Origin of the sequence: Saccharibacillus brassicae, assembly GCF_006542275.1 — a bacterium.
Lineage (GTDB): Bacteria > Bacillota > Bacilli > Paenibacillales > Paenibacillaceae > Saccharibacillus > Saccharibacillus brassicae.
The window spans coordinates 5,257,990-5,373,332 of record NZ_CP041217.1 but is presented as its reverse complement, the minus strand read 5'-3'; the positions used below and the strand labels follow the sequence as shown (position 1 = coordinate 5,373,332).

The window sequence follows — 115,343 nt, the reverse complement described above, 5'->3', positions numbered from 1 at the left end:
CCGCCTGCTGCGCCGTACGGTGACGGTCGCCATGGGCATCCATTACGACGGGCTTACCCGGGCGCAGATCGACGAGATCTCGGCGGTCGTGCAACGCAAAATCGGAGAGCGGCTCGAGGAACCGAAAAATTAATTTAAAAATTTTGTCGCGGGATGAAACCGATTTTGTTAGCCTCCGTAATAGATAAGGGTAATGGTTGAAACAGCAGCGAACACTACATTCAAGGAGGCAACCCGAATGTCCGTTTTCAAAAGATTAAGAGATCTCACGTTGTCCAATGTATATGCCATGATCGAGAAGGCCGAAGATCCGGTCAAATTGACCGATCAGTACATCCGCGACATGCAGGAAGATCTGGCCGACGCGGAGAAAGCCGTAGCCGCCCAGATCGCAATCGAGAAGAAGTTCAAGCAGCTGTACGAAGAGCAGTCCGAGCTGGTGAACCGCCGCACGGAACAGGCCCATATGGCCGCTCAGGCACAGAACGTTGACCTGGCCCGCCGCGCGCTCGAAGAGAAAAATGCGGCCGAGCAGAAGATGACCGAATACAAGAACAGTTTCGATCAGAACAAAGCGGCCGCCGACAACCTGCGCGGCAAGCTTGAAGAAATGCGCAAGCAGCTGACCGAAATGAAAAATAAGCGCGATACGCTGGTCGCCCGCTACAGCGCGGCCAAAGCGCAAACGGAAATCAACAAAACGATGTCCGGCTTCAACTCCGACAGCGCGACTTCCGGCCTGAAGCGGATGGAAGACAAGATGCTCAATATGGAAGCACAGGCCGAAGCGAGCAACGAAATGTCGTCCAAAGGCAAATCGCTCGACGACGAATTTGCCGAACTCGGCAAGAACAGTGCAGTAGACAGTGAGCTGGCGGCACTGATGAAGCAGTACGAGAAGAAAGAATAACACCCGCAATCATACAAGGCTCGAAGCGCCGGCAAGGCGAACGAAGCCTGGCGAAGGGGAACGCGCGTACGCGGCGGCTCCCTTCGCTTTTTCATGGTTTGAGGTCCCCGGCTTCTTCCACAGCAACAGACCTACATAATCGACGGTGCAAGGAGGACGGAAAGTGGAATTTTCGGATTTGGCAAGACTTGCGGTATGGACGCTTTCCGGAGCGGTGCTGCTGACCCTGTTGATGGTCATCGATTCGTTGTTTACGAAATACAAAGATTTTCAGGAATTGAAACGAGGCAATCTGGCGGTGACGATCCGTCTGGTGATGAAGATTTTCGCGCAGGCGCTTATTTTGAAATACGTGCTGGAAGGTTCTTCGAGCATCGTGAGCGCGTGGATCGTGTCGTTCATTACGTTCGTTATCCTGCTTGCGCTGGAGAGCGCGGTCGAATTCGTGCTGCGCAAATGGGGCGGGCTGAACCTCGACGAAGGCACGGAACGCGGCAACGTGGCGCACGGTTTGTTTGCGGGCACGCTGCACGTGATCGGGGCGATGATCATTACGGCGGCTCTGTCCATCTGATCTTGCGGCAAGGCGTTTTCGCGAAAAGGGAGCATCGGCATAACGCCGCTGCTCCCTTTTTTGGCATGCCGCCGCATGCGTCCGATGCCGGGCACGCCGCTTGCGGTATCTTTTTCGACTATGGCGCCGCCAGAAGACCGCTGCTGTTCACCGCTGTTCTTCGGCTGCGCGCCGCTCGATCGCTTCGGACATCGTCTTGTCGGTCAGATGCGCGTAGATTTCGGTCGTTTCCGTCGAAGCGTGGCCGAGCTGCTCTTTGGTCTTGTAAATATCGTTCTGCAAATAATAATCGGTGGCGAACGAATGACGCAGCTTGTGCACGGTTAAATAAGGTTTACCGAACCGTTTGGCATATTTGATGATCATGGCCTGAATAGCGCGCTTGGTCATCCGTTTGCCTTCTTTCTGGCCGTTCGGAATCGCGAGAAACAGCGCTTTTTCCCGTTTGGGCGCCGCGTATTCCGTCTCCCGCAGCGACAGATAGCGTTCGAGATCGAACCGGGCCTGATCGCGGAAATAGACCGGCGTCTTGAACGTATCGTCGTTGCTGCCTTTGCGCAGGACATAGAGCAGCTTGTTGCCGGCGTCGAGGTCCGCAAGGTTCAGGTTGATCACTTCCGAGACGCGCAGGCCGGAATTGAGAATGAGGCTTGCGATCGAAGCGTCGCGTTCCTTGTTTTTGGCATGGGCGTAGAGCGCCTGCTTGTTGCCCGCGACATCGACGGCATACCCTTCGCGTATATAGTCGATAAATTCGGTCAGCTCCTGCTCTTCGAGAATTTTGCCTTTGAGCTTGGCGGCCGTATCTTTCGGTTTGTTCGCGCGCTTGATCTCGATCTTCGCCATGACGTTGCGCTTGAGCAGCGGATAGAAATCGTCGTCTTCGGCGATCTGGCTCAGATAATGGAACAGGGAACGCAGCGCGGACAGTTTGCGGATAACGGTCGTGCGGGAATTGGGACTTGCGGTCCGCGTCGTCAGATGCAGCCGGTAGCCCGTAATATTGTCCATACGCAGCGCTTCCAGTTCTTCGAGCGTGACGTCCTTCATCCCGGTCCCGGCGGACAAGCCTTCGGCCCGCAGCCAGTTGAAGAACGATTCGTAGTCGCGAACGTATTCCAGCAGCGTGGACGGCGACAGATCGGGCAGTTTGTAGTCGATGAATTGTTGGACGTAGCCGGGCATCTCGGGCAGTTTTTCGCCGAGGCGCACGCGGTCGATGTTTTTTTGAATGCTCATGGCGGTTCCTCTTTTCGCGGGGTGAACGTCGGTCCGGGCAGGTCCCGGCTCTTACGTTTAGTTTACCACAGTAGGCGCTCCGGCACGTATGTGGACGTTCGGGAACGGGGCGCGCGGAAGTTGCCGGAGAGGAGGGCCGTCGGTTACGATAGAGAAGGAAACGTGCGGATTATGCCGGAAAAAGGAGCCGAAAAGAATGGGACCGATTGTGGAATTGGAAGTTGTGCCGGAGCCGCGCAAAACGGTGATCGAAAATCTGCTTCAGTTTTATTTGTATGATTTTACGCTGTATCTGGACATCTCGGCGGACGAAGAAGGCCGGCTGCCCGCCTATCCCGACCTGCACGAGTTCTGGACGCAGCCGGAGCGCAAATTCCCGTTTTTGATACGGGCGAACGGCGAGCCGGCCGGATTCGCGCTGGTCGAACGGACGGACGACGGAGGGAAGCGTCCTTCGTATTACATGGTCGAATTTTTCGTGCTGCAAAAGTTTCGCAGGCGCGGCGTCGGAGCGGCGGCGGCCGTCATGCTGTTCGACCGGTTCCAAGGCCGCTGGAAAGTGACGCAGCTCAAAAACAACGAGCCCGCGCAGCGCTTCTGGCGTCAGATCATCGGCGTCTATACGACCGGTGCCTACAAAGAGCGTACGCATCCGTTCAACGGCCATCCGAGCCAATATTTCGAGAGCTGACACCCATACCGCTGCAAAAAGAATTTTAGAATACGCTTTCTTAAACGGCTTTGCCGGGTAATGGGTCTGTGGAACCCAACTTGAGCGACAACACGAGGAGGATGCGCAGTGGAAAAAAGAATCTATGGCAACACCGGCATGGAGGTCAGCGTGCTCGGATTCGGAGCGTCGGAGATCGGCAGCGGCGTATCGCAAGGCGACGTGGACAAGCTGCTCGGCAGCGCGATCGACGCGGGGCTGAACATTATCGATACGGCCGAATGCTACGGCGACAGCGAAGAATTGATCGGCAGATCGATCGCGCATCGCCGCGACGACTTCTACCTGTTCACCAAATGCGGACATTCCTCCGGTATCGACGGTCCCGATTGGGACCCGGTGACGCTGGCCGCGACGATTGACCGCAGCTTGAAGCGCCTGCAGGTCGACCATGTGGACATGATCCATCTGCACAGCTGCTCCGAAGAAGTGCTGCGGCGGGGCGAAGTGATCGAAGTGCTGCAAAAAGCGAAGCGCGACGGCAAGACACGCTTTATCGGCTACAGCGGCGATACGACAGACGCGCTGTACGCGATCCGAACGGACGTTTTCGACAGCCTCGAAACTTCGCTGAACGTGGCCGATCAGGAAGCGATCAATCTGACGCTGCCGGAAGCGATCAAGCGCAATATGGGCGTGACGGTCAAGCGGCCGATCGCGAACGCGGCCTGGCTGTTCGACACGGTGCAGCCCGAAGAATACGCGTACGCGTATTGGAACCGGCTGCGCGATCTGAACTACGGCTTCCAGTCCGAAGACGATTCGGTCGCCACGGCGCTGCGCTTCACGCTGTCGACGCCGGGCGTCCATACCGCGATCGTCGGCACGACGAAGCCGGATCGCTGGCATCAGAATGCGAAGCTGCTCGAAGCGGGACCGCTTGCGGCCGACCGTTACGAAGAGATTCGCCGCCGCTGGCAGGAGATCGCGCCGGCAGACTGGACCGGACGCACCTGAGTTTTTCCATAACCGGCACGTAAAAAGCCCCCTGATTCCGCTCTCGCGGAACCGGAGGGCTTTTCGTTGATTACAGATACATCTGCGAACGCATCTTGAACCAGTCGAACACGTGATGCGCCAACACTTTGAGAACGGCGTAACCCGGCACGGCGAGCAGGATGCCGACGACGCCGAACAGATTGCCGGACGTCAAGATGACGAAGATGATCGTAATCGGGTGAATCTTGAGCGATTTGCCCATGATCTGCGGCGAGATGAACTTGCCTTCGACCAACTGCACGACCGTCCAGACGATGACCATTTTGAGCAGCATGATCGGCGACGTGACGGCCGCGACGATGATAGCCGGCGTGATCGCGATCGCGGGTCCCAGGTAAGGGACGATCGCGGTACACGCGGCGACGATCGCAAGCACGAGCGAATACTCCAGCCCGATGATCCGGTAGCCGATATACAGCAGCACGCCGATACACATGCTGACGATGATCTGGCCGCGGATATACGAGCTGATCTGATGGTTCGTTTCCTGCAGCACCGTCAGGGAGCCGGGACGAAGCTTCGTCGGGACGAAACTGAGGATGTAGCCCGGCAGCTTGCGTCCGTCTTTGAGCAGGTAGAACAGGATGAACGGCAGCGTGACGATCGCAAGCACCAGTTCCTTGACGACGCCGAGCACGCCGCCGATGCCCGACCATGTATGGTTCAAGATGGTCGTGGCACGCTCGGAGAACGAGCTGACGAGTTCCTGCGTGTTCAGGTTGGTCGCGGTCTGGAACTGGGTGACCAGGTCGCTGCCGATCCATTTTTCGAACTCGGTCTGGATCGTCTGGCTGTAAGCCGGGAAGTTTTCGAAGAAGCCGAGCAGCTGCTCGCGGATGACCGGCACGATCAGCGTGATCACGGTCGTCAAAATGCCGATGATCAGAACGTACAGGCACAAGATGGTATAGATGCGCTTCACTTTTCTTTTTTCCATAAAATCGACGATCGGGTTAAGCAGGTAGTAGACGATACCGGTCAGGATGATCGGCAGGACGATCGTCTTCACCAACACCCACAGCGGGTTGAAGATGAACGAAATTTTGGAGAAGACCAAAACGTTCACGCCGACCAGCAGCGCGATAAACAAAAACAGCACAAACTTGTTGTTCAGGAACAATCTTCGGAATCGTCCTGACCAGACTCTCGGTTGGTTCATTCGGCACTTCTCCATTCATGGCTTAATCTTTCCGGAAAACCTTCCTTAGTAAGCATACAAAATGGACAAAACGGACGCAAGTCAGCGGCGCTCCGCAGCGGGGCGGGTTTGCTGTGGAGGCTCCCCCGAACCGTAAAGGCCGTGGTCCTGCAGCAGGATCGCTAACTGCCGGACCATTTCGGCCGCCGGATACGGCATGGAGCGGACGATCCACCATTCAAGCAGTCCCGCCATGGCGGTCGTGACGAATTGGACGGCGATCTCGCGGTTGACCCGTTCGTCCCGGACGCTGCGGTCGAACTGCTCTTCCACGCCCTGCCGCAGCAGTTCCGACAGCCGGACGCGAAAAGCCGGCAGGCTGTCGCCGCGCAGCAGCACCGAATAGATCTCGAACCGGCTTTCGAGATATTCGAACGTGCGCAGCATGAAGACTTCGGGCGCTTCCGCAGCGTTTGCCGACCGGCAGCTGTCGTTCAACTGCTGCAAATACGTCTCGATGCAGCGGTTCAGCAGATCGAACTTGTCTTCGAAATGCAAATAGACCGTTCCCCGGTTGACATCTGCCCGCTCGGCGATCTCCTGCAAGGTGATGCGTTCGAAATTTTTCTCCTTCAGCAGTCCGATCAGCGCCTCGAACAGCCTTTCTCTCGTTTTACGCACGCGTCGGTCCATCGTTTCTTCTCCTTTACTGAACAAAAATAGCGGCACTGTCGGAAAAGCGACAAAACCGCCTGCATCAACGATTGCCGCTTGCGGCGAGGTCGGTTATGTTAATGATACTCAACAGCTGTCAAGGAATCAACAACTGTCGAATATCATAGGGAGTTCAATCTCCCGAAAAAGGAAGAAGGAGCGAGCCTATGCGAATTTTGATCTATGGCGCGGGCGTATTGGGAAGCGTGCTCGCGCATCTGCTGATGCAGGGCAAACACGAAGTTACGATGCTGGCGCGGGGAAAAAGGGCGGAGCAGCTCGAACAAGGCGGACTGGTCATCCGGCATTATGTACAGCGCAAAACGACGGTGGAGCGTCCTCTGGTCATCCGTCGCCTTGAACAACACGATCGGTACGACCTGATCTTCACCGTCATGAAATATTCGGATATCGAAAGCATCCTGCCCGCTCTTGCGGCCAACGTGAGCGCTAATATCGTCATGATCGGCAACAATCCCGACGCCGGGCATACCGAACAAAAGCTGCGGGAATTGGGCGGGGGAGATAAAAGCTTCGCGTTCGGCTTTCTGGTCGGAGGCGGCATTCGCAGAGAGGACGGCACGGTGATGTCCGTCCAGCTCGGCGGCGGCACGCTGATCGCGGGCGCGCTCGGCGGCGATAGCGCCTGCCTGCCGCTGCTGCGGAAAGCGTTCGCCAAAAGTTCCTGCAAGCTTGCGGTGCATGCCGAGATCGACGCCTGGCTCAAAAACCATATGATGCCGATCGTGCCGCTGAACGCCGCCCTGCATATTCATGGCGGCGACGTAAGGCGGGTGGCGCGCGACAAGCGGCTGCTGCGGCAGGTCGTCGACGCAATGGGGGAAGGCTTCGACCTGCTCGAAGCGGCCGGCTATCCGCTCGTTCCGCCCGCGCAGGCGCGGCTGATCCGCCGCCATAAGCTTATGCTGCGCCTGCTGCTTGCGCTGTACCATCGACTGCCGGTCGCCCGGCTGATCGACGGTTCTTTTGCGGAAATCGACGCGCTGGACCGGGTGTTCGGCAGATGGGCGGGCGCGTCCGGACAAGCGTCGCCGGCTTGGGACGGCCTGCTCGAAGCGGCGAGACAGGCCGAAGCCGCATCTTCTTTTAAAATAAATAAATCATTACATGAAAAATTCATAATAGAAAAACCATAAACAAAAAATACTCCGGAACAAAGAGGCCCCAAGGCCGGCCGGTCCGTACGCAAACAACCTTTGAATAAAGGCCGAACTTATTGTATGATGGTGTTCGCGAATAAGAGGTTTTTTGCGCGATCATTTTCCAGGCAAGGGGACAACTACCGATGAATCCAAAAGCTCTTCATTATACAATGCCCGCCGAATGGGCTCCGCACGAACGCACGATGCTGTCCTGGCCGATCCGGTCTTCGATGGTCTATCCCGACAATTACGAAGAAGTGTGCGGCGGTTACGCCGAACTGGTCAAAGCGATCGCCGAATTCGAACCGGTCACGCTCGTCGTGAACCCGGAAGACGCGGAGCGCCTGCGGCCGATCTTCGAAGGTCATCCGGTCGAACTGCTGGCGATAGCCCATAACGATGCGTGGCTGCGCGACAACGGACCGACGATCGTCATGAACGCGGACGGCGAGCGCGCCGGGATCAACTGGGGGTTCAATGCCTGGGGCGGCAAATATTCGCCGTGGGATCTGGACGACGCGGTAGCGCCGGCCGTGCTGGAACATCTCGGGCTGCGCCGGTTCGACGCGCCGCTCGTGCTTGAAGGCGGCTCGATTCACGTCGACGGCGAGGGCACGCTGCTGACGACGGAAGAATGCCTGCTGAACGAGAACCGCAATCCGGAGCTGAGCCGCGAAGAGATCGAACGTCACGTCAAAGACTTCGTCAACGTCGAGAAGATCATCTGGCTGAACCGGGGACTGGCCGGCGACGAGACGGACGGCCACGTCGACAATGCCGCCTGCTTCGCCGCGCCGGGCAAAGTGATTATCCAGGTCTGCGACGATCCGGCGGACGACAACTACGCCATTACGCAGGAGAATCTGCGCATTCTGGAACAGTCGACGGACGCCCGCGGACGCAAGCTTGAGATCGTCAAGATCCAGCAGCCGCCCTATACGGAATACGAAGGCAGCCGGCTGACGCTCAGCTACCTGAACTTCTACTTCGTCAACGGAGGCATCATCCTGCCGGTCTTCGGCGGAGCGGCCGAGGAGACCGATCGCCTGGCCGAAGAAGTGCTGCAGCGGACGTTCCCGGATTACCGCATCCGCACGGTCGACGGCATGGCCGTCATCCGCGAAGGCGGCAACGTGCACTGCACGACGCAGCAGATTCCGGCGGGACGCCAGAACTAAACAGAACCGACTGCCGAACCGGCAGCTGCTTATCGGGTAAGTCTGTATCGAGCACCGCATATCCAGAGCACCGACAATCGAGAGGAGACGTGAATTTTTTTATGAGAAAAGTGAAAGTGGCCGCGACCCAGATGAGCTGCACCTGGGACATCGACGACAATATCCGCAAAGCCGAAGCGCTCGTGCGCAAAGCGGCGGCGCAAGGCGCACAGGTTATCCTGCTGCAGGAACTGTTCGAGACGCCTTATTTCTGCCAAAAGGAAAAGGCCGAATATTACCAATACGCGACCGAACTCGAAAGCAACAAAGCGATCCATCATTTCAAGCAGATTGCCAAAGAACTGGAAGTCGTGCTGCCGATCAGCTTTTACGAAAAGAAAAACTACGCCCGCTATAACGCGCTCGCGATGATCGACGCGGACGGCGAGATTCTCGGCACGTATCGCAAAAGCCATATTCCGGACGGACCGGGCTACGAAGAAAAGTTCTACTTCAATCCGGGCGATACCGGCTTCAAAGTATGGAATACGCGTTACGGCAAAATCGGCGTCGGCATCTGCTGGGATCAATGGTATCCGGAAGCCGCCCGCGCCATGGCGCTGATGGGCGCCGAGATTCTGCTGTACCCGACCGCAATCGGGTCCGAGCCGCAGGACAGCTCGATCGATTCCAAAGACCACTGGCAGGCGTGCATGCTCGGCCATGCCGGTTCGAACCTTATTCCGGTCATCGCCTCCAACCGGATCGGCCCGGAAAGCGACGAAGATTCGTCGATCAACTTCTACGGTTCTTCGTTCATCGCGGGACCGCGCGGCAGCAAGATTGTCGAAGCGAGCCGCGACCGCGAAGAAGTGCTGACCGCCGAGTTCGATCTCGACCAGCTGGAGATCGACCGGATCGAATGGGGCGTGTTCCGCGACCGCAGACCGGAACTGTACGGCGTCTTGGCGACGTACGACGGCGAGCGGAAGCTCGGACAGTAAATCGGACAATAAATCGCAAACCCCCGCTCTCCATATTGGAGAGCGAGGGTTTTTTTGGACTCCATATTGGAGAGCGGGGGTTTTTTTGGAATATGGGGATCTTTTGTCGAAAACGCCTCTATGCGGAAGTCCCTACTGGAAAGTCTTATTGATTATTGATGCAAGCCCGTCTGGGCGTCGGCAGACAAGCGGTCCGGCGGCATCGAAGGCAGGTACAGCGTGAAGGTACTGCCTTGCCCTTCTTCGCTTTCGACCGTTAGGCAGCCGCCCAGCAGCCCGGCGAATTCCCGGCAGATCGACAGTCCGAGTCCGGTGCCGCCGTACATGCGCTCGGTTCGTCCGTCGCCCTGGCGAAAAGCTTCGAAAATCATGTCGCGCTTGTCTTCGGGAATGCCGATGCCCGTGTCCGACACTTTGATCGCAATAGCGGTCTGGTCGGCTTCTCCTTCGGGGGTCGTGCACGGAGGCGCTTCGGCATCCGCTTTTTCGAGGCTGCAGGAGACTTTGCCGGACTGCGTGAATTTGAACGCGTTGGAGAGCAGGTTTTTGATAATCTGCTGCATCCGCTTGCCGTCGGTATAGAACGCTTCCGGCAAATTGTCCGACACATGGACTTCGAATTCCAGATTTTTCTGCTTGGCGATCGTATCGAATCCGTAATTGATCAGCTCGGGAAAATCGTGCAGCGAGACCGGCTCGGGGTTGATGTCCAGCATGCCCGCTTCGACTTTGGACAAATCCAACACGTCGTTGACGATCTCCAGCAGATCCTGGCCCGAGCGATGGATGATTTCGGCGTAGCTGCGGCCTTCGTCCCCGGTATCTTCGGCATTTTCCGCGATCAGCTGCGAGAGGATCAAGATGCTGTTGAGCGGCGTTCGCAGTTCATGCGACATATTGGCGAGAAATTCCGATTTATACTGCGACGAACGCCTTAATTCTTCGGCGCTGAGCTCCAGCTCGTGCTGCGTTTCCAGCAGTTCGATCCGGCTCCGGTCCGCCTGGATATACTGCTGCTTGAGCTGGTCGTTGACGGAACGCAGTTCTTTTTGCTGCGTGCGCAGCTCTTCGGTCAGCAGCTGCGACTCCTGCAGCAGACGGTCGACTTCCATGCGTCCGTTCACGTTCTGGAGCGCGATGCCGAGCGTGGAACGCAGCTGCTCCATCAACTGCCGATGCAGTTCGGTGAACGGCACCAGCGTGGACAGCTCCACGACCGCTTCGACCCGGTCGTTCGCTTCGATCGGAATGACCCAGATCTGGCGCGGACGGTACGTCCCGCCGCCGGCGAGGATCGTCGTGCCGTCATGTTCGGGAGACACGTCGATCAGTATATCGCGTCCGTCGAGCGCCGCCTGCCCGATCAATCCTTCGCCGGGCAGGAAAGCTTCGTTCGATCCTTCCGGACGATCCGTCGCATAAGCGGCGATCCGCACGAACCGTTCGCCGTTTCCGTCCGTGTCGCGGCTGTAGAACAAGCCGGAAGAAGCGTTAACGGCGGGGGAGACGGAAGACAGGAACAACCGGGCCAGCGAATCTTTGTCTTCGGCCTGCTGGTACAGCAGCGCCAATTCGCTGAGCTTCGTCTGCAGCCAATGGTTCTCTTCGATCTTCTGGTTGAATTCCCGAACTTTGCGATTATGGTCTTCCAGGGTGTCGATCATGTGGTTGTAACCGCGAGCGATATTGCCGATTTCATCGTTGCTGTCGACCTCCAGTCGGGGAATGGGTGCGATGGCGCCGGGATCGAACTTGTCCATGGCATCGGTGATTCTTCTCAAATTGCGGCCTGTGCCCCGAATGACCCATACGGCCGACAAAATGCCGATCAACAAGATAGCCGCCGCGGATACCGCGCTGACCGTCAGCATGCGGGAAAACTGCCGTTCGGCTTCCATGCGGGTCCAATTCATCTTGTTCTCCTGCACGGCCGTATACTCGCTGAGCGTTCGCAGCAGGTTGAGCCGGACACTCTGCGCGTTTTCCACGTATAAGGAAGCGGCGTCCAGGTTGCTGCCGGCTGCCCGGGCTTCCGCCACGCGGTCCACGATCAGCATGTAGCGGTCGAATCCGTTCCGGACCGCGGCAAGCAGTTCTTCGCCGGAATTGTCTCCGCTGTGCGCTTGAAGGGAAGTCAGGTCGGCGTAAGCCGCTTCGCTTTTGCTGCGGATTTCGATGAGGTGATTTTCCGAGCGCAGGGGGTCCGTCTCGAAGACAAGATAACCGAGATCGCTGTTAATCGCGGAGAAGTTGTTGCGGAAGGTAACGGCGCGGCTGACTTTGTCATAGCGCTCGTCCATGATCTCGGCCAGATTTTTTTTGACTCCGTCGAGCATGAAAGTCAGAATGAGCAGCAGAATCATCAGAGCAAATAGAATGACCCCGAAACCGAGGAGTTGTTTTTTTCGATAACTCATCATGATGTTTCCTGCTTTCCTGGTCGATTTGCTGGTCAGTTTTGTAAATGCTTTACTGTCTCTTACCTAAAAAATCTGACCTTGAAGCAGAGGGCAAAAGGGAAAGAGCGGGATTTGGGGTGGTTTGGGGCGGAGGAGTGAGGATTTCGAGAGATATTTATGTTAAAAAATTCACAAGATTTTAGAAGTTAAATTTTTTGCTTTTTAAAAAAGGATGAAACATAAAAATAAAAACAAGCCCTCCCCCTTCGGTGATGGACTTGTTTTATTTTTGAAAGCTAAAAAGACTTTGCCAACTTCCAAAGTACATTTGGATGAAAGGCATATGACAAAGATTTATTGGCTGATACATATCCCACAATTTCACCGTCATAGACAAGGATCGGCGGAGTAACGGTATACTTATTCCAAGCACTTGTTAGTGAGTAATCACTTCCAAATAATCCGTATTGATTCCAAATGCTATCTATGCGATATTTGCTTCCATACAAACCGTACTTGTTAAAAACAGAATCGGGATCATAAGTATTCGTAGATAACGTTCCTAAAAAGGTACGTCCATCATAAGAATAGATTTCAAGGTCCGCCGGATTGATATAGATTGCCGCTTGGTTTTGCGTTGTGGCTGCTTGTACTTGCGGATTCAGAACAAGCATACTTAAAAACATAAAGAGAAACGAAAAAGCAAAAAACTTATTTCTCAAAGTACCACCCCTTTATTTTTATGTCCTTAATATACCAAAAAAACCCAAACGTGAATAGATCCTAACTTGTTCTCTTGATTCATAAAACCTAAAATTAAAACGGCCTAATAGTAACCGTTTAGACCGCTGCCGTTTACCTTTCCCCACAAGGATGTTATAATATTCACAATTGAAGATTTAATGATTTGAACGGCGAAAGGAGGTGAATCCTTTGCTTGATCTGCAAGACCTGCTTCCCTATTTGTTCTCGATCAGCCTGCTGCTGATCTTGAGGTATTTTTACCTGATGTTTGTGTACGGCGGACTTCGGTTAACCTGGATCGACTTCGGTTATTACGATCACCGTATTCATTTCGTGTCGATCCCGGCGCCCGGAGGGGGCGGATCGCCCTCAAGGCTGAGCCGGATGGTCCGGCGCCGCGAAGCTCCCGATGAAGACGGTGGCGACTGCTTTTTCCTTATCGATGACGTCTCGGACAATCGACAAGGAGGAGCAGTATGGAACAGGCAAAAGGATTCATTTTCGGTTCAAAAAGAGGACGGTTTTTCGGCTTAGCGGTGCTGCTGGGCTTGATGGTACTGCTGTCGGGCTGCGGCGCGCAGAACGGGGAGATTACGAGTTCGACCCCGGGATTTTTCAATCATTACGTCGTGTTTCCGATCTCGTATCTGATTCAGCATTTGGCGGGCTGGTTCGGCGGAAGCTACGGAATCGGCATTATTTTGATTACACTGATCGTGCGAACGGTGCTGTTCCCGCTCATGATGCGGCAGGCACGCGCGCAGCAGCAGATGAAGATCAAAATGGGCGTGATGCAGCCGGATCTTGATGCGCTCAAGCAAAAGTACGAGAACAAAAAAGACGCCGAGCAGCAAAAACTGATGCAGCAGGAAATGATGGAAGTCTATAAGAAGCACAGCTTCAACCCGCTGAATATCGGCTGCCTGCCGATCCTGATTCAGCTTCCGATCCTGTCGGGACTGTACACCGCGATTCGGCTGACGCCGGAACTGTCCACGCATTCGTTCTGGTGGTTCAAGCTGGGTCAGCCGGACTGGATCATGGCGGTTCTGGTCGCGGCGTTGTATCTGGTGCAGGCGAGAGTGTCGCAGTACAGCATGACGCCGGAGCAGCGCAAGCAGATGGCGATCATGGGCTACATCTCGCCGCTCATGATGCTGTTCTTCTCGTTCAGCGCTCCGGCGGCGATGCCGCTGTACTGGATGGTCAGCGGCATGTTCCTGCTGATCCAGACGCTGCTGTTCCGCAAAATGTATCCGACGAACCCCGAGGCGATCTCGGCTATGCAGGCTCAGGCGGCTGTAGAAAAACCGGCCGAGCCGCAGCAGCCTGCCGCGCACGGGTCCGGCAAGTCGGGTAAATCCGGCAAAACGAATCCCCCGGCCAAGTCTGCTGCGTCGACCCCGGGGCAGCGCAAGCCGCAAGCCGTTACAGCGGGTACGACCGCTTCCGCGAAAAAAGCGGCCAAACCAAAGAACAAAGCCGGCGGTTCGTCCAAGCAGGCCAAAGCCTGAATTCGACACCCGAAGACAAGCTGCGGCGCTTGGCCCCGAAGGCTCGGCGCTTACTCGCCCGGCTCGATCGGTTGCGCTGATTGGCAATCAGCTTCTGCGTACTTCCGATTGACCGCGCCGCCTCAACTTGGTGCATCCGTTCGATCCGCAACCCAAAAACGTCCCGCCGCATTCCTCGGAATGCGGCGGGACGTTTTTTTGGATTGCGGATTTTGCGTTTTTTTTTCAAATATCGCCGTAGATAGCAGGCTCGCAATGCCGAACGATGCAGACTGCCCGGCCACGGCCAAGCCCGCTTTAGCGGACTGCCGATTCGCTCAAGTTCACCTGACGCATGAAATTGTCGATGATCCGATGTCCGATGCGGCCGCCGGCGGTCAGCAGCGACTCCGGATGGAACTGCACGGCGTACACCGGCAGTTCGCGGTGACGGATGCCCATAACGACGCCGTCTTCCGAACGCGCCGTCACTTCAAGGCAGTCCGGCATGCTGTCCGCATGCAGCGAGTGGTAGCGGCCGACCTTGAACGCGTCGGAGATGCCTTCGAACAGCGGGCAGTCCGCCGACGTACTGACGAGCGCCGGCTTGCCGTGCTGCGGAACGTCCAGGATGCCGAGGCTGCCGCCGTAATATTCGACGATGCCCTGCAGGCCGAGGCAGACGCCGAACAGCGGCAGTTCGCGCTTCGCCGCAAGATCCAGCACTTCCCGCATGCGGAAATCGTCCGGCCGCCCCGGACCGGGCGACAACACGAGCGCGTCGAACCTTTCGCGGCCTTCCTGCAGGATGCGAAGCGCGGCCGGCGTGCGCAGGACGAGCACTTCGGCTCCCGTCTCCTTGAAGTAGCCGGCGAGCGTATGCACGAACGAATCTTCGTGATCGACGAACAGGAGCCGTCGGCCTTTGCCCGGCGCCGCGTCGGAATCGGCAGGGGAGGAAGCCGCCGCAGCGGCAGGCAGGCCGCGAACGGCTTTCACGAGCGCCGCGCCTTTGGTCAGCGTCTCTTCTTCTTCCTCGGCGGGAATCGAGTCGTACAGCAGCGTCGCGCCTACGCGGATCTCGGCCGTGCCTTCGCGGATACGGATCGTGCGCAGCGTAAGGCCCGTGTTCAGCCCGCCGTCGAAACTGTAGAATCCGACCGCGCCTCCGTACCAGTCGCGCGGGGAATCTTCGTGGTCTTCGATCCAGCGGATCGCCGCCTTTTTGGGAGCGCCCGTCACGGTGACGGCCCACATATGGGTCATGAACGCGTCCAGGGCGTCGGAACCTTCGCGCAGCGTGCCTTCCACGTGGTCGACCGTATGGAACAGATGCGAATACGTCTCGATCTGCCGGTGCCCGATCACATTGACCGAACCCGGTTCGCAGACGCGGGATTTGTCGTTGCGGTCAACGTCCGTGCACATATTGAGCTCGGCTTCGTCTTTGCGCGAATTGAGCAGCTTGCGGATCTGCTCCGCGTCTTCGATCGGCGAAGCGCCGCGTTTGATCGTGCCCGAGATCGGGCAGGTCTCCATGCGTTTGCCTTCGACGCGAACGTACATCTCCGGCGAAGAACCGACGAGATGCTCGTTGCCGAGGTTGACGATAAAGCCGTACGGGCTCGGGTTGATCGCGCTCAGCCGTTCGAATACGACGGACGGCGCGTCCGGGCAAGGTTCGTAGATCGTCTGGGTCGGCACGACCTCGAACAGGTTGCCGACTTTGAACTGTTCGATCGCCGTATCGACGAGGCTCGCATAGCGTCCCGGCACGTAGGCCGGCAGCTGCTCGGGAGCCGGGCTTGCCGCCAGCGCGCGGGTGACCGGCGTGGAATGGTCAAGCCCGTGCGTCGAACGTCCTTCCGACGTGAAATCGTAGCTCAGGCGGTACGCCTGATCCTGCTGGCGGTCGACAATGACGATCTCGTCCGGCAGGTAGAGCACGACGTCGGGACGCTCCAGCGTCCGCTCGTGCTTGAGTTCCATCGGTTCGAACTGGAACACCAGATCGTAGCCGAAAGCGCCGTACAAGCCGAGCTGGGAGTCTTCCGGCGATTCCAGCGCTTCCTTGATGCTGCGAATCAGCGTGAAGATCGACGGGCGGCGGGTCCGTTCTTCTTCGGAGAGCCGCTCGTCCTCGTCGCCCTGGCGAAGAATGGAGCCGGAGATCAGCCGCCCGTCGCGGCCAAGCTCGAACACCGGATCGGCGGACAGGTGGCGATGCAGGAAATCGAGCAGCAGGTCGCCGCGTTCGTTAAGCGCCTGAATCTCAAAAAGACCGCGCGAAGAGCGAAGCTCGATCGGCGGGTTCAGAAAACCGACGTCCCATCTCGAATAACGGCCCGGAAATTCGTAGCCGCTCGTGAACAGGGCGCCGCGATGGGTATCGATGGCGGTAAGGATGGAAGCGATCGCCTCCGACGAATCGAGAGGGGTCAGCGTACGGGTGACTTCGAGTTCGCCCCGCGTGGCGTAAGTTGCCTGCTGGGGGGAAAGGGTAGCTTTGAATTTCATCTTTTTCTCCTCCTTGGGTAGGTAAAGGGTTGGAGAGAAAAGAGAAAGAAAGTGTGATGGATATGCGATTGAAAAGGGGTCTCGGCTCCGCTCAACTTGTCTCTGCTCTAGTCTCTGCTCAGGCTCTGCTGCTTAAATAAATCGTCTCGGTCAAACGTGCGGACTCTTCCGCGGCCGTCCGGCTCTCCGGACTTACCGCAAATCATACCGGGTCGGCAGGCAGCTTGTCAATATGGAACCGCTGTGTGCGCACGGCGGCGAAGGAAAACACTTGCTATCCACGGGAAAAAAGACTAAGATTAACACATGAATACATGCTCATATGTTAATCGAAAAGAGAGGTGAGAACGATGAAGGCTTCCAACGGCAATCCGGATCACGCACATGCCCATTCGCATCCTGCCGGCAAGGGCGGACATTCCCATGCCCATTCCCATACGCACGGTGCGAACAAAAAAGCGCTCAAGCTGTCCTTTTTCCTGATCGCTTCCTATATGGTGGTGGAAGTGATCGGCGGCCTGATGACGAACAGCCTCGCGCTGCTGTCGGATGCGGGACACATGCTCAGCGACGCGGCGGCGCTCGGATTCAGCCTGCTGGCGATGATCTGGGGCGAACGCGGCGCAAGCAGCGCGAAGACGTACGGCTACAAGCGCTTCGAGGTGCTGGCGGCGTTCCTGAACGGGCTCGCGCTGCTCGGCATCTCGCTCTACATTTTCTATGAAGCGTTCCGGCGCTTCTCCGATCCGCCCGGCGTCCTGAGTTCGGGCATGCTGACAATCGCGGTGATCGGGCTGCTCGTGAATATCGCGGCCGCCTATATTCTGATGAGAGGCGACACATCGCACAACCTGAACATTCGCAGCGCTTTTCTGCACGTGATCGGCGACCTGCTCGGTTCGGTCGGAGCGATCGTCGCGGCGCTGCTCATCATGGCGTTCGGCTGGAACCTCGCCGATCCGATCGCAAGCGTCGTCGTCGCCCTGCTCGTGCTGCTGAGCGCGTACCGCATTACCCGCGATTCGATCCATATCCTGATGGAAGGCACGCCGGCGGGTTACGACGCGGACGAGATTCGCCGGGAACTGAGTATCCTGCCGGGCGTTCGCGGCGTGCACGACCTGCATGTCTGGTCGCTGTCCTCCGACGTGCCGCTGCTGAGCGGCCATCTGCTGCTCGACGATCCCGCCGAAGCCGTCGACGTCATGAACCGGGCGCGCAGCCTGCTCACCGAACGGTTCGGCATCGGGCATATTACGATCCAGCTCGATCTGCCGGGCATGGTCTGCCGGGTGACGGACGAAGAGTCCGGGCATGAGCCTCACCATGACCACAAGCATGAGCCTCACCACGACCACAAGCACGAGTCTCATTAAGCATCACGCAGCGTCACGGATCGGTCACGGTCAAGTTCGGAACGATCCGGTAAAAGCAAAGGAAGCTCCTGCCGGGAGCTTCCTTTTTTGGCGTCGGCCGCTTGGAGATCGTCCGGCGCTTCGCTCACGCGACTGCATGACTATACGGCTGTACGTTCGCACGCTTCGCCGCCGGATCGATTCAGCCGTGCTTGAGATGCTGAAGCGTCTGGGCGAAAATCTCTTCCACATGGCGATCGTCGAGCGAATAGAATACCGTTTTGCCGACTTTGCGCCGCTTCACGATGCGCGTGTTGCGCAGATAGCGGAGTTGGTGCGAGACCGCCGACTGCGTCATGTCCAGAACGATGCATAGATCATGCACGCACAATTCCTGCTGGAGCAGCGTATAGATCAATCGGACCCTCGTTGGATCGCCGAGCGCTTTGAACATTTCGGCCATATCGATCGCCGTGGAGTCGTCCACGAAGTTCTCCTTGATCCGGGCCAGCGTATCGCGGGGAGCCGAGCTGTCCGCGCCGTCGTGGCCGCATTCGTCGATCATGTCATCGCGCAGCGTTTCCTGTGTCACGCGTCATCACCTTCCCGTATGCGTTATGGACCCATTATACCAAACATCGTTGAGATTACGAATAGGCGTTTGAGCGGTCCGACCGTCGACTTGGGCTTTGACTTCGGGCGGGAAGGAGACTATAATCGAACTAACACATGAACATATGCTCATATATAAATCGTAAAATTTTCGAATAGCGGGAGGGATCGCCATGGGAACCGCAGCGGGAACCGTGAAGCGCGAGTGGGTGCTCGAAGGATTGGACTGCGCCAACTGCGCGCTCAAGATCGAAAACAGCGTCCGGAAAATGCCGGGGGTATCCGATTGTTCGCTCAATTTCGTCAATAAGACGTTGACGTTCGAAGCCGACCCTGTCCGGGAACAGGAATTGTCGTCCCGGGCCGCCGGCACGATCAAAAAGCTGGAACCGCATGTCCGGATCGTCGTCAAAGGCACCCGCCAGACCGTCGACGCTTCGGGCGCGGCCATTCAGGCGCCAGCATCGCATGCCGGGGACGCGCAGGCAGGCATGCACGGCGGCCGCCACGCTTCGGGCGCGGCACAAGGTTCCGCACCGCAATCGATCGGCGGGAATTCCCGGCACGAAGCTGCCGATGATGTCCATGCGGGTCATGCGCACGGGCATGGAGAAGGCCGCGGGCAGAAGACGCTGATCGCAAGACTGGTGCTGGGCGCCGGCTTGATGGCGGCCGCGATGCTGGCTCCGCTCGGGCCGGGCCTGGAACTTGCGCTGTTCCTGCTCGCTTACGTGAGCGTCGGCGGGGACGTCGTGCTCCAGGCGCTCAAGAACATGTTCCGCGGCCAACTTTTCGACGAATATTTCCTGATGTCGGTCGCGACGGTCGGTGCGTTTGCGATCGGGCAGTATCCCGAAGGCGTCGCGGTCATGCTGTTCTACCAGATCGGCGAGCTGTTCCAGAGCCTGGCGGTCAACCGGTCGCGCCAATCGATCACGTCGCTGCTCAACATCCGGCCGGATTACGCCAACCTGAAGACCGGCGCCGAGACGGAGCGGGTGAATCCCGAGTCGGTATCGGTCGGCTCTTTGATTCTGGTTCGTCCCGGCGAGAAAGTGCCGCTGGACGGCCGCGTGATCGAAGGTTCCTCGATGGTCGACACGTCGGCTCTGACAGGCGAATCGGTGCCGCGCGGCGTACGGTCGGGAGACGAGGTGCTCGGCGGCTTCGTCAACAAAAACGGCGTGCTGACCGTGGAAGTGACGCGCACGTTCGGCGAATCGTCGGTATCCAAAATTTTGGAACTGGTCGAGAACGCCGCCGGCCGCAAAGCGCCGACCGAGACGTTCATCAACAAGTTCGCGCGCGGTTATACGCCGGTCGTCGTCATCACCGCGCTGCTGCTGGCCGTCGTGCCGCCGCTCGTCGTGCCCGGCGCGACCTTCTCGGACTGGATCTACCGCGCGCTGATCTTCCTCGTCATCTCCTGCCCCTGCGCGCTTGTCGTCTCGATCCCGCTCGGCTTCTTCGGCGGCATCGGCGCCGCTTCCAAGCAGGGCATTCTGGTCAAGGGCGGCAATTACCTTGAAGCGCTGAACCAGGTGGAGATCGTCGTGTTCGACAAGACGGGCACGCTGACGCAGGGCAGCTTCCGGGTCACGGAGATTCGCCCGGCCGGTGGAATCTCCGAGCAGGAACTGCTGGAGACGGCGGCTTATGCCGAGCTGCACTCGAACCATCCGATCGCCGACTCGATTCGCGCAGCTTACGGCGGCGAACTCGACAAGTCGAAGGTCGCCGACTACGAAGAAATTTCGGGACTCGGTATTCGCGCCGCATGGAACGGCGCGACCGTGCTGGCCGGCAGCGCCAAGCTGATGCGCAGCGAGCACGTAGCGTTTGACGGAGAGACGGCGCCCGGCACCGTCGTGCACGTCGCGGTAGACGGCCGCTACGCGGGCCGCATCGTTATCGCGGACGAGATCAAGGCCGATGCGGCGGAAGCCGTGCGCGGCCTGAAGGCGCTCGGCATTCGCCGGACGGTCATGCTGACCGGCGACGTTCGAAGCGTCGGCGAAGCGGTCGGACGCACGCTTGGCATCGACGAAGTGCATGCCGAACTGCTGCCCGAGCACAAGGTCGGGCAGATCGAACGGTTGGAGCGATCCAAATCGCCCAAAGGCAAAATCCTGTTCGTCGGCGACGGCATCAACGATACGCCGGTGCTGGCCCGCGCCGATATCGGCGTCGCGATGGGCGGGCTCGGTTCGGACGCGGCGATCGAAGCGGCGGACGTCGTCATCATGACGGACGAACCGTCGAAGCTCGTGACGGCGATCGGCATTGCCAAGCGGACGCGCCGGATCGTGTGGCAGAACATTATTTTCGCGCTTGGGGTCAAAGCGGTATTTCTGATCCTCGGCGCGTTCGGTATCGCGACGATGTGGGAAGCGGTGTTCTCCGACGTCGGTGTCACGCTGATCGCGGTGCTGAACGCGATGCGCGTGCTGCGGGTCGACCGAAGCCCCGCGGCTCCGGCCGCGGCGCAATCGGCGGACCGTCCGCTCGAAGTGTAAGCCGGAATCGGCCAAGCTGCCGATTTCCTTATTTTAAGTTTTCTTGTTTCAAGTTTCCTTATTTCAAGTTTTCTGATCTCAAGTGTTATCGACTCTTTCTATCCGACTCTTTCTATCGACTCTTGGAGGAACCGCCGCCGGCGGTTCCTTTTTGGTTTGGTTTATTTTGGAGAAGATGGGCAGGGAAAAGACGGGGCGGCCGCGAAGAATAAGCGATGGAGGTGAGGAGATGCCAAAAAGGCACTGTGCGTATCATCCCGAACGTGAAGCCGACCATCAATGCAGCCGCTGCGGGCGTATGCTGTGCGACGAGTGTTACGACTCCGAGGCGGGCGGCTGCAAGTTCGCAGACTGTGCGGGCGCCGGAATGCGGAACGGTTCCGATCCCCGGTACGGGGACGGCCGGGAGCGCCGTCCGCAGCGGCCGTCCGGTCCGTCGTCCAATCCCGGCTGTCAGATCGCGATCTCGATTCTGGCGATCATCGGCGGGTTGTTCCTGCTGCTGCTGGCGATCTGCGGCGGAATGATTTTCCTGAACTATTGATTTTGCTGAACTGCTGATCTCTCTAAATTACTGTTTTTCGTGAATGACCGATTGTCCATTTTCGCCGAATCCGAAGGAGGAAGTCTGTGGAATTTCCCGTGTATATCGCGCTCGGACCGTGGCGAATCCATCCGCACGTCCTGTTCGAGACGCTGTCTTATTTCATCGGCTTCCGTCTCTATCTGTGGACGCGCCGTCCGAGCGGCATGTCGAAGCTGACCAGCCTGCAGATTTTGGCGGGTACGATTCTGGGCGCCGCGCTCGGCGCCAAGCTGCTGTATTATTTCGAAGATCCGGCCGCCGCATGGGAACAGCTGCTTCAGGGCAACTGGCTATGGGGCGGCAAGACGATCGTGGGCGGTCTGCTCGGCGGATTGATCGGCGTCGAATGGGCCAAAAAGTGGACCGGATGGAAGTCGTCGACCGGCGACGACTTCGTCTATCCGCTGATCGTCGGCATGGCAATCGGACGGGTCGGCTGCTTCCTGACCGGGCTCGAAGACCATACATACGGCGTCGCGACGTCCTGGATCACCGGCGTCGATTTCGGCGACGGGATCGCGCGCCATCCGGCGCAGCTGTACGAGATCGGCTTTTTGCTGGCGCTCGGGCTCATTCTCTATCCGATGTACCGCAGCAGCCGCGACCCGGAAGCGATTCGGGCCGGTTACGTGCCCGGACGCATGTTTCAGGCGTTCATGGGAGGCTATCTCGCGTTCCGTTTTGTTATCGAGTTTATCAAACCGACGCCGCACCCGTATCTCGGGCTCAACAATATTCAGCTGGCCTGCATCGCGGGCTTGATCTATTACGGCTGGCTGCTGCTGCGTCCCAAATCCGTGCTCGACCCATCCCAATGACAAGGAGCGTGTTTCGGCATGCCGAATCGTCCGTACCTCTACCATGAGCTGACCAACAGCATCTGTTCGACCTGCTACCGCAAAGTGGAAGCGAAGATTATCGAAGAAGACGGCCGCATGTACATGCTCAAGCGCTGCCTCGTGCACGGGCCCGAGAAAGTGCTGATCTCGACCGACGTCGATTATTACAAAAAAACGCGTGAATTTATCAAAGCGGCGGAAATGCCGCTGCGCTGGAATACCCCGATCAAATACGGCTGTCCCTACGACTGCGGCTTGTGTCCGGATCACGAGCAGCACAGCTGCCTGACGCTGCTGGAGATCACGGATCACTGCAATATGAAATGCCCGATTTGTTTTGCCGAATCTTCGCCGCAGCGCACGACGCACCGTTCGCTGGAGCAGATCGAATTCATGCTGGACCGTATCATCGAGAACGAAGGCGAAGCGGACATCGTGCAGATCAGCGGCGGGGAGCCGACGACGCATCCGCAGTTTTTCGAAATTCTCGACTTGTGCCGCACGCGGCCGATCAAGCATATCATGGTCAACACGAACGGCGTGCGCATCGCGCAGGACCGGGCTTTTACCGAGCGGCTCGCGTCCTACATGCCGGGCTTCGAAATCTATTTGCAGTTCGACAGCTTCGAACCGCATGTGCTCAAAGAGCTGCGCGGCGCCGACGTCCGGCGTATTCGCGAGGACGCGATTCGACACCTGAACGAGTTCAACCTGTCCACGACCCTCGTCGTCACGCTCAAAAAAGGGCTGAACGACCACGAGGTCGGCACGATCATTCAATACGGGTTGAAGCAGAAAGCGGTGCGGGGCGTGACGATCCAGCCGATTCAGGCGGCAGGCCGCCTCGAAGGCTACGATCCGGCGACCGACCGCCTTACGGTCAGCGAAGTGCGCCGGATGATCATCGATCAGTCGGGCGTATTCGAACCGGAAGACATCCTGCCGGTACCGTGCCATCCCGACTGCCTGGCGATGGGGTACGCGCTCAAGCTCGGCGGGGAAGTGCTGCCGCTGACGCGCATGATCGACAAGGAGACGCTGCTCGAAGGCGACAGCAACACGATCGTGTTCGAACACGATCCGGTCGTGCGCGGCAAACTGTTCGAGCTGCTGTCGACCGGCCATTCGCCCGTCTCTTCGGCGCTGTCGCTCAAAAGCCTGCTCTGCTGCCTGCCGCTTGCGGCCGTGCCGGAAGAGATCGTGTACGACAATGTGTTCCGGGTCATCATCATGCAGTTTCTCGATGCCTACAATTTCGATGTGCGTTCGGTCAAAAAATCGTGCGTGCATATCGCGCATCCGGACGGCCGGATCATCCCGTTCGATACGTACAACATGTTCTACCGGGACGACAAGGAGACACTGCTCGAAGAGCGCAAAGCCGAAATCGCGACAGCCTGGGATTCCTCGCCGGGCTGCCGCTGATCGCGATTCGATAAGTTACAGCATGCCGAGAAAGCGGCTGGCGATGCCGAAGTAGATAAACAGGGACAGAATGTCGTTGAGCGTCGTGATCAGCGGGCCGGACGCGACGGCCGGATCGACTTTGAAGCGGCTGAGCAGCAGCGGGATGCACGTGCCGGTCAGCGTGCCGATGATCAGGGTAGCGATCAGCGACAGGCCGATGATGCCTCCGAGCACGAGGCTTCCCTGCCAGAAATAGGCGATCAGCGTAATGATCGCGCCGCAGGAGAGGCCGATCGTGATCCCGACGATCAATTCCCGGCGAATCAGCTTCAGCACCGTCTGCTTCGTCAATTTGCGGCCGTTCAGGCCCCGCACGACGACGGCAAGCGATTGGGTGCCGGTATTGCCGGTCATGCCCGCGATCATCGGCATGAAGAACGCAAGCGCGACGATCTGCTTGAGCGTGTCTTCGAAGTAATCGACGATGCTGCCGGAGACGAGCCCGATAAACAGCAGCAGCACGAGCCACGGCAGGCGCCGCCGAACGGCGACGATCGCTTTCGTGTCGAAATCGATGTCTTTGCCGCCGCCGCCCATCTTGGCCACGTCTTCGTCCGCTTCCGAGACGACGATATCGAGAATGTCGTCGACCGTAATGACGCCGCACAGCTTCTGGTCTTCGTCGACGACAGGCAGGGCGAGAAAATCGTAGCGCTGGATCAGCCGGGCCGCTTCTTCCTGATCCATCGTCGCGGAAGCGGTCACGACGCGCGTCTTCATCAGTTCGCCGACTTTGCGATCTTCTTCCGCGAAGAACAGGTCGTGGTACGAGACGACGCCCGCGAGGCGTCCCTGTCCGTCGACGACGTACAAATAGCTGATCGTGTCGGACATCGAAGCGGCGCGCCGGATATGTTCCCGCGACTCCTGCACCGTGTCTTCGGCGGCGATCGAGATGAAGCGGTCCGACATTAACCGTCCGGCGCTCTCCGGCGGGTAGCCGAGCAGCGTACGCAAGGCGGTCGAACTGCTGAGCTGCATATAGCTCAGCAGTTCTTCGCGTTTCTTCGGCGGAAGCTCGTGCAGGAAGCGCACGAGATCGCCTTCGTCCATCTGCTGCATGACGTCGAGCGAGCGGTCGGGTCCGAGCAGCCGGAAAATCTCGGCCTGATCGGCGCTGTTCATCGATTCCGTCAGATCGGCGAGCCGTTCGGTCGGCATACGCATAAGGAATCGATTCCGGTCGCGGGGCTGAAGTTCTTCGTAGATCTGGGCCAGATCGTACGGATGCACGTCTTTGGCGAATCGGTGAAAATCGGCAAAGCTTTCCCGGTCCAGCAGGCCGAGCGTTTCTTCGGTTAACTGTTGGATGTACAATTCTTGTCGATTGAGCGTGGGTGGCATAACGTCCTCCTTGAAAAACGAATCTTGATTGCTTACTCTCTACAGTGTAAACATCCGAAGCGCAGGCCAAACGTTTCAATGCGTGAAAAGAGACGTAAAAAAGGCCGATCCGCGAAAAACCGGAGCGCGCCAAAAAAAGCTGAGCGGTTCCTCATTACGGGAACCGCTCAGCTTTTTGGCCTGCCTAAGCACAATCCGGCAGCGTCATATTCGGGCGGCTTCCGCCGCTTCCCTGGCCGTGAGCCGTCTGTGCGCCGCCAGCAGGAACGGCAGCCCGCAGGCGGTCAGCAGGGCGAGCGGCGCGAAGACGGCAAAGCCGCTTAGCGCGGCGAACCGGTCGAGCAGCAGCCCGCCGACGATCGGCGCGGCAACGCTGCCGACGTTGTTGAAGCCGATCGTGCCGAAATAGGTGCCTTTCCACTGCGGCTTGGCAATCCGGTCGATCAGCATGTCCATCATCGTGAACAGCAGCACTTCGCCGACGGTGAACACGAACACGCCGGCGAGCAGCAGCGCCAGACTGTGGCCGAGCCCGAACATGAGCAGCGACGCGGAGACGAGCACATTGCCGAGAATCAGCGGCACGACCGGACGGTACCGGCTGACCGTTTTGACGATCGGATACTGGACGAGCAGCACGACCGCCGCGTTCATCGCCAGCATGTAGGAGAACAGTTCTTTGCCATTGGCGATATGCGGGCTCAGCGTCAAATACTGCGCCAGCGTCGAACTGAAATGGCCGTAGCCGAGCACGCAGAACGTCGTTCCGATCAGCACCGGCAGGAAGATCCGGTCCCGGCTCGTCACCGCGAACGCTTCGCGGATCTTCGGAGCTTCGGCTGTGCTTCGCTGCGGCAGGGCGTCTGCATGCGCGGCGAACTGCATAATCAGCACGAGCCCGTACAGCACGTAGACGAAGCCCGCGACGAGAAACGGGAACATCGATTCCGCCGAACCGAGGCGCAGCCCGATGATCGGGCCGAACACGACCCCGATATTGATCGCGGCATAGCGCAGGTTGAACACGAGCAGCTTGTGTTCGGGCGGCGTCGTGTCCGACAGCAGGGCGCGCGAAGCCGGCTCGAATACGGAGCGGCACAGCCCGTTCAGGACGTTCACGACGAAAAACATCCAGATTTCGCTCGCTGCGGCGAAGCCGAAAAAGACAGCCGCCCAGCAAAATACCGAGACGAGCAGCACTTTTTTGCGTCCGATCCGGTCGGAAATATAGCCGCCGTAGAAACTGATCGACACACCGGCGAGAGAACTTGCAGCGACGATCACGCCGGTCAGGGTGGCGGAGACGCCCATCGAGCTCGTCAGGTAGATGGCGAGAAACGGGATGCTCATCGACGTGACGAGGCGGCCGAACATCGTGCCGACGATAATCGTCCAGGCAAGAGGGTGAATCTGTTTGAACGCTTGCGGCAGCATGGCCGTGGCCTCCTTGTTCGCGACTTTCGTTGCGATTTCCGTTTCCCTTATTGTAAGCCGCTAAAAGGGGAAGAAAAAGGGCAAGAATTTGTTTGCTTTCTTCCCCTTTTATATGCTGCAATGAACGAGGCGGTTTGCCGGGGGCAAACGCACGGAAAGGAGACGGGATATGGACCACGTCATGAGGCAGTACATTACGATTCACGATCATCTGCGGAACGCCCGCCCGGGCGGGGAAGAAGAAGCGTCCGTCACCGTCGCGCAGCTGGCGGAACTGCTGCACTGCACGCCGCGCAACGTGAAGTTCGTGCTGCGCAAGCTGGAAGAAGCGGGCTGGATTGTGTGGGTGCCGGGCCGCGGGCGGGGCAACGGATCGAAGCTGCGCTTTTTGCGCTCGGCGGAAGACGTGCTGGAGCTGCGCGTGCGCAGCCTGCTCGAACAAGGGCGGGCCAGCGACGCGCTCGACCTGATCGCGCAATCGGGCGCGGACGAAGGGCTGAAGGCGCGGCTGTGGTCGCCGTTCAATCGCTATCTCGGGCTGCACAGCGAGCCGGCGGACAGCCAGGATTACGACGTGCTGCGCATGATCCGCTACCGCAAAATGGAACCGCTCGACACGTCTTCCGCGTATACGGCGTTCGAAGTGTATATCCTCGGCCAAATTTACGAGCCGCTGATCAAATACGATGCGGCTTCGGGCAAATTCCAGCCGCGGCTTGCGCATCGCTGGGAAGCCGGCGAGCGCGGAGACCGCTGGACGTTCCATCTGCGCAAAGGCGTCCGCTTTCATAACGGCCGCCTGCTGACGTCCGCCGACGTGCGCGAGACGCTGCTGCGGCTGCGCCGCAAAGAGTCGGCGGCGCTGAGCCTGCTGCGCGACATCGAGCAGGTGGAGACGAGCGGCGAATATACGGTCATCTTCCGCTTGTCGCGTCCCAACGCTTTTTTCCTGCATCTGGTCGGCAGTCTGTACCTGTCCGTCGTGCCGGCGGAATCCGGCGAAGGGAATCTTCCGATCGGCAGCGGACCGTTTCGCGTATCCGAGCTGAGCGAACACCGGCTGTCGCTCAGCGCTTTCGACGGCTATTACGGGTATCGGCCGCTGCTGGACCGGGTCGACGTCTGGTTCATGCCGAACGCCGATCATGATCTGCGCACGTATCATCTGTCCGAAGACGACGAAGTGGCAGGCAGCCGGCAGATCGATTCGCCTGCGCAGGGCTGCCGATACCTGATCTTTAATTTTCACAGGGAAGGGCCGCATCATCGGGCGGATTTTCGCCGGGCGATACGCATTCTGTACGACCGGGAACTGCTGGTCAGCGAATTGGGCGGGGACCGCCTGTCGCCGGCTTCGGGCTTCCTGCCCCGGTTCAGCGATCCGTCCGCCCTTTCTTCGGGGACACTGGAAGAAGCCCGGGATCTTCTGCGCGCAAGCGGCTACGGCGGAGAAGCGGTCCGGCTCGTTTTTACCGACAAGAAGGAAGAATGGATCGAAGCGAACTGGCTGCGCCGCCGCGCGGAGCAGATCGGCCTGCGCCTCGAACCGTGTCCGTACGATCCCGCGCTCGGGTATCCGCAGGTGGACGAAGCGGAGCTTGCGATCGCCTCGGAAGTGCTCGAAGACGATTGGGAGCTCGACCTGCTGAACTTTTTTCTGAACGGGATCAATTATTTGGGGCGGATGCTGCTTGACGAACAGCGGGAAGAACTGCTGGCGCTGTTCGACGGGTTCATGAGGGAAGACGCTGACGGACGGGCCGATATTTTCGCGCGGGCGCAGCGCCTGCTGGGCGACAACAACTGGCTGCTGTACGGCGCGCATACGAGCCACCGCGCCTATTTCAACCGCAGTCTGTACGGCCTGCGTATGGGTTCGCTCGGGTTTCCGAACCTGTCCCGGCTCTGGGTACGGGGCGAGGACAGCGACGGTGAAGCGGCGGGCAAGCATTGAACCGGGCAGCGTTGGCTTCTATACTTGAAGAGGAAGCCGGCCTAAGGCCGCGAACGCGAAAGAGAGGCTGATACAAGCATGAACATCCAAGAAGAAGCCGCCGTCAAGCGGCGCAAAGTGATCATCGATACGGATACGGCGGGAGACGACACGATCGCGATCCTGACCGCCCTGCATCATTTCGACGTGCTGGGCGTTCTCATTACGGGCGGCAACGTCCGGTTTGATCAGGAAGTCGAAAATGCGCTGTACACGATCCAGGTCGCCGGCCAAGGCGGGGCGGACAGCCGTATTCCGGTGTACAAAGGCTGCGAGCGGCCGCTGCTGGCCCCGTGGAATTCGCCGACGCACCTCACCGTCGAAGACGTGCACGGCAGCGACGGCATGGGCGGCGCGAACTTTCCGCCGGCCGTCCAGCGGCCCGCGGAAGGACATGCGGTCGATTTCCTGATCGAGACGGTGCACCGGCATCCGGGCGAAATGACGCTGCTCGCGATCGCGCCGCTGACCAATATCGCGATGGCGATCCAGAAAGATCCGACGATCGTCCCGAAAATCGCGCATTTGTACGTCATGGGCGGCACGAACAACGCGCTGGGCAACATTACGCCGGCGGCGGAATACAATTTCTATACCGATCCGGAAGCGGCCAGCCTCGTGCTGAACTCCGGCATTCCCGCGACGATGGTCGGCTGGGAGATGTGCACGGACTTTTCGCTCATGGACGACGACGATCATGCGGAGATCGCGGCGCTCGGCACGTCGGGCGCGGCCTTTTTCGCGGCGGTCAATCAAGTGGTCATGTCGTTCAACAAAACGGTGCATCGCCTGAACGGCACGACGCATCCCGATACGCTGCTCATGGCGGTGGCCGCCGACGAGGGAATCATGACCCGCAGCGGCGACTATTTCGTCGACGTGGAGACGAAGGGCGAATGGACGCGCGGCTACAGCGTGGTCGACGTCAACGGCCGCCTCGGACGCCCGGCGAACGTGCGCGTATGTCAAGGCATCGATCGCCCACTGTTCAAAGCGCTGCTGCTGGATGTGCTGCGCGTGATCCGTTAAGGGTAAACAAAGAGATAGAGGGCACGCAGACTCGACCGGAAGGGGAGAACAAGCATGAACAGCCAACAGCTCCGAATCGATACCCAAATCGTCAAAAGCATCTGTATGGACTATCTGCTCTACGTGCCTGCGGGCTATGAAGCGGAATCTTCGAAAAAATGGCCGCTGATTTTGTATTTGCACGGCGCGGGAGGAAGCGGCATGCAGCTGGATCAGATCCGCAAGGAAGGGCTGCCCGCGAGACTGGAGAGCGAACCCGATTTTCCGTTCGTCGTCGTCGCGCCCCAATGCCCGATCGGCGTGTTCTGGAATATGCGCGAAGACGAAGTGATGGCGATCCTGGGCGAAGTGACGGACAATCTCGATATCGACCGGGATCGCGTCTATCTGACCGGGTTCAGTATGGGCGCTTACGGCGTCTGGCAGCTGGCCGCCCATAACCGCGAACGTTTCGCCGCGATTGCGCCGGTATCCGGAGGCGGCGATCCCGCTTTTGCCCGCAAGCTTGGAGGGATGCCGACGTGGATCTTTCACGGTATGGAAGACCAGGTGATCCGGCCGGCGGAGTCGGAGAAGATCGCCGAAGCGATGAGAAGCGAAGGCGCCGAAGTCGAGCTCACGCTGTATCCGGGCCTGGCCCACGACTGTTGGCGAAAAGTATACGCGAACGACGGGCTGTACCGGTGGTTTTTGGAACATACGTCTTCGGGACGCGCTCCGCTTGAAGAAGAGGAACCGTCCGCAGCCATGCAAGGGGAACGGCGGACGACGGTTCGCTCGTTTGCAGCCGAAGCTGTAGGCTCTGCCCGGCCGGCCGAAGCGCCCGCAGAGCCCGATTCGGCTGCCGCGCCTGTCGTTCAGCACGTGGAGCGTCCGTCCCGGGAAGACGGTCCGGGCGCGCTCGGCTTGTATAGCGACGGCACGGAGCGTCTGCGGATCGAGCCGGTGCAGGTCGGCGACGTCGACGGCCTGCTGGCGCTCGAACTCGGCAACCGCGACTTTTTTCGGATGTTCACCGGCACGCGCGAAGAATCGTTCTATACGCGGGACGAACAGGAGGCGCGGGTCCGGCGGGCCGTCGACGCGGCGGCGGCCGACGAGCGGTATCTGTTCGTCGTGCGCGAACGCGGCTTCGACGAGCCGATCGGCCTCGTCGATTTGACCGGCGTCAGCCGGGGCAGCCTGCAAAGCGCCTGGCTCGGCTATTTTCTCGACCGGGCGCATAACGGCAAAGGCTACATGACGGAAGCGGTTCGCTACGTCGTGCGGCATGCGTTCGAAGTGCTCGTGCTGCACCGGATCGAGGCGGGCGTCATGCCCCATAACGAACCTTCGCTGCGCGTGCTGGAAAAAGCGGGCTTCCTGCGCGAAGGCTTGTCGCGCCGCAACGTGCAGATCGACGGACGCTGGCGCGATCACGTGCTGCTGGCGATCCTGAATCCGAAAGACATGGCGGAAGAGGAAAAAGAATTCGGCGGCGGGGAGGCGATCCATCCGTGAACATTACCGACGACGCCAAAATTTTTATCGAGCGCGAAATGCTAAAAACAGGCATTCCGACGCTGCGCGTTCTGTCGAGCGGCCGAAGCTGCAGCTGCTGCGGACCGGGCTTTCTGGTCAAGCTGGGCCATGCGGAGCAAAACGACCGCATGCTCACCGTCAACGGCCTCGAAGTGGCCTATGAGCCGCATGCGGTCAGCTTCGTCGATACGGTCACGCTCGACCTGCTCGTCGATGGGCGGGGCACGGGCCTCGTCATGCGCAGCGACGACCGCTGCGCGTTGTAACGGCCCGGCAGCGGGCACTACACGGACCCGGCAGCTTCCGGGTCCGAATCGAAAGGGGCATACCGGAACATGGCCGTCACGGAAATTTTGGACATTTTCAACGAACGCCGCGAGCTTATCGGAACGGCAGCCCGCAGCGAAGTGCACGAACGGGGACTCTGGCATCAGGTGTTTCACTGCTGGATCGTGTCGGGTTCGGCGGCGGCCGGCTGGCAGCTGCTGTTCCAACTGCGCCATCCGGACAAGGAATCGTTCCCGGACAAGCTCGATACGTCGAGCGCGGGGCATCTGCTGGCAGGCGAGACGCCGGAAGACGGCCTGCGCGAGCTGGAAGAAGAACTCGGCTTGAACGCCCGTTACGAGCAGCTGGTCTACTGCGGGCTGCACCGGGACGAATACCGCATCTCCGAACATTATATGGACCGCGAGTTCACGCATGTGCATCTGCATCGCTGCGACCTGCCGCTTGAAGCGTACCGGGTACAACATAGCGAAATATCCGGACTGTTCCGGGTCGAAGCGGAGGCGTTCCGCGAGCTGATCGAAGGGAGACGGACGACGCTGTCGGCCAAAGGGTTGACCTACGACGATCAGCTTCGCCCGGTATTCGAGGAGCGTTCGGTGACGCTGGACGATTTCACCGACAATACGCCCGAATATTACGGATTGGTGTTCGGCGCGCTTGAGGGTTTGGACGGTTCGGAAAGTTAGGACGAGCACGCCAAAAACCGCCGGAGCTTAGGCTTCGGCGGTTTTTGGCGCGGCGAGTATATCGATCCCGGGTGAGGCGGCAGTAGACCGGACCCAAGGGAGATCGTGCCGGGGACAGGGGAAAGAGCTGTCATTTTGAGAACGATAGGTAAATAATCATTTCGAATCTTTTTTTGGTATGATGAAACGACGCGGACCGACCTGATCTTATTCCATTTGAAAAGAGGACTTTGCCCATGACCCATCCTTTTGCGCGCCGCATTCAGGACTGTTATCCCGAGATGCCGATCGTGGACGTGCAGACCGAACATGCCGCGCAGCGTCATATCGTGTTTACGGTCAATTACCGCCTGATTTTCCGTTTTGCCATAACTCCGACGACAGCGGAGGCGATGCGGTGGGAGACAGAGGTGCTGCTGCCCGCCGTCGCCCGCGCCGCCTCCCTGCCGGTTCCGCGCCCGGAGCGCTGTTCGTTCGAGCGGCTTGAACCGGGAGCGGCTTTTATGGGCTATGCACGGATCGACGGCGAACCGCTGTGGCCCGAGACGCTCGGCAGCCTGGAGGAGCCGGACGTTATCGAACAGGCGGCGGAAGTCATCGCGGCGTTTTTGTATGCGCTGCATACGCTGGACCTGCCGGCCGGGCATGAACGTCGACTTGAGGACGACGAAGACGAAGTGGCGGAGCAAGAAGACCTGCGCACGCTGCCAGCGGACAAACTGCACGGGCGCATCTTGGGCGAACTGTTCGAGCGGTTGAGCCTGCGATCGCGGCAGCGGTTCGAACGGGAGTACGCGGCGTTTCGCTCCGGGTACGCGGAGACGGCGCCAAGCCGCTGCTGGATTCACGGCGCGTTCGGACCCGCCCATCTGCTGTGGGACGCGCAGGAAGAAGCGGTAGCGGGCGTCGTCGGTTTCGGATCGGCCCGGATCGATGATCCGGCGCTCGATCTGGCCGACGTGCTGTTCGCTTACGGACCTTCCTTTTTCGCCCGATGCGCGGAGCGTTATCCCGGCGGCGAGGCGCTGGCGAAGCGGGCGGTGTTCCATGCCGGTCTCATGCCGCTGCGCGAAGCGCTGCACGGCCTTGATACGGACGACGCGGAATCGCTGCAATACGGCTTGGAAGCGTACGAACGGGAGACGGCCGCCGCGAGCGGCGTTTGATCGACAGCTCGGTTACAAAGTTAACGCTTTTGGCAACCCGCCTTAACATTCACCGAACATTTTTCCCGCAAAATAGAGATATCGGAAAAATGAATCCGCATTCGGACCGAAAAATGCCGTTTGGATGCAGTGAAATGTTAAGGAGTTGAGAAGATGAACGAGCCGGCGGCGCATGAAGGGCCAAGACCGGAAGACGGAGAAGCGGCGGACCGGGCAGCAGACCGGACGCTGTGCGAGCGCTACGCGCCTTATTTGATGTTCGATCTGCGCGAGCCTTTTCTGCCCAATCTGGTCGGATTTACGCGCCTGGAACCGGACGGAATATCGGCTTCGTTCCCGCGATCGTTCGCGGAAGCCGATCCGCGCACGGACCGTATTTTGGAATACGCGATTTGGTGGGATTACGAGATCGGCCATTTGCATCAATTGGAGCATGTATGGATCTATTTGGGTCCGAATGGCGAAGTGCTCGATTGCGAAGTTACTTTTCACGGCCGTCTTTTAAAAGGATTATTGAAAAACCGCAGCAATCTCAGCGACGGCACGCATGTGCGGCTGTTCGCGCAGCCGGGCAAGCATGCGCTGTCGCCGATGCCGGAGTTGTTCGAGCTGCTGCCGGATCTGTATCTGGCTGCCGGCGCCCGGGCGGGAGCGGACGGGCTGTACGCGGGCGGCGCGGGCGGGGAGCCCGCCTGCCTGCTGCCGGCCGGGGTCGAAGCGGACGAGATCGACGCGAGGGTGCGCCGGTATCTGCGTTCGTTCGCGTTCACGCCGGCGCTGGAATACGGCGAAGTCCGGCTGCTGCCGGAACAGTTCATGCCCTGGGACGAGCTGCGCGAAGCGATTCCGCTGCGGCTGTCCGACCGGCTGCTGGAGCTTGAGCTGATCTTCGCCCGGGACGGGATGCGGGAAGCCGAGACCGAGAGCAAAGCCGAACGCCGTATGCGGCGCACCCGGGAGAGCGGCGGCGGCGCGGAACGCGAAGAAGTCAGATAAGGCAAGTCCCGACGACCCTCGGCTTCCCGCGGCAGGGTCGTTTTGGTGTGCGCCGCGCTGACGGCTTCGGCAGGAGGGGGAGTTTTCCGGATTTTTATACGCGGCCCAAACGTTTACGGCGTTTCGCGCGTCTATAGCGGAGAACGCATTTCACGACGAAGGGAGACACACGCAATGACGCGTAAAAAAACTTGGTTTGCGTTAAAACTGTTCTGCGCCGCCCTTACGATCATCGTGGCTTTATTCGGGCTGATTACGCAAAACTTTTCGGCTACGCCGGTCATGTTCGTTTTTTTGGGACTGATGGCGATCGCGATGGCTTTTGACGAACGCGGCAAAAACCGGCGGGGGTATTTCGCTTTGTCGATGCTGACCGGGCTGTTCGCGCTGATTGTCGGGCTCTGCACGTTGATTTTTTGACAGCGCGTGGGCTAAAAAAAGCTTTCGCCCTAAATGTCCGCTCCATTTTGCAACATTTGCTTGTCAAAAGGAGCGGAGCATGCTATTTTTGATAATGATTATCACTATCAAAAAAAAAGGGTGGGTTTATTTTGCTGAGAAGATCCAATTTTATGCTGCTGCTGATTCTGTCCGCGCTGCTGCTGCTGAGCGCGTGCGGACAACAGGCGGCGAGCACCGAGCCGGCCGCAAGCACCGCGACGGCTGCGGATAAGCAGGCGTCTACAGACGAGGCGGCGAAGCCCGCGGAAGAGACCGCGGCAGGCAGCGCGGAGACCGTCACGTACAAATCGGACGTGGGCGACGTGGAAGTTCCCGCCGATCCGCAGCGCATCATCGACCTGACTTCTTTTACAACCGGCTATTTCGTCGCACTTGATGCTCCGGTCGTGGGCGCGCTGTCGGGCGCGATGAACAACAAGTACATCAACGAGCAGCTCAAAGCGGAAGGCACGACCGACCTCGGCGAACTGCCGACGGCGGAACCGATCCTGAACCTGAAGCCGGATTTGATCGTCGTGTACAAAGGAACGGACGGTATCGATCAGCTGTCGACGATCGCGCCGGTCGTACAGCTCGAATACGGCAAACACAACTACAAAGATCTGATGCTTGAGATCGGCAAGCTGACCAATCGGGAAGAAGCCGCTCAAGACTGGGTGAAAAAGTGGGAAGCCAAAATCGCCGAAGTGAAACCGCAGGTACTGGCAGCCGTCGGCGACCGCACCGTGTCCATTTTGAATCCGTATGCCAAAGGCGTGTACGTGTTCGGACACAATTACGGACGCGGAGGAGAGATTCTGTACGGCGAATTCGGCTTGAAAGCTCCGACCAAAGCGCAGGCCGAAGCGATCGACAGCGGCAAAGGCACGGCATCGATCTCGCTTGAAGTCCTGCCGGAGTATGCGGGGGACATCATCTTCACCAGCCCGTGGTCGGGCGACGACGGGGACCCGGAAGTGGTCTACGGCAACAGCCTGTGGAAAAACCTGCCTGCCGTCAAAGCCGGACACGTATTCCAACTGGACCCGACGTCCGACACGTACAACGATCCCGTGACGCTGGAAGGCCAACTGAAATTTTTGACGGACAGCCTGCTGTCGGTCAAATAAAAATCGATTTCAAACACTCTCTCCATGCGGGGGAGTGTTTTTTTTGCCGACAAAAGATAGAGGAGGAATACCTAAATAAATCAAATTTCATTATATGAAAAATTCACAACAATAAACCCAAAAAAACGAGAAAAAAGCAATCGCACATCCCGGAAAAATAATCAACACCGATCCGGGAAAAGATTAGGTTGACAAATCGAAACGATTACGAATATCATAGATACATGTAGTCCTTGATTAGAACTACCCTGTACATGTCCTACAGCAGCTTGACCGCCAGACGCTCGCAATCCCTTTTTTTCGCAAGATCAGAGATATTAATAGTCTTTTATAGACTTAAAAGGAGCATGATAAAAATGACCAAACCATCGATCGATCTGTCCGTATCCGCTGACGTAATAATTATTGGAGGAGGCCCGGCAGGCATGAGCGCGGCGCTGGTGCTGGGACGGGCCCGTCGGGACGTGATCGTCATCGACGAAGCGCTGCCCCGCAACCGGGTGACCGGCCATTCCCACGGCTTCCTGACCCAGGACGGGGTGGAACCTGCCGAACTGCGCAGAGCGGCCCGCGAGCAGATCGCGGCCTATCCGAGTGTCGCGTTCGTACAGGATCGGGCCGTGCGCGCGGAAGGTGTCGACGGCCGGTTCGAAGTCACGACCGGCAGCGGCCGGACTTACCGGGCACGCAAGCTTCTGTTCGCCGTCGGCATGCAGGACCTGCCGATCGAGCTCGAAGGGCTGCAGGATGTCTACGGCAAAAGCGCTTTTGTCTGTCCTTACTGCGACGGCTGGGAAATGCGGGACCGTCCGATCGCGATTATCGCGAGCAGCGCCCATGCGATGCATTTGACCCGTGTCGTGTCCGGCTGGACCGACGATATCGCGCTGTTTGTCCACGGAGAAGGAGAAGCTTTGTCCGACGGGGACAAGGAACTGCTGCGCGGCAAAGGCGTGCCGGTCTACGAATCCCCGATTGTCCGCATCTCGTCGGAATCCGGGCAGACGCGGGCGATCGTGTTGGAAGACGGAACGGAAGTTGCGCGCACGGCGATCTTCTTCGCGCCGAAGCTCGCTCCCGGTTCGGAGCTGCCGGCTGTGCTCGGCTGCGCCGTGACCGAATCCGGCGCGATGGCGGTCGACGAATTCGGACGCTCGGACGTCAGCGGCGTATTCGGAGCGGGCGACGGCGCTTCGCAGAAATACCAGGTTGCCGCCGCCGTGGCCGCAGGTTCGATGGCGGCCGTAATGATCAACTCCGATCTGCTGGAAGCCGACTGGGAATCCCGCAGCGCGGTGCCGAACCGTTGATCGCCTAGCGATATTCCGTTCGCCGGACTTCCGCCTTGTTCCCCGCGCCTGCTGCGTATAAAATAAACCTAGACGACGAAACTTCGCGTTTCGTCGTCTATTAGGGGCTTCGGTTACATACGCCGGGCAATCGGACGGTCGAAATACGGGCTGTGCGCCCCGGCGAAGAACGGGAGGATGGAGACATGGATTTTCGCTATGAAGAAAACCGGGGTGAAGTGCTCGAACAGGACGTGCAGCCGGAGTCGATCGGGCAAAAGCTGCGGCTGATGAACGATGCCGACCGCACGTTCTGCGTCCTGTCCGTCAGCGACCATCTGTACATCCAGTGCGCCGGTTCTGCGGACCGGATGATCGTCGAGATGCGGCGGGCGGCCGGCGACGGGTTTCGGCATTACGCGATCGGCCACGTCGTCGAGCACGTCGAGAAGACCGGACCGCTGCGCCTGCGCACCAAGCGGGAGCGGCAGGTCAGCGAGACGTTCGACGCGGCGGGGGCGGAAGCGTTGTTTCTCGCTTTCGCGGCCGCATCCGATATTCCGCCGATTTTCACCAAGCGGGATATGACAGATATTTTCGCCTAAAAAGGAGAGGACGTACCCGAGTGCAGATCAAAACAACGCTTTTCACCGCTTCGTTCATGCTGCTTATCGGAATCTGGCAGGTGTGGAGCAATCTGGGGGCAGACGGCAATACGGCGCTGCTCGTCTTTTTCGGGCTGGCCGGACTGATCGGGTTATACCTCGTATCCGTAGCCGCGCTGGATCTCGCGATCAAAGACTTTTCCAAAATCCGCGGAGCCGTCAAGAGCCGGCACCGCAACCAAGTCTGGGTCACGCTGCCTAACGGCAGCCACAAAAGCTGCGTCATCGATGCTTCCCAACAACCGGAAAACTTCCCGCTGGGACAGCCGGTCGAGTTGACGCTCGGACGCCGCAGCCGGTTGGTTCTGCGGATCAACCGGGTCGAGGCTTAGCCGAACGGGAAACGGGGCACGAACCGCATGGCCGGGCATGATCGGGAATTGCGCAGGGCTGCGAAAAAGGCATTAACAAAAGGATTAAAAAAGGCATAAAAAAAGACATTAAAAAAGGAAGCGCCGGCGTCGGCGCTTCCTTTTTGTGTTTGACATTTATCCAATCGCAATCAAATCTTGAACTGCTTGATGATCGTCTGCAAATCGTCGGCCAGCACGGCGAGCGCCTGCGAAGAAGACGAGATTTCTTCCATCGAAGCGAGCTGCTGCTCGGTGGCAGCCGAGATGTTCTGCGTATTCATGGCCGATTCGCGGGCGATGCCCTGCACGTCGACGATGGCATCGTTCACCTGGCCCGTTCCGCCGGACAGGCGTTCGAGCGTCTCGGTCACTTTGCCGATCTGGGCGACCGCTTCGCCGACGGCGCGTTCGATTTTGTCGAACGAACGACCGGCTTCGCCGACGATCTCAAGACCGGATTGTACTTCCCCGGCCGTGCTCTCCATCGTGCGGATCGTCGTGTCCGTATCCTGACGGATCAGGTCGATCAGCGCGGCGATCTGCTTCGTGGAATTGTTCGACTGTTCGGCAAGCTTGCGCACTTCGTCGGCGACGACCGCGAAGCCCCGGCCGTGTTCGCCGGCGCGGGCCGCTTCGATCGCCGCGTTCAACGCCAGCAGATTGGTCTGTCCGGAAATTTCCGAGATGACGCGCGTAATCTGCTCGATCTCGCCCGACCGGCGGCCCAGGCTTTGCACCGCTTCGGACAGGCTGCCGACGTTGGCCGAGATCGCGTTCATCTGCCGGCCGGCTTCGCCGATCGAACGGCTGCCTTCGGAAGACGCTTCGGATGCGTGCAGCACGTCTCGGCGCATATCCGCGGTATAAGCCGCGATATTGCGTGTATGCTCCGTAATGTCGGTGATGGCTCTGGAACTATATTCGACTTTGCTGGATTGATGATCCGCACCTGTCGCCAGTTCCTGCACGACCTGCGTGATATGCTCGCTGGCCCGGCTGTTCTGCTCGGCGCTCGCGCTCAGCTCTTCCGACGAAGAAGCGACGATGTAAGCCGATTCCTGCACGGAGCCGAACACCGTCTGGAGCTTGCCCGTCATCTGGTTGAACGAAGCCGACAGTTCGCCGATCTCGTCTGTAGAGACGTACGTGCCTTTGACCGTGAAGTCGCCGTTCTCCGCCTGGGCGAGCAGGCGAACCAATTCCTTGACCGGACGTACGATCGAACGGGCAATCAGCGTGCCGATCCCGACGAGCAAGGCGAGCGCGAGCACGATCAGGCCGATGACAAGAATCGTGATGTCGTCCAGGTTGGACTGGCTTTTCTCGTTGATGGCGCCGGCCGTTTCGATGTTCGAAGCCTGCAGCGCTTTGAGCGAATCGTTGACCGCTTTGCGGCTGGGCTCGACCGTCGAAGTGTACAGGCTGTAAGCTTCGCCGGATTGGCCGGCTGCGATCAGGTCAAGCACCTTGGCACGATCGCTTTGAAGCTGCACGGCCTGCCCCCGGTATTGATCGAGAATTTGCTGCTGCTCCGAAGTCAGCGGACCTCCGTCCAGTTCGTCGGCGATCGCGTCGATCTCTTCCCAGGCCGACGTAATCTCTTCCCGAAGCTCCTGCACGCGCGCGGTATCGGTTGCGGTCAGCAGTTCAAGCGTATAGGCGTCGCTTGCACGCGCGTTGATCCGGGCCTGCATGACTTTGCCAAGCGGAATCAGATTGTCGCTGTACATGATCTGCGAATCTTTGGACAGCTGCCGGATGTAATTCAAGCCGGTAAACCCGACTGCGCCGAGCGCGATCGCGCTGATCGCGATCAGCATGATCAGTTTTTTGGCCACGGAAAAGTTTTTGAACAATTTCAACGTAATCCTCCTCATAACGGTATATTCCAAGTTCTCTTCGTATATATCGGCCAGATTCGAAAACGGTTAAGGCTTTTTGGGTCCGGATGAAAAAAAGAAATGATTGGAAACGCGTTTTCGGAGGTAAGTTACCGAATAAACGCCATAAACGCCGAACACCGGGGGAGGGAATCGTTTGAACGGAGCAGGCAGCGAAATCATTTTTTGGATCCTAGGCGCAGCTTTTATCGCATTCGGGTTGTATTCCGGCGCCCGGCAGCGCAAACTTGCGCAAAGCGAACATACCGTGCCGGGACAGATCGTCCGTTACGAAGAATTGGCGGATACCGGATTCGAACGAAGCAGTACCGGCATCAAATATTATCCGGTCGTCCGGTTCGATGCCGGCGCCGGTCCGATCGAACAGGTGTCGCAGGTCGGAAATCCGTCGCCGCAGCCGCCGATCGGCGCGAAGGTCGACGTCCATTACCGGCCTGACCATACCGCGGCGTTCGAAATTTTGGGCGGAACCGACGCGCTGCGCAAGCAGACCGGTCCGATCGTGCTCGGCGTCGTTTTTCTGGCCGTCGGATTCGCGCTTCTGCTGTGAAGGTGCCGCTTCGGCGCCTTTTTTTGCGTGACGAAAAAGCAGGGATTCGGGGTAAAAAGACGGGGTAAAAAGAAAAGAACGTCCAAATCCGACACAACGGGAGGAATCTTCATGCCAAACGAACAACCGATCGTTCAACCGTATCGGATCGATATTCCGCAAAGCGATCTTGATGATCTGAAGCAGCGGCTGTCCCATACCCGGTGGCCGGAAGAAGCGCCGGGCGGCGGCTGGAATTACGGCGTGCCGCTGAGCTATATGCGCGAGCTGGCCGATTACTGGCGCAGCGGCTACGATTGGCGCACACATGAGGCCGAGCTGAACGCCTACCCGCAGTTCATGACGCAGATCGGCGGGGAGAACGTCCATTTCCTGCATATCCGCTCGCCCGAACCGGATGCGCTGCCGCTGCTGCTTCTTCATGGCTGGCCCGGTTCGATCGTCGAATTTCTGGACCTGATCGGTCCGCTCACCCGCCCGCAGGAATACGGCAGGCCGTCTTCGGACGCGTTCCATCTGGTCATTCCTTCGCTGCCGGGCTACGGATTCTCCGGTCCGACTTCGCAGGCGGGCCTGGATCATAAAGTGATCGCCGGTATGTTCGTCACCCTCATGAAGCGGCTCGGCTACGAACGGTACGGCACGCAGGGCGGAGACTGGGGCTCTGTGATCTCGCTGGAAATCGGCGCCCGGGACCCGGTCGGCGTGGTCGGCGTCCATGTCAATATGCTGATGACCCCGCCGCCGGAAAATCCGAAGCAGCTGGCCAAGCTCAAGCCCCGGGACCGCGAGCAGCTCGACAAAATGAAACATTATGCCAAAGAGCAGTCGGGTTACTCCGTACAGCAGGGAACCCGTCCGCAGACGCTGTCTTACGCGCTGACCGATTCGCCGTCCGGACAGTTGGCGTGGATCATCGAGAAATTTTACGAATGGACAGACAAGACCGGGCTGCCCGAAGAAGCGATCGACCGCGACCGTCTGCTGACCAACGTCACCATCTATTGGCTGACGGCGACCGCCGGTTCTTCCGCCCGCCTGTATTACGAGACCATGCATGCGCAGCAGCCGCCGCTGCCGGAAGGACTGTCTTCGGAGGATGCGCCTCCGCTCGGCGTCGCCGTGTTCCCCAAAGACGTATCGTATCCGATTCGCGCTCTGGCGGAAGAGAAATATAACGTCCGGCATTGGACCGAGTTCGACCGCGGCGGCCACTTTGCGGCGTTGGAACAACCGGAGCTGCTGAGCGGCGACATCATCGAGTTTTTCCGCAAAATCCGTACCTGACGTTTTCCGCTCCCGCAGGCGAATGATCCGAGCGTCGAGAGAATAATCAGATCGTGGAGAGAATGATCCGACTGTTGGGAAAAGCTTGACGTGAAACGCGTTCCAGCCTGTACGGTAGGAAGCAGGGAGTGTCGGCCAAGCGCCGATTCTTTTTTCAGTCCTATTTTCTAACCGGGAGGCGTATCCATCATGACTTATTCAACCGATCCAAGAGATACCGCGGAAGCTTCGTCCAAATTGGTGTTTATCGATATTGACGGAACGCTCGTCGACGACTACGGAACCGTTCCTCCTTCCGCGATTGCGGCCTGCCGGCAGGCGCGCGCGAACGGACACCGGCTCTACCTGTGCACCGGACGTTCCAAGCCCGAGATCTACGACGTCATCTGGGAGATCGGCTTCGACGGCTTGATCGGTGCGGGCGGCGGCTACGTCGAATGCGGCGGCGAGACGCTGTACCACAAACAGGTATCGGAAGCGGACGTGCGGCATATGGTAGACTTTTTCGAACGGCACGGGATCCATTTCTATCTGGAATCCAATGCCGGGCTGTACGCCAGCCGCAATCTGCAGGACCGCTTGATCGCGCTGATCCACGGCGACGTCGCCAACGACCCCGGCGCGCGGGAACAGTTCGAACGCGCGCCGCATCCGTTTCTCGGCGCGCTCACGTACGGGGAGACCGATCTGTACAAAAGCGACGTCAACAAAGTGTGTTTCCTCGAAAGCGACCTGCCGTTCGATCTCATCAAGGCCGAGTTCGAAGGCAAATTCGAAGTGCTGCAGTGCACCGTGCCCATCTTCGGCAAAGACAGCGGCGAACTGGCCGTACCCGGCGTACACAAAGCGGTCGCGATCGCCGACGTGCTCGTGCACCTGAATCGTTCGGTCGCGGACACGATCGCGATCGGCGACGGGCTGAACGACATGGAAATGCTGCAATACTGCGCGGTCGGCATCGCCATGGGCGACGCGCGGGACGAACTGAAAGCGGTCGCCGACCACGTGACGGGCACGATTCAAGAAGACGGGCTGTACCGCAGCTTCCTCAAATACGGACTGATCGCGGAGTAGGATCATGGAATAGGATTACGGAATAGGTTGACGGAATAGATCCGGCCGGCTCGCAGCTTTAGATTGCGGCCGGCTTGCGGCGGGTAATGAAGAAAGGGTAACGGCATCCGGGTGTACGTGCCGGATGCTTCTTTTAATTCTGAGAGGAGCGATTCCATGACTTCAACGAACGTAAACGCCGCTCAATCCGGTACTTTCACGATCGGAGGCGATATGACGGTTAACCGGCTGGGCTACGGCACGATGCAGCTGACGGGTCCCGGCGTCTGGGGAGATCCGAAAGACCCCGACGAAGCGGTCCGCGTACTCAAGCGCGTCGCCGAGTTCGGCGTCAACTTTATCGATACCGCCGATTCTTACGGTCCGGCCGTCGCCGAACCGCTGATCCGCAAAGCGCTGCATCCGTACAGCGACGATATGGTCATTGCCACCAAAGCCGGCCTGACCCGCTCGGGTCCGAACGATTGGCGTCCGGTCGGACGTCCGGAATATTTGCGCCAGCAGGCGGAGATGAGCCTGAGACTGCTCGGTCTGGAGCGGATCGATCTGTTCCAGCTGCACCGGATCGATCCGAAAGTGCCGCTGGCCGACCAGCTCGGCGAACTGGAGCTGCTGCGCAAGGAAGGCAAGATCCGGCATATCGGGCTGAGCGAAGTCAGCGTCGAACAGCTGCGCGAAGCGCGCGAGATTACCGATATCGTATCGGTGCAGAATCTGTACAATCTGTCGAACCGCAAAGCGGAAGACGTGCTGGAAGAAGCGGAATCCGGCGGAATCGCCTTCATTCCGTGGTTCCCGCTCGCGACCGGCGAATTGGCCCGAGACGGAGGACCGCTGGACGAAATGTCCAAGCGCCTAAATGCCAAGCCGGCCCAAATCGCGCTCGCCTGGCTGCTCAGACGGTCGCCGGCGATCCTGCCGATTCCGGGCACGTCGTCCGTCGCCCATCTGGAAGACAATATGGCGGCAGCCGGCCTGCAGCTGAGCGACGAAGATTTCGAGACGCTCAGCAATCTGGCTTAAGCCGATGGGCGACCATAAGCCGAGCGGCGGCGGCAAAGACAACCGGAATCCGCTGTTTCGGGGATTGAAATCGCTGGAAGGTCCGTTTGATCCTTTTGAGACGTCGGCGCTGCCGGATCGGCCGGGCGAGCTGTTCTTGAACTGGTTCGAGCAGGCGCTTGGGGAGAAAGCAGCCGAACCGCATGCCGCGACGCTGTCTACCGTCGACGAAGACGGGCGGCCCGACGCGCGGGTCCTGATTCTCAAAGACGTGCACGGCGAGACGTTCTTTTTCGCTTCCGGGCTGGAGAGCCGCAAAGGCCGACAGCTGCAGCAGGTGCCGCATGCGGCGCTGACCTTCTATTGGCCGGCGCTCGGCCGGCAGATCCGCCTGCGCGGCAGCGTCACGGATACCGGGGCGCAGGAAGGGGCCGACGATCTGAGGCGGCGCGGGACCGAAGCGCGGGCACTTGCCATGCTCGGCCGGCAGAGCGAGCGCTTAGATAGCAAAGCGCAGCTGGATCAGGCGCTCGCCGAGCAGCGGGAGATTCTGCGGCAGGACGCGGACGCGGTCACGCCGCTGTGGCGGCTGTTCGCGCTCCGGCTCGAAGAAGCCGAGTTCTGGCAGGCCGATGCGGATCGCAAACATACGCGGGTCCAGTATCGGCTCGCTGCAAACGGTGCGTGGGAACACGGATTGTTGTGGCCTTGAGCCAGCGATAGGCGTGCAGTCACGATGAGGCATACGGTAGTTAAAAGGCGTAGTAGCGTAAAGGCGGGTAGTCACCAAAAGGCGTGCAGTAGCGAAAAGGCGGGTAGTCACGAAAGATCGAATAACCCGGAGCCGTTTGGCGGCCCGGGTTATTTGGCATGCCGAAAGGTTGCGTGCGCATGCCGCGTGCCGGGAATTTATGCTGCGCGGACATGTGGAGGCACGATCACGGACGCAACCTTCGGACAACTTCGGGTTTATTCATACCTCTTCATACCTCTTAGGACAACTTCAGAACTTTCTTTTTAGATCTCTTCCAACTTCTTCATACCTATTCAGACCTCTTCCGGCTTCTTCAAACTTGTTCGGATCTCTTAGAGCCTACGCCTCGATTACGACCCGATTCGTAGGCTCAAAATTATTAAGTGCATAGCAGCACTTATTCGAGCTGAAAACCGCAGAAATGCCGAATAACTGCTTATATCCACTTATTTTGCGGGAAAAGATAGCTTGCGGTAGTTATGACCGGAAATAAGTGCTCCTGCGCAGTTATTCGACTCCGCGCACGCATAACTAAGCAAAATAGATGTTCTCACGCAGCTATTTCGGAGAAAACGAGCAGAAAGCTGCGTTTTGCAGGCCGGCTGCAAAATAATAATTCGAAATTAAAAGATATTGTTCATTATTCGTCCGCGAAATCCGTTATAATAGAGAATAAGACAAGAAAACGGTTATATAAAGATAAAGAGGACAGGAACACATTTCCAGAGGAGGTATGGACTATGATTAGGCATGTGATCTTCGATTTCGACGGAACGATTGTTAATTCCCGGCCTCTTATTGTCGAGCTGTACAACAGCCTGGCGGCCAAGCACGGCTATCAACCGATCGGCGACGATACGTCGGAGCCATTTGCCGGTCTGTCCATACGCCAACGTTCCAAGACGCTCGGCATTCCGCTGTATCGTCTTCCGTTTCTCGGCTTCCAGCTGTTCTCGGAGTACCGCCGGAAGATCAAAACGCTCGAACTCAAGGACGGCGTAGGCGACCTGATTCGGGAATTGAACGCACAGGGCTACCAGCTCAGCATCATCTCGTCCAATCTGGAGAGCAATATCCGTTCGTTCCTGCGCCATAACGAGATCAGCCAGTTCGTACAGGTCCGCTCGTGCTTCAGCCTGTTCGGCAAGCACCGCGCTATCCATTCGTTCCTGCGCGACAACAAGCTGCATCCGCGCGAAGCGCTGTATATCGGCGACGAGCTGCGGGACATCCAGGCCGGTCAGCGTTCGGGCATCAAGATGATCGCGGCAGCCTGGGGCTACGATTCGTCGGAACTGATGACGCGTTTCTCGCCCGACTTTATGGCGTTTTACCCGGGCGAAGTCTCGGCGGCGATCGAAGGGTTCAACGCAAGCGCAGGGAGAGCGGCAGGTGCCCTGTAAAATGTAAGCGTTATTTTAAGTTTTCAAGCAAGCATTTGTTTAGCATTTGCTTTGGATCTCTTCCTCAAAAATAGCGTCGAAAATCAAGTAAAAAGCCCGTTATCCCTCCAGAGGGATAACGGGCTTTTTCAAGTCAATCAGCCGCTCAAATGACGATTTCCATGCCCGGCGTAAGCGAGAACAGGCCGGTTCGGCCTTCGCTTCGCAAAATGCGGCAGACTTCATGCGTGTCCGTATCGGGCGCATGGACCAGTACGACCGACGAGGCCGGCGCTTCGTCCAGCATCAACCTGACGTCTCCGATGCCTTGATGGACTTTGTAGAACTGGTGCATGACCCGGCAGCGCACGCCGGGCAGCTGCCGATCGAGCAGCTGGCGGGCCCGCGTGCCCCGGGAAGCGTGCCCGGTCAGCACGACGAGGTGATCCGCACCTGGCGCAAGATGCTCCAGATAACGCTGCGAGACCGCCGATTCCAGCATCCCGTCAGGCGCCAGGATAAGGCAGGGCCCTTCCCGCCGCAGCGCGTCCGCGCGTTCTTCCTCGCTATCGACGAGGATCAGGCGGTTGACGCAGTCCTGCGTCAACCGGCGGATCGACTCCGCGCTTCCCGCACGCAGCCAGAGCGGATCGTCGAGCAGATCCATCAAGCCCTGCCAGATGATCCGCTCGACGACGATCGGATACGGCGACAGATACCGGCACGCCCAGATCAGCAGATCCTGGCTGCGTCCGAACGCCGGCAGCGGCAGCAGCGTCCGCCCGCCGCGTTCCAATACAGACAAGATCGACGTCCGCAGCCGTTCCAGCTTGGACGCCTGCGGCTCGTCGTCCGTGCCGTACGCGTTGTCCACGATCGACAGGTCGCTGATCCTCGTGGACAAGCCCGATTTCTCCTCCGGGCTTTCGGGCGAATCGGCTTCCAGCAGCGCCGATTCCCGGCTGTAGTCGCCGGAGAAGAACACCCGCTTGCCTTCCGCTTCGATCCGCAGCCAGACGGAGCCGGCCAGATGTCCTGTGCGTCCCCACATGAGGCGAATCGGTTCTTCGCCGGGTGCGGGGACCCAGTCGAACGCTTGACGCGGAGGCGCGTAATCTTCGAGGAAGCGAAACTTCATCGCGTCGATATGTTCCTGTTCGTAAGGGAGCAAGCCTCCGCGGGAAGCGACGAACCGCTTCCAGCCGTCGAATCCTTTGCGCAGCTGGCGAACCGTCGCCCGCGTCGTCCAGATCTCGCCCGCATACCCGTGCTTGTAGAGCAGGGGCAGCGCCATGGCGTGGTCTTCATGCGCATGGGAGAGAAAAGCGGCCGTCAGCTGCGGAATTTCCGCCGGTTCGAGCAGCGGGTAGAGGCCGCGTTCTTCCTTCTTGACGCCGCAGTCGAGCAGCAGGCGGCAGCGTTCGCCCACAATGCGATAGCAGGACCGGCCATGTTCGCCGGCGCCGCCCCATACCTGTAATTTCATCATCGCGCATTCCACTTTCTTTTCGAGCCGAGGCTCTCCATAATCACGAGAATAAGGGTAGTGAAGCCGACCGACACGACGGCCATCGCCATGCCGAGCGATACCTGTCCCTGTTCGAACTGGGCGAAGATGAACGTGGCCGACGTCTGCATCGACGGCGGCAGGATCAGCAGGGAGCCGACCAATTCGCGCGAAGAGATCGTGAACGTCATCGTCCAGCCGGCAATAATGCCCGGCAGGATCAGCGGCAGCGTGATACGCGCCAGCAGGTACGACGGTCGGCCGCCGAACACCTGACCGGCCTGCAGCAGGGAATCGTCGATTTGCCCGGCCGCGCTTTTGACGTACTGCACCGTATACGGCACGAACAGCACGACATAAGTCAAGATGACGATGCCGGCCGTGTTGTAGAGCGGAATCGGCATCCACGGCGAGTTCCAGAGCAGGATCAGGCCGACGACGATCACGATGCCGGGCACTGTATTGGGCAGCAGGCTGAGCAGGTCGACCGAACGCTGCCTGGCCGTTTTGGAACGGCGAATCGTGAGCGCGAACCAGGTACCGAGCACGGCGGCGACACTCGAAGCGGCCAGCGCGAGCCAGATGCTGTTCATGAGCGCTTTCATGCCCGGCGTGCCGAAGCTCAGCAGCTCCCGGTACGCGTCGAGCGTCGTGTTGCTCCAGGACAGCCCTTCCCCGCGCAGCTTCATCGTCGAAGCCGCGATAATCGAGAAGTAGGGGATGCCGATCGAGAACACGAGCAGCAGCAGGACGAACAATCCGCCCAGCCACAAGACCGGGCCGCGTCCGGATTCGGCGGAACGCCGCGAGCCTTTGCCGCCGACGAGGCTGTACGTGTACCGCCGGTTCAAGACGGACTGCACGTACCACATGAGCAGGCAGACGCTCAGCAGCAGCGAAGAGAGCGAAGTCGCTTTGCCGAAATCGATCGGCCAGCTGGAGACGTACCGATGGATCTCGGACGTCATGACGTCGTAGCCGATCCGCTTGCCGAACGTGGCCGGTGTGCCGAACTCCGCGATCGTCTTGACGAAGATCAGCATGGCGCCCATGCCGAACGACGACAGCAGCAGCGGAACGACGATGCGGCGAAACCGGTACCACGCCGGAGCACCCAGCACGGAAGCCGCTTCTTCCAGACTCCCGCCGATCCGCTCCAGCGCTCCGCGCAGCAGCAGGTACAGAAACGGGAACAGATGCAGGCTCATGATCGCGATCATGCCGCCGAAGCTGAAGAAGGAAGGGGCGATACGTCCCAGAGCCGGGACAAGCTGTTCCAGGTAGCCGTTTTTTTGCATAAACAGAATCCAGCCCATTGACCCGATATACGGCGGCGTCATGAACGGAATGAGCAGAATCACTTCCAGTCCCCGGATGCGTCCGAGCGGCGTATGGACCATGATCCAGGCCAGCGGAAGCGCCAGCAGCGTCGTACCGACGATGACGCAGAGGCCGAGCCAGACCGTATTGAGCATCACTTTGGCCAAATCGGCGTCCGCAATCGTACGGAAGGGAGCTGCAAGCTGCAGCTCCCCGTCCCGATACACGCTTTGGATAAAGATTTGGATCAGGGGGATCACGATCAGGAGCGTCAGGACCAACAGGGCCAGCAGGACCGACACGCTCCGGATCGGTTTTGGCGTCGGAGAAAGGTTCATCTTACTTGAACAGCTTCAGGAACCGTTCCGTCACGTCGGCTCCGTTCTCGTTCATCCAGTCCCAGTCTACCTTCAGCTGCGGAATTTCGTCGAGATTGGCCCGGTTTTCGGCTTTGATGTCGGTACGTCCCGGCATGAGGTAGGCGTCGGATACGAGATGCTGCGCTTCGTCGGACAGCAGATAGTCGATAAAAGCTTGGGCGTTGGCTTCGTGTTCGGTCGTATTGAGGATGGCGGCCGGTCTCGGGCTGATCACGGTACCTTCGCTCGGATAGACGATATCGATCGGCTCGCCTTTGGCTTTGGCGCTGTACGTCATGTAATCGACAGCCGAAGCGACGATGCCTTTGGCGCCCGTGATGACCGGGTCGAGCGCTTCCTTGTTCGCGCCGGCAAGCGTTACGCCGTTCGCTTTGTAGCTCTCGAACAGCGACCAGCCCGCATCCCCGTTCGCGTTCAGGTAACCGGTCATGAAGTCGAGCGCCGAACCGGACAGGGAAGGATCGGGAATATTCACCTGGTCTTTGTATTCCGGCTTGCTCAGATCCGACCAGGACTTCGGCGGCGTCGTGATCAACTTGGTGTTGTAGGCGATACCGAGAGCGGAAGCGCTGGCGCTGAAGTAATGGCCGTCCGCATCCGACCAGTCGGGATTGAGCTTATCCGCGTTTTTCGCGTCCGGATACGGCAGAGTCAATCCGTCGGCTTTGAGTCCCTGTGCAGCCGGAAGAGACGCGAGGATGACGACGTCGGCCGCGGGATTGCTTTTCTCCGCTTCGAGGCGGGCCAGAATTTTGCCGGTCGTGCCCTGGAACACTTCCACGTCTACGCCGCTTTCGGCTTCGTAGCCTTCAATGATCTTGTTGGCCAGTCCTTCGGGACCGGCGGTGTAGACGGTAAGCTTGGTGTCGGCGCTTTGCGTCTGCTTGGCCGGCGTGCTTCCGGCAGCGGCGGCCGGGTCGGCGGCGGCGGTCGGCGTCGAGCTGCCTGCGCTGCCGCAGGCGGTCAGAGCCATGCCGAAAGCGAGCGTCAGCGCGATCGGGGCGGTACGGGCGAGTTTGCTTTTTACGGTAAAAGTACGGTTCCACATAAGTATTCCTCCTGGGAAATCTGATTTAAGTATAAAAGAAAGCGGGCAAACGACAGGTTAAGCGTGCGGCACAACGTTCAGGCGATGCAATTTCTTGCGGGGGAGATAGACCGTCATACGGCTGCCCGCCGGGATGCGGCAGTCATGGTAAGCGGTCCAGCGCTCCGGCTGACCGTCGGCCTGCACATGCACTTCGTAGCGGTCGCCCATGTAGCTGGATTGCAAGATCTCGACTTCGTAGGCGTCGCAGTTTCCTTCGCCGAGCGGTTCCCAGCGCAGATGTTCGGGACGGAACATCGCGAGCGTGCCGGGCGGTTCCGGGCGGAGATTGTTCGAATCCGGGTTCGGGTCAAGAGTCGAATCGGGATCGTCGGCAGCCTGCGCGGCGTCTGCCGGAGCGGAAGAAGGGGCGATCCAATTCGAGCGGCCGATAAAGCGGGCCACGAACGGGTCCGACGGCTTCGCGTAAATCTCTTCGGGCGTGCCCCGCTGCAGCACCCGCCCGCCCTGCATGACGACGATCTCGTCGGACATCGACATCGCTTCGATCTGGTCGTGCGTCACGTACAGAGCCGTCAGGCCCAGATCCCGGACGAGCGACAGCATCTCGACCCGCATCTCTTCGCGCAGCGCAGCATCCAGCGCGCTGAGCGGTTCGTCGAACAGGACGAGCTTGGGCTCGACCGCGACCGCCCGGGCAAAAGCGACCCGCTGCTGCTGTCCGCCGGAGAGCTGATGCGGATAGCGGTCTTTCATCGCGCCGAGCTGCACTTTGTCCAGCGCCCGGGTGACGGTGCCCTGCAAATCTTGTGTCCGGCGGCTTGTGCGCAGACCGAAAGCGACGTTCTCGAACACGGTCATATGCGGCCAGAGCGCGAAATCCTGAAATACCATGCCGAACCCGCGTTTGTGCGCCGGTACGCTGCGTTTGCGCGAAGCGTCGAACAGCGAGTCGCCGCCGATCGAGATCGTGCCGGTATCCGGCGTCTCCAGACCCGCGATCATGCGCAGCAGCGTCGTCTTGCCGCACCCGGACGGGCCAAGCAGCGTCGTGAACGTGCCGGCTTTGACGGTTAGGTCCGTCGGATGCAGCGCCGCGGTCGATCCGAACGTTTTGCTCAATCCTTCAATGTATAAGTCCATGGCCATTCCTTCCCTGCTTCAGTCAACTGTCAGCGTCATCGCTGCTTACAAATTCAGTTTAACGTCCTTGTTCGCAGCCCGTATTAACGGAAAATCAACACAGAATTAATTTTTCCAATGAATTCTGTTAATATTCATAGATTTTACTGATAGTAAGGGTGCGCGAGAGGCCCGCAAGGGAAGGAAGGTCAACGAACGATGAACTTGAATCTGACCAAACTGAAGATCGTGGAGCTGCTCGAAAAACATAACAAGATCACGACGGTGGCGGAAATTTTGAACCTGAAGCAGCCGACCGTCACTTTTCACATGAAAAACATGGAGAAAGACTTCGGCGTCAAGCTGTTCGAGACCCGGATGGGCAAAATCGTGCTGACGGACGCCGGCTGCGCGCTTCAGCATTACGCGGTCAAGATCGGCGCGCTGGCCGGCGAAGCGCAGCGCGCGGTAAGCGAGTTCGACACGCTGCGCAAAGGCAGCCTGCGGATCGGCGCCAGTTACGTACCCGCCACCTATATTTTGCCCGGCGTGCTGCACCGCTTCGCGCGTGTCCATCCGGGCGTGCAGGTGTCGCTGTCGGTCAAGACCGCGCCCGCTGTCCGGGACATGCTGGAGCGCCACGAGATCGATCTCGGCATCGCGTCGACCGACTCGCTGGAATCGCCGGAACTGCTCGCCGAACCGATCTGCCGGGACGAACTCGTGCTTATTTTCGCGCCTTCGCACAAGCTTGCCGGAGTGGCCGAGCCGACGCCGGAGCAGATCGCTTCGTCTTACTTCGTCATGCACGGGATGGAATCGAGTACCCGGCGCCTGACCGAGAAATGGCTGGAGACCCATTCGCGGCGTCTGCCGTCGTACCTTGAATTCGATTCGCTGGAAGCGATCAAGCAGACCGTGCGGCTCGGCGAGCATGTCTCTTTCGTGTCCCGCCTGGCGGTGAAGGACGAGATCGAACGCGGCCTGCTCCAGATGAGGAATATCCCGGGCATCGGCCTCAATCGCTTCGTCTATAGCGTCACGAACAAGCAGCGCTACCGTTCGGCGCTGCTGGCGAAATTTACGGATCATCTGTCCGATTGGCTGAGAGAAACGCCGTTGTAGGAAAAACGGAATCGTTCGCAAGAAAGGGGATCTTTTTGTTTCAGCTCCCTTTTTTGCATGTAATACAAGAAGAGAGTAAGCAGCCGGGCCGATCGCCATAACACCCGGCATGCAAGGAGGCCATGGATCATGATTCGACATATCATCTTCGACTTTGACGGCACGATCGTCAATTCGCGGCCGCTGATCAGCAAAATCTATAACCGGGCCGCCAAAAAGCACGGCTATCGGCCGATCCGCGACGACGACAAAGGTCCTTTTGCCGGCCGATCCATCAGCCAGCGGCGCAAAGCGCTCGGTATTCCGCTGTACCGGATGCCGGCACTCGGCTTGAATATTTTGTGGGGATACCATCGCGGCCTCGAAGAGCTGGAAGTCAAGCCGGGAATCGGCGACCTGATCGAACAGCTGCATGCCCAGGGCTATCCGCTCAGCATCATTTCTTCCAACCTGGAACGCAATATCCGGGCTTTTCTCCAGCATCAGGGCATCGACCAATTCGAGCAGATCCGTTCTTCGCGCAGCCTGTTCGGCAAACACCGGGCGATCAACACTTTTCTCAAGCGCAACGATCTCAAGCCGGAAGAAGTGCTGTATATCGGGGATGAGCTGCGCGATATCAAAGCGGGCCACCGAACCGGCGTGAATATGGTGTCGGCCGCTTGGGGGTACGATTCGCTGGAATCGATGCGCCGGATGTCGCCCGATTTCATGGCTTCCCGTCCCGGCGAAGTGCTGACCGCGATTCAGGGCTTTAATGCCGGGGTGTTATAAAAAAAGGCAGTCCGGTTGCTGCTTCCGGGCTGCCTTGATCTGTTTAGTGTTAAACTTTTTTACATAATCATTATTATGGAACTAAAGTTGAAACAGCGAAGCGAACAATGCCCCGACCAGGATCGCCATCCCGCCGAAGCGGCTCATGGCGTAATAAAACTCGCTCGGTTCGGGATCACGGACCCAGAGTCCGCTGCCGCGCAGCTTGAACAGGAAGTCCTGAAACCGTCGGTAGCGCGACAAGCACCCGCCGAAAGCCGCCAACAGCAGCAGCGCGACGAAAATCGCCGGATTGCCGGGCTTCTCATGGAACTGCGGGTAAGCGGCCGCAACGAGCTGGGCGGCCGTATAGGCGGAGCGGCCGTTCGCGTCGGACGGCTTGTCGGTTGAAGAAGCCGATACCGTCATGATGATCGGTTCGCCGCGGCCGTCGAGATTCACGAGAAAACCGTTCCATACGGCGGCCTGCCGGCTGCTGCCGTTCGGATAAGCCACCGTGTACACAAGATCCACGCCTGCTTCCGAACCCGAATAGGTTCCCTCCGTGATTCGGTACGTCTGGTCCTTGATCCGGATCTCCCGGCCCGACGAATCGCGGCGGACTTCAATCGGAGGCTTGAAACGGGCTTGATAAAAGGCCGTATCGCCCTGTACGGATTGCGAAGTGTACCGGCTGCCGTCCAAATCGAACCCTTTCGAGTTAAAATGATGGATCACAACGATCAGGGCGACCAGTCCCAAAATAGAAAGAATGATCGCGATGCGGCGTTTGTGTCGCTGCAGGAAGTTCCTCGAAACCGCGCCGAACGCGGAAGAAGAGGTCCCGGAATCGGAGTATTTCACGATAAATTCCACCTTTCTGAACATTTTGCACGAGAAGCGCAGACTTTCTATTATTAACGACAAGTTCTTGATCTCAAACAGAGGAGGAGGGGAACGCCATGCCCGCAGAGCTACAGCAGCTGGCCGCCAAGATTGTCAGCCGTTTTTACGACGAAAAAATCGTTTCCGCTGCGCTTATCGTCGGCCTGGGCTTCGTCAATCAGGTCTACCGGGTCGACACCGAGCGGCGCAAAGCAATCGTTCGTCTGAATCAGGCCGATTCTTATACGGAATACGCCAAAGAAAAATGGTGTCTCGAACAGGCGGCCGCAGCCGGCATTCCGGGTCCCCGGGTGCTTGCAATCGGGATCGAAGACGGACAGGCGTATATGCTTCAATCTTTCGTCGAAGGCGAGAACGGATTGGAGACGGCCGGTGCGGACATCCGAATCTGGCGGCGGCTCGGCGAATACGCGCGCGTCATTCATGAGATTCCGGTGCAGGGATACGGAGGAGAGCTGAGCGATCCCGCGCACGGCCTCTTCTTGAATCCGCCGCATCCGGGTTCGGACGGCAGTTGGCACGGTTATATCCGGTACAATATCGACAGCTTGACCGAGTCGGACCCGCTGCTTGGTCTTGGCGTGATCACGAAGACGCAGTCGAAGCAGGCCAAAGCGATTTTCGAAAAATTGGCCGCGCAAACGTTCCGCTTCGGCTTGATTCACGGCGATTTGTCGGCCAAAAACGTGCTGGTAGACCCAGAAGAACAGGCAGAAGGCGAAGAGGACGGCGCCATCTCGCTGCTCGATTGGGGCGGCGCGGAAGTATATCCGGTCCCTCATGGTGACGTGATCCAGCTCATGCTGACGCAGTTTCGCGACGGAACCCCGGATGCGGCGCAGTTCGGCGCGTTTGCGGAAGGGTACGGACTCTCGCCCGAACAGCTCAGCGAAGCCCGGGAGCTTATGCTGCTGCGTTCGTTCGATACGGTGCGGTGGGCGATCGACTGCGCGCCGGAGCAGACCGGCAAGTTCGCCAAGTGGGCGAAATATAGTGCCGGGTTGGTACTGGATCAGACTGACTGAACATTAAAATGTCGTTCTGAAACTTTGAAGTTGACTTTATATAAAAGTAGGATACAATATAGTTGTGATCAACTTTTATAGGACGCGTTCATTTTAAAATACAGGAGATGTTTGACTAATGGAATATACGAATATTTTGATCGCCGGCAGCGGCGTGTTGGGCAGTCAAATCGCTTTTCAGACCGCTTTTCACGGGTTTGCGGTTACGGTCTACGATATTAACGACGAAGCACTGAACCGGGCCAAAGAACGGATTGAACAGCTCAAGCCTCTCTATCAAGCGGATCTGGGCGCAACCAACGAAGCGTTGGAAGCGGCGATGGCAAGGTTCACGTTCCAAAGCGACCTTGCTCTGGCGGCGGCGAACGCCGATCTGGTCATCGAATCGGTGCCGGAATCGCTCGAGATCAAAATCGACTTCTATCAAAAATTGGCTCTGGCCGCTCCGGCGCATACGATCTTCGCGACCAATTCGTCGACGCTGCTGCCGAGCCAATTTGCGCACGCCACCGGCCGTCCGGAGCAATTTTTGGCGCTGCATTTTGCCAACGAGATCTGGAAAAACAACACCGCCGAGATCATGAAGCATGCGACAACCGACGAGCACGTCTTCAATGACGTCGTCGCGTTCGCCAAACAGATCGGCATGGTCGCCCTTCCTCTGCAAAAAGAACAAGCCGGTTACATCGTGAACTCGCTGCTCGTTCCGCTGCTCAGTTCGGCGCAAAAGCTGCTCGTGACCGGCATCGCCGATATCGAGACGATCGACAAAACGTGGATGGTCGCGACCGGTGCTCCTGTCGGCCCGTTCGGCATGCTCGATATCGTCGGCATCAACACCGCCTACCATATCGCCCGCACCCGTGCGGAGCATACCGGCGACGAAGCGTATCAGGCCGTCGCGGACCTGCTCAAGAACGACTACGTCGATCAGGGCAAACTCGGCAAAGCGACCGGAGAAGGGTTCTATACGTATCCGAATCCGAGTTATTTGGAACCCGGATTTTTGAAGCCTTAATCGATAAAATCTTGGGTTCCATCAGCAAAGTATGGCCATTTTTTACCAGAATCCGCGTTCGCGTTCATTTCGCCCTGATCCTGCCCCTTTAAAGTGAGAAGGTAATCAACCCCAACCTTCGAAGGAGTGGATCAACCGCAATGAACACGAAAAGTCCAAACGCATTCACCAAAAAGCTCACCGTTACCGCTTTGAGCGCCGCCGTTCTCTTCACGAGCTGGGGTGCCGCGCCGCAGGCGCATGCCGCTTCGAACGCGACACCGACTTACGAAGTAAAATTCCTGCTCGATTCAAGCGACGTGCTGAACGCAAACGGATCGCTGCAAGCTTCGGTCAACGCGGCTTTTGAGATTACGTCCGCGCCCAAGCGCCAACTGGTGGAATACTTCGACACGAATGCCCAGGACTTGAACGGCGAAGGCTGGAACGTGCGTTTTCGTAAAAAAGAAGACAAAAGCGACTACGAACTGACGTACAAAAAGCGCTTCGCGGTGCAAAACGGACAGATCGACGCCGCCCTGAGCGCTGCAAACGCCGCAGGATTCGATTCTTCCGACACGAATTACGAAGCCGAAGTCGATTGGGGTTACGGCAAACAGACGCTGGGCTTCTCCAATACGAAGAAGGTCAAAGCCTCCACCGGCCTGATCCTGCCTTCCGCCAGCAAAGCGCTGGAACTGCTCGTCAAAGAAATCCCGGGCAAGCTGGAGAAGACGCGTTCGAACGGTTGGGGCAAAGACACGCTCAAAAAATCCCGCGTACACGGTCCGATCGAAGTGACCAAGTATGCCGGCGAGTTCAACGGAGTCGAGATCGATATCGAAGTGCTGCCGCTGTTGAACGCTTCCGGCACCGGTACCGAGCCGCTGATCGAGATTTCTTTTAAAACGGACGATTATTCGGCAGCTGCCGCCAACCGGGCCGAGCTGATGGACGAGCTGAATGCGGAAGGCTGGTTGATTCCGGCCGATTCGCTCAAGACGAATACGATTCTGGATCGGTACTGAGCCGGGGTTCGGACAGGGTTAGAGGCACGGAAAAGAAGAATAGAGAAGGCGGAGAGCTGCGGCTCTTCGTCTTTTTTGTGCATATCTGTACGTAATGAACGAAGCGGGGGAGGCAAATGCAAGAATACAGAGATCCGCTTTATTCGTTATTCCGCATATCGGAGACCGGCTTTAAATTTATCGTAATTTTATTTTTGGCCTTCAAGGAATAATTATAGTTTACATAACTATAATTATGTACATGAAGAATGAATTCATAAGACAGGATACGTGGACTGTAACGAGTTTCTCGATTTCTGGAACATCATGGGCGATGTCGCTTATTCGATCGGAGTTAATTTTTGCGAAAATCACGCAAAGAATTCATACATTTACGACCGCCTTTTCTACGGAACCAATCCTCCAAGCTTGAGAAAAGACGGGGAACGGTTCACTTCAAGCTGGACCGATGCCGAATTGGCGGGTTTAAAAGCCGTTTTCGAGGAGGGAATAAAGATCCTTCGATCTGCAATTTAGAAGCTTTTTAAGTATTAAAAAAACAGCGTATAATATAAATTATACGCTGTTTCCTTTTAAATCGATTAGTTTATCGGAATCCGGCTCCTTTCCCACCTTAATCGAAGGGTTTTAATGAGCGAATTTCTAGTTTAACCCTTTAAAATGACCTCCTCCAAAACCGCCTCGAATAGCGCAGCGCTTCTCTGATTTGTAGTTTACATAATAATAATTATGAAACTTCACATTTTTTTCTGAAGACATTCTGGCGGGAAACTCCGATACGAATTCCGTCTTACCGGACATCCTTCATACTTTGCACGTACAGCCGCGGCGACATGCCGAACTCGCGTTGAAAAGCCCGATAGAAGGTGCTGTAATCCCCGAAGCCGAATTTTTCGCAAATGAGATGAATGGACTCCCCGGACAGCAGTTCCTGTTTGGCAAAGCTCATCTTTTTTTGGACGATATATTTATGCAGCGAGATGTTCATGTTTGCGGTAAACATTTTCGATAAAAACGACCGGCTGACAAACAAATGATTCGCAATATGCTCAACCGTCATCGCTTCGTGAATATGTGCATGGATATAGTCCAGCGTCTCGGCGAGCAATTTCTCATTGTTCAAAGGCTTGGATCGTTCGCAGGGTGGATCGTTCAACTTGGCGCGGGCTACTATGATGAGCAGTTCTTTGATGTAAATGCGGGCCAGCAGGTCGGCTCCGTACTCCTGCAACTGCGATTGGACCCAGATCCGATGCAGCAAATTGTCCAGCAGCACGATCATATCGCCGCTCAGGCTCAAATGGCTGTCTTGAAAATTAATACTTTTGAAAGCAATCTGCAAATCGGTTGATTCCGTCGAGCTATTTTCCAAATAAGAGGGGTGCAGCCACAAGATATAACGCTCATACGGATCTTTCGACTGAATCAGTTCCGCGTGATGCGGCTGGCCCGGACGAATCAAGATCATATCTCCAGATTTCAGCGCAAACCGGTGTGGGTCCACATGGTAATTCACCTGGCCGGATATTAGAAAATACAGTTCGTAATGCGGATGAACGTGGCTTTTTAACCGGCTTTTCAACGGGGTGAGCGCGGTATCGCGATTGTAATGAATCTGATAGTCGCGTTGTTCCATGCTCGGCTTCTTGGCATACGCAGTAGGGATCATCTTCAGGTTCATGACCTCCTCCGTCTTTATCGTTTCGTGGCACTCCCAACTATACCTGTTATACGTAAATTGCGATGAAGGCAAACGTCATTTTTTGATGAATTCGACTCCGCCGCGTCCAAAAGACGAATTGCAATCTTTCGAAGAGGTTTGAACATGCCCTTCGCGAAGCGGCGGAGCTACAATACAGAGGCAAAACCAAACAGGCCGCGACCGGAAAGGAGCCCTATCATCCACATTATCCAACACACCAGCGTGAGCAAAAATCAAAAAGAAGCCAACGAAGATGCCCTGGTCGTCACCGATCATTTTATCGCTGTGGTCGATGGCGTAACGAGCAAAATACCGATGCGTTACGACGAAAAAACGTCAGGCCGACTTGCGATGGAAATGGTGCGCCAGCGGATTAAACAGCTGCCGCCTCAAACGACCGTCTATCAATTCGTGGATGCGGTGAACGAGGATTTTCTGGAAAAATGGCGTTCGCTGTCTCCTCTTCGTCCTTACGAACAACAATTTCAAGCGGTCGCCGCTGTTTATTCCCGTCATTACCGACAAATCTGGTTGATCGGAGATTGCCAGCTTCTGATTGACGGTCGGCATCATGAAAATCCCAAAAAAAGCGACAGCGTGTTGTCCGAAATGCGCAGTCTGATCCTGACGCTGCACGAGTCTCGATCAAACGACCCGAACGACCCGCCGACTGGCGAAGACGAGGGCCGATCCTTTATCTTGCCGTGGATTCAGCAAGCGTGCCGGTTCGCCAATCGCAATATCCCGGATTACGGGTATGCCGTGCTGAACGGAGAACCGGTTCCGGAGCGCCTGCTGCGTATTTTCCAGTTGGACGAAGAACCGCACGAGATCGTGTTGGCCAGCGACGGTTATCCCTGGCTCGAATCCACCCTTGAACAGACCGAAGATCGTTTGCAAAAGCAGCTTCGGGAAGATCCGCTGTGCTACAAACAGTATCGTTCCACCAAAGGCAGAACCGCGCAGGCCGGAAGCTTCGACGATCGAACGTACGTCAAATTCCAAATTTGAGAGGAAGATTAACGTGAGAACTTTAAAGCTTTCGTTAAGTGTCATGCTGCTTATGTGGGGTCTCGTATTGACGGCATGCGCACCGACAGCCGGCCCGGCGCCGGGCGGCGCGGCCGCCGGCGCGACCAATGCGTCGCCCGAGCGGAACATGGCCGACATTTTGGCCCAACAGCCGACCGGACAACCGATTATCGTGGCAACGAACAATATGGGGGACGGACGGGACCAATGGTTGGCAGCCGCCGCCAAAGAAGCGGGATTCGATATTACGCTGGTCGGACTCGGCGGAGGCGATCTGACGGCGCGCGTCATCGGCGAAGTCAATAATCCGACCCTGAACGTAGTCTGGGGTCCGGCCGATACGATGTTCAAATCCATGCAGGATGCCCATGCGCTGGAACCGTGGAAGCCTCGGTGGGCGGATCAAATCGACGGAAGCGTCCCTCGCAGCGATTACAGCTGGTCTTATGAACTTCAGCCCAAACTGCTGATCGCCAATCCGAAATTGTATACATCAGCATCCGCGCCGACAAGCTATCAGGATTTATGGGAAAACCCGCAGTTCCAAGGCAAATACGCGGTTCCGACAGACTTTGGCGGTACGACCAACCGCGCCGTGATCGGCGGCATTCTGGCCCAATATCTCGATCCGGCCGGCGAACTTGGCGTTTCCGCGGCCGGCTGGGAAGCGATCAAGCAGTATTTCGCACACGGCTATGCAACGCCCAAAAGCGAAAAAGAAGCGCAAAATCTGGTCGACGGAAAAATTCCGATCTCTTACATTTACGCTTCCGGCCTCAAATCGTTTATCGATACGTATCAAATGGAACCGCTGATTCTGTACAGCCGGACCGGGGAACCGACGAATACGAATCAACTCGGCGTGATCCGAAGCGGCAATTCCGCCGCCGTGGAAGAATCGATCCGTTTTGCCGACTGGCTCGGCAGCGCCAAACCGATGGGCGATTACGCTTCCCGATACGGCAGCCTCGTCGTCAACGAACAAGCGCAGGCGCAAATCGATCCGTTTATGCAAACGGTCTTGCAAAAAACGAAACCGCAGGACGCGGATTGGGAGTACGTCAATTCGATGATGGATCAATGGACAGCCAAAATCCAACTGGAATACATCCAATGAATCCGAACGGGGGCGAAGAGATGATCCGGCTTGACGGGCTCGAAATCGGATTCAATCGCAAAGCGGTCGTTCAAAATCTGTCGCTGGATATCCGAAAAGGCGAATTTTTCACCTTTTTGGGTCCTTCCGGCTGCGGCAAAACGACGACTTTAAAAGCGATTACCGGATTCCTTGTACCGACGCAGGGAAGCATTCACGTAAACGGAATCGATATTACGCATATGCCGGTCGAACAGCGGAAGATCGGCATGGTTTTTCAAAACTATGCGTTATTCCCGACGATGACCGTCAAACAAAATATCGTGTTCGGTCTGAAAGAACAGAAATGGCCCAAAGACCGGATTCGCACCAGACTGGAAGAGGTCGCGCATCTGGTTAACCTGACAGACGAGCAGTTGGACAAGCCGATAACCGAATTGTCCGGCGGACAGCAGCAGCGGGTAGCCATCGCGCGTACGCTGGCGCTCAATCCGGACATTATCGTGCTGGATGAGCCGCTCTCCAATCTGGATGCCCGACTGCGCAAAAAGCTGCGCGGCGAGTTGAAACGAATTCAGGCCGCTTCCGGCGTCACGATGGTCTACGTCACCCACGACCAGGAAGAAGCCCTGATTCTCTCGGACCGGATCGCCGTATTCAATGCGGGTGCGATCGAACAGGTCGGCACGCCGCACGACATCTATTACCGCCCGGCCTCCGAATTCGTGGTCGACTTTATCGGCGAAGCCAATCGGCTGCATCCGTCCACGGTCGCCCGGCTCAAGCAGTCGAACGCCGATTTCGAACTTCACTCCCGGGAGCGGGCTTATGTACGTGCCGAACATGTCAAAGAACGGATTCCCGAGCGGCTGGCGGCTGATTATTATGTACTGGATGCCGAATTCGAGATCGAGGAATTTTACGGATTGAACGTCAAGCGCATCTTCCGCGTAGACGACGAACAGATCGGCTGCCTATCCAACGAAGTCGACCCGGCCATACGGAGAGGCGATCGCAAACGGCTGTACATCGGCAAAAGCGATCTGATCCGGTTCACGGATCGGCATGCGCCATGAACAAGAAGTCGATTCGTTATCGGCCGCAGCGAGCGATCGTGCCGATCGGTCTAAGTCTCGGCCTTCTCTGGGCGATCTTCACCTTTCTCGTCTATCCGAATTTATCGTTGATCCATACGACGATGATGCCTCAAGGGCTGTTCGATCCGAAGCCGATCCTGAATATTGTGGCTTCCGACCGCGCGATGGGCAGTCTGGGCAACTCGCTTCTGCTGGGCGGCAGCCTGACGGTTACGGTAGCCGTACTCGGTTTGTTTCAAATTCTGGTGCTGGACTATTTCCATATCAAAGGCAGCCGCTGGTTGGCGATCGCTTATCATTCCCCGCTTATTTGCAACGGAATGGTGCTTGTCATGGCTTACAACTTTTTGTACGGCAGCAAAGGATTTGTCACGGCGCTCGTTCCGGGGCTGCCGACCTCCTGGTTTCAAGGTTTTTGGGCAGTGTTGATCGAGTTGACTTTTGCCGGCACTTCTACCTATATTTTGTTTGTACGCAATTCGCTCCGTTCGATCGACAACCAGACGATCGAAGCGGCGCGCAATATCGGAGCAGGCAAATTGAAAGTATTGACGAAAATCGTGCTGCCGTGTCTGAAGCCGGCTTTGTTGGCGGCCTCGATCATCGCTTTTATTGGCGGCATTTCCGCGCTGGCTACCCCGCAGATTTTGGGAGGGCCGCACTTCGAGACGATCAACACATTGATTTATTCGTTTTCGCAGACGTTAACGACCCGGAATTATGCGGCCGTACTCGCTATTTTTCTCGGCTGCATCACCGTGGTCGCTTTGCTCATTTCGATTCGGATCGAAAAAAAGGGGCAGTACTTGTCCGTATCCAAAGTGAAAACGAATCTGGTCAAACAAACGATTCGTTCTCCGCGGGTGCGTATCGCGGTTACGGTCGCCGCGCATCTGATCGCTGTCGTTCAAATCGCGCCGCTGCTCGCCGTGATCGGCTTCTCTTTTATGCCGGTAACCGACCTGTACGCCGGAGTGTTCGACCCGAGCCATTTTTCGCTGGACCATTACCAAGCCGTGTTCGAATCGGTAGCGGGCATTCAGCCTCTGTTCACCAGTATCGGGTATGCGGCCGCCGCGAGTTTGGTTATCGTGCTGCTCATGCTGTGGATCGGGAGGTTGATTACGAAGCAGAGCAATCGCTGGACGGAAGGCATCGAATTTGCGCTGCAAATCCCGTGGTTTCTGCCGTCTACGCTGATCGCGCTCGGGCTGCTCATGACTTTCAATCGTTCCAATCCGCTCGTCGGCGGTACGGTGTTGACGGGAACGGTGTATCTATTGGGCATCGGCTACCTGATTCTGGTGACCCCGTTCACGCTGCGCATGATCAAAGCCGCTTACGCCGGTATGGACGGAACGCTGGAAGAAGCCGCCAAAAATCTGGGAGCTTCGGCGTGGAGTCTGTACTGGAAAGTGCTGTTCCCGATTTTGCTTCCGCTTGTGCTGTCCGTGTTTCTGCTGAACTTTATCGGGTTGCTGGCCGAATACGATCTGTCCGTCTTTTTATTCCATCCGTTCTATCAGCCGCTGGGCGTCGTGCTGCATGCAGCCACTTCTCCTGAAGCGGACCCTCAAGCGCAAATGTTAAGCTTTGTCTATTCGGTGCTGATCATGCTCGTATCGACCGCGGCCATTTTGTTTGTATATCGGCAGCAGCGTTAGTAACAATCCGAAACTTTTTCCGGAGCGAGGAGGATGTATGCATGCCACACGAAACAAGCCTCAAGTTCGATCCCGACGGGCAAGCCAAGCCTTATCCGGGCAATACGGTCATTAGCTTCATTCGCGAAGACCGGTTTGCCGTATATCGGCTGGCCAAAGAAGTGAGCCAACGATTCCGCTCTTCCGGCCTTGCAAACTGTTATGCTTTTTTGCCCTATGAATCGTTTCACGTGACCGTATTGAAACTCTGCCGCGAGATTGATCGCGGTACGCCCAGGTGGCCCGCGCTTTTGCCGCCGGATGCCTCTTTTGCCGAAGTCGATCGCTATTTGCAATCGGCCTTCGAGCGGACGACCCAGCCGGGGCCGATCATGATGCGCGCTTACGCCTGCGAAGATTGCAATATCCGGCTGGAACCGGCTGCCGAGTCCGATGCGCGGCGTATCGCGCTTTACCGCGAGCAGTTGGCGCAGGCAGCGGGCCTTCGACACGAAGATCACGATCATTATTCGTTTCATCTGACCTTTTCGTATCGGCTTGCCGCACTTGACGCGCAGCAGGAAGCGACCGCACAGCGGATAAGCGGCGAATATACGGATTTTCTCCGACGCGAAGAGATTGTATTCGAAATGACGGAGCCGGTTTTTGCTATTTTCAATGATATGCTGCATTATGATACGGATCTGCGAACGAGAAGTAAGACGTAAACGGAACGTTGGAAATATTGAAACGCGGAGCCCGGCGGGCGGCGGAAGAGGCAGGTCAAACGCTGCTGGCGGCCAAAAAGGCTATGGGTTTCGTAACGTTCGGGTGAGTTCGGGTCCATGACGTTGAACGCGAAAAGTCTGCTTCCGGTAATCGGACAGCGGACTTTTTGAATTTTAGTTACATAATAATATTACGGTAAACTAACGGCTCGCAAAATCATTTTTTTGAAAAAGCGAACTCGATCCCGATTCAAAGCGTATACGGGTCAGACAAAAGGAGGGGACACTATGAACGAGGCGTTAAGCTCGGAAGAGGCCAGGCGGCTGTTCGAGCGGCATTCGAAAGCGGTATTCGGCATTTTGCTGGCGCTGACCAAATCCAAAGCGCTCGCGGACGATCTGACCCAGGAGACGTTTATCCGCGCTTTCCGCAAATACGATCAGTATCGCGGCGAAGCGGCAGACGACGCAGCGGTTCGGCCCTGGCTGGCGCGTATTTCCGTGAACCTGGCGCGCAGCCATTACCGCAAATTGAAATGGCAGACGTTGTTCGGGCAGGTACCGGACCGAGCGGCGGAACGGACAGCCGAAGCGGTCGCGCTGCTGAACGAACGGCAGCTGGAACTGTGGCATGCCGTCGGCCGACTGCCGCGCAAGAGCCGCGAAGTGATTCTGCTGCATTATTATGCGGAAATTCCGCTCAAGGAAGCCGCGGAGACGCTCGACATCCCGCTCGGCACGTGCAAATCGAGACTGGCGGCAGGACTTGCGAAGTTGAGAGTAAACCCGGATCTGCTGGATTATGGTATGCCCGGCTATGTCAAGAGCAAGGAGGAACTGCGATGATCCGCGACAACAGAACGGTCGAACACGATATTCAGAAACAGGAACTGGCGCAGCGTTTGAAGCATGAAGGTTCCGGAACGATTGCGAACCTAACAACTGATCTCTCGTTTGAGTCCGTCTGGGAAGGAGAACTTAAACAAATGAGACAAGTCAAAGAATCCGGATCAGGCAGTCGATTCAGGAGAGTGTTTGCGGTTGTCGCGGTTCTGCTGCTTGCGGCGGCAGCCATCTTCGGTATTCGGCTGCTCGACTCCTCCAAGCCGATGCCTGCCGTTTCAGACGTGTCGGACATAAAATTCCGGGAACTGCGCGATATTTATGCACCGACTACGGGTAGACGCGTGGTAGATGAACAAATCGAAAAACTGTCGACTCCGTTGAATATCGTATTGAAAGATCAGGACGTCACGCTGACACTGGTTAAAGCATACTATGATGGTGGTCGGGTCATGATCGATTATGTGGTCGACGATCAAAGCGGCGGTGCGGACTTGAACGAGAAAAATGCTTCATTCGACTATAAATTGAAGACTTCTGCGGACGGCAAAGAATGGGATCAGAGTTCTACCCGTTCGAAGACCTTTTTGGGCAGTCATCGATTCGCAGGTACCCTTACCTACATGTTTAAATCATATAACGGGCCGACAGCCCTCAGCGTAGACCTGAAAGTCAGCCGGCTTGCTACGAAAAACGGAAAGTGGGAAGCCAAGATCCCTCTATCTTCGGCCAAAACGGATAAGCTGACTTCAACCTTTTATCCGGGAACCTCTTTCACTTATGAAGGAAATGCATTTACTTTGACCGAGGTTTCCTCCGGCCCGACTTTCAACCTGATTCGGATGGCTCAGAAAGCTACGGGCCAGATTTCCACGAAAGGTATTATGTATTACGACGATGTCGATACCCGTTTCTATCAGCAGTGGATGACGGGAGACGATTTTGAAGAAGGAAGCGTACAATGGGTGGAGGTGCTTGATCCTTTTGTACCTACCAATCCCAAGCCTTCTTCGCTCAAACTTCATATCTTCGAATCCCAAACGATGGACGATACGAATACAGGCACCGCTACCCAGCCTTTTGAAGGTAAAACACCGATCACACTGACCGGCTTCGACGGAGAAACGATGACGCTGACGAATATCGATTTCCAGAAGGAACGAACGGTTGTACAATTGAAATACAGCGATCTCAACGTACAGACATGGTTTCCATATTTCAATTCTTCAAAAACGGATGGCGACTACGTCGCTTATTACAATCCGCAGCGTATATCCAAAAACGAGCTTTTATTCGAAGCAATCTTCCCACCGATGGACCCGGACGAACTCACCGGGTTTGCGGCCACAACTTCGAAACAGCCGAAGTTTGAATCTGTCGAAATTCCGCTCGAATGGGACAAAGCCATACCGGGGCGCCCAAAAGCGATCCCCGCTGCATCAGAGTAAAACGCAAATAAAAGAGCCGCTCTGATCGAGCGGCTCTTTTTACTGTGTATAGGCGAGAAAGGATCAGCCTTTCAACCAGGCGTTCGCCAGCAGCATGGCGCCCTTCTTGGCATTCGTCTCCGCGAGCGTGTTCAGCATCACGAAGTCGTGGATGATGCCCTGGAAGCGGGCGGCCGTGACCGGAACGCCGGCTTCGCGCAGCTTGTTGGCGTACGCTTCGCCTTCGTCGCGCAGCACGTCGGCTTCGCCGGTAATGACAAGCGCTTCCGGCAGACCTTGCAGCTGCTCGGTCGTGGCGCGCAGCGGGGAGGCCGTGATCTGGTTGCGTTCGTCCGGATCGGTCGTGTACTGATCCCAGAACCATTTCATGCCGTCCTTCATCAGGAAGTAGCCTTCCGCGAACTGGTTGTACGATTCCGTCTCGAACGAAGCGTCCGTGACCGGATAGAACAGCAGCTGCTTGGCAATCGCCGGGCCGCCGCGTTCTTTGGTCATCAGCGTGATCGCCGCGGTCATGTTGCCGCCGACGCTGTCGCCGCCCACGTACAGCTTCGACGTGTCGAAGCCTTCGGCTTCTCCCTGCGCGGAGATCCATTCCAGCACCGCGTAGATCTCTTCGATCGCGACCGGGTATTTATTTTCCGGGGACAGGCTGTAATTCGGGAAGACGACCGCCACTTCCGCGCCGACCGCAAGTTCGCGGATCAAGCGGTCATGCGTATGCGCGTTGCCGAACACCCAACCGGCTCCGTGGATATAGAGCAGCACGGGAAGCGGGCCGGTCGAGCCTTTCGGACGCAGGACGCGGATCGACACCTCGCCTTTTGGACCGCCGGGAATGCTTTTGTCTTCAAGCTCGACATCCGGTTTGTACACGTCGCCGGCTTGCACTTCGTCTACGGTCTCACGGCCTTTTTCCGGTCCGAGGTCGGACAAGAAAGGAGGCTTCGCGTTGTCGTCGGCAAACTGCTGAGCGGCAGGTTCAAGCACGGGCTTTTTGGCATCGGTCATGGAAATCGGGCTCCTTTCGGTACCGTTTGGCACCTTCGCAAATTGGGAGAAACTTAGGAAAACTCATATCCCGTAACAGGTGGGCGATCGCTATGTATTCCGGGTGAGGCCCACTTCGACTATATACCACAAAATTTAATTTTGTGAAACATACCCGTTCATTTCAGGGCGTTCGACCGCGATCAGTTTCCCTTCCGCCTGGATGAGGGTCATCCCGCCTGCCGACAGCACCGGCCCGAACGTGGAGCTGCTGGTCTCGACAACGCCTAAGGTACGGGAAGACCGAAGATCGATCAAGTAGACGTTCCCGTTCGCCTGCGCCGCATAGGCTTGGGAACCGATCAGGTCCAGCCTGACAGGCGATCGGCCGTTCCCGTATTCGAGAAGCGGAACCGGCGTTTCGGGCTGCCCCAACTCGAAACGGCCGATCGCGCCTTGACCTGTCGGCTGACCCGGGCCGGAGAGGCCGGAGACGATCGCATACAGCCGATCGTTCCCGATCAGTATCTGACCCGCGATCGCGGGCGTTGAGATCGCAGCGGAACGGTATTCCAGCGAAGACAATAGTTTGCCGCTGCGAATATCCACTTGGTCGATGACGGCGGAACCGTCGTACCGTTCGGTACCCGGCAGGAGGCTGCGGGCATAGAAATGCCCTTTGCGAACAGCGAGCAGATCGCCATGACTGCCGATCAATTCCCACACACGCCGACCGGAGGCGACATCGTACCCTTCGTATCGGGTCGCCAGAATTGCGCCGCTCGTCTCGACGGACACGATCGCCACGCCGTTATGGACGCCTTGCAGTTTCGGATACGAGGTGTCCGGTCGGGCGGGGATTTTCCAGACCAGCCGTCCTGTCCGCCCTGCATAGACGCGGAAGTGCTCGGCGTCGGCGGCATACACTTGACCGGCTGCGATCGACAGACGGACCCGGCCCGCAGGGGGAAGGCCGTCGGCCTTGATGATAGACAGTATGTTGCCGGTCGAAGCTTCCAGCCGCACAATACGGCCCGCCTCGTCCATATAGGACAGCATGCCGCTGCCGATCGCCGGATTGCAGATCGTCTTGTGGGCGGACGTCCACCGGAGACGGCCATTGGACGCCTCGACAGCGCGTATCCGTCCCTGCGAGACGGAATAAATCAACCCTTCGGACGTTTGCGCTCCAAAAGACGACTCCGGATCTTCGGCATCGAAATCGACGGCGGCGGTCCAGACGGGGCGAAGCGTCCGGACGGGATCGCCGGTTTCCAAAGGGACAGAAGGCTTAGGCTCCCCGACCGGAGTCGATGCGGCGCCGCCGGAAGACAAGCCGAGCTCGATCGGCACGGCCTGCCCCGGAATAAGCAGCGCGGAAGCGAGCAGTCCCCAAATGACTTTTTGCGAAATATTCATGAGCGGTTCTCCTTTCATAGTTTACATAATAATTAATATGTCACTAGTTAAAATAATCTATTTTTTTATCCGCTATCAAGCTCCAACAAATCCCATTTATATACATCTATTAGCATGAACGCTTCACAGGCAGAGATCGTTGCTTGAGTTCCGAATTAAACTTGCGGCCGACTTCCGTCGCATCCCCGCACGCATTGCTTGTATAATAGAAGAAACAGCGGTAAACAGACTTTGATTCAGAGAACGGAGCGAATTGCACATGACGACCATACGTATTCCCGACGACGAAGCGTGCGAGAGCTATGCCGAGTATTTGGAAGCTTTCCTCATCTGGATGCAGGACGCGGGCTATACCGACTATACGCAAAAAAACTACCTCAGCGACGTCCGGCATTTTCTGATTGCGTTGAAGGAACGGGAGCTGGACACGGTAAAAAAAATCCATGTCATGTCGTTCCTGTCCAACGCGCGGCGCGAAGGAGCGGGAGACGCGACGCGCAACCGGAAACATGCCGCGGTGCAGTGCTTTTTCAAAGCGCTGATCGAGCTGGAGCTGCTCGATCAGAACCCGGCGTTCGGCATCAAAAAAGCGAAAACGGAAACGAACCGGGCTCCCGTCTATATGGACGAGCGGCAGATCGCGGAATTTCTCGAAGCGGTCGAAGGCAAATACCGCGGGCGCAATCTGGCGATTTTCCTGCTCATGGCTTATATGGGACTGCGGGTCGGCGAAGTGCATGCGCTGAACGTGTCCCATTACAACGCCGAGCGGCGGACGCTCCAGGTGTTCGGCAAAGGGCGCAAATGGCGGACGCTGCCCGTGCCCGAAGCGGTCGGCGGAATGCTGGAAGAAGCGATCGCGCAGCGCCTCTCGCCGTGGACGGAACGCGAGGAAGCCCTTTTTGTCTCGCAAAAAGGGCGCCGGATGTCGATCCGCGCGATCCAGCAGCTGGCCGCCGACACATTCGACCGTTTCCAGCAGGATCTGGAGCCGAACCAGCGTATCCCGTATTCCAGCCACAAGCTGCGCCATTCGTTCGCGACCATGCTGCTGCGCCGCGGCGCGGATCTGCGCACGGTGCAGGAGATGCTCGGCCATGCCTCGATCCAGACGACGACCGTGTATACGCACGTGACAAATCGCGAGAAGGAAGAAGCGATGAGCCGGCTCGATGTTAAGCTGCCGCCGAATCCGGGTAAAGGTTCGTAACAAGTACGAACTATAAGAGGAGGCTATTATTATGGGATTCAATCTTGGAGGACTCGGAGACATGCTGGGCAAACTGCAGGGAAGCGGAGGCCAGGGCGCGGGCGGTCTGGGCGGATTGTCGGAGATGCTGAACAAACTTCCGCTCGGCGAGCTGCTGCAGAAGCTTCCGCTCGACCAACTGCTGAACTCCGAATTTTTGCAGCAGCATACGCCGTTCAAATCCGCGGCCGAAATGCTGCAAAAATTCGGGATCGGCGGCACGAACGCCAACGATCTGCAAAACGTGCCTCCGCAGGAACTGGACGAAAAGGTCAATGCCAATACGAAGTTCGGCTCGATGCAGGAACTGCTGCAAAAAGGGCTGGAATTTATGCAGCAGCGCCAGGGCAAGTAACACGGGCGGCAGGTATTCGGAGCGCGTACGCCTGAAGAACGGGCGGCCGTACCTTCCGAACAGTCCGACCTTATGCAGCATAACGCGGTTGCGCCGAACATGGCGGGCCGCGTTTTTTTTGACGAAAAAAAAGGTGGGCCGCCTGGCCCGGAGTAAGCGTGATATTCGGCGAAAACAGCGCATTTTCCCGGCCGATTCCGATTGTTCATTTGCTCCGGGCATGCTATCGTAGGCAGACGGGCCGTTCGCCGCCGGATCGGGCAGCATCTTCCGGCAGGCGCGGCAGCCAATCCAGGCTGGCCGATTCCGCACAGGCGGGTCGGCAGCAAAAGGGGTCTAAACAGAAATGCGTTTCGATATCGAGTATTTATCTTTCTTCGTCATCCAGGTGGAAGGCCGCGAAGGCCAGGGAGCGCGAGGGTACAAACATTATCAGACCCTGGACGACTACGATTACGAAGACAGTCCGGTCAAAAAGTTTTTGGATAGCGAATTTTCCCGCATCGCCAAACGAAAAGTGGAGAAAAATCCGCTGACCGAGCAGGCGCCGACCAAAATCGGCACGTTTATTGTGGAGCCGGGCTACGAACTGGACAGCAATCCGAACTTCAACATGCTCAACCGGATGCGAACCGCGGACGGCAAAGAAGATTTCAAAAACGCCTGCGACGATCTGGTGCGCAATTATCTGGATACCGGTTCGGTACGGGGCGGCGCGCTGGTCCTCACCCGGGCCAAAATGACGACGCATTCCGACGATCCGTTCATTTTTGTCATGAAATGCGATTTCGAGAACAAGATCGCGCGTATCTCGGACGAGCAGAACCTGATCGACGAAGTCGAAATGGCGATCAGCACCAAAAGCATCAAGTCGATCATGTATCCGCATATGCCGGAAGCGGGCATGACCGAAGAATGGGAGCTGAAGATCCACCAGCCTTCGCATGCCCGCTACTTCGAAGACTTCCTGAAATTTGTCGTCTACGAGCAGTCCATGCCGGAGATCGTGAACGAACGCGTCATGGAATTCGTGCAGACTTACGTCGAAGAGAAATGGCCCGACGAGACGAGCGAAGAACGCCAGCGCGAGGAGCACGACCTGGAATTGTGGACCGCAAGCGACAAGCGGGACATTCAGGGCAAATGGGAACCGGAGCAGGTCATGGAGACGGTGGAACGGATTACCGAGTTCCAGCCGGACATCGAAGTGCGCTTCAAGCTTGGCAATACGCAGATCAAAGGCCTGCTGGCCGATTTCGGCTACGGCGTGCATATCACGCGCCTGAACGGCCGTTACGCGGTCATTCTGGAAGGGGAATCGTTTACGTTCGACAAAGGCCATTCGCCGATCGAACTGCTTCAGCCCGACGATTTCGAGGCGGTGGCCAAGCGTCTGCTCGAACGCAGGGACGAGCCCGGCGACGGTCTGCCTTACTAACATCCGGAGGAGGAGACGCCTTTGAGCACGCGCGGCAGCCGCGACCCGCTATCGGGAGTTCGCACCGAAATGTCGGGCGGAGGCGTACGCTTTTTGTCCGAACGGGAAAAATCGCATTACGCGGCGATTGCGCTCGAAGCGATCGCGCGCGTCCGGCCGGATATCGAGCCGGACGAACTGATGCCGGTCCGGGCGCTGGAGCTCGACAACGACGAGATGCTGCTGGAGTATGCCCGGCAGCGGGGCGGCATTCCTTTTTACCGCGGACCGCGCCTGTTTCTGCGGATCGCGGTCTCCGGCGAGTTCCGCGACCTGCAGACGGATTGGGCGCCCTGCCGGTTCGACGACCCGGACGCGGCCGCCGGTCCGCCGCCGGAGCCGATCGGGCCGCCCGAAGAAGCTTCGTGCCTGCGCGGCGCCTATTCGCTGGATGCTTCGGGTGTCCGGCCGTTCTATCTGTTCCCGCCGCGCGCCTACGACCGGACCGGGCAGCGGATCGGGCAGAGCGAACGGCTCGGCCCGTGGGAATGGATCGACCTGCGGGGATCGGCCCCGCCGAAGCGCAGTCCCGCGGCGCCGATCCGGCCGCCGCAGGCGTCGATTCCGCCCGCGGATTCGCGGCGGCCGGAACAGCCGCTGCCGCTTGAGCGCGACGAGATGCGGCGCGTGCGCGCGGCCGTGCTCGATTATTTGCTGCGCGGCGCCCGGCCGCGGGCGTACCGCTGGGCTTTTCTCGCGGGGCGGGAACGCTCGTCGTTCCGTCCGCTGGCCGGCGGATTCGTGCATGTCCGCCTGTATCGGCTCGTGAACGGGCTGCCCGTGCTCGGCGCCTGCCTCGACCTGTACGTCGAGCGACGGACCGGACGGTTATCCGCCGCTTCGGACGAACTGCATTTTCGCCGCGTCCGCAGCGAACGGTTCGCCGAAGTGTTCGCCAAGCCGCGGCTGTCCCCGGCCGAAGCGTGGAACAAGCTGCGGGGGCAGATTCGGGTTCTGCCGTATTACGCGCTCGGCGACGGCGGCACGGGCACCGGCACCGGCGACATCAAGCAGGCTTCGCTGATGTGGGTCGAAGAGAGCGAATTCGTGTGCGAAGCCGTGTCCGGCGAACTGCTGCGGGCCGAACCGGTTCGCTTGTAACGTCGAAAAACCCGATTCTCCATAAGGAGAATCGGGTTTTTCGGTCATGGATAGCGGACCTCGGCGTCCCGGCGGACGGGATTAAGAAGAGCCGGGCTTTTGATCGGTAGCAGACGTGCCGGCCCCTTTCCGAAAACGGTTTACAGATTGACCTTGGCAATTTCCGATTTGAGCTTGTTCGCCGAAGCGTTGAGCAGTTCCAGTTCCTTGTCGTTCATCGGGATTTCCAGATGCTCGCGCACGCCGGAAGCGTCGACGACGCACGGGAGGCCGAGGTAGACGTCGGAGATGCCGTGGTAGTTGTCCAGCAGCGTCGAGACGTTCAGCACGGAGCTTTCGTTTTGCAAAATCGCCGTCACGATCCGGTCAAGCGCCAGCGCGATCGCGTAGTACGTCGAGCCTTTGGCGTTGATGATCTCGTAGGCGGCATTCTTCGTGTTGTCGAAGATCTGGTCCTGATCACCGGTCGACAAGTTGAGATCCGCGCCGGCGACGTTCGCCATGCTCCAGACCGGAAGTTCCGAATCGCCGTGCTCGCCGATAATATGGGCGTGAATGCTGCGCGGGTCCAGGTTCTTCTGCTTGCCGATCAGGTAGCGGAAGCGCGCGCTGTCGAGCAGCGTGCCCGAACCGATGACGCGGTGAGCCGGCCAGCCGCTTTTCTTGTACGAGACGTACGAGAGAATATCGACCGGATTCGTCGCGACGAGAATGATGCCGTTATCGTTGTATTTGACGATATTGCCGATGATCTGGTCGAAGATGCCCGCGTTGCGGTTGAGCAGATCGATCCGGTTCTCGCCCGGACGCTGCGCCGCGCCGGCCGCGATGATGACGACGGCCGCGTCTTTGCAGTCGGAATAGTCGCCGGCCCAGACTTTGACGCCGCCGACGAACGGCAGCCCGTGATTCATGTCGAGCGCCTGCCCCAGGGCAAGCTCCTTGTTAACGTCGATCAGAACCAGCTCGGTCATCCGCTGCCTAAGCAGAAGCGTGTAGGCTGTCGTGGCTCCCACGTCGCCCGTGCCAATCACGACGACACGGCGGGAACGCGTGGATGAAGTTGTCATGTCCAATTCACTCCAATTCTTTAATTTAGTGAGATGAGAGGAAGCATAAAGAGATCCTCTTAACTTTTAACCAGTCTACACGGTAAAAAGCCACCTGTCACGAAATTGGCCCAAAACTCTTTTCGCGAACATTGTCGATTTTTGCTATAATTCAAAAGGGTTTGCCCAAATATCCGAAACGTTTTCGGTTGGAAAAGAGGTTGAATGATTATGCGCGGGTTCGCAATCCTGCTCGGATTCAGCCTGACCGGCGTCCTGCTGCACGAAGGACTGCATCTGCCGCTGCCGGGCAATGTCATCGGGCTGCTGCTGTTTTTGGCCGCGTTATTCGGCAGAGTCGTCAAGCTGGAATGGGTGGAACAATCGGCGCGCCTGCTGACGAGCCATCTGCTGCTGTTTTTTATCCCTTACGTGATCGGCGCCGCGGCGCTGTTTCCTTTGCTCGGCGCAAGCGCGTTCTCGATCGTGGTCGGCGTCGTCGGCAGCACGTTCGCCGTCCTGTGGGTAACGGGCATCGTCGCCCGCAAAGCGTCGCCCCAAGAAGAGGAGGCGGACCATGAATCATTTTCTGCATGATCCTCTCTTCGGCCTGACATTGACGATCGGCGCCTACGCGATTGCCCGGGGCGTGCATGCCCGGCTGCCGTGGCTGCACCCGATTCTGGGCAGCAGCGCGATCATCCTGGCCGTGCTGGCGCTGCTGCGGTTCCCGATCGCCGACTTCCAGGGCGAAGTCGATCTGTTGACCGCGCTGCTCGGTCCGGCCACGGTCGCGCTGGGCGTGCCGATCTACAAGCACCGGGCGCTGATCCGGCAGCGGATGGCCGCGGTGCTGCTGTCCGTGTTGGCGGGATCGGTGACCGGGATCGTCAGCGCCGGCCTGCTCGTGTACATCACGCATGGCTCGCGCGAGGTGCTGCTGAGCATTTTGCCGAAATCGGTCAGTTCGCCGATCGGCATTGAAATCTCGCGTGCGCTCGGGGGCACGCCGGAGCTGTCGGTCATGTTCAGCGTCGTGACGGGCGTGCTGGGCGGCGTGCTCGGTCCGGCTTTCCTGCGCCGGGCCGGGCTGCGCGATCCTGTCTATTTCGGGCTGGCGATGGGCAGCGCCGCGCACGGTTTCGGAACGGCGCGAAGCTTGCAGGAGTCGGAGACGGCGGGCAGCTTCGGCGCGCTGGCGATGGGGCTGTCCGGCATCGTCACTTCGCTGCTGTTCGTGCCGATCTATATCTGGCTCGGGCAGGGCTGAGCGCCGCGGAGACGCTCGGTATCTTTTATGCTATAATGACGAAGGAATTGCGCGGTTACAGGATTTACGGGCGCTTCAAGCGCCTTTACTTCGGAATCAAAGGGGGCGGCCGCGATGCGTATCGGAAGAAGGGTGCTGCTGCCCCTGCTTGCCATGCTGATCGTGCTGGCCGGATGCAGCGAAGACACCTCCAAGGAGGACGCGGTATCCCAACCGGCGGTACAGGATCAACCGACCGACGATGGCGGCGGAGGTCAGGAAATCACGCTTGTCGAACCCGAAGAGGGCGGCAGCGCGAACGAATATGAACAATACGTCGTCCAGACGCGCCTCACCGAGATGCATCTGTTCAACGGCAAGACGGGCATGGCCTGGGGCTTGACCCGCAGCGCCCTGCGCGTCTATCTGACCGGCAACAACGGCAAGAACTGGGTGCCGCTGTCGCCGTCGGAACAGATCGCGTTCTCGACGGTGCCCGAATACGGCAAGGAAGTGTTTTTCACCGACACGGCGCACGGCTGGATCGTACGCAGCTCGGGACTGTCCGAAGAGACGCTGGTGCTGCGTACGGCGGATCGCGGAGAGAACTGGGCGCTGTCCACGCTCGGGCGAACGGACGAGCTGCCGGCCGCGTTTTCTTTTACCGATAACGAAAAAGGCTGGCTGATGACGACCAAGACGTCCGACGCCGCAGGAAGAGAAGACAAGACGCTGTACCGCACGCTGGACGGGGGAGAGAGCTGGACGCCGGTCATGCGCACGGCGAGCGGCTCGCAGCCGGGCGGATCGTCCAATCCGCTGCCGGAAATCGGCTATCTGTCGGGCATGCGCTTCGAGTCCGACGGCAGCGGCTACGCGACCCTGCTCGAACTCGGGAAGCCTTCGGTCTACCGGACGACGGACGGGGGGCGCAACTGGGTCAAATCGTCTTCCTTCTTCGCCGGCGAGAAGACGATCGGCGAATGCGATGCCTACCTGAACGGCAAGCCGCAGGCTTACAAGAACGGTTCGGGTTCGTGGGTACCGATCGGCTGCAAGCAGCGCGACACGGTGCAGTACAGCGGAGCCTTCACCCAGAACGGAGGCACGGGCTGGAAGCCTGTTCCGTTCGACGTGCCGGCGCAGGAAGCGCTCAATTTCCAGATCGCGCCGATCTTTCTCGACCGGATGAACGGATGGATGGTGCGCGGACCGCTCGTGTACCGCACGACAAACGGCGGCAAGAACTGGAAGGCGCTGCCGCAGAGCAAGAAGCTTCGGGAGAACATGGACAAGTACCCGGAGATTTTCCAGGTGGAGTTCGTGACGGACAAGGTAGGCTGGATCCTGATCGGCAAAACCAAACTTCGCCGTTCGCTGCTTATGCAGACGCTGGACGGTGGCGTGACGTGGAACGTGATCTGACCGGCACCCGGCAGGAACATCGACAAGACGCTCTCGAACAAGAGGGCGTTTTTCATTTTCTTTTATTTATGTGAAATAAATCACATACGTACGTCGGAAAATGTGTTATTTTTTAAATATAAAGAATGTACACAAACAAAAACCAACGAGGAGTGATCCACATGACCACCGCAACCCAACAAATGACCCGCAACTATTTGACGCTCTGCTACAACTGCCAGGACGCCCACCTCTGCGATACCGAAGAACAATGCCTGGCCTGCTGGACGGAACAAGGTCTGCTGAACGAACAAGAAACGGAACCGGCCGAGACCCACGCGCTGCTGAACCTGTACTACGCTTAACTTCGAACGCTCCAACACCTGCAAAACGCAGCGAAGCGCGGTGTATTAAGTGAATGTATTCACAATTAAAAAGAGTACGGTCTTCCGGATCAAAAGTCTTTCGCCCCTATCCCGCGGAGGACTTTTTGCCGTGTGCGGACGGAAGCTCCCTGCCTTGCGGCGTTTGCGCCGGCCGGCCGTTTGGTTAATAATACGGTGAAAAGAAAAGGAGCTGACAGCGACATGGACTTTGAATCGATGACGGTGATCGTAACCGGCGCCGCCCAAGGAATCGGACGCGCCGTTGCCAAGAGTTACGCGGAAAAAGGAGCACGGGTCGTGCTTGCCGATACGCAGGAACCCGAAGGAGCGGCCGCAGCCGCCGAGATCCGTAGCGAAGGCGGAGAAGCGATCTTCGTGCCGTGCGACGTCTCGCAGGAAGCGGACATTACGCATCTGATGCGCGAGACGATCGAAGCGTTCGGGCAGATCGATATTCTGATCAACAACGCCGGATTCGGCATCTGGAAATCGCCGTACGAACTGACGGTCAAAGAATGGGACGACGTGCTGAATACGAACGTACGCGGAACGTTTCTCGCGACGCGGGAAGCGGCGCTGCATATGCGCAAGCACGGCAAAGGGTCCGTCGTCAATCTGTGCTCGACACGTGCCCATATGTCCGAACCGAACTTCGAAGCGTATGCCGCTTCCAAAGGCGCGATTCTGGCGCTCACGCATTCGCTCGCGATTTCGCTCGGCGACGACGGCATCCGGGTCAACTGCGTGAGTCCCGGCTGGATCGAGACCAAAGAATATGATCAACTGCGCGAAGAAGACCACAAGCAGCACCCGGCCGGCCGCGTAGGCACGCCGGATGACGTAGCCCGCGCCTGCCTGTATCTGACGCATCCGAACAACACATTCCTGACAGGAACCGAACTGGTGCTGGACGGCGGCATGACACGAAAAATGATTTACGCGGAATAGAAGACGATTATTGTCGAAAAGAAGCGGACAGCGTATCATGCGCTGTCCGCTTTTTTGACATCAAGCAAGCTTTGGTCGATTTTTTGTCATGCAAGATGTAAAAATAAGGTTTGAAGGGTCCATATCCGGGTAATAGGAAGAATACGGAGCATCTGACTACACTCTAATCGCAATTTTGCCTTCTCCCAAGTTGCATGTACGGACGGTCGGACGTGAACGCGGCTTTATCTACTTCGCGGACATCCGCGCAAAACACGAGGAGGAATTGAGATGGAATACTTATATTCGCCGGTGACCTACCGGATTAGCAGCGGCATGACAGGCAGAAGCGGAGCGGGATTCCGGAACCCCGTGGCGAGATCGGGCGCACCGATGATTGACGCCTCCATTCCGCAGACCAATTACGATCAACCGAATGTGATGGCCACGCTGCAGAACAATCTGGGCCGCACAGGCACTTTCTACATCGTACCGGGCACAAATGCCGGAGCGGGAGTGACTTCGACTTCGATTCAAGGGCGGCTCGAAGCGGCAGGCAGCGACCACATCGTCCTGAGCGCGGACTTCGGCCAACGCATGGTCGTCACGCTCAGCAGCATCGATTATGTCGTCTTCAGCGACACGACGGGCTATTTCTATTCCGGCAACGAAGCTTTCTTTGCAGGCCAATAATCCGACAGAGGACGAAGCATTCGTCCTTGTTCCGGAGAAATCGGGGTTTCCTTCCATGAATGCCAACAGGTAAAAGACCTTTTCTGACGCATAGGCGTACGGAAAAGGTCTTTTTGACGTTTCGATTTTAGAAGTTTCGACTTTTAGAAGTTCCAACGTTTTTCGAGAGTTCGACTTGGAGGTTAGAGATCGATGACGTAAGTCGTCACCGAGCCGGGAATCGCTTCGGCGACAAATCCGTCCCCGTCTCCGTGGAGAGGGTCCAGCTGCGCCAGATTCTCGTCCGCCGTCGTCCGGTAGGCGCGGACGACGATCGGCGAAGCGGAAGCCGCGAAGTCCCGGCCTTCGATCCGGTACCGGTAATGCACCGATTCCGTGTCGCTGTCGTTCAGCGTGACAAGGACCAGGCGCCGCCGGGAAGGATCGAACGCCGCGACCGAACCGGCGCCGCCGCTGCGCAGGATCACGCTGCCCGGACGAATAAACCGGCTGTAATTGCCGAGCGCGTAATACTGCTTGTACAGGGCGTAATCTTCCGATTCGTTGTGCTCGAACGGAGCAAAGATCAGACCCCACGTGCTGACGTCGCTCTCGACGGCCTGCCAGTAGACCCACGCTTCGGCCCGCATGTCGTTCAAGTCGCGCGCGATGCCGCGCGCAAGCGGCATTACGCCGTCCATCGACTGCGGATCGACGGTCGGATGCTGCCCGTTCTCGTAGCCGACTTCCGACATCCACAGCCTTTTGCCGTCGGCGGACACCGCGTCCCTGAGCGGAAGGGGATCGTGTTCGGGATCGGGGTACGTGTGCGTATTGACCTGCGCCACATACTCTTTGACCTCAGGCGCGAAATCCTGCCACGTCTCCAGCGCCATCCGCACGAGCGATTCGTCGGAAGCGCTGATCGCCGTCTCCGTCAAGCCTTTCGCCGCAAGCGCGGCATGTACGGCCCGGATGACCGTCTGCTGCTGCTCCGGACCGATATGGGCGCCTTCCTGCCGGGCGATCCGATACTTCCACCAATCGGCGACCGGTTCGTTAAAAGGCGCCAGCGTGCGGAAAACAACGCCCCATTCGTCGCGGAAATGCTTGACCGTCTCCGTCAGATAATCGGCGAATTCCGTTTCGCTTCCGACGCGCAAATTGCCGGTTCCGTCGAGGCCGCCCGTCGTGCACCCGTCCGCGCCGTCTTCGGCATGCGGATCGTAGGAACAGGTCATCCACCAGGGCGGGCTGTTGGAAAAAGCTTCGAAAATCGGCTGCTCCGCGATCTCCCGGATCTGCTGCGCTACGGAGCGCTGGCGGGCGTCGCGCGACCAGTCCCACGACCGGTCTTCGTTTTGATACGACAAAATCGCTTTGCCGTAATGCAGGTACGGATCGTGCTCGTCCTTCGTGCCGCCGATGTTGTAGCGCGCGATGTTGAGGCCCAGCCCTTTTTCCGCGTCGTACAGCTTCTCCACGATTTCCGTGCGGCGCTCTGTACTCCAGCCGCCGACGACGTTGGCCCACCAGGCGAGGGACGTCCCCCAACCTTCGAAAGTCTGCTGCTCCGCGGACAGGTCGACCGTGATCGGAATGATTTCCTTTTCCACCCGAATCCCTCCTTCAAGCGTCTCGTTCAGCCTTAGTATACCTTCAAGTAAGCGGATACAAAACGAAAATTTTCGGACAGTGTGCAGGATTATGCGCCCGGCCCCCGAATCGAACAGAAAGCCAAATAAGGAAGTCTTCATGAAAAAAACGGAAAGGTCGTGAACCCCATGAACCTGCACGAAATCGCGCAAATCGCACCTTCGCCGCGGCAGTTGAACTGGCAGCGGCTCGAATTTTACGGATTCATCCATTTCGGCATGAACACGATGACCGGGCGGGAATGGGGAGAAGGGCATGAAGATCCGGCGCTGTTCGATCCCGATCGGCTGAACGCGGACGAATGGGCGGCGCTGCTCCAAGCTTCCGGCATGCGCGCGGTCATTCTGACCTGCAAGCATCACGACGGATTCTGCCTGTGGCCGAGCCGCCATTCGGCGCATACGGTAGCGAACGCGCCGTGGAAGGGCGGCCGGGGCGATCTCGTGCGCGAAGTCTCGGACGCCTGCCGGCGCCGCGGCTTGAAGTTCGGCGTCTACCTGTCGCCGTGGGACCGCACGGAGAGCCGCTACGGGGAAGGCGCGCCGTACGACGACTTCTACGTGAACCAGCTTGAAGAACTGCTGACCGGCTACGGCGAGGTCGCCTGCGTCTGGCTCGACGGAGCGAACGGCGAAGGACCGAGCGGCAGGCGTCAGCAGTACGATTGGGACCGCTACTACGACACGGTGCGGCGGCTTCAGCCGGACTGCGTCATCAGCGTCTGCGGGCCGGATATCCGCTGGGTCGGCAACGAAGCGGGCGAGACGCGCGCCGAAGAATGGAGCGTCGTGCCGGCCCCGCTGCGGGACGCCGAGAAGACGGCGGAGAAGTCGCAGCAGGCCGACGACGGCGCTTTCTCGCGATCTTTCGAGTCGATGGAAGCGGATCTGGGCAGCCGGCAGGCGATCGCCGCGTACGACGGAGACTGGGTCTGGTATCCGGCGGAAGTCAATACGTCGATCCGCCCGGGCTGGTTCTATCATGCGGAGGAAGACGACCGGGTGCGCGGCGCCGACGAACTGTTCCGGATTTACGTGAACGCGGTGGGCGGCAACGCGACGTTCCTGCTGAACGTCCCGCCGAATGCGCGGGGCGAGATCGCAGCGCCGGACCGGGCTGCGCTGCTTGGGCTGGGAGAGCGGATTGCCCGGCTCCAAGACGACTCGCTCATGCGCGGCGCCGCGTTTGCCGTCTCCGGCCGCGCCGGCGCGGAAGACGGGCTGCCGGCGGCGGTGGCGGATCTGTCGCCGTTATCCGCCGGTGCGGCCGTAGATGCGTCCGCCCGCGCAGCCGGCAGCGGGATTTTCCCATGGAAGCCGGCCGCCGGGGAGGCAGAGCCGTGGGTCGAATGGTCGCTGCCGCACGCGAAGTCGATCGACGCGGTATCGCTCGGCGAACATCTGCCGGCCGGGCAGCGGATCGAACAGTTCGAGATCCGGGCGTGGACGGAGACCGAACCGGATCTCGCGGAAGGGGCGGCACGCGACGAAGAGCGACCTGCGGGAACCTGGGTGACGGTCGCGCAGGGAAGCGTCGTCGGCTATCGCCGCATCGTCCGGTTCGCTCCGGTGCTTACCGCGAAGCTTCGCGTCGTCTTCACCGGCTATCGGGAATTCCCCACGCTGTCGCACGTTCAAGCGCACTCGCTTGAGGCAAACGAATGACGGTGGAAATAACGGCGATTCGATAACTTAAAAAGCCGGACTGGTGCAACGCGTGAACAAAATGCTACTATATAAGAACGGAAATTGTTAAGCGAGGCATACATGCACGGGGAGGAACTACGATGACCAAGCTCCAAGACCTGCTTCGGACCGACCCCGACGAGGAGCCTTTCGAACTTTCGCAGCGGTTGTTGACCCGGCTTCAGGGCTTTGTGCCCGAACCGGAAGGACGCGAGCTGATCGAAGCTTCTTTTGAATGGGTGGACGATTTCGAGCTTGAGGAAGAAGCCCAAAAACGCGTGGACGAACAGATCAACGAAGCCTGGTCGATGTTCGTTCTGCTAACCGCCGAGGAACGCGTCTGGTTCTACGATAAGATGCTGGCCGTATTGGAAAAAGAAACGTTCTGCGAGCCCGAATCGGCGCGCAAAACGGCCAAACTGGCCGAATTGTTTGCGCTGCGCAAAGCTTCGCTGGAAAGTTCGTACGCGCTGCGGGGCGAACTGCGCCTCAACCACGGACGCGTGCTGTCTTTGCTTGGCCGGTGGGTCGGGCAGGCGGCGGCGCTTGCGCCCGACGCTCCTGTTCGTCAGGGGCTTTCGCGCGCCGCAGCAGCGGTGTTCGAAATTTATTTTAACCATCCGCATTACATGGACGACGACGATCTGCGCAGCGAAGCGGCCGGGCTGCTGCCGGAGCTGATCCGCGCTTTTTATCCGGCCTGCAGTCCCTTGCATGTCTACCTGCTCGGCTATCATGACCGTTACATGGTCGAACTTGCCGAACTGATCGACTTTTACATGAAGCTGGAACTTCCCAAAGAACGCAAAGGCAAAGCGTATCTCGGCCTGGCAAAAGCGTTCATGGGAGAAGGCGCGCCGGCTCTGGAACGGGGCATCGGGCCGGTGCTCGACATTCTCGCGCAGCGCATGCCGGCGTGGACGGACGCGCAGTTCGACGAGTTTATCGACACGTTCGTCTATTATCCGCTGCTTCGGCAGCCGCTGCTCCAGATTGCGCGTTCGCCGGATCGCCGTCTGGTGCTGGACCTTGTCGCCGGGCAGAACCGGCAGACCGACCTCGAACGCCAAGCGGCGCAGACGCTTCGGGAAGCCAACCGGGTCGTGGCCCGCATCGCGGCCGATACGATGCCAAGCGGCGAAGGCGGGGTACAGTTCCGCGATTTCAACTTCAAGCTGTCGGTGATCGAAGAATTGATGTACAAGCAGCAGGTGCTGCAGCCCCGCTTCGATATCGGCGTATTCGTGCAGGAATACGCGCTGCGCGAAATTTCGATTGCGGCGGAAGGCGACCGCCCGATTCCCGAAATCCGGGAATATTTCGAACGGCTCGTTCTGACGGAGCAGGATCTCGCCCACGTGACCAAGTTGGTCGTTGCCGGCGGGCAGCAGGTGCACCACCAGATCGTGCCGTTCGGCAGCGGGGAAGACGGATATTTCGACGTGCATTCGCTCGAAGATCTGTGCCATCTGCCCAATCTGCGCGTGTTGCAGGCAATCGGCCTGCTCAAGGCCGATCCGTCGCCGGCGATCGAACGCGGGCTCATTTTGATACAGGAATAGAATATCGGCCGACTGGGACCGATGTTGAAGGAGAGGACGTGCGGATTCATGAACAACGAAGAGAACCCTAAGCAGGACCGCCATCCGGGCGAAGACCGGGAACACGGCCAAGGCGACGGCCAAGAACGCAATCCGGATTCCGATCGCGCCAGCGGAGAGGGAGAAGAGGCGACGAAGGCGGCGGCGTCGAATCCTTTTAACGAAGAAGCGTGGAATCGGGAGACTTACGAAGCGTGGGTGCAGCGGTTCGGAACGCCCGAAGAAGCCGCCGGGCGGATTGCCCGGCAGCCGCTCAAGTCGCTGTCGGTGCTGGGCGAGACGATCGGCGATCCGGCAGGCCTGCGGATCATGAACCTGATGGGCTCGAACGGCAGCAAAGCGGTCGCGCTCGCGCTGCTCGGCGCTTCCGTCACCGTGGCCGACTTCTCGCCGGGCAACCGCCGGTACGCGCTCGAACTGGCAGCGTCCGCCGGAGTGCCGCTTGCGTATCTCGTCTCCGACGTGCTGAAGCTCGACACGACGGATTTGGCCGGCACGTTCGACGTCGTGGTCGCGGAGATGGGCATTTTGCATTACTTCACCGACCTTGCGCCGTTCATGAACCTTGCCCATACGCTGCTCGCGCCGGGCGGACGCTTCGTGCTGCGCGATTTCCACCCGGTCTCGACCAAGCTGATCTCGTCCCGGGGCACGACGGCAAAGATTCGCAAGCACAAAGTGGACGGCGATTATTTCGACTCGACGCTGGAAGAACAGGATGCTTCTTTTGCCAAATATGCGGAAGGCGAGACCGCCAAAGTGCGGCTGCGCAAATGGAATCTGGGCGAAATCGTCACGGCGGCCGCGCAGAGCGGACTGATCGTGTCGAGCCTGACCGAAGAACCGAATCTGTCGGGAGACAGCTTCGACAAAGGCATTCCCAAAACATTTACCTTAATTTCGCATAAATATTCAGACAAACTGTCGTAAAAGCGTGCAGGAAGGCGCCGCGAACGACACAGGTGAGAATGAGGCGAGCAGATCGGCCCTAAACCGCTTTTAAGGCGGTTTTTTGGCTTTTTTAAGCGTTGATTCCTATTTTGCTGCGGATAACTTGCACTTATAATGATAGTTATAGCTAAAAAAGAAACGGAGTGAACGAAATTGGGGAGTTGCTAGCTCGGGCCTTGGGACCGCAAGGCAAACAGTCGTCGAGGACGGTTATTCAACATCATATAGGAAAACGAAGGAGGTGGACCCGTTTTCTCGCAGCATGACGCTCGTCTGAGCGGCGCGGAGAACGGGATGTATATTGACTAGTGACCCCTTGCCCGGTTGGTTAAGTATTTTGATGGTCGTGCTGCTTGTCGGGTTGAACGGATTTTTCGTGGCGGCGGAATTCGCGATGGTCCGGATCCGGGAGAGCCGGATCGCCACGCTGGCGGACGCCGGAAGCAAACGTGCCGGATTCGCCAAAAGCATGGTCAACAATCTGGACGCTTACTTGTCCGCGTGCCAGCTCGGCATTACGCTCGCTTCGCTCGGACTCGGCTGGATCGGGGAACCGGCGGTCGCATCGTTTTTGCGCCCGCTGTTCCACGCTCTGGGCTGGACCAACGAAGTGGCGATTCACGGCACGGCCGTAGCGATCGCGTTCGTGCTTATCACGGTGCTGCATATCGTGATCGGGGAATTGGCCCCGAAATCGATGGCGATCCGCAAGCCGGAATCGGTAGCGATGATCGCGGCCGCTCCGATGGTGCTGTTCTACAAAACGATGTTTCCGTTTATCTGGGTATTGAACGGGATGGCGAACGCGCTGCTGCGCGTGCTGAAGATCGAACCGGCGTCGGAGCTCGACTCGGCGCATACCGAAGAAGAAATCCGGATTCTGGTCAAAGAAAGCAACAAGAACGGGCTGATCGACAATACGGAGATGGCGCTCGTCGACAACATTTTCGAGTTTGCCGACACGACGGCGCGGGAAGTCATGATTCCGCGGACCGAGATGATCTGTCTGTACACGAATGTGTCGCGCGAAGAAAACCTGGAGACGGCTTACGACGGCATGCGGACGCGGTATCCGGTCTGCGAGCAGGATAAAGACCATATTATCGGCTTTATCCATATCAAAGACCTGATGCGTTCGCCGGAAGCCGATTACGACAGCCTGATCCGTCCGATCATCGCGGTGCCGGAATCGATCCGCATCAGCGAGCTGATGAAGTTGATGCAGCGCAGCCGCACGCAGATCGCGATGCTCGTCGACGAATACGGCGGTACCGCCGGTCTGGTCACGCTCGAAGACATCATGGAAGAGATCGTCGGCGAAATTCAGGACGAATTCGACGAAGAAGAACGTCCGGAGACGGAACAAGCCGGCGAGTTCAGTTATTCGATCGACGGCATGATGCTGATCGAAGACGTGAATAACCAGTTCGGCTTCGAACTGAACTTCGACGATTACGACACGATCGGCGGCTGGCTGTACGCGAGAATCGACGAACTGCCGCCGCAAAAAGGCCAGTCGGTCGATCATGAAGGCTGCACGTTTATCGTCGACGAGACGGAGCAGAAGCGGATCTCGCGCGTGCGAATCCTGAAGCCGCTGCCCGAAGCCGACCGGATGCCGGAGCGCGAAGACTGCGCCGAAGACGCGCCGGTCGACGGGGCACCGGACGCGCCGAACGAAGCGCGGGAACCGGAAGACAACTTCGAAACGGAACCCGTGGCGGCCCTTGCGGCCAAACGGATCGAAGCGGGAGCCTGAACCCGAAACGCATGAACCTGATTCTCTATACTTTGGATTCAAGTCCGCCGGCCGCAAGCCCGGCGGGCTTTTTTGTCGATATGGGGAACTTTCCGCGTCCGTCTGCGTATCGAAGCCTACGGAGAACGCCGGGTCCGAGCGGGAAGGACGTTCATTGACTTGGCCGAAAAATACCGATACGCTGGGACGTATGGAGGGATCGATGATGGAGCTGAACGAAGAACACGAAGCACAAGAAGGAAGAAAGGAAGACCGGTTCAGGCGCCTGCATCCGGACTGGATCGCGGCTTCGCGGCTCGGCAGCGCTTATTTCTACGCGATTCCGCTGCTGATCGCGCTCGCGCTGACCGTGCTTGGCGCCGTTTTCGACTGGACGTGGCTGCCGCTGTGGATCGGGGGGCTTGTGACGCTCGGCTTTGCGCTCCTGTTCGCGTTCGCGGTATTCCGGGTGCCGGTCATTTTATATCGGCGATTCGGTTTTGCCGTGTTTGAGGAAGAGATCGAAATCCGCAAAGGGCTGTTCATCATCACCGAGACGCTGATTCCGATGACCAAAGTGCAGCATGTGGAATTGGAACACGGTCCGATTTTGCGCAAATACGGACTGGCCGAACTGAAGATCGTCACCGCGGCGACGACGCATTCGATCGCGGGCCTCAAAGCGGAAGAAGCCGAGCAGCTCAAAAGTTCGATCGGCGAATTGGCGCGGAGGACCGAAGAATGAGCGGGCCGAAGCGGATGTCGCCGCTGTACGTCGTATTCGCCATGCTGAAGGTGCTGCGCGGCCTTGTGCCGTTCGTCGTCATCTTCGGCGTCCAGGTCGTCGCGAGAGGCGAAATCACGCCGGCGGTGTACTGGATCGCCGGCGGCGGCCTGCTGCTGCTTCTGCTGTCGGGCGTGCTGGAGATCTTCGGCTGGAAGCGATTCACGTACGAAGAAGAAAGCGACCGGATCACGATCCGCAAAGGGCTGATCCAGCGCAGCGAGAAGATCATCTACTACTCGCGCATTCACTCCGTCAGCCAGGAGCAGCCGCTGATCCAGCGCTTGCTCGGCGTCGTGCAGCTGAAGATCGAGACGCCCGGCGGAAGCGAAGGCGACGCCGTGCTGCCGGTGCTGCCGCGGCGCGAGGCCGAGCGCCTGCAGCGCGCGCTGAATGAGCGCGCCGCCGCCGATCCGGCGGCAGGCGATCCGGCCGATACGCCGGATCAAGACGTCCGCCTCGAAGCAGGCGGACCGGGTGCGGCCGGCGCGGAAGGCTTCGCCCCGCCGGACGCACAAGCGCCGGAAGCCGGCCCGGCCGAAGGCGGGCTTCCGGCGCCGGAGCGGCCGGCCGCCGCTGCCGGGCGGCCAAGAACGGCCGAGCCGGTGCTGCTCTACCGGCTCGGCCCGGGCCGCCTGTTCCTGGCGGCGCTGACCGAATTGAATCTCGGTCTGGCTGTCGCTTTCGTGGCGGGCATCGCCTCGTTCGCCGACGATCTGCTGCCGGACGCCTGGATGAACACGCTTGTCACGAACGCCCAGGCGTATCTGACCGGCATCCGGGCGATTCTGATCATCGCGGCCGCCTCGCTGCTGTTCGCATGGATGCTGTCGCTCGTGCTGTTCATCGTCAAGTTCGCGGGCTTCTCGCTCTACCGCGACGGCGAACGGCTGTCGATCCGCTACGGACTGCTCGAACGCAAGCAGTTTCTGTTCGATCCGGCCCGGGTACAGGCCGTCACGGTGAGAGAAGGCTGGCTGCGCCAACTGCTCGGCTACGCGCACGTCGAGGTCAACGTCGTGTCTTCATCGTCGGAAAAAGAAACCCCGGCGCTGCATCCGTTTATTCCGCGGTCGCAGATCGCGAACCTGCTGGAGCGCACCGTGCCGCAGTTCGCTTTCGCCGGAGCGGAACTCCGGCCGCCCAAGCGCGCCCTGTGGGGCTATATCCGCACCGGCCTGATCCTGACGGCAATTGCGGCGGCCGCCCTGATCTATTTCTTCCCGCACGCCGGAAGATGGGCGCTGCTGCTTATTCCGATCGCGCTGGGGCTCGATTATTGGAGCTTCCGTTCAAGCGGGGCGGCTCTGGACGGACAGCGGCTGACGATCGTCAACCGCGGCATCGCCAAGCAGACGCACTGCACCCTGAAACGGCATATCGTCGCTTTTCACATCAGCGGCAGCCGATGGCAGCGCGGCGGGGAGATGCTGAACGTCAAAGCCCATCTGCTCGGCGGGTCCGGCGGGTCTTCAATCGGCGTAGCCCGGTTGAAGCAGGCTGACGCGCAGCGCCTGTATGAATGGTACAGCAGGAAGCGCAGCGAACCTCTTTTATGAGCGTTTTTCAAATAAAATCATAAAAAATGGAGAAAACAGGAACCTTTTCGGTTCCTGTTTCGTTATATAGCTATACTGCACATGTACATATGAAAAGGAGAATGAAAATGAACAGATACGGACCCCGTTCGTTTTTCCAATTCTTTGCTAGGCCTGCCGCGCTTTTGATCGTCGCTTCCCTGGTCGTACCGGGTACCGGACAAGCGACCGAAACGGAGGAGGCGCAGGAGCTGTCGCCGCCTCAAATCCAGCTGCCGATCGGACTGCCGCAGATGCCGGGCGCGTTGACGCCGCCGCCGCCCCTGTCGCCGGCGCTGGATGCCCTACAGGAAATGACCAACAACAAATATTTGAAAAACGGAACGAGCAGTATTCGGGCCGAAGGCCGGTCGTCGCTGCGTCTGTCCGCGGCGACGGTATGTTCGTCCGCCGCTTCCCGCTCCGGCGTCGCCTTGTCGCTCCAGCGATGGGACGGCAGCGCCTGGGTATTAGAAAACACGGCGACGGCGATCAGCGAATCTTCGGGTTCGAGCATGCTCAATTTTTCCAAGCAGGTGCAAAAAGGGTATTATTACCGGGTCCGCTCGGACCATTGGGCTTCGGGCGGAGGGCTGCGCGAGACGAGCACGCTGTTCAGCAACACGCTGCTGTTCGCGAACTGAACCGGCCGACTTGTGGCTTGAGGCGCAAACGCAAACCGCTCCCCGTGAAGGGGAGCGGTTTGCGTAGGTCCGGCGTGCCCGGATCGGACGGTGACGGATCGAAGCTTCTACCGAAGATCAGGAACGGCCGTCGACGATATGTCCGGCAATATCCAATAATTCTTCACGGCTTAACAAACCGTAGATGAAAAAGTCCAGTTCGCCGCGAATAAGGTGCACGATATCTTCTCCGGTCTGATCGGCATACTGCGCCGTAAGGCCGTTGGCGAGCCGCACTTCGGTTACCTGGTCGGTACCGAAACTGTACGTGCCGTCCGGCCCGATCATCCGGCTGACGTAAATCGTCACGTTGCGTTCGGAGCCGGATTCGTAGAACAGCGTGAAACTATCGGGAGCCGAACCGTCGTCCGGCACGGCGAGCGTCACTTTTTCGAGCTGCAAATCTTGCGGAATCTTGGGAAACTCCGGCATCGGAAACGCAAGCCTGCGCGTCGCGTCCGCAAGGCTCATCTCCACGTTGTCGTAACGAACGACTTTTTCGTTCGGCTCCGCGTCGATTTGCGTGCTGGAGGAAGTCGGCTGTTCGACGCCCTCGGGAGGAGGATCGGTCAGCGCGCCTTCCGTATCGACCGGCGTATGGTCGCCCCGGACCACGACGGCTTCGCCGGTGCTCCAGGTCTGCAATTTCTGATACAGCGGCGTCAGCGCGCCGGTCCGTACGGGCTCCGAGAACGCGAACGACCCGAGCAGGATCAACCCTGCCGCCGCGCCGGTCAAACGGAGCGTGCGTTTGCGCTGCCGTCTGCCGTCGTGCTGCTGCCGCGCTTTCTGTACTCGCTGCCAAGCGGCCCGGCGGGATTCCGGGTCGACGGGGGAGGCGGATTGGACCGCCCGGTCGAAGGCCTCGTCGAACAGCTCGTCAAATTTTTCGTCTTTCATCGCTGCCCTCCCATTCCTTGCGCAGCACCTTGCGCATATTTTCTCTCGCCCTGAACAGCCTCTGCCTGATAATGTCCTCGCTGGTGCCCAGCGAATCGGCGATTTCCTTGTACGACATGCCGTATTTCCAGCGATAGAGGATGATCGCCCGGTATTCGGGCTTCATGCTTTTGAGATGCTGCAGGATCGCTTCTTCCATCATTTGCACTTCGACCGTCTTCTCCGGCGAAGAACCGATATCCTGCCTGGCCTCTATATGATTAAGAACGCTGTCGGCCTCCACATGGTTACGGTGCCTTTTGTTTTTTCTCAAATCGTTGATCGCGCTGTTGCGCGTGACGACTTTGAGCCAGGCGAAGAACTTCGATTCGTTCTCGAATTCGGGCCGTCTGCCGATCAGCTTCAGGAACGCTTCCTGAATGACGTCTTCGGCGGCGGCATGATCGCGAACGATATAGAAGACCGCTCCGTACGCCAAGTCGTAATATTCGTTGTAGATAAGCTCCTGCATGTCTCCGTCCAATTCGTCGAAGTCATGGGTGAGGAGCATCTGAAGATGTTGAGCCATATATGCTCCTTCCTCGGTTCCTGTAAGGTCCGTCCGAGCCGGCAGCGTTGCCCGATTCGACTTCCGCAGCGGAAGAAAATAGTTATCATTCTACATATTCTACACGAAATTAGGAAGAAGGTGGGCTTTTTTTATTACATACCTGCTTATATTACGTTATATACTTACTTTTTTCGCAGTTTCATGCAGTTAACGCATATAAAAAAACCCGGGCGCCTAAGCGTCCGGGTCTGAAGTTTCGGCGGATTTTACGGGAAAATGGGGGAGTTATTCGTCGCTGCTGCGCTTGCCGGAATCCGCTGCGGCCTGCTCGGCTGCCCGGGCAAGTTCGGCTTCGTCTTCGACCGATTCGTCGATCTCCGCGACGCGTTCGCCTTCGCCGGCTTCCACGTAGCGGCGTTCCGCACGCGTCATCTCGACGCTTCGGTTGCCTTCGGCCATATCGTTGCCGGTGAAGTTCTCGTAAGGCTCGACCGTGCCTTCTTCGACGTTGTTCTCGCTGGACAACTCGTCGTAGCTCTCCACGTCGCGCTTGGTGGACATGGCGGGGGAGTCGGCGTTGCCGTAGCTTTCGACCGCCTGCCAGGCGTTCGCGTCGTCGAACTTGCCCGCATGCTGCTGGCGATTCTCGCCCGCGCCGGCAGGAGGCGGGGTCATGACGTCTTCTTCCACGGGACGGTAATCGGACACCGGACCGTCTTCGGGCGTCGTATCGACGTTATACGCCGTATAAGGGACCGCTTCGAGCCGCTCAAACGGGATTTCTTTGCCGGTCGTGACGTCGATGCCGTACGTGCCGTCTTCGATCCGCTTCAGCGCGGCATTCACTTCATCAAGCCGGTCGGACAGATCGGAGTCGATCGCCATGTCCCGGCCGCGCTCGAATTCTTCCGTGCCGAGATCGCCCGGGTGGTTGTCGACGGCCGTCAGTTCGCCGGTCGATACGCGGAGCGAAGTCTCGAAGCCTTCCGTCGTGTTCTCGGAGTTGTCGAAATGCTGCTCCAGCTCGCTTTTGCGCTCGTGCAGGAGCTGCTTGAGTTGATCTATTTGGGAATCGTTTAAATGTTTCATCTTTTTTTCCTCCATTCGGGTTGGCACGTTTGAACAGGCTGTTTGCCCCGTGTGCTTCTGTTCTTTTTATACCCGCCCGGCAGGCAAACCAATCTTGCGCCGTTGTTCGTCGGAAAGGCGGAAGATCGTTCTGCGGCTTGGACCGGCGTTCTTGATCAACCTGCTTAATCGTAATCCGCACTAAAAAGCCCCGGGTGTTAATGGCCGCTTCTTTCGGGTTAAATGAGAAAAAGAAAGCCCCTAGCACATGTTCGAAATCCAATCCCATCCCAGAAGGAGCGATCAGCGATTATGAAAGCACTCACTTATCAAGGCAAGCGTAAAGTCAAAGTCAAGGACGTGGCCACGCCCAAGCTGGAGAAAAGAGACGACATTATCATTCGCGTGACGTCGACTTCCATTTGCGGGTCCGACCTGCATCTGTTCAACGGAGAAATACCGGGCATGACCGACGACTACATTATCGGACACGAACCGATGGGCATCGTCGAAGAGATCGGAGCCGATGTCACGCACGTCAAAAAAGGCGACCGCGTCATCATTCCGTTCAACGTCTCGTGCGGCCAATGCTTCTTCTGTCAAAACCAGATGGAAAGCCAATGCGACAACGCCAACGACAATCCGGCCAAAGACACGGGCGCGATGCTCGGCTATTCCCATACGTACGGCGGCTTTGCCGGCGGACAGGCGGAACTGCTGCGCGTACCGTACGGCAACTTCGGCCCGCTCGTTATCCCGAACGACGCCGAAGTAACGGACGAGCAGGTGCTGTTCCTGTCGGACGTTATTCCGACCGCTTATTGGAGCGTGGATAATGCCGGCGTCAAAAAAGGGGATACGGTCATCGTGCTCGGCTGCGGACCGATCGGACTGATGGTGCAGAAGTTCGCGTGGCAAAAAGGCGCGTCCCGCGTCATCGCGGTCGATCACGTCGAGTACCGTCTGGAGCACGCCCGCCGCACGAACAAAGTGGAGACGTTCAATTTCATGGAGAACGACGACCTCGACAAGCATCTGCTGGAGATTACGAGCGGCGGCGCGGACGTCGTCATCGACTGCGTCGGCCTCGATTCCGAGAAGACGTTCATGGAAAAAGTCGAAACGAAGCTCAAACTGCAGGGCGGGGGACTGGGCGCGTTCCATATGGCTTCGAACGTCGTGCGCAAATTCGGTACGATTCAGGTGACGGGCGTGTACGGGCTGCGCTACAACAACTTCCCGTTCGGCCACATCTTCGAGCGCAACGTAACGATCAAGACGGGCCAGGCGCCGGTCATCCACTATATGCCGGAGCTGTTCAACCAGATCAAGACCGGCCAACTCGACCCGACGGACATCATTACGCACAAGCTTCCGCTGGACGAAGCCGAGCATGCGTACGATATTTTCGACAGCAAAAAAGAAGACTGCATCAAGGTCATCTTGAAGCCTTAAAGTTTCCAAAAAAAAGCCCTCCCGCTTCCCGCAAGGGAAGAGGAGGGCTTTTGGCGCGCCCGCGGGATGCGGGCAGAAGAGTCAACGATTTAGAACGCCCAGCTGCCGCCGCGGAAGACCGGTTCGGCGCTGCCGTCGTCGGTAATGCCGTCGATGTTCATGTCGGCAGAACCGATCATGAAGTCGACGTGCGTGATGCTCTGGTTGATGCCGGCTTCGGCCAGCTCTTCGCGGGACATCGTCTTGCCGCCTTCGATATTGAACGCGTAGGCGCTGCCGATCGCGAGATGGTTCGAAGCGTTCTCGTCGAACAGCGTATTATAGTAGAGAATGCCCGAATCGGAAATCGGCGATTTGTGCGGCACGAGCGCCACTTCGCCGATATAATGCGAACCTTCGTCCATTTCGACGAGACGTTTGAGCGTCTCCAGACCCTGTTCGGCTTTCACGTCGACGATGCGTCCGTTCTCGAACGTCAGCGTAAAGTTGTCGATGATGTTGCCGCCGTAGCTGAGCGGCTTCGTGCTGGACACGGTGCCGCTGACGCCGGTCTTGAGCGCGGCCGTGAACACTTCTTCGGTCGGCATGTTGGCCACGAACGAGCAGCCGCGCTCGCTTTCGCTGTCGGCCGCGACCCACAGATGCGTGGACGGCAGTTCGATCGTCAGATCGGTGCCCGGCGCGGTGTAATGCAGCGCTTTGTATTTCTTGCCGTTGAGGTACGTCGCTTTGGCGGTCAGCGTCTCGATATGCTGCTGCCAAGCCGCGACCGGATCCGGCTGATCGACGCGGACCGCTTTGAAGATCGCATCCCACATGGCCGGGATCTGCTCTTCCGCCGGCAGGTGCGGGAACACTTTGGCGGCCCAGGCAGCCGAAGGAACGGCCACGATCGACCAGGCGAGCTTGTCGGATTGCACGTATTGGCGATATTTGCTCAGCGCTTCGCCGGACACTTTTTGTAGCGTGGAGATCCGGGACGGATCGACGCCGCTCAGCAGGTCGGGGTTGTTCGAGACGACCGCGAGCATGGCGCCGCCGTTCTCGGCGAGTTCTTCGCGTTCCGCCGCCATCCATTTCGGCGCGATCTCGAACGAATCGTCGGGAGCGAGATCGTAGCGCATGCGCGTGATCGCTTCGTCGGCCAGGTTGACTTTGACCAATTTAGCGCCTGCCGCGTAGGCATGCTTCACGACGAGCCGCACGTATTCGAGCGAATCCGCGCTGGCGTCGATCATCAGGATCTGTCCGGGCTGTACGTTTACGCCGACTTTAACCGCGAGTTCGGCGTACTTGTTAAGGTTGGTTTGAAAATCCGACATATGAATCCTCCGTTTCGTCACTTGCTTGATTAAAATAAACGCTCTGTTTTACATTGTACAAGATCACGCGAAGAAAGAAAATCTAACATTGGTTAATTAGAACGAGAGAATGCCGGCAAACCGGGCGAAAACGACGAATTTTACGTCCAGAAGCAGGAACCGCGGCCCGGCAAAGCGAAAAGTATACTTTTGACAGCTATCCCAAATCCCGCGTAGACAAAGGAGCCCTCATGAAACCGAATTTCCATCAACCGCTGATTACCGAAATGTACACCGCAGACCCGTCGGCCCATGTGTTCGAAGGCAAGATTTATATTTACCCGTCGCACGATCTCGATCACGACGAGCCGAGCAACGATAACGGCGACCAGTACAAAATGGAAGACTATCACGTGTTCTCGATGGACGACGCCGAGTCGCCCGCCGTCGACCACGGCGAAGCGCTGCACGTACGCGACGTTCCGTGGGCATCCCGGCAGATGTGGGCGCCCGACGCGGCGTACAAAGACGGCCGATATTTCCTCTTTTTCCCCGCACGCGATCATGAAGGCGTTTTCAGAATCGGCGTCGCAAGCTCCGAATCGCCGGCGGGGCCGTTCCGGGCGGAGCCGCAGCCGATTCCGGGCAGCTTCAGCATCGACCCGGCGGTCTTCGTCGACGACGACGGACGTTCTTATATGTACTTCGGCGGACTGTGGGGCGGACAGCTCGAGAAATGGCAGTCGGGCGAATTCGAAGCGGAGCGGACAGACGGGCCTGCGCCGGATCAACCGGCTCTCGGACCGCGTGTGGCGGAACTGACAGACGACCTGCTCGCGTTCCGGGAACCGGCCGCGGAAATCTCGATCGTCGACGAAGCAGGGAACCCGATTCTGGCGGGAGACGAAGAGCGGCGGTATTTCGAAGGGCCGTGGATGCACAAACATAACGGCTGGTATTACTTCTCGTATTCGACAGGCACGACGCACAAGCTCGTGTACGGGGTCAGCCGGAATCCGCAGGGACCTTTTACGTACAAAGGCGTGATCCTGAACCCGGTCATCGGCTGGACGACGCATCATTCCATCGTGGAATTCGACGGAAAATGGTATTTGTTCTATCACGACAGCTCGATGTCCGAAGGCGTGAACCACAAGCGCTGCGTCAAGTTCGCGGAACTGCATTATAACGAAGACGGCACGATCCGCACCGTGCTGTAAGTCTGACGCGGCGCGGCCGGGCGATGCGGGTTGTCGCGGCGCCGAATCTGCGACAAGCCCCGGAAGCCGCGGCCGAATGCCCGCAGCGCGAAAAGTCCTCCGACCGCACGGGATGCGGACCGGAGGACTTTTCGTCGTTCGGGCGGTTTCTTTTTACGCGTTGATCTATTTGTTGTACAGTTTCTATTTGTTGTACAGCTCGTTGCGGATCTCGCGGTTCTTCTCCTTGAACAGCTCGTTGTGGGAAGAGACCATGCCGTATCCGACCGCGTCCGGCTTGATATACTGCTTCGCTTTGTTGACCGCGTTCGCCGCATCCTGGAAAGCGCCGGCGATCAAATGCAGTTTGCCTTCGTGGTGCAGGATATCGCCCGCGGCGAAAATACCCGGCACGGACGTCTCGCTCGACGAAGAACCGAGAATCTGATACTCGTTCATCTCGATCTTGATCTCGCTTTTCTTGAGCAGTTCCGTATCGCGTTCGTATCCGTGGCTAATAATGACGTCGTCCACGGCCAGCGCGAACTCTTCCTGGCCTTCGTTTTTCTCCAGCAGCACCGTTTCGATCTCCGAATGGTCTTCGCTCGCCACGAGCCGCTTGATCGACGCGCTGAGCAGCAGTTCGACGCCGTTCGCTTTCATCTTCGTGATGTCGGCTTCGTGGCCTTTGATTTCTTCTTTGCGGTAGGTCAGATACACTTTTTCGGCAAAAGGAGCGAGTTCGTTGGCCCAGTCGACAGCCGAATGCCCGCCTCCGGAGATCAGCACGGTCTTGCCCCGGAAGCGCGCGATCGACTTGACCGTGTAATGCAGATTCGTCACTTCGAACCGTTCCGCGCCTTCGATGTCCAGCCGGGTCGGATTGAGAATGCCGCCGCCTACGGCGAGAATGATCGATTTGGATCGATGCAGCTCGCCCGAGAGGGTATGCAGCACGAAATGTCCGTCTTCTTCCGTCCGGCTGATCGACGTCACTTTCTCGTTCAGCACGACGTCGGGCTTGAACGTAAGGCCCTGTTCGACGGTCTGTTCGATCAGCTTCGCGCCGGGCATCGGTGTCAGGCCGCCGACGTCCCAGATCATTTTCTCCGGATAGACGTGGACTTTGCCGCCGAGAAACGGCTGATACTCGATAATCTTCGTCTTCATCTCGCGCAGACCGCTATAAAAAGCGGAGAACAACCCCGCGGGTCCTCCGCCGATAATCGTAACGTCCCATACTTCGTAGTCTCCCATGCTTGTGTGGCCTCCTCGTTTAGCGTGCCGCTTTATACGGATTTTATACGGATAATGATAATCAATCTCATTGAAGATTATACCAAGAGAGCCGTGAAAAAGACAACACCCGATCTGCAGGAGGAAAATACCCGACAAAAATCCCGGACCGGAACGGCAAGTCTGCCGGCCGATCCGGGATCTCAAGCGAGTTTACAGCGCCGGACGCAGCAGCGTCCAGATCAGCCGCGCTTCTTCCGGCGAACGCGGCGTGACGACGGCCGACCGCGGATACGGCTGCGCGGCGGGGCGATCCCGGACGTATTTCTCGGCGTAGGGATTCGCTTCGACCGCCGTGCGGTACGCTTGGGCCGCAGCGGCTCCGAACCGGTCGCGGCGGTAGGCGATCGCCCATTCGAACCAGCGGTAAAATCCGTTGTCGCCGGAGCCTTCCGCATAATGGCCGAGCAGATTCGAGGCGGCGTCCAGATCGCCTTGGGCGAGCAGGGCGGACAGCGCGGCGTAGCGCGCGCCCTGATGGTCGGCCGGATTGTGCCGCAGCAGCCGGTACAGCCGCTCGAACGCGGCCGCGGCGCGGCCGGCTTCGGCGTCGAGCACGGCCCGGCGCAGCAGGATGCGCAGATACGGCCGGTTCGGCAGATGCAGCCAGGCGGGCTGCACGTCGGGCTCGTAGCGGCGAAGCGCCGACCGCTCGGCGCGCTCCAGCAGCTCTTCGCGCCGCGCCGCGTCGGGTTCGGCTTCCGCGCTCAGCAGTAGCGCGTCGGCATTGTCGGGATCGAGGCGGAGCGCTTCCGCCAGCTTCTCCGCGCCGAGCGCCGATTCGCGCGCCAGATAAGCTTCGTAGACGCGAAGCTGGGCTTCTTCCTCGCGCGACGCCGGCGAGTAGGGAAGACGGGCATAGTAGTCCATCTGCCGGCGCAGCGCGGCTTCGCCCGGCACGTCGAGATCTTTGACGTGCATGTACAGCTGCCATTGGCGGAATTCCTCGGCTTCCGGATCGGTGCCGACGCGGAAGCCGATCCGTTCTTCGGCTTCGCGGTAGATCGACGTTCGCTGCTCGAACGCCAGCATGTCCTGCGCCAGCTGCCCGGCTTCGTTCGGATCGGCGCCGAACTTGGCGGCGAGGCGCCCGAAGTCCCATTCGCTTGGCAGCCATCCCTGACGCTGGCCAAACAGCACGGCCGCCGCCGCAGCCGTGCCCGGATCGGGCTTCTCGCGCTTGCGCTTGAGGAAGCGGAAGAAGACGTCCATCAGCCGGTCGTGCTTCACGTCGCGGTCGACGAGGCACTTCTCCAGCCGGTCGACCGCTTCGGCGACAACTTGCGGCAGCGGCTCCGCGGCCGGCGGCTGCGCTTCGCGGCCGAACGTCTCGTACACCAGAGCGAAGTTGTCGAGGTAGAACTGCGGGACATCCGCCGCGCCCGACTCCCGGAACCGTTTTTCCAGCCGGCGTACGGACTCTTCTTCGGGCTCTTCGATCAGCACCAGGCTGTTCAGCGCCGTCAGCGGTTCACTGCGCTCAAGGCCCGGAATCCAGAAGCCGAGCACGATCGTGCCCGGCTGCGGACGGAACGGGTCGCCGGCGCGCAGGGCGAACAGGGCGCCGGTCAGCAGTTCCGCTGCCTGCACGGCTTCGTCGGGCGGCGAAGCCGTCTCAAACCCTGTTCCGACTTCGGCCGCCGCGGCATTCGGCAGAATTCGCAGCACGGCGAACCGGGGATCGGTCCATCCGCGCAGCGCGCCGGCAATCGCCGCGTTTGCCGGTTCCTGCGCTTCCCGCTGCAGGAAAGCGTTCCAGATCGACACTTCACGCCCGAAAAAAAACGTATCGCCGACGATCGCGTCCGTTTTGTCGGCGCCGTAAGCGGCCTGCAGCCGGGCGTCCAGCCCGCTTTTCCACGCGGACAGGTTTTTTTGCTCGGCGGGGCGGGGGTGACTCTCGAAAAATCGGCGCAGCACGCTTTCCAGCGCCGCTTTTTTCCCGAGATTGTGCCGGGACGTCTCGTCCTTGCGGGCGCAGCATTTTTTGTACTTCGATCCGCTGCCGCAGGGACAAAGATCGTTGCGGCCGGGCGTATGGGGAAAAGGGGCGAGCGGCATGGAAGTCATCGCGGAGACTCCTCCAGCAGCAGCCGTTCTTCTTCGCGGCTGTGCAGGGCATTGACGACGATCAGCGCCTGAAACTGCCGCATGACTTCCGGCGTCAAGCCCGCTTCGGCCAGCTCTGCCCGAATATCGGCGATGACCATGCGCATAATATCGTGATCGCGCGTCAGCTTCACGACGGACAGCTGCCGCTGCGGATCGTCGCCGGCCATTTCCGCGTAAAAGCCTTCTTCTTCGGCGTCGGCATGGCTGAGAATACGCGTGATCCAATAGTCGACGAGATGGTCCGCCGCCTGACGGGCCACTTCGAACTCGCCCGCGCGGAGCAGTTCCTCCACTTCTTCCGTCTTGCCGATCGCGCCGCTCAGCCCTCCTTCGTGAATGGCATGATGGGCATGCAGCTGCCGCAGGGAAGGTCCTCCCATATCGAATTCCACCTTTCTGATCAGTGCGTAAATTTGCGTTCAGTATAGCATGCACGGTCCCCCGCGGCGGGGCGGTTAGGCATTTCCCGGGCCGAAACAGGGAAGTCCCTCATTGGTCGCCGCCGGGCCCGTTCTATAGAATGGGACCCGTAAGGGACGAAGACCCGCAGGCGCTGCTCCGTACAGATGCCGATTGGGCAGGCGCCTGTTCGCCGGGCGCCGCTTCGCTTGGGAGCGCTTCGTTCCGTATTCGCCCACAGAGGAGGACGTTTCCGATCAACCGTTACATACCCAATCAGCACGGCGCCTGGGCCATGCTGCTGCTGCCGTTTCTGCTCGGATTGTCGATCGCCGGCGCCGCGCCCGTGCATATTCCGCTGTTTTTGTGCTGGACGCTGCTGTATCTGCTCAGTTTTCCCGTGCTTCAATGGATCAAAACGGGCCGCGCCGACCGGTATCGCAAGCCTGCGCTGCTGTACGGAGCGCTTGCGATCCCGCTTGCCGCGTACGTCGCGGCGGCGGAACCGAAGCTGATCGGCTACGGCGCGCTGCTACTGGCCGCGTTCGCGGTTCCGGCCTTTTTTGCCAAACGTAAAAACGAACGCGCGCTGCCGAACGACATCGTCGCCATTGTGCTGTTTTGTTCGTTCATCTATCCGGTCGTATACGCCGGCGCGGGAGCCGAAGCGGACTGGACGCGCACCACGCGGCTGTTCATCCTGCTCGTCCTGTACTTCGTCGGCACCGCGCTGTATGTCAAGACCGTCATCCGGAAAAAAAAGAATCCGCGGTATTACCGGGCGTCGGCCGCTTACCACGCGCTGCTTATTCCGTACGCCGCCTGGCTCAGCCTGCCGCTGTCGCTTCCGTTTGCCGCCCTGCTGCTGCGCGCGATCGTGCTGCCGCGCAGACGGCTGAATATCAAGCGGACAGGGATGGCCGAGATCGGGTTCGCGGTGCTGCTGTACGTCACCCTGCTGCTTGCGTATGCGTGAAAAAGCGTGAAAAAGATCGTTCAAATACTCAAAAAAGGAGTTGGGGCTGATAGAAAAGAAGCCGGAGCTGATGCGCAGGTCTAAACGCGCCGTCGGCGAGCAAGCAAAAGACGTCGGCCGGCCGAGCGGCGGACAAACGTAGACTCGGCGGCGAAGATTGTGTATCGTAATGAGGTGAACCGCCCGGCTCTCCGAAGTGCTGCCCCGGAGAGCCGCGGCCCAAAGGAGAGGAATCCCATGAACAACCGAACCCTTTTCGGGGGCCGCGATACGCGGCTGGCCGGACATCGCCGCGCGGACGCCCGTCCGACCTCGCGCGGGCAGATTGCGCCGCGGATCTGGCTGCCGCTGCTTGCGCTGCTGCTGATCTTGTCCGGCTGCGGCGCCAAGCCGGCCGAACGTGCGGCTTCCGCGCCTGCGGATACCGGGCAGGCCGCCGGAGTCGACGGCGCTGCGGCGGCGGAACCGGCCGCTTCCGAGCCCGTGACGCTCACCGTGTCCGCCGCGGCCAGCCTGACCGACGCGCTCGGAGAGCTGGAACGTGCGTACGAAGCGGAGCATCCGTACGTCAAACTGGATTTTAACTTCGGCGCTTCCGGAGCGCTTCAGCGGCAGATCGAGCAGGGCGCTCCGGCCGACCTGTTCTTGTCGGCTTCGTCTCCGAACATGCAGGCGCTGCTTGACGGCGGGCTGATCGACGCGGTGTACGAGACCGACTGGCTGACCAATACGCTGGTCGCCGTCGTGCCGACTGATTCGACCGTCGCGAAGATCGAAGACCTGCGGCGCGCAGACGTGAAGACGATCGCGATCGGCATGCCCGACAGCGTGCCGGCCGGCAAATACGCGCAGGAAGCGCTGGCGCACGCCGGACTGTGGGAGCCGCTGCAGGGCAAGCTCGTGCAGGGCAAAGACGTGCGTCAGGTGCTGCAGTATGCGGAGACCGGCAACGCCGACGCGGGCTTCGTCTACAAGACGGACGCGCTGACTTCCAACCGGGTCAAAATCGCGTTTGACGTCGATCCGGCCGGCTACTCGCCGATTCGGTATCCGATCGGCGTCGTCAAGGCGACCGGCCATGCCGGTGCGGCCCGGGACTTCTACGCTTACCTGCAAACGCCGGAAGCGCTCAAGCTCCTGAGTCGCTACGGCTTCTCCGCCGCGCAATGAATCTGCTCGCGGAGTTCGGCCGAAGCGACTATTGGCCGCCGGTCCGGCTGTCGCTTCAGGTCGCGCTGCTGTCTAGCGTGATCGTGATCGTACTGGGCACCGCCGCCGCGTGGGGCATGTCGCGGCGCGAGCGGTTCCGCGGCAAGACGCTGCTGGAGACGCTGTTCATGCTGCCGCTCGTGCTGCCGCCGACCGTCGTCGGCTTCCTGCTGCTCATGCTGCTCGGCCGGCGCAGCGGGCTGGGCGCCCTGATCGAGCGCATCTTCCATTCGCCGATCATCTTCTCGTGGTGGGCGGCCGTGATCGCCGCCGTCGTGGTCGCGTTCCCGCTCGTCTACCGGACGACGGTCGTCGGCTTCGAAGCGGTAGACCGCGACCTGGAAGACGCCGGACGTTCGATCGGCGCGAACGAACGGCAAGTATTCCGGCATATTACGCTGCCGCTGATCCTGCCGTCGCTCAAGACGGCCTACGTGCTGGGCTTCGCCCGCAGCCTCGGCGAATTCGGCGCGACGCTGATGATTGCCGGGAATATTCCCGGCCGGACGCAGACCGTGCCGACGGCGATCTACGTCGCCGTGGATGCCGGCCATCTGTCGTCGGCGTGGGCGTGGACGATCGCGATCGTGGCGATCTCGTTCCTGCTGCTTCTGCTGACGGGCAGGCGGCCGGAGAAGGCTTGAGCGATTCATGAACAGGGAAGGTTGCGCGAATCCGACATAAGAAAGGCCGTTTGCCGCGGAGCGTTCTGCGGCAAACGGTCTTTTTTTGCGCGGCGAACGAGTCGAATTCCCCGAACAAAGCGTCGATCGGGAGCGGTTGCACGGCCCTCAGTCTGTGGCAGGCCAAGCCGGCGGTCGAATCGGCGTTAGTCCCCGGATGCCTGGATGCCCGGATGCGATGGCCAACGACCGACGGCCAACGACCAGCGGCCGGTTAGGCTTCTGCCGCGCGCAAACGCTCGAAGCTGTTCCAAGCCGTTCGAAGCCGTTCGAAGCCGGACGATCCGCCCCCCGGCAGCGAACGTTCGGCGAAATAACTGCGCCACGACCGTTATTTTTCCCGAAAACCGAAAATTTGGCGAAATAGCTGCGCAGCGACAGTTATTTCGCGTACAAAGAATGGGAACGACGCAAAGAAGCTTATTTAGATGCATCTATGCCGTTAATTGAAAGACCTGCGCTTGTTGACGCGAAATAACTGTATTCACGCAGCTAATCCCGTGCTCCAATCCCATTTTCCAAACTCGGCCTTCCAATCCTGCATTCCAAACTCCGCAGTCCAATCCTGCATTCCAATCCCTCGTTCCAATCCCGCACGATCCGCCCCTTTCCCGCAAATCATCCGCCGCGCGAATCCGGTTGTTTCCGGTCACGCGTCTGTTTTTACTTTCAAAGCGGCGTCTTTTGCGAATTTAGACTTCCTTGGACTTCCAAACCCGCTGCTCCGCGCCGAGTCCGGGTTCTTTGGCATATAGGTTTCTTTGGCATGCTTGAAGTCGGACACGGCGTACAGCAAACGTACAGCAAAGGTTCGATTTGATAGCCTTCACGCCAGACGTACGCTCGAACGTTCCACGTTTCACGGTCTCGGCCTTTTTCCGATTCCTTTTCTTCGCATGTTCGGTACCGCAGCCAAATCAAAAACGCAGCGAATCCTCATACCGCTATTTGCTCATTTTTCGCTTTTTCTGCAATCTAACGAATCGTTATGTCCTTATCGAGCGTTAAAACGTCATTTTGGAGCGAATCGGAGCCTATAGCGTGATGACGATTCGTTAGCCGGCGAAAAAGCGGACTTTTGGACAAATAGCGCTGTCAGGATTCGTTGGTGGAGGTCAGGCGAAGCATGCGGTGCGTCGGAAGTGAGGGAAGTGCGCAGAAAGTGAGCGACGTATGTAGACGGTAGACGTATGAGAAGCGTGAAAGGCATACGACGTGCACGATACACACGACACGCATCCGATGTTCACGATTCACCATACACAACGTACACGAGGCGTGACGCACACGGAGCAAGACGTACACGAAGCAAGTTGACCGGCAGACCAAAGCCCTTCTCTCCGGAGAAGGGCTTTTTCGGTTTAGGGTTTTCCCCGCGCGCTATAGGACATTCCCTAATGGGAAGCCCGCTTTCGGTCTTTCATAATGAGAAGTAACCGAAAAGGAGCGTGAATCATCCGATGAAGAATCCGCTGAAAAAGAAGTTCAGCCTCAATTTTTTTAAACCGGTCGAGAGTTATTCCGGCAATTGGTCGATTCTTGAAGAAAAAAATAGAGAGTGGGAAAACGTCTACCGGCAGCGCTGGTCCCACGACAAAGTCGTCCGCACGACGCACGGCGTCAACTGTACCGGATCGTGCAGCTGGAAAGTGTTTGTCAAAAACGGCATCATCACCTGGGAAAACCAGCAGATCGATTATCCGTCCTGCGGCGTCGACATGCCGGAGTTCGAACCGCGCGGCTGTCCGCGGGGCGCGACGTTCTCGTGGTACGAATACAGCCCGCTGCGCGTGAAATATCCGTATATGCGCGGCAAGCTGCTACGCTTGTGGCAGGCGGCGCTGCGGGAACACGCCGATCCGATCGAAGCGTGGGCCAGCATCGTCGAGAACCCGGCCAAAGCGTCGGAGTACAAAAAAGCCCGCGGCAAAGGCGGCCATGTGCGCGTCAACTGGGACGACGTGCTGCGCCTGATCGCGGCCCAACTGATCTACACGATCCGCAAATACGGACCGGACCGGATCGCCGGCTTCACGCCGATCCCGGCTATGTCGATGGTCAGCTACGCGTCCGGCGCGCGCTTCATCTCGCTGCTCGGCGGACAGATGCTCAGCTTCTACGACTGGTACGCCGACCTGCCGCCGGCTTCGCCGCAAATTTGGGGCGAGCAGACGGACGTGCCGGAATCGTCGGACTGGTACAACGCCGGCTACCTCATGATGTGGGGATCGAACGTGCCGCTGACGCGGACGCCGGACGCGCATTTTATGACGGAAGTGCGCTACAAAGGCACCAAAGTCGTGTCCGTGGCGCCCGATCTGGCGGAGAACGTCAAGTTCGCCGACAACTGGCTCGCGCCGCACCCGGGCACGGACGCGGCACTGGCGCAGGCGATGACGCATGTCATTTTGGACGAATTCTATCAGCAGCGCCAGGAACCGATGTTTCTGGATTATGCGAAGCAGTACACGGACATGCCGTTCCTGATCCTGCTCGATCCGCACGAAGAAGTCTGGAAAGGCGGGCGGTTCCTGCGTTCAAGCGATCTCGGCGTCGACGAGCCGCATGCCGATTGGAAGCCGGTCATTTACGACGAAGCATCCGGCGAACTGCTCGTGCCGAACGGTACGATGGGCCAGCGCTGGGAGCAGGGCAAGAAATGGAATCTGATCCTTGAGCGCGAAGACGGCACGAAGGTGGCGCCGGCTCTGTCGGTCGAACCTCACGGCGGCCAATGGGTCGAGATCGCGTTTCCGTTTTTCGACAATGGCGGCAACGGCACGTTCAAGCGGGTCATTCCGGCCAAGGCCGTGACGCTCGCCGACGGCACGGTGCGCTACGCGGCGACCGTCTACGATCTCATGATGAGCCAATACGGCGTGGCGCGGACCGACAGCCCGTATAACGCTTCCGGCTACGACGATGCGGAATCGTTCTACACGCCGGCCTGGCAGGAGAAAGTGACAAGCGTCAAAGCTTCCGTCGTGACGCAGATCGCCCGCGAATTCGCGCAAAATTCGCTCGATACCGGCGGCCGTTCCATGATCATCATGGGCGCGGGCATCAACCACTGGTTCAACAGCGACACGATTTACCGCTCGATCCTGAATCTGGTCGTGCTGACGGCGTCGCAGGGCGTCAACGGCGGCGGCTGGGCGCATTATGTCGGCCAGGAGAAGTGCCGTCCGATCGAAGGCTGGTCGACGCTCGCGTTCGCCAAAGACTGGCAGGGACCGGCGCGGCTGCAGAACGCGACGTCGTTCTTCTACTTCGCGACCGATCAATGGCGCTACGAAGAAAGCGGCACCGATTCGCTCAAATCGCCGACCGGCGGCGACGTGACCTACCGTCACCCCGCCGACTACAACGTGTTGGCCGCAAGGCTCGGCTGGCTGCCTTCGTATCCGCAGTTCAACAAGAACAGCCTGATGTTCGCCGAAGAAGCGGCCCAAGCCGGCCAGAAGAGCAACGAAGAGATCGTCAACCGCGCGGTCGAAGAAGTGCGCAGCGGACAGACCCGCTTCGCGGTCGAAGACCCGGGCGCGCCGGAGAACTTCCCGCGCTCGCTGTTCATCTGGCGGTCGAACCTGATCTCCAGTTCCGCCAAAGGGCAGGAGTATTTCATGAAGCATCTGCTCGGCGCGTCCGACGCGCTGCTGGCTACGCCGAACGAAGAGCATAAGCCGGAAGAGATCGTCTGGCGCGAAGACGTGGAAGGCAAGCTCGACCTCATGGTCGCGCTCGACTTCCGGATGACGACGACGCCGCTCTACGCGGACGTCGTGCTGCCGGCGGCGACCTGGTACGAGAAGACGGACTTGTCTTCGACGGACATGCACCCGTTCGTCCATCCGTTCAACCCGGCGGTCAATCCGCTGTGGGAATCGCGTTCGGACTGGGACATCTACCGCCAGCTGTCCGAAGTGTTCTCCGACATGGCCAAGACGCATCTGCCGGGCGTGTACAAAGATCTCGTAACCGCGCCGCTCGGCCACGATTCGATCGGCGAAATCTCCCAGCCGATGGGCCTCGTCAAAGACTGGTCCAAAGGCGAGATCGAAGCGATCCCGGGCAAGACGATGCCGAACTTCAGCATCGTGGAGCGCGATTACACGAAGATCCACGACAAATATACGTCGCTCGGTCCGAATCTTGCGATCGGCAAGACCGGCGCGCACGGCGTCAGCTTCTCGGTCGCCGAAGAGTACGAAGAACTGAAGCAGCTCAACGGCGTCTACTACGACGAATCGATCAAGGACGGCCTGCCGAAATTGCAGACCGCCAGACAGGCGGCGGACACGATCTTGCATCTGTCGTCGGCGACCAACGGCCGCGTCTCGCAGAAAGCGTACGCGCAGGCCGAAGAAGACCACGGCGTCGAACTCAAAGACATTTCCGCCGACCGCGCCGCGGAACGCATCACGTTCCAGAGCATCACGTCGCAGCCGCGCGAAGTCATTCCGACGCCGGTGTTCAGCGGCTCGAACAAAAAAGGCCGCCGTTATTCGCCGTTCACGACGAATATCGAGCGCCTCGTGCCGTTCCGTACGCTGACCGGCCGCCAGCATTTCTATCTCGACCACGAGATTTTTCTCCAGTATGGCGAAGCGCTGCCGGTCTACAAGCCGACGCTGCCGCCGATGGTGTTCGGACCGCGCGACCGCGAAGTAAAAGGCGGACTGGACACGCTCGTGCTGCGCTATCTGACGCCGCACGGCAAATGGAATATTCACTCCACCTACCAGGATAACCAGCATATGCTGACGCTGTTCCGCGGCGGTCCCACGGTATGGATCAACAACGAAGACGCGCTGGCGCACGAGATCAACGACAACGACTGGCTCGAAGTGTACAACCGCAACGGCGTCGTGACCGCCCGCGCCGTCGTCAGCCACCGGATGCCGCGGGGCACGATGTTCATGTACCATGCCCAGGACAAGCATATTCAAGTGCCCGGCTCCGAGATTACCGATACCCGCGGCGGCAGCCACAACGCGCCGACGCGTATCCATCTCAAGCCGACGCAGATGGTCGGCGGATATGCGCAGCTCAGCTACGGCTTCAACTACTACGGGCCGATCGGCAACCAGCGCGACGTCTACGTGGCCGTCCGCAAAATGAAGGAGGTCAACTGGCTTGAAAATTAAAGCGCAAATCGCAATGGTCATGAACCTCGACAAATGTATCGGCTGCCATACGTGCAGCGTGACGTGCAAAACGACCTGGACCAACCGCAAAGGCGCGGAGTACATGTGGTTCAACAACGTCGAGACGAAGCCGGGCATCGGGTATCCGAAGCGCTGGGAAGACCAGGAACTGTACAAAGGCGGCTGGCAGCTTCGCAAAGGCAAACTGGAACTGAAATCCGGCAACAAACTGTCCAAAATCGCGCTCGGCAAAATTTTCTACAACCCGGACATGCCGGAAATGAAAGATTACTACGAGCCGTGGACGTACAACTACGAAAATCTCACCAACGCCAAAGACCAGGAGCATTCGCCGGTCGCGCGGGCCCATTCCGTCATTACGGGCGAGAAAATGGACCTGAACTGGGGACCGAACTGGGAAGACGATCTGGCCGGCGCGCATATTACCGGCCCGCTCGACCCGAATATCCAGAAGATCGAAGAAGAGATCAAGTTCAATTTCGAAAAATCGTTCATGGTGTATCTGCCGCGGCTGTGCGAGCACTGCCTCAATCCGAGCTGCGTCGCGTCGTGCCCGTCGGGCGCGATGTACAAGCGCGAAGAAGACGGCATCGTGCTGGTCGACCAGGAAGCGTGCCGCGGCTGGCGGTACTGCATGACCGGCTGTCCGTACAAAAAAGTGTATTTCAACTGGCAGACGAACAAAGCGGAGAAATGCACGTTCTGCTTCCCGCGGATCGAAGCGGGCCTGCCGACCGTCTGCTCCGAGACGTGCACCGGCCGTATCCGTTACCTCGGCGTGCTGCTGTACGACGCGGACCGCGTGTACGAATCGGCTTCCACGCCGAACGAGCAGGATCTGTACAAAGCGCAGTGCGAGTTGTTCCTCGATCCGCATGATCCCGAGATCATCAAGCAGGCGCGCCGAGACGGCATCTCCGAAGACTGGATCGAAGGCGCGCAGAACTCGCCGGTCTACAAGCTCGCGATCGAGCACAAGCTGGCTTTCCCGCTGCACCCGGAATACCGGACGCTGCCGATGGTCTGGTACGTGCCGCCGCTGAGCCCGATCATGAACTATTTCGAAGGCCGCGACTCGATCGAGAATCCGGACATGATCTTCCCGGCGATCGAAGAGATGCGCACCCCGATCCAATACCTGGCCAATATGCTGACGGCCGGCGACACCGTGACGGTCAAGGAATCGCTGCAGCGCATGGCGATGATGCGTTCCTATATGCGCGCCAAGACGACCGGCAAAGAGTTCGACAACGCCCGGCTGGAGCGGGTCGGCCTGACCGCCCGCCAGACGGAAGAGATGTACCGGCTGCTCGCGATCGCCAAGTACGAAGACCGCTTCGTCGTGCCGACCTCGCACCGCGAAGGCTACGTCAATCCGTACCGGGCGCAGGGCGCCGCCGGCTTCGGCGACATGCTCGGCGCGATGGGCGCGAACACGGGCTGCGACGGCTGCGGACCGACCGCGTCCGCGATCGATCCGAATTCGGAAGCGCCGTCCAAGACCGGCAAAGACCTGTACGAAGAAAACTTCTATGGAGGGATCTGGCGTGATTGATGTAACGAAGCTCTACGATTACAAAACGTCTTTCGGATTTTTTGCCAGTCAGCTCATGTATCCGCAAAAGCTGGATTTCCATCCGGCTTTTCTGGAAGAGTCGTTCGCGGATGCCCACCCGGCCTACGCGGACGCGCACGCTTACTGGAACAAGATGCACGAGCTGAGCCTGGACGAGATTCAGGAGCGGTACACGGAAACGTTCGATTTTCAAAAAGACTGCGCGCTGTACATGACGTACTTCAAATTCGAAGACGCCAAAGAGCGCGGGCAGATGCTGCTGCGGCTTAAAATTCTGTACGAAATGTTCGGCCTGGAGATGCCCGAAGGCGAACTGCCCGATTACCTGCCGCTGATGTGCGAGTTTCTGTACGCCGCGGAATGGATGAAAGAGCGCAAAGCGCCCGAAAACTTCCGGCTGATCTTCGGGGTACTCGAAGACGGCACGTACCATTTGCTGGCCGCGCTCGAACAGCTGGACAGCCCGTACCGTCATCTGGTGCAGGGACTGCGCCGGACTTTGAAAGCGTGCCTGGAACAGGAGACCGTGAATCCATGAATATGTTCGATCAACTGCTGTGGGTCATTTTCCCTTACGCCTGCCTCATGATTTTCGTCGTGGGTCATATTTTCCGTTACCGGCACGACCAATTCAGCTGGACAGCCAAATCAAGCGAATTTATCGAGAAAAAACAGCTCATGTTCGGCAGCCTGCTGTTTCATCTCGGCATTATCCCGGTCATTTTCGGTCACGTATCCGGTCTGCTGATCCCGAAATCGTGGATGGCGGCGATGGGCGTCAGCGAGCATATCTACCATATCGGAGCCGTGTACATCGGCGGCATCTTCGGCGCGATGACGCTGATCGGCATGCTGCTGCTGACCTCGCGGCGCTTCACGATCCGCAATGTGCGCCGGCTCAGCTCCGCGTCCGACCTGATCGTCAACGTGCTGCTGCTGTTCATCGTGTTCATGGGCATGTACGCCACGCTGTTCACGAACGCCGTACAGCCGACATTCGATTACCGCGAGTCGATCTCGGTCTGGTTCCGCGGATTGTTCCTGCTGCGCCCGGACGCTTCGCTGATGCATAACGTGCCGATGTCGTTCAAAATCCATGCGCTGACCGGCTTCGCGATCTTCGCGTTCTGGCCGTTCACCCGGCTCGTGCACGTCTGGAGCGTGCCGTTGAATTATGTCGGAAGAAGTTATATCCTGTACAGAAGACACAAATCCAACTAGGGGAGCGGGCTTTGCCCGCTTTTCCGTTTGCGCGGGGAGAGACATGAGCATGGAACTTTACGCAGATTACCAACGGGAACTCGAAGCGATCCGGCAGGCGTTCGGCTACGACTTCCTGGCGCTGGCTCTCGTCGAGCCGGCCGAACAGCAGTACGTCATCCGCTGGAAATACGCGGCGGGCAACCGCAACGAGCGTTTTCGCCGCATCATGCTCCAGTCCGGCAAAGGCATCGCGGGCATCGTGTTCAAAACGGGCAAATCGGTGTTCATTCCGTCGGTTCCCGCGTACGTGGGAGCCGACAGCCTGTTCAATTATCCGATCGTCCAATCGGAGAAGCTCGAAAGTCTCGGCGCCGTTCCGCTGTGGAACGATGCGCGCGTCGCCGGCGTCCTGCTGGCGGGATTCCGCGAAGAAGGGCGGATGACGCCCGAGCTGATGCAGGCGCTGGAACAAGCGGCGCGTTCGGGCATCGGCGAGCTGGACGGCAGGGAGGTGGCTTCGAATTGAGCCGAACCCCGGAAGCCGGACGCATGAACCCGCTGATGATGAAGCTGTTCCAGAACAGCAAGGAAGCGATTTTCTTTTTTGACAAAACGGGGCGGGCGCTGGCCATGAATCCGGCGGCCGAAGAGATCGTGTCCGACGACGTGCTGATGAAGCTGTATCAAGGCAGCGACAACGCGCTGTGCGGCACGTGCCGCGGCTACACGAGCGATACCGAGCAGCGGACCTGCCTGGACTGCTATATGAAGATTCCCGAATCGGAAGAACATACGTCGTTTCAGGTGTATCTGGAGACGAAAAATAAAGGGGTCGTGCCTTATGCCGGTTCGTTCCATACGGTCGATCCGGAAGACGGCACGCGGGTGTTCATGCTGCGCGACCTGACTCCGCAGCTGCGGGTGCAGGAGCGGCTGTACCAGAACACGATGCTGCGGCATGTGATCGAAGCGCAGGAGAACGAGCGCAAGCGCCTGTCGCGCGAGCTGCACGACAGCGTGGCGCAGGAACTGATGAGCGCCGTGATCGACCTGCGCGTGCTCAAATACATGACGGACGACGAGACGGTGCTCAAAAAGGTCAAGCAGACCGAAGCGTCGATGACCCGCCTGCTCGACGATATCCGCAATCTGTCCGTCGAGCTGCGGCCGGCCGCGCTGGACGATTTCGGCCTGGAAGCGGCGTTTCGCTCGCACTTCAAACGGGTGGAGCAGAGCTACGGGCTCGTCGTCGAATTCGTCTCCGACGTTGCGCGCAAGCGGTATACGAGCGATATCGAGACGGTCATCTACCGGATCTGCCAGGAAGCGGTGCTCAACGCGCTGAAGTACGCGCAGGTCGACACCGTAAGTGTGCATCTGTTCGAGCAGGGCGGCATGCTGCGGCTCGAAGTCGAAGATCAGGGCGCGGGCTTCGAAGCCGGGGCCGATCCGATCGGCACGGGCCTCGGATTGTACGGCATGCGCGAACGCGCGGAGCTCGCCGGCGGCACGCTGGACGTGCGTTCGGAACCGGGCAGCGGCACCCGGGTTCGGCTGCGGGTCCCGATCGCCGAATCCCAGGAAAAGAGGTAACGCCGCATGAAAATTGTTATCGCCGACGATCACGCCATCGTGCGCAGCGGCTTTTCCATGATCCTGAATTTTCAGCCGGACATGGAAGTCATCGCCACGGCGGCCGACGGCATCGAAGCGTACGCCGCGGTCGCCAAACATCAGCCTGACCTGTTGATCATGGATCTCAGCATGCCGCCGGGAGAAAGCGGGCTGATCGCGACAGGCAAGATCAAGGAAGACTATCCCGACACGAAGATCCTCATTTTGACCATGCACGACGACGAAGAGTATTTGTTCCATATTTTAAAAAGCGGGGCGTCGGGCTACGTGCTCAAAAACGCGCCGGACGAAGAACTGCTGCTGGCGATCCGGACTGTCCACGCGGGCGGGACGTACATCCATCCCAAAATGGCGACTTCGCTCGTGCGGGAATTTATCAAGCACGACAAGTCGGGCAGCTCCGAAGATCCGTTCGAACTGCTGTCCAAGCGCGAACTGGAAATTTTGCCGCTGATCGCCAAAGGCTACGGCAACAAGGAAGTGGCGGAGAAGCTGTTCATTTCCGTCAAGACCGTCGAAGCGCACAAAGCGAAAATCATGGACAAGCTTCAGTTGAAAAACCGGCCGGAACTGGTCGAATACGCGCTGCGCAAAAAGCTGCTCGAGTTCTGACGGAATTTTGCGCGGAAAGGAACGCCATCATGGAACTCACTTTCGAACAACCGGCGATGCGCCTGCTGGAGAATGAACATCGCTACCTGGCTTACCTGGCGGAAGAATGGCATCCCATTGCCCTGCGCCTGGAAGAAGAACCGGATCTGCATACCGCGCGCGTGCTGCTCGGCACGCTGCGCGAGAAGCTGGAGCAGTTCCGCCTTCCGCTGAAAAAGCATACGGACAAAGAAGAAGCGCACTTTTTCCCGACGCTCGGCGGTTATATCGGCTTCGAGCAGGGCCCGCTCGTCGGCATTCAGGAAGAACACCGGGAGATCGAGGCGTATCTGGACCATTTCCTGCATCGTACCGAGGGAGATCCTGAATATTTTTCGTCGGAAGAGATCCGGGCCGCCGCGCGCGACGCCGGCGAAGCGTTCGAGGTGCTGACCGTGAACCGCGTCAAGGAAGAGTCGGTGCTGTTTCCGATGGCGGAAGCGCGAATCCTGCCCAAGCAGATGCTCAAGCTGTACGAACGCATGAACACGACGATCGCTTGAAGACGCGGTCTGCGGCTTCCGATCAACGACGTCCCGGCTGGAAAAAGAATAAAAAACGACTTCGAACTCCGGGTTTTCGCCGGTATTCGGAGTCGTTTTCGCGTTTGCGTCCATTTCTGGACCGAGTGTTCGAACAAGGGGTTCTTTTCAGGGTTTACCCTGTCTGGGAAAGGGGACTCCCCTATATGCCGCGGGCGGGGCGGTCGATACAATGAAGGCAGTAGACCGGACACCGGAGAACGCGCGCCGACACGCCCGACTCCGGCCCGGCGAATAACTGTCGAAAAGGTGAGTGTAATGATCAAAAAAGTACAGCTCCCGCTCCAAACGCTGAATCTGACGCTCGGGTTCATGGTCTGGGTTATCCTCTCGTCGCTGATGCCCTTTATCAAGGAAGACATCGCTATTCCGGCGGACCGTCTGGCGATCGTCACGGCTATTCCGGTCGTGCTCGGCTCGATCCTGCGTATCCCGCTCGGGTATTATGCCAACATCATCGGCGCCCGGCTCGTTTTCCTGATCAGTTTTGTGCTTCTGCTGTTTCCCGTGTATTATATCAGCGTAGCCCAATCGATGACCGCGCTCATGATCGGCGGCCTGTTTCTCGGAATCGGCGGCGCCGTATTCTCGGTCGGCGTGACGTCGCTGCCCAAGTATTATCCGGCGGCGCGGCACGGGTTCGTCAACGGCATGTACGGCATGGGCAACATCGGCACGGCGATCAGCACGTTCGCGGCTCCGGTACTGGCGACGCAGATCGGCTGGCAGGCCGCCGTCAAATGGTATTTGGCGCTGCTGCTGTTCTTCATCGTCTTGAACTTCCTGCTGGGCGACCGGCGCGAAGTAAAAGTGAAGACGCCGATCGGCCAGCAGATCAAAGGCATCTACAAAAATGAAAAGCTTTGGCTGATCTCGCTGTTCTACTTTATTACATTCGGTTCGTTCGTGGCGTTCACCGTCTATCTGCCGAACTTCCTCGTGACGAATTTCGGGCTGGAAAAAGTCGACGCCGGCATGCGCACCGCAGGCTTTATCGCGATCGCGACGTTTTTCCGTCCGGTGGGCGGCTGGCTCGCGGACCGCTTCAAGCCGCTGCTGCTGCTCGGCGGCACGTTCGCGATCTACACGATTGCGGCCATCCTGCTGGCATTCTCGCCGTCGCTCGGCCCGTACACGGTCGGCTGCCTGGCGATCGCGTTCTGCGCGGGTCTCGGCAACGGCATCATTTTCAAGCTGGTGCCGTTCTATTTCCAAAAGCAGGC

At 58.6% G+C, this 115,343-nt stretch carries 102 protein-coding genes and 1 pseudogene (2 of these 103 only partly in view); 76 read left to right on the top strand and 27 right to left on the bottom strand.

Annotation, left to right across the window (positions count from 1 at the left end; all coding sequences use genetic code 11):
* The 3 genes from lpdD to FFV09_RS22445 all read left to right on the top strand — a co-directional run.
* Positions 1–133 carry the final stretch of a prenylated flavin chaperone LpdD gene (lpdD, locus tag FFV09_RS22455; protein WP_141449920.1) on the top strand. The gene continues 224 nt to the left of window position 1, outside the view, so the window shows 133 of its 357 coding nt (coding positions 225–357); the start codon falls outside the window, past its left edge; its stop codon occupies positions 131–133.
* Between the two features lie 105 nt (positions 134–238).
* Entirely contained in the window at positions 239–910 is a 672-nt protein-coding gene (locus FFV09_RS22450; RefSeq protein ID WP_141449919.1) for a PspA/IM30 family protein, read from the top strand.
* Positions 911–1,073: 163 nt separating this feature from the next.
* Positions 1,074–1,484 (top strand): DUF350 domain-containing protein, encoded by a 411-nt coding sequence (locus tag FFV09_RS22445; protein ID WP_141449918.1) that lies wholly within the window; start codon positions 1,074–1,076, stop codon positions 1,482–1,484.
* 147 nt (positions 1,485–1,631) lie between these two features.
* On the opposite strand, the gene xerS is transcribed toward FFV09_RS22445, so the two are convergent.
* Positions 1,632–2,723 carry a tyrosine recombinase XerS gene (gene xerS, locus FFV09_RS22440; RefSeq protein ID WP_141449917.1) on the bottom strand — a complete coding sequence of 364 codons (1,092 nt, stop codon included), beginning with the start codon at positions 2,721–2,723 and terminating at the stop codon, positions 1,632–1,634.
* A gap of 196 nt (positions 2,724–2,919) precedes the next feature.
* Between xerS and FFV09_RS22435 the strand changes: the two genes are divergently transcribed.
* Positions 2,920–3,414: a GNAT family N-acetyltransferase gene (locus tag FFV09_RS22435; RefSeq protein ID WP_141449916.1), complete on the top strand. Its 495-nt coding sequence runs from the start codon at positions 2,920–2,922 to the stop codon at positions 3,412–3,414.
* Positions 3,415–3,522: 108 nt separating this feature from the next.
* Positions 3,523–4,410, top strand: coding sequence for an aldo/keto reductase (locus FFV09_RS22430; protein WP_141449915.1), 888 nt, complete (start codon positions 3,523–3,525; stop codon positions 4,408–4,410).
* A 70-nt stretch (positions 4,411–4,480) separates the two neighbouring features.
* Here FFV09_RS22430 and FFV09_RS22425 read toward each other — a convergent pair whose 3' ends face one another.
* Entirely contained in the window at positions 4,481–5,611 is a 1,131-nt protein-coding gene (locus FFV09_RS22425) for an AI-2E family transporter (protein ID WP_141449914.1), read from the bottom strand.
* Between the two features lie 81 nt (positions 5,612–5,692).
* Positions 5,693–6,283 (bottom strand): TetR/AcrR family transcriptional regulator, encoded by a 591-nt coding sequence (locus FFV09_RS22420; protein WP_141449913.1) that lies wholly within the window; start codon positions 6,281–6,283, stop codon positions 5,693–5,695.
* A 188-nt stretch (positions 6,284–6,471) separates the two neighbouring features.
* Between FFV09_RS22420 and FFV09_RS22415 the strand changes: the two genes are divergently transcribed.
* The 3 genes from FFV09_RS22415 (at position 6,472) to aguB (ending at position 9,628) form a co-directional block, all read left to right on the top strand.
* Positions 6,472–7,461, top strand: a complete 990-nt coding sequence (locus tag FFV09_RS22415) for a ketopantoate reductase family protein (protein ID WP_141449912.1) — start codon at positions 6,472–6,474, stop codon at positions 7,459–7,461.
* 149 nt (positions 7,462–7,610) lie between these two features.
* Positions 7,611–8,645 carry an agmatine deiminase family protein gene (locus FFV09_RS22410; RefSeq protein WP_141449911.1) on the top strand — a complete coding sequence of 345 codons (1,035 nt, stop codon included), beginning with the start codon at positions 7,611–7,613 and terminating at the stop codon, positions 8,643–8,645.
* Positions 8,646–8,746: 101 nt separating this feature from the next.
* Positions 8,747–9,628: an N-carbamoylputrescine amidase gene (gene aguB, locus FFV09_RS22405; protein WP_141449910.1), complete on the top strand. Its 882-nt coding sequence runs from the start codon at positions 8,747–8,749 to the stop codon at positions 9,626–9,628.
* A gap of 152 nt (positions 9,629–9,780) precedes the next feature.
* Here the strand turns inward: aguB and FFV09_RS22400 are convergent, their stop codons facing one another.
* Both FFV09_RS22400 and FFV09_RS22395 read right to left on the bottom strand, forming a co-directional pair.
* Positions 9,781–12,048 (bottom strand): ATP-binding protein, encoded by a 2,268-nt coding sequence (locus FFV09_RS22400; protein ID WP_141449909.1) that lies wholly within the window; start codon positions 12,046–12,048, stop codon positions 9,781–9,783.
* Positions 12,049–12,323: 275 nt separating this feature from the next.
* Positions 12,324–12,749 carry a hypothetical protein gene (locus tag FFV09_RS22395; RefSeq protein WP_141449908.1) on the bottom strand — a complete coding sequence of 142 codons (426 nt, stop codon included), beginning with the start codon at positions 12,747–12,749 and terminating at the stop codon, positions 12,324–12,326.
* A 211-nt stretch (positions 12,750–12,960) separates the two neighbouring features.
* Here FFV09_RS22395 and FFV09_RS22390 point away from each other — a divergent pair, with 211 nt between their 5' ends.
* Together FFV09_RS22390 and yidC are read left to right on the top strand one after the other, a co-directional pair.
* A complete protein-coding gene (locus FFV09_RS22390; RefSeq protein WP_141449907.1) occupies positions 12,961–13,305 on the top strand; it encodes a hypothetical protein in 345 nt (114 codons plus the stop codon).
* A pseudogene (gene yidC, locus FFV09_RS22385) lies at positions 13,248–14,033 on the top strand (membrane protein insertase YidC); the annotation flags it as partial. The gene FFV09_RS22390 and the pseudogene yidC, both read left to right, overlap by 58 nt.
* 549 nt (positions 14,034–14,582) lie before the next feature.
* Here the strand turns inward: yidC and FFV09_RS22380 are convergent.
* Complete coding sequence (locus FFV09_RS22380; RefSeq protein WP_141449906.1) at positions 14,583–16,781, bottom strand: anthranilate synthase component I; 2,199 nt, start codon at positions 16,779–16,781, stop codon at positions 14,583–14,585.
* Positions 16,782–17,131: 350 nt separating this feature from the next.
* Between FFV09_RS22380 and FFV09_RS22375 the strand changes: the two genes are divergently transcribed.
* On the top strand, positions 17,132–18,157 hold the full coding sequence (locus FFV09_RS22375; protein WP_141449905.1) for a cation diffusion facilitator family transporter: 1,026 nt from the start codon (positions 17,132–17,134) through the stop codon (positions 18,155–18,157).
* A gap of 181 nt (positions 18,158–18,338) precedes the next feature.
* Here the strand turns inward: FFV09_RS22375 and FFV09_RS22370 are convergent, their stop codons facing one another.
* Positions 18,339–18,728, bottom strand: a complete 390-nt coding sequence (locus tag FFV09_RS22370; protein ID WP_415663161.1) for an ArsR/SmtB family transcription factor — start codon at positions 18,726–18,728, stop codon at positions 18,339–18,341.
* A 193-nt stretch (positions 18,729–18,921) separates the two neighbouring features.
* Between FFV09_RS22370 and FFV09_RS22365 the strand changes: the two genes are divergently transcribed.
* From FFV09_RS22365 to FFV09_RS22350, 4 genes are all read left to right on the top strand, one after another.
* Positions 18,922–21,264 (top strand): heavy metal translocating P-type ATPase, encoded by a 2,343-nt coding sequence (locus FFV09_RS22365; protein WP_141449904.1) that lies wholly within the window; start codon positions 18,922–18,924, stop codon positions 21,262–21,264.
* A 229-nt stretch (positions 21,265–21,493) separates the two neighbouring features.
* Positions 21,494–21,808, top strand: a complete 315-nt coding sequence (locus FFV09_RS22360; protein ID WP_141449903.1) for a hypothetical protein — start codon at positions 21,494–21,496, stop codon at positions 21,806–21,808.
* A gap of 86 nt (positions 21,809–21,894) precedes the next feature.
* On the top strand, positions 21,895–22,668 hold the full coding sequence (locus FFV09_RS22355; protein ID WP_141449902.1) for a prolipoprotein diacylglyceryl transferase: 774 nt from the start codon (positions 21,895–21,897) through the stop codon (positions 22,666–22,668).
* 18 nt (positions 22,669–22,686) lie between these two features.
* On the top strand, positions 22,687–24,114 hold the full coding sequence (locus tag FFV09_RS22350) for a radical SAM protein (protein ID WP_141449901.1): 1,428 nt from the start codon (positions 22,687–22,689) through the stop codon (positions 24,112–24,114).
* Between the two features lie 15 nt (positions 24,115–24,129).
* Here the strand turns inward: FFV09_RS22350 and mgtE are convergent, their stop codons facing one another.
* Together mgtE and FFV09_RS22340 are read right to left on the bottom strand one after the other, a co-directional pair.
* Positions 24,130–25,500, bottom strand: a complete 1,371-nt coding sequence (gene mgtE / locus FFV09_RS22345; protein WP_141449900.1) for a magnesium transporter — start codon at positions 25,498–25,500, stop codon at positions 24,130–24,132.
* A 204-nt stretch (positions 25,501–25,704) separates the two neighbouring features.
* On the bottom strand, positions 25,705–26,931 hold the full coding sequence (locus tag FFV09_RS22340) for an MDR family MFS transporter (protein ID WP_425472334.1): 1,227 nt from the start codon (positions 26,929–26,931) through the stop codon (positions 25,705–25,707).
* A gap of 172 nt (positions 26,932–27,103) precedes the next feature.
* On the opposite strand from FFV09_RS22340, the gene FFV09_RS22335 reads away from it, so the two are divergent.
* The 12 genes from FFV09_RS22335 to FFV09_RS22280 all read left to right on the top strand — a co-directional run bounded on the left by FFV09_RS22335 (position 27,104) and on the right by FFV09_RS22280 (position 38,473).
* Positions 27,104–28,888 (top strand): ABC transporter substrate-binding protein, encoded by a 1,785-nt coding sequence (locus tag FFV09_RS22335; RefSeq protein ID WP_141449898.1) that lies wholly within the window; start codon positions 27,104–27,106, stop codon positions 28,886–28,888.
* Positions 28,889–28,966: 78 nt separating this feature from the next.
* Entirely contained in the window at positions 28,967–29,956 is a 990-nt protein-coding gene (locus tag FFV09_RS22330) for a nucleoside hydrolase (RefSeq protein ID WP_141449897.1), read from the top strand.
* A 54-nt stretch (positions 29,957–30,010) separates the two neighbouring features.
* Positions 30,011–31,456 carry a GNAT family N-acetyltransferase gene (locus tag FFV09_RS22325; RefSeq protein ID WP_141449896.1) on the top strand — a complete coding sequence of 482 codons (1,446 nt, stop codon included), beginning with the start codon at positions 30,011–30,013 and terminating at the stop codon, positions 31,454–31,456.
* Positions 31,453–31,743, top strand: a complete 291-nt coding sequence (locus FFV09_RS22320; protein WP_141449895.1) for an adhesin — start codon at positions 31,453–31,455, stop codon at positions 31,741–31,743. The genes FFV09_RS22325 and FFV09_RS22320 overlap by 4 nt, the downstream gene beginning before the upstream one ends.
* Positions 31,744–31,812: 69 nt before the next feature.
* Entirely contained in the window at positions 31,813–32,454 is a 642-nt protein-coding gene (locus tag FFV09_RS22315; protein WP_141449894.1) for an NUDIX hydrolase, read from the top strand.
* A 236-nt stretch (positions 32,455–32,690) separates the two neighbouring features.
* A complete protein-coding gene (locus FFV09_RS22310) occupies positions 32,691–33,620 on the top strand; it encodes a phosphotransferase family protein (RefSeq protein WP_141449893.1) in 930 nt (309 codons plus the stop codon).
* Between the two features lie 153 nt (positions 33,621–33,773).
* Positions 33,774–34,616, top strand: coding sequence for a hypothetical protein (locus tag FFV09_RS22305; RefSeq protein ID WP_246098417.1), 843 nt, complete (start codon positions 33,774–33,776; stop codon positions 34,614–34,616).
* A 174-nt stretch (positions 34,617–34,790) separates the two neighbouring features.
* The gene (locus FFV09_RS22300) at positions 34,791–35,036 is read left to right on the top strand and encodes a DUF3953 domain-containing protein (protein ID WP_141449892.1); all 246 of its coding nucleotides are present in this window, start codon (positions 34,791–34,793) and stop codon (positions 35,034–35,036) included.
* A 131-nt stretch (positions 35,037–35,167) separates the two neighbouring features.
* On the top strand, positions 35,168–36,187 hold the full coding sequence (locus tag FFV09_RS22295; protein WP_246098416.1) for an ABC transporter substrate-binding protein: 1,020 nt from the start codon (positions 35,168–35,170) through the stop codon (positions 36,185–36,187).
* Between the two features lie 356 nt (positions 36,188–36,543).
* Positions 36,544–37,497 carry an NAD(P)/FAD-dependent oxidoreductase gene (locus FFV09_RS22290; RefSeq protein WP_141449891.1) on the top strand — a complete coding sequence of 318 codons (954 nt, stop codon included), beginning with the start codon at positions 36,544–36,546 and terminating at the stop codon, positions 37,495–37,497.
* A 185-nt stretch (positions 37,498–37,682) separates the two neighbouring features.
* Positions 37,683–38,081, top strand: a complete 399-nt coding sequence (locus tag FFV09_RS22285) for a hypothetical protein (protein WP_141449890.1) — start codon at positions 37,683–37,685, stop codon at positions 38,079–38,081.
* A gap of 20 nt (positions 38,082–38,101) precedes the next feature.
* The gene (locus FFV09_RS22280; RefSeq protein WP_141449889.1) at positions 38,102–38,473 is read left to right on the top strand and encodes a hypothetical protein; all 372 of its coding nucleotides are present in this window, start codon (positions 38,102–38,104) and stop codon (positions 38,471–38,473) included.
* 170 nt (positions 38,474–38,643) lie between these two features.
* On the opposite strand, the gene FFV09_RS22275 is transcribed toward FFV09_RS22280, so the two are convergent.
* Positions 38,644–40,356 carry a methyl-accepting chemotaxis protein gene (locus FFV09_RS22275; protein ID WP_141449888.1) on the bottom strand — a complete coding sequence of 571 codons (1,713 nt, stop codon included), beginning with the start codon at positions 40,354–40,356 and terminating at the stop codon, positions 38,644–38,646.
* A gap of 175 nt (positions 40,357–40,531) precedes the next feature.
* On the opposite strand from FFV09_RS22275, the gene FFV09_RS22270 reads away from it, so the two are divergent.
* The 6 genes from FFV09_RS22270 (at position 40,532) to FFV09_RS22245 (ending at position 46,465) form a co-directional block, all read left to right on the top strand.
* The gene (locus FFV09_RS22270; protein WP_141449887.1) at positions 40,532–40,945 is read left to right on the top strand and encodes a DUF3592 domain-containing protein; all 414 of its coding nucleotides are present in this window, start codon (positions 40,532–40,534) and stop codon (positions 40,943–40,945) included.
* A gap of 111 nt (positions 40,946–41,056) precedes the next feature.
* Positions 41,057–42,232 carry an epoxide hydrolase family protein gene (locus tag FFV09_RS22265; RefSeq protein ID WP_141449886.1) on the top strand — a complete coding sequence of 392 codons (1,176 nt, stop codon included), beginning with the start codon at positions 41,057–41,059 and terminating at the stop codon, positions 42,230–42,232.
* A gap of 189 nt (positions 42,233–42,421) precedes the next feature.
* A complete protein-coding gene (locus FFV09_RS22260) occupies positions 42,422–43,306 on the top strand; it encodes a Cof-type HAD-IIB family hydrolase (protein WP_141449885.1) in 885 nt (294 codons plus the stop codon).
* A 156-nt stretch (positions 43,307–43,462) separates the two neighbouring features.
* On the top strand, positions 43,463–44,329 hold the full coding sequence (locus FFV09_RS22255) for an aldo/keto reductase (protein WP_141449884.1): 867 nt from the start codon (positions 43,463–43,465) through the stop codon (positions 44,327–44,329).
* Between the two features lie 4 nt (positions 44,330–44,333).
* Positions 44,334–45,020: a pyridoxine/pyridoxamine 5'-phosphate oxidase gene (locus tag FFV09_RS22250; RefSeq protein WP_141449883.1), complete on the top strand. Its 687-nt coding sequence runs from the start codon at positions 44,334–44,336 to the stop codon at positions 45,018–45,020.
* Positions 45,021–45,802: 782 nt separating this feature from the next.
* Positions 45,803–46,465: an HAD-IA family hydrolase gene (locus FFV09_RS22245; RefSeq protein WP_160441649.1), complete on the top strand. Its 663-nt coding sequence runs from the start codon at positions 45,803–45,805 to the stop codon at positions 46,463–46,465.
* 145 nt (positions 46,466–46,610) lie between these two features.
* On the opposite strand, the gene FFV09_RS22240 is transcribed toward FFV09_RS22245, so the two are convergent.
* Genes FFV09_RS22240 through FFV09_RS22225 form a run of 4 tightly spaced genes read right to left on the bottom strand, consistent with a single transcriptional unit; the run spans position 46,611 to position 51,848 of the window.
* Positions 46,611–47,933, bottom strand: a complete 1,323-nt coding sequence (locus FFV09_RS22240) for an MBL fold metallo-hydrolase (RefSeq protein ID WP_246098415.1) — start codon at positions 47,931–47,933, stop codon at positions 46,611–46,613.
* On the bottom strand, positions 47,930–49,609 hold the full coding sequence (locus tag FFV09_RS22235) for an ABC transporter permease (protein WP_141449881.1): 1,680 nt from the start codon (positions 49,607–49,609) through the stop codon (positions 47,930–47,932). The genes FFV09_RS22240 and FFV09_RS22235 overlap by 4 nt, the downstream gene beginning before the upstream one ends.
* A 1-nt stretch (position 49,610) precedes the next feature.
* Entirely contained in the window at positions 49,611–50,699 is a 1,089-nt protein-coding gene (locus FFV09_RS22230; RefSeq protein WP_141449880.1) for an ABC transporter substrate-binding protein, read from the bottom strand.
* 57 nt (positions 50,700–50,756) lie between these two features.
* Complete coding sequence (locus FFV09_RS22225) at positions 50,757–51,848, bottom strand: ABC transporter ATP-binding protein (RefSeq protein ID WP_141449879.1); 1,092 nt, start codon at positions 51,846–51,848, stop codon at positions 50,757–50,759.
* A 192-nt stretch (positions 51,849–52,040) separates the two neighbouring features.
* On the opposite strand from FFV09_RS22225, the gene FFV09_RS22220 reads away from it, so the two are divergent.
* Both FFV09_RS22220 and FFV09_RS22215 read left to right on the top strand, forming a co-directional pair.
* Positions 52,041–52,946 (top strand): LysR substrate-binding domain-containing protein, encoded by a 906-nt coding sequence (locus FFV09_RS22220; protein WP_141449878.1) that lies wholly within the window; start codon positions 52,041–52,043, stop codon positions 52,944–52,946.
* A gap of 129 nt (positions 52,947–53,075) precedes the next feature.
* Entirely contained in the window at positions 53,076–53,720 is a 645-nt protein-coding gene (locus FFV09_RS22215) for an HAD-IA family hydrolase (protein WP_141449877.1), read from the top strand.
* Between the two features lie 81 nt (positions 53,721–53,801).
* On the opposite strand, the gene FFV09_RS22210 is transcribed toward FFV09_RS22215, so the two are convergent.
* Complete coding sequence (locus FFV09_RS22210; protein WP_141449876.1) at positions 53,802–54,563, bottom strand: DUF6199 family natural product biosynthesis protein; 762 nt, start codon at positions 54,561–54,563, stop codon at positions 53,802–53,804.
* 98 nt (positions 54,564–54,661) lie between these two features.
* On the opposite strand from FFV09_RS22210, the gene FFV09_RS22205 reads away from it, so the two are divergent.
* From FFV09_RS22205 to FFV09_RS22195, 3 genes are all read left to right on the top strand, one after another.
* Positions 54,662–55,630: a phosphotransferase family protein gene (locus FFV09_RS22205; RefSeq protein WP_141449875.1), complete on the top strand. Its 969-nt coding sequence runs from the start codon at positions 54,662–54,664 to the stop codon at positions 55,628–55,630.
* Between the two features lie 118 nt (positions 55,631–55,748).
* Positions 55,749–56,648, top strand: a complete 900-nt coding sequence (locus tag FFV09_RS22200) for a 3-hydroxyacyl-CoA dehydrogenase (protein WP_141449874.1) — start codon at positions 55,749–55,751, stop codon at positions 56,646–56,648.
* A 140-nt stretch (positions 56,649–56,788) separates the two neighbouring features.
* On the top strand, positions 56,789–57,655 hold the full coding sequence (locus tag FFV09_RS22195) for a hypothetical protein (protein WP_141449873.1): 867 nt from the start codon (positions 56,789–56,791) through the stop codon (positions 57,653–57,655).
* A 790-nt stretch (positions 57,656–58,445) separates the two neighbouring features.
* On the opposite strand, the gene FFV09_RS22190 is transcribed toward FFV09_RS22195, so the two are convergent.
* Positions 58,446–59,336, bottom strand: a complete 891-nt coding sequence (locus FFV09_RS22190) for a helix-turn-helix transcriptional regulator (protein WP_141449872.1) — start codon at positions 59,334–59,336, stop codon at positions 58,446–58,448.
* Positions 59,337–59,480: 144 nt separating this feature from the next.
* Here FFV09_RS22190 and FFV09_RS22185 point away from each other — a divergent pair, with 144 nt between their 5' ends.
* The 7 genes from FFV09_RS22185 to FFV09_RS22155 all read left to right on the top strand — a co-directional run bounded on the left by FFV09_RS22185 (position 59,481) and on the right by FFV09_RS22155 (position 67,244).
* Complete coding sequence (locus FFV09_RS22185; RefSeq protein WP_246098414.1) at positions 59,481–60,368, top strand: hypothetical protein; 888 nt, start codon at positions 59,481–59,483, stop codon at positions 60,366–60,368.
* A gap of 13 nt (positions 60,369–60,381) precedes the next feature.
* Positions 60,382–61,506, top strand: a complete 1,125-nt coding sequence (locus FFV09_RS22180; protein ID WP_246098413.1) for an ABC transporter substrate-binding protein — start codon at positions 60,382–60,384, stop codon at positions 61,504–61,506.
* A complete protein-coding gene (locus FFV09_RS22175) occupies positions 61,503–62,561 on the top strand; it encodes an ABC transporter ATP-binding protein (protein WP_246098412.1) in 1,059 nt (352 codons plus the stop codon). Before FFV09_RS22180 ends, FFV09_RS22175 begins: the two co-directional genes overlap by 4 nt.
* Complete coding sequence (locus FFV09_RS22170) at positions 62,558–64,246, top strand: ABC transporter permease (RefSeq protein WP_141449871.1); 1,689 nt, start codon at positions 62,558–62,560, stop codon at positions 64,244–64,246. Before FFV09_RS22175 ends, FFV09_RS22170 begins: the two co-directional genes overlap by 4 nt.
* 41 nt (positions 64,247–64,287) lie before the next feature.
* Positions 64,288–64,953: a DUF1868 domain-containing protein gene (locus FFV09_RS24585; protein WP_141449870.1), complete on the top strand. Its 666-nt coding sequence runs from the start codon at positions 64,288–64,290 to the stop codon at positions 64,951–64,953.
* A gap of 288 nt (positions 64,954–65,241) precedes the next feature.
* Positions 65,242–65,799 carry an RNA polymerase sigma factor gene (locus FFV09_RS22160; protein ID WP_141449869.1) on the top strand — a complete coding sequence of 186 codons (558 nt, stop codon included), beginning with the start codon at positions 65,242–65,244 and terminating at the stop codon, positions 65,797–65,799.
* A complete protein-coding gene (locus tag FFV09_RS22155) occupies positions 65,796–67,244 on the top strand; it encodes a DUF4179 domain-containing protein (RefSeq protein WP_141449868.1) in 1,449 nt (482 codons plus the stop codon). The genes FFV09_RS22160 and FFV09_RS22155 overlap by 4 nt, the downstream gene beginning before the upstream one ends.
* Positions 67,245–67,307: 63 nt before the next feature.
* Here FFV09_RS22155 and FFV09_RS22150 read toward each other — a convergent pair whose 3' ends face one another.
* Positions 67,308–68,255, bottom strand: a complete 948-nt coding sequence (locus FFV09_RS22150) for an alpha/beta hydrolase (protein WP_141449867.1) — start codon at positions 68,253–68,255, stop codon at positions 67,308–67,310.
* A 135-nt stretch (positions 68,256–68,390) separates the two neighbouring features.
* The gene (locus FFV09_RS22145) at positions 68,391–69,653 is read right to left on the bottom strand and encodes an outer membrane protein assembly factor BamB family protein (RefSeq protein ID WP_170315115.1); all 1,263 of its coding nucleotides are present in this window, start codon (positions 69,651–69,653) and stop codon (positions 68,391–68,393) included.
* A gap of 259 nt (positions 69,654–69,912) precedes the next feature.
* On the opposite strand from FFV09_RS22145, the gene FFV09_RS22140 reads away from it, so the two are divergent.
* The 4 genes from FFV09_RS22140 (at position 69,913) to FFV09_RS22125 (ending at position 73,835) form a co-directional block, all read left to right on the top strand.
* Positions 69,913–70,863 (top strand): tyrosine-type recombinase/integrase, encoded by a 951-nt coding sequence (locus tag FFV09_RS22140; RefSeq protein ID WP_141449865.1) that lies wholly within the window; start codon positions 69,913–69,915, stop codon positions 70,861–70,863.
* A gap of 31 nt (positions 70,864–70,894) precedes the next feature.
* Complete coding sequence (locus tag FFV09_RS22135) at positions 70,895–71,257, top strand: hypothetical protein (protein WP_141449864.1); 363 nt, start codon at positions 70,895–70,897, stop codon at positions 71,255–71,257.
* Between the two features lie 346 nt (positions 71,258–71,603).
* Positions 71,604–72,695: a DUF3900 domain-containing protein gene (locus FFV09_RS22130; RefSeq protein WP_141449863.1), complete on the top strand. Its 1,092-nt coding sequence runs from the start codon at positions 71,604–71,606 to the stop codon at positions 72,693–72,695.
* Positions 72,696–72,716: 21 nt separating this feature from the next.
* The gene (locus tag FFV09_RS22125; protein WP_141449862.1) at positions 72,717–73,835 is read left to right on the top strand and encodes a hypothetical protein; all 1,119 of its coding nucleotides are present in this window, start codon (positions 72,717–72,719) and stop codon (positions 73,833–73,835) included.
* Between the two features lie 140 nt (positions 73,836–73,975).
* Here FFV09_RS22125 and FFV09_RS22120 read toward each other — a convergent pair whose 3' ends face one another.
* Entirely contained in the window at positions 73,976–74,905 is a 930-nt protein-coding gene (locus FFV09_RS22120; protein ID WP_141449861.1) for an L-lactate dehydrogenase, read from the bottom strand.
* Between the two features lie 210 nt (positions 74,906–75,115).
* Between FFV09_RS22120 and FFV09_RS22115 the strand changes: the two genes are divergently transcribed.
* The 6 genes from FFV09_RS22115 (at position 75,116) to FFV09_RS22090 (ending at position 79,543) form a co-directional block, all read left to right on the top strand.
* Entirely contained in the window at positions 75,116–75,481 is a 366-nt protein-coding gene (locus FFV09_RS22115) for a CidA/LrgA family protein (protein ID WP_170315114.1), read from the top strand.
* Positions 75,462–76,154, top strand: a complete 693-nt coding sequence (locus FFV09_RS22110; RefSeq protein WP_141449859.1) for an LrgB family protein — start codon at positions 75,462–75,464, stop codon at positions 76,152–76,154. The genes FFV09_RS22115 and FFV09_RS22110 overlap by 20 nt, the downstream gene beginning before the upstream one ends.
* A gap of 114 nt (positions 76,155–76,268) precedes the next feature.
* On the top strand, positions 76,269–77,558 hold the full coding sequence (locus tag FFV09_RS22105; RefSeq protein WP_141449858.1) for a beta propeller repeat protein: 1,290 nt from the start codon (positions 76,269–76,271) through the stop codon (positions 77,556–77,558).
* Between the two features lie 161 nt (positions 77,559–77,719).
* On the top strand, positions 77,720–77,902 hold the full coding sequence (locus FFV09_RS22100; protein ID WP_141449857.1) for a hypothetical protein: 183 nt from the start codon (positions 77,720–77,722) through the stop codon (positions 77,900–77,902).
* Between the two features lie 222 nt (positions 77,903–78,124).
* Positions 78,125–78,871 carry an SDR family NAD(P)-dependent oxidoreductase gene (locus FFV09_RS22095; protein ID WP_141449856.1) on the top strand — a complete coding sequence of 249 codons (747 nt, stop codon included), beginning with the start codon at positions 78,125–78,127 and terminating at the stop codon, positions 78,869–78,871.
* A 270-nt stretch (positions 78,872–79,141) separates the two neighbouring features.
* Positions 79,142–79,543: a spore coat protein GerQ gene (locus FFV09_RS22090; protein ID WP_141449855.1), complete on the top strand. Its 402-nt coding sequence runs from the start codon at positions 79,142–79,144 to the stop codon at positions 79,541–79,543.
* A gap of 182 nt (positions 79,544–79,725) precedes the next feature.
* Here FFV09_RS22090 and FFV09_RS22085 read toward each other — a convergent pair whose 3' ends face one another.
* Positions 79,726–81,138, bottom strand: a complete 1,413-nt coding sequence (locus FFV09_RS22085) for a glycoside hydrolase (protein WP_170315113.1) — start codon at positions 81,136–81,138, stop codon at positions 79,726–79,728.
* A gap of 168 nt (positions 81,139–81,306) precedes the next feature.
* Here FFV09_RS22085 and FFV09_RS22080 point away from each other — a divergent pair, with 168 nt between their 5' ends.
* The 7 genes from FFV09_RS22080 to FFV09_RS22050 all read left to right on the top strand — a co-directional run bounded on the left by FFV09_RS22080 (position 81,307) and on the right by FFV09_RS22050 (position 90,158).
* Positions 81,307–82,842 carry an alpha-L-fucosidase gene (locus FFV09_RS22080; protein ID WP_141449853.1) on the top strand — a complete coding sequence of 512 codons (1,536 nt, stop codon included), beginning with the start codon at positions 81,307–81,309 and terminating at the stop codon, positions 82,840–82,842.
* A 122-nt stretch (positions 82,843–82,964) separates the two neighbouring features.
* Positions 82,965–84,425, top strand: a complete 1,461-nt coding sequence (locus FFV09_RS22075) for a DUF6892 domain-containing protein (protein WP_141449852.1) — start codon at positions 82,965–82,967, stop codon at positions 84,423–84,425.
* A 48-nt stretch (positions 84,426–84,473) separates the two neighbouring features.
* Positions 84,474–85,394 carry a class I SAM-dependent methyltransferase gene (locus FFV09_RS22070; protein WP_141449851.1) on the top strand — a complete coding sequence of 307 codons (921 nt, stop codon included), beginning with the start codon at positions 84,474–84,476 and terminating at the stop codon, positions 85,392–85,394.
* Positions 85,395–85,755: 361 nt separating this feature from the next.
* The gene (locus FFV09_RS22065; protein WP_141450583.1) at positions 85,756–87,174 is read left to right on the top strand and encodes a hemolysin family protein; all 1,419 of its coding nucleotides are present in this window, start codon (positions 85,756–85,758) and stop codon (positions 87,172–87,174) included.
* 154 nt (positions 87,175–87,328) lie between these two features.
* Positions 87,329–87,898 carry a PH domain-containing protein gene (locus FFV09_RS22060; protein WP_246098410.1) on the top strand — a complete coding sequence of 190 codons (570 nt, stop codon included), beginning with the start codon at positions 87,329–87,331 and terminating at the stop codon, positions 87,896–87,898.
* On the top strand, positions 87,895–89,496 hold the full coding sequence (locus tag FFV09_RS22055) for a PH domain-containing protein (RefSeq protein WP_141449850.1): 1,602 nt from the start codon (positions 87,895–87,897) through the stop codon (positions 89,494–89,496). Before FFV09_RS22060 ends, FFV09_RS22055 begins: the two co-directional genes overlap by 4 nt.
* A gap of 107 nt (positions 89,497–89,603) precedes the next feature.
* Positions 89,604–90,158 (top strand): hypothetical protein, encoded by a 555-nt coding sequence (locus tag FFV09_RS22050; protein WP_141449849.1) that lies wholly within the window; start codon positions 89,604–89,606, stop codon positions 90,156–90,158.
* A gap of 117 nt (positions 90,159–90,275) precedes the next feature.
* On the opposite strand, the gene FFV09_RS22045 is transcribed toward FFV09_RS22050, so the two are convergent.
* From FFV09_RS22045 to FFV09_RS22035, 3 genes are all read right to left on the bottom strand, one after another.
* On the bottom strand, positions 90,276–91,097 hold the full coding sequence (locus FFV09_RS22045) for a hypothetical protein (protein ID WP_141449848.1): 822 nt from the start codon (positions 91,095–91,097) through the stop codon (positions 90,276–90,278).
* Positions 91,078–91,665 (bottom strand): RNA polymerase sigma factor, encoded by a 588-nt coding sequence (locus tag FFV09_RS22040; RefSeq protein ID WP_141449847.1) that lies wholly within the window; start codon positions 91,663–91,665, stop codon positions 91,078–91,080. The genes FFV09_RS22045 and FFV09_RS22040 overlap by 20 nt, the downstream gene beginning before the upstream one ends.
* Before the next feature lie 267 nt (positions 91,666–91,932).
* Positions 91,933–92,736 (bottom strand): TraR/DksA C4-type zinc finger protein, encoded by an 804-nt coding sequence (locus FFV09_RS22035; protein ID WP_141449846.1) that lies wholly within the window; start codon positions 92,734–92,736, stop codon positions 91,933–91,935.
* A 291-nt stretch (positions 92,737–93,027) separates the two neighbouring features.
* Between FFV09_RS22035 and FFV09_RS22030 the strand changes: the two genes are divergently transcribed.
* Positions 93,028–94,170, top strand: coding sequence for a zinc-dependent alcohol dehydrogenase (locus FFV09_RS22030; RefSeq protein ID WP_141449845.1), 1,143 nt, complete (start codon positions 93,028–93,030; stop codon positions 94,168–94,170).
* Positions 94,171–94,259: 89 nt separating this feature from the next.
* Here FFV09_RS22030 and FFV09_RS22025 read toward each other — a convergent pair whose 3' ends face one another.
* Positions 94,260–95,492, bottom strand: a complete 1,233-nt coding sequence (locus FFV09_RS22025; RefSeq protein ID WP_141449844.1) for an aminopeptidase — start codon at positions 95,490–95,492, stop codon at positions 94,260–94,262.
* A 230-nt stretch (positions 95,493–95,722) separates the two neighbouring features.
* Between FFV09_RS22025 and FFV09_RS22020 the strand changes: the two genes are divergently transcribed.
* The gene (locus tag FFV09_RS22020; protein WP_141449843.1) at positions 95,723–96,691 is read left to right on the top strand and encodes a glycoside hydrolase family 43 protein; all 969 of its coding nucleotides are present in this window, start codon (positions 95,723–95,725) and stop codon (positions 96,689–96,691) included.
* A 183-nt stretch (positions 96,692–96,874) separates the two neighbouring features.
* Here FFV09_RS22020 and FFV09_RS22015 read toward each other — a convergent pair whose 3' ends face one another.
* From FFV09_RS22015 to FFV09_RS22005, 3 genes are all read right to left on the bottom strand, one after another.
* Complete coding sequence (locus FFV09_RS22015; protein ID WP_141449842.1) at positions 96,875–97,927, bottom strand: NAD(P)/FAD-dependent oxidoreductase; 1,053 nt, start codon at positions 97,925–97,927, stop codon at positions 96,875–96,877.
* Between the two features lie 192 nt (positions 97,928–98,119).
* Positions 98,120–100,036, bottom strand: coding sequence for an SEC-C metal-binding domain-containing protein (locus FFV09_RS22010; RefSeq protein ID WP_141449841.1), 1,917 nt, complete (start codon positions 100,034–100,036; stop codon positions 98,120–98,122).
* Positions 100,033–100,458: a hemerythrin domain-containing protein gene (locus FFV09_RS22005; protein WP_141449840.1), complete on the bottom strand. Its 426-nt coding sequence runs from the start codon at positions 100,456–100,458 to the stop codon at positions 100,033–100,035. The genes FFV09_RS22010 and FFV09_RS22005 overlap by 4 nt, the downstream gene beginning before the upstream one ends.
* A 140-nt stretch (positions 100,459–100,598) precedes the next feature.
* Here FFV09_RS22005 and FFV09_RS22000 point away from each other — a divergent pair, with 140 nt between their 5' ends.
* From FFV09_RS22000 to FFV09_RS21945, 12 genes are all read left to right on the top strand, one after another.
* Positions 100,599–101,453: a YwiC-like family protein gene (locus FFV09_RS22000; protein ID WP_141449839.1), complete on the top strand. Its 855-nt coding sequence runs from the start codon at positions 100,599–100,601 to the stop codon at positions 101,451–101,453.
* 237 nt (positions 101,454–101,690) lie between these two features.
* Positions 101,691–102,623 (top strand): molybdate ABC transporter substrate-binding protein, encoded by a 933-nt coding sequence (gene modA / locus FFV09_RS21995; protein WP_141449838.1) that lies wholly within the window; start codon positions 101,691–101,693, stop codon positions 102,621–102,623.
* Positions 102,620–103,306 carry a molybdate ABC transporter permease subunit gene (modB, locus tag FFV09_RS21990; RefSeq protein ID WP_141449837.1) on the top strand — a complete coding sequence of 229 codons (687 nt, stop codon included), beginning with the start codon at positions 102,620–102,622 and terminating at the stop codon, positions 103,304–103,306. The genes modA and modB overlap by 4 nt, the downstream gene beginning before the upstream one ends.
* 1,511 nt (positions 103,307–104,817) lie before the next feature.
* On the top strand, positions 104,818–108,492 hold the full coding sequence (locus tag FFV09_RS21985) for a nitrate reductase subunit alpha (protein WP_141450581.1): 3,675 nt from the start codon (positions 104,818–104,820) through the stop codon (positions 108,490–108,492).
* A complete protein-coding gene (gene narH, locus FFV09_RS21980) occupies positions 108,482–110,068 on the top strand; it encodes a nitrate reductase subunit beta (RefSeq protein WP_141449836.1) in 1,587 nt (528 codons plus the stop codon). Before FFV09_RS21985 ends, narH begins: the two co-directional genes overlap by 11 nt.
* A complete protein-coding gene (gene narJ, locus FFV09_RS21975) occupies positions 110,061–110,627 on the top strand; it encodes a nitrate reductase molybdenum cofactor assembly chaperone (protein ID WP_141449835.1) in 567 nt (188 codons plus the stop codon). The genes narH and narJ overlap by 8 nt, the downstream gene beginning before the upstream one ends.
* Positions 110,624–111,310 (top strand): respiratory nitrate reductase subunit gamma, encoded by a 687-nt coding sequence (gene narI, locus FFV09_RS21970; RefSeq protein ID WP_141449834.1) that lies wholly within the window; start codon positions 110,624–110,626, stop codon positions 111,308–111,310. The genes narJ and narI overlap by 4 nt, the downstream gene beginning before the upstream one ends.
* A gap of 49 nt (positions 111,311–111,359) precedes the next feature.
* Positions 111,360–111,818 (top strand): GAF domain-containing protein, encoded by a 459-nt coding sequence (locus FFV09_RS21965; protein ID WP_141449833.1) that lies wholly within the window; start codon positions 111,360–111,362, stop codon positions 111,816–111,818.
* A gap of 23 nt (positions 111,819–111,841) precedes the next feature.
* Complete coding sequence (locus FFV09_RS21960) at positions 111,842–112,885, top strand: sensor histidine kinase (RefSeq protein ID WP_141450580.1); 1,044 nt, start codon at positions 111,842–111,844, stop codon at positions 112,883–112,885.
* 6 nt (positions 112,886–112,891) lie between these two features.
* On the top strand, positions 112,892–113,539 hold the full coding sequence (locus FFV09_RS21955) for a response regulator (RefSeq protein ID WP_141449832.1): 648 nt from the start codon (positions 112,892–112,894) through the stop codon (positions 113,537–113,539).
* A 29-nt stretch (positions 113,540–113,568) separates the two neighbouring features.
* Complete coding sequence (locus tag FFV09_RS21950; RefSeq protein ID WP_141449831.1) at positions 113,569–114,081, top strand: hemerythrin domain-containing protein; 513 nt, start codon at positions 113,569–113,571, stop codon at positions 114,079–114,081.
* 297 nt (positions 114,082–114,378) lie between these two features.
* Positions 114,379–115,343, top strand: the 5' portion of a protein-coding gene (locus FFV09_RS21945; RefSeq protein WP_141449830.1) for a nitrate/nitrite transporter. Its footprint extends 241 nt past the window's final position; only the first 965 of its 1,206 coding nucleotides appear in the window; its start codon is at positions 114,379–114,381; its stop codon lies off the right edge, out of view.

What these genes read in the sequence shown, in the direction of transcription:
- FFV09_RS22300 (WP_141449892.1), top strand. Translation starts at nt 34,791, where the DNA reads ATGACGCGTAAAAAAACTTGGTTTGCGTTAAAACTGTTCTGCGCCGCC.
- FFV09_RS22155 (WP_141449868.1), top strand. Translation starts at nt 65,796, where the DNA reads ATGATCCGCGACAACAGAACGGTCGAACACGATATTCAGAAACAGGAA.
- FFV09_RS22290 (WP_141449891.1), top strand. Translation starts at nt 36,544, where the DNA reads ATGACCAAACCATCGATCGATCTGTCCGTATCCGCTGACGTAATAATT.
- FFV09_RS22040 (WP_141449847.1), bottom strand. Translation starts at nt 91,665, where the DNA reads ATGGCTCAACATCTTCAGATGCTCCTCACCCATGACTTCGACGAATTG.
- FFV09_RS22325 (WP_141449896.1), top strand. Translation starts at nt 30,011, where the DNA reads ATGAACAGCCAACAGCTCCGAATCGATACCCAAATCGTCAAAAGCATC.
- FFV09_RS22130 (WP_141449863.1), top strand. Translation starts at nt 71,604, where the DNA reads ATGCGTTTCGATATCGAGTATTTATCTTTCTTCGTCATCCAGGTGGAA.
- FFV09_RS22450 (WP_141449919.1), top strand. Translation starts at nt 239, where the DNA reads ATGTCCGTTTTCAAAAGATTAAGAGATCTCACGTTGTCCAATGTATAT.
- FFV09_RS22245 (WP_160441649.1), top strand. Translation starts at nt 45,803, where the DNA reads ATGATTAGGCATGTGATCTTCGATTTCGACGGAACGATTGTTAATTCC.
- FFV09_RS22420 (WP_141449913.1), bottom strand. Translation starts at nt 6,283, where the DNA reads ATGGACCGACGCGTGCGTAAAACGAGAGAAAGGCTGTTCGAGGCGCTG.
- FFV09_RS22200 (WP_141449874.1), top strand. Translation starts at nt 55,749, where the DNA reads ATGGAATATACGAATATTTTGATCGCCGGCAGCGGCGTGTTGGGCAGT.
- aguB (WP_141449910.1), top strand. Translation starts at nt 8,747, where the DNA reads ATGAGAAAAGTGAAAGTGGCCGCGACCCAGATGAGCTGCACCTGGGAC.
- FFV09_RS22220 (WP_141449878.1), top strand. Translation starts at nt 52,041, where the DNA reads ATGAACTTGAATCTGACCAAACTGAAGATCGTGGAGCTGCTCGAAAAA.
- FFV09_RS22175 (WP_246098412.1), top strand. Translation starts at nt 61,503, where the DNA reads ATGAATCCGAACGGGGGCGAAGAGATGATCCGGCTTGACGGGCTCGAA.
- FFV09_RS22260 (WP_141449885.1), top strand. Translation starts at nt 42,422, where the DNA reads ATGACTTATTCAACCGATCCAAGAGATACCGCGGAAGCTTCGTCCAAA.
- modB (WP_141449837.1), top strand. Translation starts at nt 102,620, where the DNA reads ATGAATCTGCTCGCGGAGTTCGGCCGAAGCGACTATTGGCCGCCGGTC.
- FFV09_RS21950 (WP_141449831.1), top strand. Translation starts at nt 113,569, where the DNA reads ATGGAACTCACTTTCGAACAACCGGCGATGCGCCTGCTGGAGAATGAA.
- FFV09_RS22250 (WP_141449883.1), top strand. Translation starts at nt 44,334, where the DNA reads ATGGGCGACCATAAGCCGAGCGGCGGCGGCAAAGACAACCGGAATCCG.
- FFV09_RS22265 (WP_141449886.1), top strand. Translation starts at nt 41,057, where the DNA reads ATGCCAAACGAACAACCGATCGTTCAACCGTATCGGATCGATATTCCG.
- narI (WP_141449834.1), top strand. Translation starts at nt 110,624, where the DNA reads ATGAATATGTTCGATCAACTGCTGTGGGTCATTTTCCCTTACGCCTGC.
- FFV09_RS22190 (WP_141449872.1), bottom strand. Translation starts at nt 59,336, where the DNA reads ATGAACCTGAAGATGATCCCTACTGCGTATGCCAAGAAGCCGAGCATG.
- FFV09_RS22425 (WP_141449914.1), bottom strand. Translation starts at nt 5,611, where the DNA reads ATGAACCAACCGAGAGTCTGGTCAGGACGATTCCGAAGATTGTTCCTG.
- FFV09_RS22225 (WP_141449879.1), bottom strand. Translation starts at nt 51,848, where the DNA reads ATGGCCATGGACTTATACATTGAAGGATTGAGCAAAACGTTCGGATCG.
- FFV09_RS22065 (WP_141450583.1), top strand. Translation starts at nt 85,756, where the DNA reads ATGGTCGTGCTGCTTGTCGGGTTGAACGGATTTTTCGTGGCGGCGGAA.
- FFV09_RS24585 (WP_141449870.1), top strand. Translation starts at nt 64,288, where the DNA reads ATGCCACACGAAACAAGCCTCAAGTTCGATCCCGACGGGCAAGCCAAG.
- FFV09_RS22095 (WP_141449856.1), top strand. Translation starts at nt 78,125, where the DNA reads ATGGACTTTGAATCGATGACGGTGATCGTAACCGGCGCCGCCCAAGGA.
- mgtE (WP_141449900.1), bottom strand. Translation starts at nt 25,500, where the DNA reads ATGCCACCCACGCTCAATCGACAAGAATTGTACATCCAACAGTTAACC.
- FFV09_RS22205 (WP_141449875.1), top strand. Translation starts at nt 54,662, where the DNA reads ATGCCCGCAGAGCTACAGCAGCTGGCCGCCAAGATTGTCAGCCGTTTT.
- FFV09_RS22335 (WP_141449898.1), top strand. Translation starts at nt 27,104, where the DNA reads ATGGACCACGTCATGAGGCAGTACATTACGATTCACGATCATCTGCGG.
- FFV09_RS22080 (WP_141449853.1), top strand. Translation starts at nt 81,307, where the DNA reads ATGAACCTGCACGAAATCGCGCAAATCGCACCTTCGCCGCGGCAGTTG.
- FFV09_RS22020 (WP_141449843.1), top strand. Translation starts at nt 95,723, where the DNA reads ATGAAACCGAATTTCCATCAACCGCTGATTACCGAAATGTACACCGCA.
- FFV09_RS22195 (WP_141449873.1), top strand. Translation starts at nt 56,789, where the DNA reads ATGAACACGAAAAGTCCAAACGCATTCACCAAAAAGCTCACCGTTACC.
- FFV09_RS22090 (WP_141449855.1), top strand. Translation starts at nt 79,142, where the DNA reads ATGGAATACTTATATTCGCCGGTGACCTACCGGATTAGCAGCGGCATG.
- FFV09_RS22120 (WP_141449861.1), bottom strand. Translation starts at nt 74,905, where the DNA reads ATGACAACTTCATCCACGCGTTCCCGCCGTGTCGTCGTGATTGGCACG.
- FFV09_RS22255 (WP_141449884.1), top strand. Translation starts at nt 43,463, where the DNA reads ATGACTTCAACGAACGTAAACGCCGCTCAATCCGGTACTTTCACGATC.
- FFV09_RS22050 (WP_141449849.1), top strand. Translation starts at nt 89,604, where the DNA reads ATGAACAGATACGGACCCCGTTCGTTTTTCCAATTCTTTGCTAGGCCT.
- FFV09_RS22240 (WP_246098415.1), bottom strand. Translation starts at nt 47,933, where the DNA reads ATGATGAAATTACAGGTATGGGGCGGCGCCGGCGAACATGGCCGGTCC.
- FFV09_RS22160 (WP_141449869.1), top strand. Translation starts at nt 65,242, where the DNA reads ATGAACGAGGCGTTAAGCTCGGAAGAGGCCAGGCGGCTGTTCGAGCGG.
- FFV09_RS22230 (WP_141449880.1), bottom strand. Translation starts at nt 50,699, where the DNA reads ATGTGGAACCGTACTTTTACCGTAAAAAGCAAACTCGCCCGTACCGCC.
- FFV09_RS22110 (WP_141449859.1), top strand. Translation starts at nt 75,462, where the DNA reads ATGAATCATTTTCTGCATGATCCTCTCTTCGGCCTGACATTGACGATC.
- FFV09_RS22075 (WP_141449852.1), top strand. Translation starts at nt 82,965, where the DNA reads ATGACCAAGCTCCAAGACCTGCTTCGGACCGACCCCGACGAGGAGCCT.
- FFV09_RS22100 (WP_141449857.1), top strand. Translation starts at nt 77,720, where the DNA reads ATGACCACCGCAACCCAACAAATGACCCGCAACTATTTGACGCTCTGC.
- FFV09_RS22045 (WP_141449848.1), bottom strand. Translation starts at nt 91,097, where the DNA reads ATGAAAGACGAAAAATTTGACGAGCTGTTCGACGAGGCCTTCGACCGG.
- FFV09_RS22170 (WP_141449871.1), top strand. Translation starts at nt 62,558, where the DNA reads ATGAACAAGAAGTCGATTCGTTATCGGCCGCAGCGAGCGATCGTGCCG.
- FFV09_RS22070 (WP_141449851.1), top strand. Translation starts at nt 84,474, where the DNA reads ATGAACAACGAAGAGAACCCTAAGCAGGACCGCCATCCGGGCGAAGAC.
- FFV09_RS22235 (WP_141449881.1), bottom strand. Translation starts at nt 49,609, where the DNA reads ATGAACCTTTCTCCGACGCCAAAACCGATCCGGAGCGTGTCGGTCCTG.
- FFV09_RS22105 (WP_141449858.1), top strand. Translation starts at nt 76,269, where the DNA reads ATGCGTATCGGAAGAAGGGTGCTGCTGCCCCTGCTTGCCATGCTGATC.
- FFV09_RS21960 (WP_141450580.1), top strand. Translation starts at nt 111,842, where the DNA reads ATGAACCCGCTGATGATGAAGCTGTTCCAGAACAGCAAGGAAGCGATT.
- FFV09_RS22350 (WP_141449901.1), top strand. Translation starts at nt 22,687, where the DNA reads ATGCCGAATCGTCCGTACCTCTACCATGAGCTGACCAACAGCATCTGT.
- FFV09_RS22215 (WP_141449877.1), top strand. Translation starts at nt 53,076, where the DNA reads ATGATTCGACATATCATCTTCGACTTTGACGGCACGATCGTCAATTCG.
- FFV09_RS22435 (WP_141449916.1), top strand. Translation starts at nt 2,920, where the DNA reads ATGGGACCGATTGTGGAATTGGAAGTTGTGCCGGAGCCGCGCAAAACG.
- FFV09_RS22310 (WP_141449893.1), top strand. Translation starts at nt 32,691, where the DNA reads ATGACCCATCCTTTTGCGCGCCGCATTCAGGACTGTTATCCCGAGATG.
- FFV09_RS22305 (WP_246098417.1), top strand. Translation starts at nt 33,774, where the DNA reads ATGAACGAGCCGGCGGCGCATGAAGGGCCAAGACCGGAAGACGGAGAA.
- FFV09_RS22115 (WP_170315114.1), top strand. Translation starts at nt 75,116, where the DNA reads ATGCGCGGGTTCGCAATCCTGCTCGGATTCAGCCTGACCGGCGTCCTG.
- FFV09_RS22365 (WP_141449904.1), top strand. Translation starts at nt 18,922, where the DNA reads ATGGGAACCGCAGCGGGAACCGTGAAGCGCGAGTGGGTGCTCGAAGGA.
- xerS (WP_141449917.1), bottom strand. Translation starts at nt 2,723, where the DNA reads ATGAGCATTCAAAAAAACATCGACCGCGTGCGCCTCGGCGAAAAACTG.
- FFV09_RS22185 (WP_246098414.1), top strand. Translation starts at nt 59,481, where the DNA reads ATGCCCTTCGCGAAGCGGCGGAGCTACAATACAGAGGCAAAACCAAAC.
- FFV09_RS22015 (WP_141449842.1), bottom strand. Translation starts at nt 97,927, where the DNA reads ATGGGAGACTACGAAGTATGGGACGTTACGATTATCGGCGGAGGACCC.
- FFV09_RS22415 (WP_141449912.1), top strand. Translation starts at nt 6,472, where the DNA reads ATGCGAATTTTGATCTATGGCGCGGGCGTATTGGGAAGCGTGCTCGCG.
- FFV09_RS22010 (WP_141449841.1), bottom strand. Translation starts at nt 100,036, where the DNA reads ATGACTTCCATGCCGCTCGCCCCTTTTCCCCATACGCCCGGCCGCAAC.
- FFV09_RS21965 (WP_141449833.1), top strand. Translation starts at nt 111,360, where the DNA reads ATGGAACTTTACGCAGATTACCAACGGGAACTCGAAGCGATCCGGCAG.
- FFV09_RS22410 (WP_141449911.1), top strand. Translation starts at nt 7,611, where the DNA reads ATGAATCCAAAAGCTCTTCATTATACAATGCCCGCCGAATGGGCTCCG.
- FFV09_RS22150 (WP_141449867.1), bottom strand. Translation starts at nt 68,255, where the DNA reads ATGACCGATGCCAAAAAGCCCGTGCTTGAACCTGCCGCTCAGCAGTTT.
- FFV09_RS22055 (WP_141449850.1), top strand. Translation starts at nt 87,895, where the DNA reads ATGAGCGGGCCGAAGCGGATGTCGCCGCTGTACGTCGTATTCGCCATG.
- FFV09_RS22315 (WP_141449894.1), top strand. Translation starts at nt 31,813, where the DNA reads ATGGCCGTCACGGAAATTTTGGACATTTTCAACGAACGCCGCGAGCTT.
- FFV09_RS22375 (WP_141449905.1), top strand. Translation starts at nt 17,132, where the DNA reads ATGAAGGCTTCCAACGGCAATCCGGATCACGCACATGCCCATTCGCAT.
- FFV09_RS22000 (WP_141449839.1), top strand. Translation starts at nt 100,599, where the DNA reads ATGGGACCCGTAAGGGACGAAGACCCGCAGGCGCTGCTCCGTACAGAT.
- modA (WP_141449838.1), top strand. Translation starts at nt 101,691, where the DNA reads ATGAACAACCGAACCCTTTTCGGGGGCCGCGATACGCGGCTGGCCGGA.
- FFV09_RS21955 (WP_141449832.1), top strand. Translation starts at nt 112,892, where the DNA reads ATGAAAATTGTTATCGCCGACGATCACGCCATCGTGCGCAGCGGCTTT.
- FFV09_RS22330 (WP_141449897.1), top strand. Translation starts at nt 28,967, where the DNA reads ATGAACATCCAAGAAGAAGCCGCCGTCAAGCGGCGCAAAGTGATCATC.
- FFV09_RS22135 (WP_141449864.1), top strand. Translation starts at nt 70,895, where the DNA reads ATGGGATTCAATCTTGGAGGACTCGGAGACATGCTGGGCAAACTGCAG.
- FFV09_RS22380 (WP_141449906.1), bottom strand. Translation starts at nt 16,781, where the DNA reads ATGAAATTCAAAGCTACCCTTTCCCCCCAGCAGGCAACTTACGCCACG.
- FFV09_RS22400 (WP_141449909.1), bottom strand. Translation starts at nt 12,048, where the DNA reads ATGATGAGTTATCGAAAAAAACAACTCCTCGGTTTCGGGGTCATTCTA.
- FFV09_RS22145 (WP_170315115.1), bottom strand. Translation starts at nt 69,653, where the DNA reads ATGAATATTTCGCAAAAAGTCATTTGGGGACTGCTCGCTTCCGCGCTG.
- FFV09_RS22030 (WP_141449845.1), top strand. Translation starts at nt 93,028, where the DNA reads ATGAAAGCACTCACTTATCAAGGCAAGCGTAAAGTCAAAGTCAAGGAC.
- FFV09_RS22360 (WP_141449903.1), top strand. Translation starts at nt 21,494, where the DNA reads ATGCCAAAAAGGCACTGTGCGTATCATCCCGAACGTGAAGCCGACCAT.
- FFV09_RS22025 (WP_141449844.1), bottom strand. Translation starts at nt 95,492, where the DNA reads ATGTCGGATTTTCAAACCAACCTTAACAAGTACGCCGAACTCGCGGTT.
- FFV09_RS22005 (WP_141449840.1), bottom strand. Translation starts at nt 100,458, where the DNA reads ATGGGAGGACCTTCCCTGCGGCAGCTGCATGCCCATCATGCCATTCAC.
- FFV09_RS22035 (WP_141449846.1), bottom strand. Translation starts at nt 92,736, where the DNA reads ATGAAACATTTAAACGATTCCCAAATAGATCAACTCAAGCAGCTCCTG.
- FFV09_RS22140 (WP_141449865.1), top strand. Translation starts at nt 69,913, where the DNA reads ATGACGACCATACGTATTCCCGACGACGAAGCGTGCGAGAGCTATGCC.
- FFV09_RS22285 (WP_141449890.1), top strand. Translation starts at nt 37,683, where the DNA reads ATGGATTTTCGCTATGAAGAAAACCGGGGTGAAGTGCTCGAACAGGAC.